General features: G+C 72.0%; 109 protein-coding genes (1 of these 109 cut by a window edge). 47 read left to right on the top strand and 62 right to left on the bottom strand.

Going from position 1 to position 112,471, the window contains the following annotated elements; genetic code table 11:
* Positions 1-899, top strand: partial view of a fumarylacetoacetase gene (gene fahA / locus ACGFK0_RS32895; protein ID WP_392912037.1) — the 3' portion only. 319 nt of this gene lie to the left of the window's left edge; 899 of the gene's 1,218 nt are visible here — the last part of the coding sequence; the start codon falls outside the window, past its left edge; it ends in the stop codon at positions 897-899.
* A gap of 31 nt (positions 900-930) precedes the next feature.
* Here fahA and ispF read toward each other — a convergent pair whose 3' ends face one another.
* Positions 931-1,398 carry a 2-C-methyl-D-erythritol 2,4-cyclodiphosphate synthase gene (gene ispF, locus ACGFK0_RS32890; RefSeq protein WP_392912035.1) on the bottom strand — a complete coding sequence of 156 codons (468 nt, stop codon included), beginning with the start codon at positions 1,396-1,398 and terminating at the stop codon, positions 931-933.
* Between the two features lie 34 nt (positions 1,399-1,432).
* Positions 1,433-1,915 (bottom strand): CarD family transcriptional regulator, encoded by a 483-nt coding sequence (locus tag ACGFK0_RS32885; protein WP_392912033.1) that lies wholly within the window; start codon positions 1,913-1,915, stop codon positions 1,433-1,435.
* 422 nt (positions 1,916-2,337) lie between these two features.
* Between ACGFK0_RS32885 and ACGFK0_RS32880 the strand changes: the two genes are divergently transcribed.
* Entirely contained in the window at positions 2,338-3,111 is a 774-nt protein-coding gene (locus ACGFK0_RS32880) for a hypothetical protein (protein WP_392912031.1), read from the top strand.
* Between the two features lie 154 nt (positions 3,112-3,265).
* Positions 3,266-4,177 (top strand): hypothetical protein, encoded by a 912-nt coding sequence (locus tag ACGFK0_RS32875; RefSeq protein WP_392912029.1) that lies wholly within the window; start codon positions 3,266-3,268, stop codon positions 4,175-4,177.
* Between the two features lie 115 nt (positions 4,178-4,292).
* Here the strand turns inward: ACGFK0_RS32875 and ACGFK0_RS32870 are convergent, their stop codons facing one another.
* Positions 4,293-4,973 carry a winged helix-turn-helix domain-containing protein gene (locus ACGFK0_RS32870; protein ID WP_392912027.1) on the bottom strand — a complete coding sequence of 227 codons (681 nt, stop codon included), beginning with the start codon at positions 4,971-4,973 and terminating at the stop codon, positions 4,293-4,295.
* Entirely contained in the window at positions 4,970-6,307 is a 1,338-nt protein-coding gene (locus ACGFK0_RS32865; protein ID WP_392912025.1) for a sensor histidine kinase, read from the bottom strand. The genes ACGFK0_RS32870 and ACGFK0_RS32865 overlap by 4 nt, the downstream gene beginning before the upstream one ends.
* Positions 6,308-6,520: 213 nt before the next feature.
* On the opposite strand from ACGFK0_RS32865, the gene phoU reads away from it, so the two are divergent.
* Complete coding sequence (gene phoU, locus ACGFK0_RS32860; RefSeq protein WP_392912023.1) at positions 6,521-7,180, top strand: phosphate signaling complex protein PhoU; 660 nt, start codon at positions 6,521-6,523, stop codon at positions 7,178-7,180.
* Positions 7,181-7,232: 52 nt separating this feature from the next.
* Here the strand turns inward: phoU and ACGFK0_RS32855 are convergent, their stop codons facing one another.
* From ACGFK0_RS32855 to mshA, 3 genes are read right to left on the bottom strand one after another with little or no spacing between them, the layout of a single operon-like run.
* Positions 7,233-8,063: a phosphoglyceromutase gene (locus tag ACGFK0_RS32855; protein WP_392912021.1), complete on the bottom strand. Its 831-nt coding sequence runs from the start codon at positions 8,061-8,063 to the stop codon at positions 7,233-7,235.
* 29 nt (positions 8,064-8,092) lie between these two features.
* A complete protein-coding gene (locus ACGFK0_RS32850; RefSeq protein ID WP_392912019.1) occupies positions 8,093-8,599 on the bottom strand; it encodes a YbjN domain-containing protein in 507 nt (168 codons plus the stop codon).
* Positions 8,600-8,641: 42 nt separating this feature from the next.
* Positions 8,642-9,982 (bottom strand): D-inositol-3-phosphate glycosyltransferase, encoded by a 1,341-nt coding sequence (mshA, locus tag ACGFK0_RS32845; protein WP_392912017.1) that lies wholly within the window; start codon positions 9,980-9,982, stop codon positions 8,642-8,644.
* Positions 9,983-10,117: 135 nt separating this feature from the next.
* Here mshA and ACGFK0_RS32840 point away from each other — a divergent pair, with 135 nt between their 5' ends.
* Complete coding sequence (locus ACGFK0_RS32840; protein ID WP_392912015.1) at positions 10,118-10,879, top strand: SDR family NAD(P)-dependent oxidoreductase; 762 nt, start codon at positions 10,118-10,120, stop codon at positions 10,877-10,879.
* A gap of 4 nt (positions 10,880-10,883) precedes the next feature.
* Here the strand turns inward: ACGFK0_RS32840 and ACGFK0_RS32835 are convergent, their stop codons facing one another.
* Positions 10,884-11,780 carry a class I SAM-dependent methyltransferase gene (locus ACGFK0_RS32835; protein ID WP_392912013.1) on the bottom strand — a complete coding sequence of 299 codons (897 nt, stop codon included), beginning with the start codon at positions 11,778-11,780 and terminating at the stop codon, positions 10,884-10,886.
* Positions 11,781-11,917: 137 nt separating this feature from the next.
* Between ACGFK0_RS32835 and ACGFK0_RS32830 the strand changes: the two genes are divergently transcribed.
* The 3 genes from ACGFK0_RS32830 to ACGFK0_RS32820 all read left to right on the top strand — a co-directional run bounded on the left by ACGFK0_RS32830 (position 11,918) and on the right by ACGFK0_RS32820 (position 14,981).
* On the top strand, positions 11,918-13,537 hold the full coding sequence (locus ACGFK0_RS32830; protein ID WP_392912011.1) for an AMP-binding protein: 1,620 nt from the start codon (positions 11,918-11,920) through the stop codon (positions 13,535-13,537).
* A 97-nt stretch (positions 13,538-13,634) separates the two neighbouring features.
* Positions 13,635-14,423 carry a TIGR03084 family metal-binding protein gene (locus tag ACGFK0_RS32825; protein WP_392912009.1) on the top strand — a complete coding sequence of 263 codons (789 nt, stop codon included), beginning with the start codon at positions 13,635-13,637 and terminating at the stop codon, positions 14,421-14,423.
* Between the two features lie 93 nt (positions 14,424-14,516).
* A complete protein-coding gene (locus tag ACGFK0_RS32820) occupies positions 14,517-14,981 on the top strand; it encodes a universal stress protein (protein WP_392912007.1) in 465 nt (154 codons plus the stop codon).
* A gap of 22 nt (positions 14,982-15,003) precedes the next feature.
* Here ACGFK0_RS32820 and ACGFK0_RS32815 read toward each other — a convergent pair whose 3' ends face one another.
* On the bottom strand, positions 15,004-15,516 hold the full coding sequence (locus ACGFK0_RS32815) for an O-acetyl-ADP-ribose deacetylase (protein ID WP_392912005.1): 513 nt from the start codon (positions 15,514-15,516) through the stop codon (positions 15,004-15,006).
* 259 nt (positions 15,517-15,775) lie between these two features.
* On the opposite strand from ACGFK0_RS32815, the gene ACGFK0_RS32810 reads away from it, so the two are divergent.
* On the top strand, positions 15,776-16,648 hold the full coding sequence (locus tag ACGFK0_RS32810) for an NAD-dependent epimerase/dehydratase family protein (protein WP_392912002.1): 873 nt from the start codon (positions 15,776-15,778) through the stop codon (positions 16,646-16,648).
* A gap of 74 nt (positions 16,649-16,722) precedes the next feature.
* Here ACGFK0_RS32810 and ACGFK0_RS32805 read toward each other — a convergent pair whose 3' ends face one another.
* Complete coding sequence (locus ACGFK0_RS32805) at positions 16,723-17,481, bottom strand: dioxygenase (RefSeq protein ID WP_392912000.1); 759 nt, start codon at positions 17,479-17,481, stop codon at positions 16,723-16,725.
* 101 nt (positions 17,482-17,582) lie between these two features.
* On the opposite strand from ACGFK0_RS32805, the gene ACGFK0_RS32800 reads away from it, so the two are divergent.
* Positions 17,583-18,071, top strand: coding sequence for a MarR family winged helix-turn-helix transcriptional regulator (locus ACGFK0_RS32800; RefSeq protein ID WP_392911998.1), 489 nt, complete (start codon positions 17,583-17,585; stop codon positions 18,069-18,071).
* A gap of 20 nt (positions 18,072-18,091) precedes the next feature.
* Here the strand turns inward: ACGFK0_RS32800 and ACGFK0_RS32795 are convergent, their stop codons facing one another.
* The gene (locus ACGFK0_RS32795) at positions 18,092-19,219 is read right to left on the bottom strand and encodes a winged helix DNA-binding domain-containing protein (protein ID WP_392911996.1); all 1,128 of its coding nucleotides are present in this window, start codon (positions 19,217-19,219) and stop codon (positions 18,092-18,094) included.
* Positions 19,209-19,847 carry a TetR/AcrR family transcriptional regulator gene (locus ACGFK0_RS32790; protein WP_392911994.1) on the bottom strand — a complete coding sequence of 213 codons (639 nt, stop codon included), beginning with the start codon at positions 19,845-19,847 and terminating at the stop codon, positions 19,209-19,211. Before ACGFK0_RS32790 ends, ACGFK0_RS32795 begins: the two co-directional genes overlap by 11 nt.
* Positions 19,848-19,971: 124 nt before the next feature.
* On the opposite strand from ACGFK0_RS32790, the gene ACGFK0_RS32785 reads away from it, so the two are divergent.
* The 3 genes from ACGFK0_RS32785 to ACGFK0_RS32775 are packed head-to-tail and all read left to right on the top strand — an operon-like array spanning position 19,972 to position 22,321.
* Positions 19,972-20,796 (top strand): class I SAM-dependent methyltransferase, encoded by an 825-nt coding sequence (locus ACGFK0_RS32785; RefSeq protein ID WP_392911992.1) that lies wholly within the window; start codon positions 19,972-19,974, stop codon positions 20,794-20,796.
* Positions 20,793-21,704 (top strand): saccharopine dehydrogenase, encoded by a 912-nt coding sequence (locus ACGFK0_RS32780; protein ID WP_392911990.1) that lies wholly within the window; start codon positions 20,793-20,795, stop codon positions 21,702-21,704. Before ACGFK0_RS32785 ends, ACGFK0_RS32780 begins: the two co-directional genes overlap by 4 nt.
* A complete protein-coding gene (locus ACGFK0_RS32775) occupies positions 21,704-22,321 on the top strand; it encodes a TetR/AcrR family transcriptional regulator (protein WP_392911988.1) in 618 nt (205 codons plus the stop codon). Before ACGFK0_RS32780 ends, ACGFK0_RS32775 begins: the two co-directional genes overlap by 1 nt.
* Here ACGFK0_RS32775 and trpS read toward each other — a convergent pair.
* Positions 22,318-23,397, bottom strand: a complete 1,080-nt coding sequence (gene trpS, locus ACGFK0_RS32770; protein WP_392912144.1) for a tryptophan--tRNA ligase — start codon at positions 23,395-23,397, stop codon at positions 22,318-22,320. The two genes, ACGFK0_RS32775 and trpS, sit on opposite strands and share 4 nt — an antisense overlap.
* Positions 23,398-23,631: 234 nt before the next feature.
* Between trpS and ACGFK0_RS32765 the strand changes: the two genes are divergently transcribed.
* The 3 genes from ACGFK0_RS32765 (at position 23,632) to ACGFK0_RS32755 (ending at position 26,153) form a co-directional block, all read left to right on the top strand.
* A complete protein-coding gene (locus tag ACGFK0_RS32765; protein ID WP_392911986.1) occupies positions 23,632-24,132 on the top strand; it encodes a MarR family winged helix-turn-helix transcriptional regulator in 501 nt (166 codons plus the stop codon).
* Positions 24,133-24,204: 72 nt separating this feature from the next.
* A complete protein-coding gene (locus tag ACGFK0_RS32760; protein WP_392911984.1) occupies positions 24,205-25,674 on the top strand; it encodes an MFS transporter in 1,470 nt (489 codons plus the stop codon).
* A gap of 11 nt (positions 25,675-25,685) precedes the next feature.
* Positions 25,686-26,153, top strand: a complete 468-nt coding sequence (locus tag ACGFK0_RS32755; RefSeq protein ID WP_392911982.1) for a pyridoxamine 5'-phosphate oxidase family protein — start codon at positions 25,686-25,688, stop codon at positions 26,151-26,153.
* Positions 26,154-26,173: 20 nt separating this feature from the next.
* On the opposite strand, the gene ACGFK0_RS32750 is transcribed toward ACGFK0_RS32755, so the two are convergent.
* The 4 genes from ACGFK0_RS32750 to ACGFK0_RS32735 are packed head-to-tail and all read right to left on the bottom strand — an operon-like array spanning position 26,174 to position 29,335.
* Positions 26,174-27,082, bottom strand: coding sequence for a M56 family metallopeptidase (locus tag ACGFK0_RS32750; protein WP_392911980.1), 909 nt, complete (start codon positions 27,080-27,082; stop codon positions 26,174-26,176).
* The gene (locus tag ACGFK0_RS32745) at positions 27,079-27,462 is read right to left on the bottom strand and encodes a BlaI/MecI/CopY family transcriptional regulator (protein WP_392911978.1); all 384 of its coding nucleotides are present in this window, start codon (positions 27,460-27,462) and stop codon (positions 27,079-27,081) included. The genes ACGFK0_RS32750 and ACGFK0_RS32745 overlap by 4 nt, the downstream gene beginning before the upstream one ends.
* Positions 27,463-27,500: 38 nt before the next feature.
* The gene (locus tag ACGFK0_RS32740; RefSeq protein WP_392911976.1) at positions 27,501-28,184 is read right to left on the bottom strand and encodes a response regulator; all 684 of its coding nucleotides are present in this window, start codon (positions 28,182-28,184) and stop codon (positions 27,501-27,503) included.
* Complete coding sequence (locus ACGFK0_RS32735; protein WP_392911974.1) at positions 28,181-29,335, bottom strand: sensor histidine kinase; 1,155 nt, start codon at positions 29,333-29,335, stop codon at positions 28,181-28,183. Before ACGFK0_RS32735 ends, ACGFK0_RS32740 begins: the two co-directional genes overlap by 4 nt.
* Positions 29,336-29,445: 110 nt before the next feature.
* Between ACGFK0_RS32735 and ACGFK0_RS32730 the strand changes: the two genes are divergently transcribed.
* Positions 29,446-30,663: a glycosyltransferase 87 family protein gene (locus tag ACGFK0_RS32730; RefSeq protein WP_392911972.1), complete on the top strand. Its 1,218-nt coding sequence runs from the start codon at positions 29,446-29,448 to the stop codon at positions 30,661-30,663.
* A gap of 395 nt (positions 30,664-31,058) precedes the next feature.
* Here ACGFK0_RS32730 and ACGFK0_RS32725 read toward each other — a convergent pair whose 3' ends face one another.
* Positions 31,059-31,781 carry a hypothetical protein gene (locus ACGFK0_RS32725; protein ID WP_392911970.1) on the bottom strand — a complete coding sequence of 241 codons (723 nt, stop codon included), beginning with the start codon at positions 31,779-31,781 and terminating at the stop codon, positions 31,059-31,061.
* Positions 31,782-31,852: 71 nt separating this feature from the next.
* Positions 31,853-33,124 (bottom strand): MFS transporter, encoded by a 1,272-nt coding sequence (locus ACGFK0_RS32720; protein WP_392911968.1) that lies wholly within the window; start codon positions 33,122-33,124, stop codon positions 31,853-31,855.
* Positions 33,125-33,279: 155 nt separating this feature from the next.
* Here ACGFK0_RS32720 and ACGFK0_RS32715 point away from each other — a divergent pair, with 155 nt between their 5' ends.
* A complete protein-coding gene (locus ACGFK0_RS32715) occupies positions 33,280-34,248 on the top strand; it encodes a LysR family transcriptional regulator (RefSeq protein ID WP_392911966.1) in 969 nt (322 codons plus the stop codon).
* A 14-nt stretch (positions 34,249-34,262) separates the two neighbouring features.
* Here the strand turns inward: ACGFK0_RS32715 and ACGFK0_RS32710 are convergent, their stop codons facing one another.
* The 4 genes from ACGFK0_RS32710 to ahcY (ACGFK0_RS32695) all read right to left on the bottom strand — a co-directional run bounded on the left by ACGFK0_RS32710 (position 34,263) and on the right by ahcY (ACGFK0_RS32695) (position 38,848).
* A complete protein-coding gene (locus ACGFK0_RS32710; RefSeq protein ID WP_392911964.1) occupies positions 34,263-35,189 on the bottom strand; it encodes a hypothetical protein in 927 nt (308 codons plus the stop codon).
* A gap of 143 nt (positions 35,190-35,332) precedes the next feature.
* Positions 35,333-35,911, bottom strand: coding sequence for a hypothetical protein (locus ACGFK0_RS32705; protein WP_392911962.1), 579 nt, complete (start codon positions 35,909-35,911; stop codon positions 35,333-35,335).
* A 4-nt stretch (positions 35,912-35,915) separates the two neighbouring features.
* Positions 35,916-37,172, bottom strand: coding sequence for an adenosylhomocysteinase (gene ahcY / locus ACGFK0_RS32700; RefSeq protein WP_392911960.1), 1,257 nt, complete (start codon positions 37,170-37,172; stop codon positions 35,916-35,918).
* A 230-nt stretch (positions 37,173-37,402) separates the two neighbouring features.
* Positions 37,403-38,848, bottom strand: a complete 1,446-nt coding sequence (gene ahcY, locus ACGFK0_RS32695) for an adenosylhomocysteinase (RefSeq protein WP_392911958.1) — start codon at positions 38,846-38,848, stop codon at positions 37,403-37,405.
* Between the two features lie 189 nt (positions 38,849-39,037).
* On the opposite strand from ahcY (ACGFK0_RS32695), the gene ACGFK0_RS32690 reads away from it, so the two are divergent.
* Positions 39,038-39,394, top strand: coding sequence for a MerR family transcriptional regulator (locus tag ACGFK0_RS32690; RefSeq protein WP_392911956.1), 357 nt, complete (start codon positions 39,038-39,040; stop codon positions 39,392-39,394).
* Positions 39,395-39,435: 41 nt separating this feature from the next.
* Here ACGFK0_RS32690 and ACGFK0_RS32685 read toward each other — a convergent pair whose 3' ends face one another.
* The 7 genes from ACGFK0_RS32685 to ACGFK0_RS32655 form a co-directional block, all read right to left on the bottom strand.
* Positions 39,436-40,107: a response regulator gene (locus tag ACGFK0_RS32685; RefSeq protein ID WP_392911954.1), complete on the bottom strand. Its 672-nt coding sequence runs from the start codon at positions 40,105-40,107 to the stop codon at positions 39,436-39,438.
* 18 nt (positions 40,108-40,125) lie between these two features.
* Positions 40,126-41,772, bottom strand: coding sequence for a sensor histidine kinase (locus tag ACGFK0_RS32680; RefSeq protein ID WP_392911952.1), 1,647 nt, complete (start codon positions 41,770-41,772; stop codon positions 40,126-40,128).
* A 385-nt stretch (positions 41,773-42,157) separates the two neighbouring features.
* A complete protein-coding gene (locus ACGFK0_RS32675) occupies positions 42,158-43,213 on the bottom strand; it encodes a cation diffusion facilitator family transporter (RefSeq protein ID WP_392911950.1) in 1,056 nt (351 codons plus the stop codon).
* A gap of 2 nt (positions 43,214-43,215) precedes the next feature.
* A complete protein-coding gene (locus ACGFK0_RS32670; protein ID WP_392911948.1) occupies positions 43,216-44,397 on the bottom strand; it encodes an SIS domain-containing protein in 1,182 nt (393 codons plus the stop codon).
* A complete protein-coding gene (locus ACGFK0_RS32665) occupies positions 44,394-44,576 on the bottom strand; it encodes a Trm112 family protein (RefSeq protein ID WP_392911946.1) in 183 nt (60 codons plus the stop codon). The genes ACGFK0_RS32670 and ACGFK0_RS32665 overlap by 4 nt, the downstream gene beginning before the upstream one ends.
* Before the next feature lie 53 nt (positions 44,577-44,629).
* Positions 44,630-45,985, bottom strand: a complete 1,356-nt coding sequence (locus ACGFK0_RS32660) for a phosphomannomutase/phosphoglucomutase (RefSeq protein WP_392911944.1) — start codon at positions 45,983-45,985, stop codon at positions 44,630-44,632.
* 185 nt (positions 45,986-46,170) lie between these two features.
* Positions 46,171-46,551, bottom strand: coding sequence for a DUF3499 domain-containing protein (locus ACGFK0_RS32655; protein WP_392911942.1), 381 nt, complete (start codon positions 46,549-46,551; stop codon positions 46,171-46,173).
* A gap of 213 nt (positions 46,552-46,764) precedes the next feature.
* Between ACGFK0_RS32655 and ACGFK0_RS32650 the strand changes: the two genes are divergently transcribed.
* Positions 46,765-47,217 carry a metallopeptidase family protein gene (locus ACGFK0_RS32650; protein WP_392912142.1) on the top strand — a complete coding sequence of 151 codons (453 nt, stop codon included), beginning with the start codon at positions 46,765-46,767 and terminating at the stop codon, positions 47,215-47,217.
* Between the two features lie 64 nt (positions 47,218-47,281).
* Here ACGFK0_RS32650 and ACGFK0_RS32645 read toward each other — a convergent pair whose 3' ends face one another.
* The 4 genes from ACGFK0_RS32645 to ACGFK0_RS32630 all read right to left on the bottom strand — a co-directional run bounded on the left by ACGFK0_RS32645 (position 47,282) and on the right by ACGFK0_RS32630 (position 53,713).
* On the bottom strand, positions 47,282-48,793 hold the full coding sequence (locus ACGFK0_RS32645; protein WP_392911940.1) for a DUF5719 family protein: 1,512 nt from the start codon (positions 48,791-48,793) through the stop codon (positions 47,282-47,284).
* Positions 48,790-52,056, bottom strand: a complete 3,267-nt coding sequence (locus tag ACGFK0_RS32640) for a glycosyltransferase (RefSeq protein WP_392911937.1) — start codon at positions 52,054-52,056, stop codon at positions 48,790-48,792. The genes ACGFK0_RS32645 and ACGFK0_RS32640 overlap by 4 nt, the downstream gene beginning before the upstream one ends.
* Before the next feature lie 190 nt (positions 52,057-52,246).
* Entirely contained in the window at positions 52,247-52,510 is a 264-nt protein-coding gene (locus ACGFK0_RS32635; RefSeq protein WP_021594342.1) for a WhiB family transcriptional regulator, read from the bottom strand.
* Positions 52,511-52,732: 222 nt separating this feature from the next.
* Positions 52,733-53,713 carry a hypothetical protein gene (locus tag ACGFK0_RS32630; protein ID WP_392911934.1) on the bottom strand — a complete coding sequence of 327 codons (981 nt, stop codon included), beginning with the start codon at positions 53,711-53,713 and terminating at the stop codon, positions 52,733-52,735.
* A 158-nt stretch (positions 53,714-53,871) separates the two neighbouring features.
* On the opposite strand from ACGFK0_RS32630, the gene cofD reads away from it, so the two are divergent.
* The 3 genes from cofD to ACGFK0_RS32615 all read left to right on the top strand — a co-directional run bounded on the left by cofD (position 53,872) and on the right by ACGFK0_RS32615 (position 58,772).
* A complete protein-coding gene (gene cofD / locus ACGFK0_RS32625) occupies positions 53,872-54,825 on the top strand; it encodes a 2-phospho-L-lactate transferase (protein ID WP_392911930.1) in 954 nt (317 codons plus the stop codon).
* Positions 54,822-56,108 (top strand): coenzyme F420-0:L-glutamate ligase, encoded by a 1,287-nt coding sequence (locus tag ACGFK0_RS32620; protein ID WP_392911928.1) that lies wholly within the window; start codon positions 54,822-54,824, stop codon positions 56,106-56,108. The genes cofD and ACGFK0_RS32620 overlap by 4 nt, the downstream gene beginning before the upstream one ends.
* A 111-nt stretch (positions 56,109-56,219) precedes the next feature.
* Positions 56,220-58,772: a bifunctional FO biosynthesis protein CofGH gene (locus ACGFK0_RS32615; RefSeq protein ID WP_392911925.1), complete on the top strand. Its 2,553-nt coding sequence runs from the start codon at positions 56,220-56,222 to the stop codon at positions 58,770-58,772.
* Between the two features lie 64 nt (positions 58,773-58,836).
* Here the strand turns inward: ACGFK0_RS32615 and ACGFK0_RS32610 are convergent, their stop codons facing one another.
* The 3 genes from ACGFK0_RS32610 to ACGFK0_RS32600 all read right to left on the bottom strand — a co-directional run bounded on the left by ACGFK0_RS32610 (position 58,837) and on the right by ACGFK0_RS32600 (position 60,775).
* Positions 58,837-59,490: a DNA-3-methyladenine glycosylase family protein gene (locus ACGFK0_RS32610; RefSeq protein ID WP_392911923.1), complete on the bottom strand. Its 654-nt coding sequence runs from the start codon at positions 59,488-59,490 to the stop codon at positions 58,837-58,839.
* 281 nt (positions 59,491-59,771) lie between these two features.
* Entirely contained in the window at positions 59,772-59,969 is a 198-nt protein-coding gene (locus tag ACGFK0_RS32605) for a DUF397 domain-containing protein (RefSeq protein WP_392911920.1), read from the bottom strand.
* Complete coding sequence (locus ACGFK0_RS32600) at positions 59,966-60,775, bottom strand: Scr1 family TA system antitoxin-like transcriptional regulator (protein ID WP_392911917.1); 810 nt, start codon at positions 60,773-60,775, stop codon at positions 59,966-59,968. Before ACGFK0_RS32600 ends, ACGFK0_RS32605 begins: the two co-directional genes overlap by 4 nt.
* Positions 60,776-60,879: 104 nt before the next feature.
* Between ACGFK0_RS32600 and ACGFK0_RS32595 the strand changes: the two genes are divergently transcribed.
* On the top strand, positions 60,880-61,284 hold the full coding sequence (locus ACGFK0_RS32595; RefSeq protein ID WP_392911915.1) for an ATP-binding protein: 405 nt from the start codon (positions 60,880-60,882) through the stop codon (positions 61,282-61,284).
* Between the two features lie 93 nt (positions 61,285-61,377).
* Positions 61,378-61,878 (top strand): hypothetical protein, encoded by a 501-nt coding sequence (locus tag ACGFK0_RS32590; RefSeq protein WP_392911913.1) that lies wholly within the window; start codon positions 61,378-61,380, stop codon positions 61,876-61,878.
* A 22-nt stretch (positions 61,879-61,900) separates the two neighbouring features.
* On the opposite strand, the gene ACGFK0_RS32585 is transcribed toward ACGFK0_RS32590, so the two are convergent.
* The 3 genes from ACGFK0_RS32585 to ACGFK0_RS32575 all read right to left on the bottom strand — a co-directional run bounded on the left by ACGFK0_RS32585 (position 61,901) and on the right by ACGFK0_RS32575 (position 65,080).
* On the bottom strand, positions 61,901-62,968 hold the full coding sequence (locus tag ACGFK0_RS32585) for a sugar phosphate nucleotidyltransferase (protein ID WP_392911911.1): 1,068 nt from the start codon (positions 62,966-62,968) through the stop codon (positions 61,901-61,903).
* Between the two features lie 38 nt (positions 62,969-63,006).
* Positions 63,007-64,164: a glycosyltransferase family 4 protein gene (locus ACGFK0_RS32580; protein WP_392911909.1), complete on the bottom strand. Its 1,158-nt coding sequence runs from the start codon at positions 64,162-64,164 to the stop codon at positions 63,007-63,009.
* Positions 64,165-64,375: 211 nt separating this feature from the next.
* Positions 64,376-65,080, bottom strand: coding sequence for a class I SAM-dependent methyltransferase (locus tag ACGFK0_RS32575; protein WP_392911907.1), 705 nt, complete (start codon positions 65,078-65,080; stop codon positions 64,376-64,378).
* 65 nt (positions 65,081-65,145) lie between these two features.
* Here ACGFK0_RS32575 and ACGFK0_RS32570 point away from each other — a divergent pair, with 65 nt between their 5' ends.
* Positions 65,146-66,114 carry a lysylphosphatidylglycerol synthase transmembrane domain-containing protein gene (locus tag ACGFK0_RS32570; protein WP_392912139.1) on the top strand — a complete coding sequence of 323 codons (969 nt, stop codon included), beginning with the start codon at positions 65,146-65,148 and terminating at the stop codon, positions 66,112-66,114.
* The gene (gene trxA / locus ACGFK0_RS32565) at positions 66,111-66,434 is read left to right on the top strand and encodes a thioredoxin (RefSeq protein ID WP_392911905.1); all 324 of its coding nucleotides are present in this window, start codon (positions 66,111-66,113) and stop codon (positions 66,432-66,434) included. The genes ACGFK0_RS32570 and trxA overlap by 4 nt, the downstream gene beginning before the upstream one ends.
* Here trxA and ACGFK0_RS32560 read toward each other — a convergent pair.
* From ACGFK0_RS32560 to ACGFK0_RS32550, 3 genes are read right to left on the bottom strand one after another with little or no spacing between them, the layout of a single operon-like run.
* Positions 66,415-67,533: a glycosyltransferase family 4 protein gene (locus ACGFK0_RS32560; protein WP_392911903.1), complete on the bottom strand. Its 1,119-nt coding sequence runs from the start codon at positions 67,531-67,533 to the stop codon at positions 66,415-66,417. The two genes, trxA and ACGFK0_RS32560, sit on opposite strands and share 20 nt — an antisense overlap.
* Positions 67,534-67,537: 4 nt before the next feature.
* A complete protein-coding gene (locus ACGFK0_RS32555) occupies positions 67,538-68,578 on the bottom strand; it encodes a glycosyltransferase family 2 protein (RefSeq protein WP_392911901.1) in 1,041 nt (346 codons plus the stop codon).
* 39 nt (positions 68,579-68,617) lie between these two features.
* Positions 68,618-70,711 carry a hypothetical protein gene (locus tag ACGFK0_RS32550; protein ID WP_392911899.1) on the bottom strand — a complete coding sequence of 698 codons (2,094 nt, stop codon included), beginning with the start codon at positions 70,709-70,711 and terminating at the stop codon, positions 68,618-68,620.
* A gap of 104 nt (positions 70,712-70,815) precedes the next feature.
* Between ACGFK0_RS32550 and ACGFK0_RS32545 the strand changes: the two genes are divergently transcribed.
* The 5 genes from ACGFK0_RS32545 (at position 70,816) to ACGFK0_RS32525 (ending at position 79,239) form a co-directional block, all read left to right on the top strand.
* A complete protein-coding gene (locus ACGFK0_RS32545) occupies positions 70,816-71,688 on the top strand; it encodes a TIGR03089 family protein (protein ID WP_392911897.1) in 873 nt (290 codons plus the stop codon).
* 111 nt (positions 71,689-71,799) lie between these two features.
* Entirely contained in the window at positions 71,800-73,221 is a 1,422-nt protein-coding gene (locus tag ACGFK0_RS32540) for an LCP family protein (protein ID WP_392911895.1), read from the top strand.
* Between the two features lie 11 nt (positions 73,222-73,232).
* Complete coding sequence (locus tag ACGFK0_RS32535; protein ID WP_392911893.1) at positions 73,233-74,357, top strand: acyltransferase family protein; 1,125 nt, start codon at positions 73,233-73,235, stop codon at positions 74,355-74,357.
* Positions 74,358-74,478: 121 nt separating this feature from the next.
* Complete coding sequence (locus tag ACGFK0_RS32530; RefSeq protein WP_392911891.1) at positions 74,479-78,027, top strand: CDP-glycerol glycerophosphotransferase family protein; 3,549 nt, start codon at positions 74,479-74,481, stop codon at positions 78,025-78,027.
* A 210-nt stretch (positions 78,028-78,237) separates the two neighbouring features.
* A complete protein-coding gene (locus ACGFK0_RS32525) occupies positions 78,238-79,239 on the top strand; it encodes a CDP-alcohol phosphatidyltransferase family protein (protein WP_392911889.1) in 1,002 nt (333 codons plus the stop codon).
* A gap of 78 nt (positions 79,240-79,317) precedes the next feature.
* Here ACGFK0_RS32525 and ACGFK0_RS32520 read toward each other — a convergent pair whose 3' ends face one another.
* From ACGFK0_RS32520 to ACGFK0_RS32495, 6 genes are all read right to left on the bottom strand, one after another.
* Positions 79,318-80,940, bottom strand: coding sequence for a glycosyltransferase family 2 protein (locus ACGFK0_RS32520; protein WP_392911887.1), 1,623 nt, complete (start codon positions 80,938-80,940; stop codon positions 79,318-79,320).
* 60 nt (positions 80,941-81,000) lie between these two features.
* Positions 81,001-81,432, bottom strand: coding sequence for a Scr1 family TA system antitoxin-like transcriptional regulator (locus ACGFK0_RS32515; protein WP_392912137.1), 432 nt, complete (start codon positions 81,430-81,432; stop codon positions 81,001-81,003).
* Complete coding sequence (locus ACGFK0_RS32510; RefSeq protein WP_392911885.1) at positions 81,425-81,685, bottom strand: helix-turn-helix domain-containing protein; 261 nt, start codon at positions 81,683-81,685, stop codon at positions 81,425-81,427. Before ACGFK0_RS32510 ends, ACGFK0_RS32515 begins: the two co-directional genes overlap by 8 nt.
* A 276-nt stretch (positions 81,686-81,961) precedes the next feature.
* Positions 81,962-82,432, bottom strand: a complete 471-nt coding sequence (locus tag ACGFK0_RS32505; RefSeq protein ID WP_392911883.1) for an NUDIX domain-containing protein — start codon at positions 82,430-82,432, stop codon at positions 81,962-81,964.
* A gap of 22 nt (positions 82,433-82,454) precedes the next feature.
* Entirely contained in the window at positions 82,455-82,664 is a 210-nt protein-coding gene (locus tag ACGFK0_RS32500; RefSeq protein ID WP_392911881.1) for a hypothetical protein, read from the bottom strand.
* Between the two features lie 50 nt (positions 82,665-82,714).
* Entirely contained in the window at positions 82,715-83,545 is an 831-nt protein-coding gene (locus ACGFK0_RS32495; RefSeq protein WP_392911879.1) for a class I SAM-dependent methyltransferase, read from the bottom strand.
* 107 nt (positions 83,546-83,652) lie between these two features.
* Here ACGFK0_RS32495 and ACGFK0_RS32490 point away from each other — a divergent pair, with 107 nt between their 5' ends.
* Positions 83,653-84,330, top strand: a complete 678-nt coding sequence (locus ACGFK0_RS32490; protein ID WP_392911877.1) for a winged helix-turn-helix transcriptional regulator — start codon at positions 83,653-83,655, stop codon at positions 84,328-84,330.
* 1 nt (position 84,331) lies between these two features.
* On the opposite strand, the gene ACGFK0_RS32485 is transcribed toward ACGFK0_RS32490, so the two are convergent.
* From ACGFK0_RS32485 to wecB, 3 genes are read right to left on the bottom strand one after another with little or no spacing between them, the layout of a single operon-like run.
* The gene (locus ACGFK0_RS32485; protein ID WP_392912135.1) at positions 84,332-86,488 is read right to left on the bottom strand and encodes a glycosyltransferase family 1 protein; all 2,157 of its coding nucleotides are present in this window, start codon (positions 86,486-86,488) and stop codon (positions 84,332-84,334) included.
* Positions 86,489-86,541: 53 nt separating this feature from the next.
* On the bottom strand, positions 86,542-87,249 hold the full coding sequence (locus ACGFK0_RS32480) for a hypothetical protein (protein ID WP_392911875.1): 708 nt from the start codon (positions 87,247-87,249) through the stop codon (positions 86,542-86,544).
* Positions 87,242-88,342, bottom strand: coding sequence for a non-hydrolyzing UDP-N-acetylglucosamine 2-epimerase (wecB, locus tag ACGFK0_RS32475; RefSeq protein WP_392911873.1), 1,101 nt, complete (start codon positions 88,340-88,342; stop codon positions 87,242-87,244). The genes ACGFK0_RS32480 and wecB overlap by 8 nt, the downstream gene beginning before the upstream one ends.
* A gap of 24 nt (positions 88,343-88,366) precedes the next feature.
* Here wecB and ACGFK0_RS32470 point away from each other — a divergent pair, with 24 nt between their 5' ends.
* The 3 genes from ACGFK0_RS32470 (at position 88,367) to ACGFK0_RS32460 (ending at position 92,355) form a co-directional block, all read left to right on the top strand.
* On the top strand, positions 88,367-89,818 hold the full coding sequence (locus tag ACGFK0_RS32470; RefSeq protein WP_392911871.1) for a glycosyltransferase family 4 protein: 1,452 nt from the start codon (positions 88,367-88,369) through the stop codon (positions 89,816-89,818).
* Positions 89,819-89,839: 21 nt separating this feature from the next.
* Positions 89,840-91,102: a nucleotide sugar dehydrogenase gene (locus tag ACGFK0_RS32465; protein ID WP_392911869.1), complete on the top strand. Its 1,263-nt coding sequence runs from the start codon at positions 89,840-89,842 to the stop codon at positions 91,100-91,102.
* Positions 91,103-91,215: 113 nt separating this feature from the next.
* Positions 91,216-92,355, top strand: a complete 1,140-nt coding sequence (locus ACGFK0_RS32460) for a glycosyltransferase family 4 protein (RefSeq protein ID WP_392911867.1) — start codon at positions 91,216-91,218, stop codon at positions 92,353-92,355.
* A 27-nt stretch (positions 92,356-92,382) separates the two neighbouring features.
* Here ACGFK0_RS32460 and ACGFK0_RS32455 read toward each other — a convergent pair whose 3' ends face one another.
* On the bottom strand, positions 92,383-94,461 hold the full coding sequence (locus tag ACGFK0_RS32455; protein ID WP_392911865.1) for a PQQ-binding-like beta-propeller repeat protein: 2,079 nt from the start codon (positions 94,459-94,461) through the stop codon (positions 92,383-92,385).
* Between the two features lie 108 nt (positions 94,462-94,569).
* On the opposite strand from ACGFK0_RS32455, the gene ACGFK0_RS32450 reads away from it, so the two are divergent.
* From ACGFK0_RS32450 to ACGFK0_RS32425, 6 genes are all read left to right on the top strand, one after another.
* Positions 94,570-95,172 carry an HD domain-containing protein gene (locus tag ACGFK0_RS32450; protein ID WP_392911863.1) on the top strand — a complete coding sequence of 201 codons (603 nt, stop codon included), beginning with the start codon at positions 94,570-94,572 and terminating at the stop codon, positions 95,170-95,172.
* A gap of 31 nt (positions 95,173-95,203) precedes the next feature.
* Positions 95,204-95,701 carry an SRPBCC family protein gene (locus ACGFK0_RS32445; protein ID WP_392911861.1) on the top strand — a complete coding sequence of 166 codons (498 nt, stop codon included), beginning with the start codon at positions 95,204-95,206 and terminating at the stop codon, positions 95,699-95,701.
* Positions 95,702-95,759: 58 nt separating this feature from the next.
* A complete protein-coding gene (locus ACGFK0_RS32440; protein ID WP_392911859.1) occupies positions 95,760-96,521 on the top strand; it encodes an acetoacetate decarboxylase family protein in 762 nt (253 codons plus the stop codon).
* Entirely contained in the window at positions 96,518-97,189 is a 672-nt protein-coding gene (locus ACGFK0_RS32435; protein WP_392911857.1) for an SDR family NAD(P)-dependent oxidoreductase, read from the top strand. Before ACGFK0_RS32440 ends, ACGFK0_RS32435 begins: the two co-directional genes overlap by 4 nt.
* Before the next feature lie 92 nt (positions 97,190-97,281).
* A complete protein-coding gene (locus tag ACGFK0_RS32430; RefSeq protein ID WP_392911855.1) occupies positions 97,282-99,828 on the top strand; it encodes a HelD family protein in 2,547 nt (848 codons plus the stop codon).
* A 70-nt stretch (positions 99,829-99,898) separates the two neighbouring features.
* Positions 99,899-100,540, top strand: coding sequence for a TetR/AcrR family transcriptional regulator (locus ACGFK0_RS32425; protein WP_392911853.1), 642 nt, complete (start codon positions 99,899-99,901; stop codon positions 100,538-100,540).
* Between the two features lie 31 nt (positions 100,541-100,571).
* Here ACGFK0_RS32425 and ACGFK0_RS32420 read toward each other — a convergent pair whose 3' ends face one another.
* The 6 genes from ACGFK0_RS32420 to ACGFK0_RS32395 form a co-directional block, all read right to left on the bottom strand.
* Positions 100,572-101,426, bottom strand: a complete 855-nt coding sequence (locus ACGFK0_RS32420; RefSeq protein ID WP_392912132.1) for a glycosyltransferase family 2 protein — start codon at positions 101,424-101,426, stop codon at positions 100,572-100,574.
* A gap of 89 nt (positions 101,427-101,515) precedes the next feature.
* Positions 101,516-102,379, bottom strand: coding sequence for a CDP-alcohol phosphatidyltransferase family protein (locus ACGFK0_RS32415; protein ID WP_392911851.1), 864 nt, complete (start codon positions 102,377-102,379; stop codon positions 101,516-101,518).
* Entirely contained in the window at positions 102,369-103,424 is a 1,056-nt protein-coding gene (locus tag ACGFK0_RS32410) for an iron-containing alcohol dehydrogenase family protein (protein ID WP_392912129.1), read from the bottom strand. The genes ACGFK0_RS32415 and ACGFK0_RS32410 overlap by 11 nt, the downstream gene beginning before the upstream one ends.
* 49 nt (positions 103,425-103,473) lie before the next feature.
* Positions 103,474-104,205: a sugar phosphate nucleotidyltransferase gene (locus ACGFK0_RS32405; protein ID WP_392911849.1), complete on the bottom strand. Its 732-nt coding sequence runs from the start codon at positions 104,203-104,205 to the stop codon at positions 103,474-103,476.
* Entirely contained in the window at positions 104,202-104,834 is a 633-nt protein-coding gene (locus ACGFK0_RS32400; protein ID WP_392911847.1) for a DUF5941 domain-containing protein, read from the bottom strand. The genes ACGFK0_RS32405 and ACGFK0_RS32400 overlap by 4 nt, the downstream gene beginning before the upstream one ends.
* Positions 104,831-105,568, bottom strand: coding sequence for a hypothetical protein (locus ACGFK0_RS32395; protein ID WP_392911844.1), 738 nt, complete (start codon positions 105,566-105,568; stop codon positions 104,831-104,833). Before ACGFK0_RS32395 ends, ACGFK0_RS32400 begins: the two co-directional genes overlap by 4 nt.
* Positions 105,569-105,653: 85 nt before the next feature.
* On the opposite strand from ACGFK0_RS32395, the gene ispD reads away from it, so the two are divergent.
* Positions 105,654-106,355 carry a 2-C-methyl-D-erythritol 4-phosphate cytidylyltransferase gene (gene ispD / locus ACGFK0_RS32390; protein WP_392911842.1) on the top strand — a complete coding sequence of 234 codons (702 nt, stop codon included), beginning with the start codon at positions 105,654-105,656 and terminating at the stop codon, positions 106,353-106,355.
* A complete protein-coding gene (locus ACGFK0_RS32385; RefSeq protein ID WP_392911840.1) occupies positions 106,352-107,134 on the top strand; it encodes a glycerophosphodiester phosphodiesterase in 783 nt (260 codons plus the stop codon). Before ispD ends, ACGFK0_RS32385 begins: the two co-directional genes overlap by 4 nt.
* A gap of 30 nt (positions 107,135-107,164) precedes the next feature.
* On the opposite strand, the gene ACGFK0_RS32380 is transcribed toward ACGFK0_RS32385, so the two are convergent.
* Together ACGFK0_RS32380 and ACGFK0_RS32375 are read right to left on the bottom strand one after the other, a co-directional pair.
* On the bottom strand, positions 107,165-107,950 hold the full coding sequence (locus ACGFK0_RS32380) for a hypothetical protein (RefSeq protein WP_392911838.1): 786 nt from the start codon (positions 107,948-107,950) through the stop codon (positions 107,165-107,167).
* Positions 107,951-108,049: 99 nt separating this feature from the next.
* Positions 108,050-109,132 (bottom strand): glycosyltransferase family 2 protein, encoded by a 1,083-nt coding sequence (locus ACGFK0_RS32375; RefSeq protein WP_392911835.1) that lies wholly within the window; start codon positions 109,130-109,132, stop codon positions 108,050-108,052.
* 159 nt (positions 109,133-109,291) lie between these two features.
* On the opposite strand from ACGFK0_RS32375, the gene ACGFK0_RS32370 reads away from it, so the two are divergent.
* The 3 genes from ACGFK0_RS32370 (at position 109,292) to ACGFK0_RS32360 (ending at position 112,309) form a co-directional block, all read left to right on the top strand.
* Positions 109,292-110,962, top strand: a complete 1,671-nt coding sequence (locus tag ACGFK0_RS32370; protein WP_392911833.1) for an LCP family protein — start codon at positions 109,292-109,294, stop codon at positions 110,960-110,962.
* A 39-nt stretch (positions 110,963-111,001) separates the two neighbouring features.
* A complete protein-coding gene (locus ACGFK0_RS32365; RefSeq protein ID WP_392911831.1) occupies positions 111,002-111,802 on the top strand; it encodes a thioesterase family protein in 801 nt (266 codons plus the stop codon).
* A gap of 75 nt (positions 111,803-111,877) precedes the next feature.
* Positions 111,878-112,309, top strand: coding sequence for a hypothetical protein (locus ACGFK0_RS32360; RefSeq protein WP_392911829.1), 432 nt, complete (start codon positions 111,878-111,880; stop codon positions 112,307-112,309).
* 63 nt (positions 112,310-112,372) lie between these two features.
* Here the strand turns inward: ACGFK0_RS32360 and ACGFK0_RS32355 are convergent.
* A partial coding sequence (locus ACGFK0_RS32355; RefSeq protein ID WP_392912127.1) for an acyl-CoA dehydrogenase family protein occupies positions 112,373-112,471 on the bottom strand: 99 nt, incomplete at its 5' end.

The raw sequence follows: 112,471 nt of genomic DNA, 5'->3' as shown, positions 1-112,471 counted from the left end.
AACTGCTGCGCCCCTTCGAGGTCGCCGATTTCGTCGACTTCTTCTCCTCCGAGCACCACGCCATGAACACGGGACGGATCTTCCGCCCGCAGGGCGAGCCGCTGACGCCCAACTGGAAGCGGTTGCCGGTCGCCTACCACGGACGCTCCGGCACGGTGTTCCCGTCGGGGACGCCGATCATCCGGCCGTCCGGGCAGCGCAGGACTCCGGGCGATCCCGAGCCGTCGTACGGGCCGTCGATGCGGCTCGACTTCGAGGCGGAGGTCGGGTTCGTCGCGGGAGTCCCGTCCGTCGCCGGGCACCGCGTCCCGGCCGAGGCGTTCCGCGACCACGTGTTCGGGTTCGTGCTGGTGAACGACTGGAGCGCCCGCGATCTGCAGGCGTGGGAGTCGCAGCCGCTCGGCCCGTTCCTCGGCAAGTCGTTCGCGACGTCGCTCTCGACGTGGGTCGTGCCGGTCGCGGCGCTGGAGCCGGCCCGCGTGTCCCCGCCCGTCCAGGACCCCGTTCCGCTCCCCTATCTGCGGTCCGAGGAGCCGTGGGGCCTGGACCTGCACCTGGAGGTCCTGATCAACGGCCAGGCCGTGGCGCGGCCGCGGTTCGCGTCGATGTACTGGACGCCGCCGCAGCAGCTCGCGCACGCGACGGTCAACGGCGCTCCGCTGCGCACCGGGGACCTTTTCGCCTCGGGCACGGTCTCAGGCCCCGAACGCGACCAGCGCGGCTGCATGCTGGAACTCAGCTGGAACGGCCAGGAGCCCCTCGAACTGGCCGACGGAACCGAGCGCACCTTCCTGGAGGACGGCGACACGGTCACCATCCGCGCCCAGGCCCCGGGCTCGTCCGGCTCCCGCATCACGCTGGGCGAGGTGATCGGGACCGTCCACCCCGCCCGCCCATGATTCCGTCGGGTCGCGGCGAAGATCGGCGGGGTCAGGCCGGGACCACCAGGGCGTTGGCTATGGCGGCCAGGCCCTCGCCCCGGCCCGTGAGGCCCAGGCCGTCGGTCGTCGTGGCCGAGACGGCGACGGGGGCGCCGCCGAGGGCCTCGGCCAGGACCTTCTCGGCCTCCGCCCGGCGTTTGCCGATCTTGGGCCGGTTGCCGATGACCTGGACGGCGACGTTGCCGATGGTGAAGCCGGCCTCGTTCACGAGGCGGGCGACCTCCCTGAGGAGGGTGACGCCGGAGGCACCCGACCAGCGCGGGTCGGCGGTGCCGAAGACGGCGCCGAGGTCCCCGAGGCCGCAGGCCGACAGCAGCGCGTCGCAGGCGGCATGCGCGGCGACGTCTCCGTCGGAGTGCCCGGCGAGCCCGTGGCCCTCACCGGGCCATTCGAGCCCGGCCACCCACAGCGGACGCGGCTGCGACGAGAACGGGTGGACGTCGGTACCGACGCCCACCCGTGGAAGCACTGCGCTCAACTCGTCCGGCCGATCAGCTGGCCAGCACCTCGTCGAGCAGAGCCTCCGCCTTGTCCTCGTTGGTCTTCTCCGCGAGCGCGAGCTCGCTGACCAGAATCTGGCGCGCCTTGGCGAGCATCCGCTTCTCACCCGCCGACAGGCCGCGCTCCCTGTCGCGCCGCCACAGGTCGCGGACGACCTCGGCGACCTTGTTCACATCGCCGGAGGCGAGCTTCTCAAGGTTCGCCTTGTACCGGCGGGACCAGTTGGTGGGTTCCTCGGTGTAGGGGGCGCGAAGCACCTCGAACACCTTCTCCAGACCCTCCTGGCCGACGACGTCGCGGACACCCACGTCCTCAACGTTTTCGACCGGGACCTGCACTGTCAGGTCGCCCTTGTCGACCTTCAAGACCAGATAGGTCTTTTCCTCACCTTTGATGGTGCGAGTCTCGATGGCCTCGATCCGAGCAGCCCCATGGTGGGGGTAGACGACGGTGTCGCCGACCTGGAAAGTCATGTGACAAGTACCCCTTCCGCTAGAACCAGGGTACCACGGAAACCTGCGTGGCCGAACCGGCGTTCCCGGCATATGCGCAGGTCAAGCTGCATATTGGGGTATTGACAAAGCCCTTTAATGGTGCATCGCCATCCAGTTCCCCGTACTCAGGGTAGCCGGAGAACCACCTTGATCTCGCCGGACAACCCTTACCGGTAAGGGGCCCCGGTTACAAGCATCCCCCCTGCCGGCCTCGCGGATGCGGCCCATACTGGAGGTGAGCAAGCCGGGCACTGCGGGTACGAAGCGGCCGGACGACCCGAATGGGACGGCAACCCACGGGAACCACCCCTTAACGGGACGCCGCCCCGGCGGGCACCCGGCTCATGGGAACGGCGGCGCCCGGCGGAACCGGGACGGGAGGCCGGGATGGGAGGTGCGGCGTGAGACCGGACGGCGGCGATCCGGAGCCCGACGACTACGGGCTTCCCCGCATTGACGTCGTCGTGCCCGATGACGCCCGCGAGCTCGAACGCGACATGCTCGCCTACCGCCGTGAGGAACGCCGCAGGCGGCGCCAAGCACGGGTCCGCCGCGTCACCCGTCCGCTGACCCGGTTCGGCGTCGCCATCCCGATCATCGCGGGGGCGCTGCTGATCGCGCTGCTCAGCGGCGTGCTGATGACCACGTTCGGGCCGAAGCCGGCACCGCGCCCGACGAGCGCCCAGCTGGCGCCGCGCCCGTCCGCCGGCCCCGGCGACGTCGGCGGGCTCCTGCCGCACCACGACGTCGACCTGGTGACCGGTGAGCGCACGGTCACGCCGCTGCGCGACCTGCGTCCGGGCGTCATCGGCATCGTCCCTCCCGAGTACGAGTGCGAGAGTGTGGTCGCGGAGCTCGCGGGCAGGACGCAGGAGAGCGTGCTGAACTTCTGGCTGGTCGCCGACCCGCGTCCGGCCGGCGAGCAGAAGGGGACGTCCCTGAAGGAACTGAGGGCGTGCGCGGGCACCGCCCATTACGGAACACCGCTGATCCTCGAAGACCGTGAGGGCGTCCTGGCGGAGGCGTACGCGCCGGCGCCCGGCTCGCCGGGTGCGGCCGCCTCCGGTCTGACGGCCGTGTTCGTGCAGCCGGACGGCGTGGTGAACGAGGTCGTTCAGGCGCCCGAGGCCGGACCGGAACTCTCCGAGAAGGTCCGGGCTCTGAGCGCCGGCTGACGGTCCGGGGTGGTCCCTCGCGCGAGGCGTGCGCGTGTCGGCGACCCCGAGGCGGGACTTGCGGGCGGGTCTCGCTACGCTTCCTCTGGCGTATCTCACGCCACTCTCACAACGCCAGCCTTTGCTGAACGACATTCGCGAGGAGACCGACGCCGTGATCCGAAACAGCCGCCGAATGGTCACGCTCGCCGTCGCGGGCGCCGTCGCCATCGCGCCGGTGATCACCGGCTGCGGCGCCGGCATGGAAGCTCAGTCCGCCGCCCCCACCCGACTGACCGAAGGCGTCAATCTGTCGGTGCCCAAGGGCGACCCCGCGGTGCAGATCAACCTGCGCAACATGTTCGTGCTGGGACCGAAGCCCGGCCAGGCGGTCCCCGCGGGCACGTCGCTGGCGCTCTACGGCGTGCTGATCAACGAGGTCGAGGGCAGGCAGGACCGGCTCGTCTCCGTCTCCTCGCCGCTCTTCGGCTCGGCGAAGATCGACGGCGGCGGGATCGCGCTGCCGCCCGCCGCGCCGGACGGGACGGGCAGCGTGACCAAGCTGCTCGGTGACGCGTCCGCGACCCCCGGCCCCACCCCTCAGGGTCAGACCGCCCGGCCGGGGAGCACGCCGACCGGAGCGCCGACGCAGGAGCCCACCGGCCCAGGCGCCACACCGGACGCGACCTCCAGCCCGACGTCCGGCAACACGGTCGGCCCGGCGGAGAGCGGTCCGCCGGTCATCACGGGTGAGGGGCAGCCGCGGGTGGTGCTGGCCGGCCTTAAGAGAGAACTGCTCGCCGGGGCGCCCATCACGCTGCGGATGCAGTTCGAGAAGGCCGGTGCCGTGGAGTTCCAGGTGCCGCTGATCTCGCAGCAGGGCGAGTACGCCACCTACCCGCTGCCCACGCCCGCCGGCCGGACATCGGCTTCACCGGGCGCCCCGCAGCCGTCCCCGGGCACCGAGCCCGCCCAGCCGGGCGCGTCCGCGTCACCGGGCGCCTCGCAGTCCCCCGGCACCTCGCAGTCCCCCGGCGCCTCGCAGTCCCCCGGCGCCTCGCAGTCCCCGGGCGCGGCCGGCCACTGACCCCGTCTCGCACCGCGAGGACGGCACACCGCCGGACAGAGCAAGAGAAGGAACGGCCCGTATGGCGCTCTCGCCGTACGGGCCGTTCTGCGTGCTCACGAGTTGTGCGTGCTGATCAGGGCTCGAACTTATAGCCCAGGCCGCGGACGGTGACGATGTAGCGCGGCGTTGACGGGACTTCCTCGATCTTGGCGCGGAGGCGCTTGACGTGCACGTCCAGCGTCTTGGTGTCCCCCACGTAGTCGGCGCCCCACACGCGGTCGATCAGCTGCATCCGGGTCAGGACACGGCCGGCGTTGCGCAGCAGCACCTCCAGCAGCTCGAACTCCTTGAGCGGCAGCTGGACGGGTTCACCGGCGACGCTGACCACGTGCCGTTCGACGTCCATCCGGACGGGACCGGCCTCCAGCGTCGCGGGCGACAGCTCCTCGACCTCGCCCTGCCGGCGCAGGACGGCCCGCATCCGGGCGACCAGCTCGCGCGTCGAGAACGGCTTGGTGACGTAGTCGTCGGCGCCGAGCTCCAGGCCGACGACCTTGTCGACCTCGCTGTCCTTGGCGGTCAGCATGATGACGGGGACGCTGGACTTGGCGCGCAGCTCCCGGCACACCTCGGTGCCGGGAAGCCCGGGGAGCATGAGGTCGAGCAGCACGAGGTCGGCACCGTTGCGCTCGAAGATGTCCAGCGCGTCGGGGCCCGTGGCGGCGACGGCCACCTCGAAACCCTCCTTGCGCAGGTTGTACGACAGTGCGTCGCTGAACGACTCTTCGTCTTCCACGACGAGCACGCGGGTCACGGTGTTGCCTCCTGGGCGGTGTTCTGTGGGTCTTCCTCTACGTCCGCGTCTTCCGCCGCGTCCGCGTCCCTTCTCACGTCGGCGTCTCTGCCGGCGGCCGGGCCGATCGGCGCCGCCGCGTCTGCTCCGGCGGCGGGATCCCGGCTCCTCGCGGGGTCTCTTCCCGCGGCCGCGCCGGCGGCACGAGGCGGGACGGCGGCGTCGAGCAGCGGCAGCCGGATCGTGAACGTCGACCCGTGGCCCTCCTTGCTCCACACGGTCACCTCCCCGCCGTGCTTGCCGGTGACGTGCTTGACGATGGCGAGCCCGAGGCCGGTGCCGCCGGTCTGGCGGGACCGGGCCGGGTCGACCCGGTAGAAGCGCTCGAAGATCCGCTCCACCTCGCCGTCAGGGATGCCGATGCCCTGGTCGGTCACGTTGACCTCGACCTGCCCGTCGTCGCGCATCCGGGTCGCGACGACGACGCGGGTGCTCTCCGGGCTGTACGCGACGGCGTTGTCGACCAGGTTGCGGAGCGCGGTGACGAGGAGTTCCTGGTCCCCCCGCACCCGCAGGCCGTCCTCGCCGCCGACGGTCAGCTCGATGTCCTTGGCGGACGCCTTGAACTGGCAGCGCTCCAGCGCCTCGGCGGTCACCTCGTCCAGCGTGACGGGACGCAGATCCGGGAGCGGCTCGTCCCCCTGGACGCGCGACAGCGTCATCAGGTCCTGGACGAGGTTCGTCAGCCGCACCGACTCGTACTGCATCCGGCCCGCGAACCGCCGGATCGCCTCGGGGTCGTCGGCGGCGTTCTCGACCGTCTCCGCGAGCAGCGACAGCGCGCCCACGGGCGTCTTGAGCTCGTGGCTGACGTTCGCCACGAAGTCGCGGCGGATCGCCTCGGTGCGGTGCATGTCGGTGAGGTCCTCGGCCAGCACCAGGACGAGCCCGTGCGACCCGAGCGGGGCCACCCGCACCGCGAACCAGCGTCCGTCGGCACGGCTTCGCGCGCCCGTCGGACCGACCTGGATCTCGGCCTCGCGGATCTCCCCGTCCCGCCGGACGAGCCGGGCCATCGCCAGCACCTCGTCCACCACGAGCCGGTCGCCGCTGACCAGCCCGAACGCCCGCGCGGCCGAACTGGCGCGCAGGACACGGTCCTCGCCGTCCACCACGACGGCGGACGACCGAAGGACGCTGAGCACCGAGGCGACGCCCGGCGGCAGACCGCCCACCGGCGCCGCGGGAACCGCCGCATGCTCGGCCCGCTCGCTCACTCGCACCGCCAATCCAGTCGCGAGCCCGATCGCGAGCCCGGCAAGCCCCGTCAGGATCGCGATAATCTCGACCTCCACACCACGGATCGTAAGCGGCATCCGGACTCCTCCCACCCGGAGTCGCTGGTCACGGCGATCTCGTTCCCCGAAAGTTCACCTTCCTATCCGGACGCGTTCACGCCGGCAAGGCAGGCTGTGGCGTGGGCGAGTCCGTCCGAACGTCCCCAACGGCCCCCGGAAACTCCCCGAACCCCCGCCCGTTTCGCCCTCATTCCTACGAAGGATTCTGAATTGCGCGACGCCTATCACGAGGAGCTCGACTCCCTCGCCGACCGGCTGGTGGAGATGACCCGCCTCGTCCGCTCCGCGATGGCCCGCGCGGTGACCGCGCTCCTGGACGCCGACCTGCGCCTGTCCGAGGAGGTCATCAGCGGGGACGACCACGTCAACAAGATCGACGCGGAGATCGAGGAGATCGTCTTCGACCTCATGGCCCGGCAGCAGCCCGTGGCCGGTGACCTGCGCACCCTCATCACCACGCTGCGGATGAGCGGCGACCTCGAACGCATGGGCGACCTCGCCGTCCACATCGCCAAGACCGCCCGCCGCCGGCACCCCGAGTCGGCGGTCCCGCCCGAGCTTCAGGCCACCGTCCTCGAGATGGGGCAGATCGCCGAACGCATGATCGCCAAGGCGGGCAGCGTCATCGCGTCACAGGACGTCGAGATGGGCCTCGAACTGGACGGCGACGACGACCAGATGGACCGCCTCCACCGCCGCCTCTTCGACCTCCTGCTGTCCCCCAAGTGGACGCACGGCGTCGAGCCCGCGGTCGACATCACCCTCGCCGGCCGCTACTTCGAACGTTTCGCCGACCATGCCGTCCACGTGGCGGAGAACGTCGTCTACCTGGTCACGGGCCAGCGCCCCGAAGAGATCAACGACCTCTGACGCGGCCGGGCCCGGGTGCGGAGGGCCGCCGGCGCCCGGCGGCCCTCACCGGCTACTTCCTTCTGCCGCGCCTGGGCTTGGACTTGGACTTGGCGTCCTTCGGGAGCGGCGGGGCGGGGGGCTTGGGGCCGCCCTTCTTCGCGGCGCCCTGGTTCTTGACGGCTTCGATGGCGGCCTTGGCGGCGGCCGGGTCGAGGTACTCACCGCCGCGCTTGAGGGGGGCGAAGTCGTCGTCGAGCTCGTAGACCAGCGGGATGCCGGTGGGGATGTTGAGGCCGACGACCTGCTCGTCGGTGAGGTCGTCCAGGTGCTTGACCATGCCGCGCAGGGAGTTGCCGTGGGCGGCGACCAGGACGGTCTTGCCGGCGGCCAGGTCGGGAACGATCGCGTCGTACCAGTACGGCAGGAAGCGATCGACGACGTCGGCGAGGCACTCCGTACGCGGGATCAGTTCGGAGGGCAGTTCGGCGTAGCGGAGGTCGTTGACCTGGGAGAGCGGGTCGTCGTCCTTGATGGGGGGCGGCGGGGTGTCGTAGGAGCGTCGCCAGGTCATGAACTGCTCTTCGCCGAACTCCTCGCGCGTCTGAGCCTTGTTCTTGCCCTGGAGGGCGCCGTAGTGGCGCTCGTTGAGACGCCAGGAGCGCTTGACGGGGATCCAGAGGAGGTCGGCCACGTCCAAGGCGATGTTGGCGGTGCGGATGGCCCGCTTCAGCAAAGAGGTGTGCACCACGTCGGGGGTGATGTCGGCGTCGAGCAGCAGGTCGCCGCCCTTGGTCGCCTCACCCTCGCCCTTCGCGGACAGGTCGACGTCCACCCAGCCGGTGAACAGCCCTTCCGCGTTCCAGACGCTTTCGCCATGCCGGAGCAATACCAGGGTCGCCATGACATCAGAGCCTATCGGCCCGGTCAGGGTCACCGGCCGTCGGCGGGGTCGCGGTTGGCGGGGTCGGCGAAGGAGGCGAACGCCTGGAGGTTGGCGAGGCTTTCGCCGCGCTTGACGCGCCAGTCCCATTCGCGCTGGATGGACGTTCTGAACCCGCGTTCGAGGGCCTTGTCGAAGTTCTCGTCCGAGTAGGTGAGGACGCAGCCGAGGAGACGGTCGATCTCGTCCGGGGACACCGACTCCAGGGCGACCCTCCCGACGAGGTGGACGTCGCCGACGTCGTCCAGGGCGAACGCGACCCCGTACATGCGGCCGTTCTTCTCCAGGAGGAAGCGGTAGAACTCGGCGTGGTTCTCGTCGGGGCGGCGGCAGAAGAACGCCTCGACGTGCAGGCTGTGCTCACCGACGATCAGCCAGGTCATGGTGGCGAGCTTGTGCTGTCCGGGGAGCTTGACGAAGAACGCGTTCTCGCGGGGTTCGTCGAACTCCAGCCCGGCGGCCTTCAGGGTCTCCCGGATGGTCTCAACCTGATTCACACCTGGCTCCTCGCGGGGAACGACGCCCCCGGTTCACATCGCTCATGCTGTGGCCTCCGCGGTGACGGGTGCGGCCCGGACCGCCGGAATCGACATGGCACCGGTATACACGGCGCCGCTGTACACATCGAGGAGGTTGTCGACCGTGGCGTCCCATCCGAAGCTGTGCCCGTGCCGGACGGCGCCGCGGGAGAGCCGGGCGTGCAGGCCGGGTTCGGCGTGCAGGCGGCGAAGGACGGCGGCGTAGTCGGCGGGATCGTGGCCGCGGATCAGGACGCCGGACTCGCCGTCGGCGACGGCGGTGCACAGGCCGCCGACGCGGGACGCGACGACGGGTGTCCCGCAGGCCTGGGACTCGACGGCGACGAGGCCGAACGACTCGCTGTGCGAGGGGACGACGGTGACGTCCGCGGCCCGGTACCAGTCGGCCAGCTCGGACTGCGGGCTCGGGGGTTCGAACCGCATGACGTCGCTGATGCCGAGTTCGGCCGCGAGGTTCTGCAGGCCCTCGGGGCGGCACCGTCCGGAGCCGCTCGGGCCCCCCACGACGGCGACGACGAGCTGCGAGCGCAGGGCCGGGTCGTCCGCCAGCATGCGGGCGACGGCGCGGAGCAGGACGTCGGGTGCCTTGAGCGGCTGGATGCGGCCGACGAACAGCAGCACGTACGCGTCGCGGGGCAGGCCGAGGCGTCGGCGGGCGGGCGCGGTCCGGTGCGGGAGCAGGCCTGCGCCGCGGGCGAGCAGGGGCGATTCGGGGCGGAAGAGGGAGAGGTCGACGCCGGGGCTGACGGTCGCGACGCGGGACGGGTCGGCGCCGTACAGGTCGACGAGTTCGCGGGCTTCTTTGGCGGTGTTGGCGACGAGCTGGTCGGACGACGCGACGACCTGTTCCTCGCCCAGGACGCGTTCGGCCGGTTCCGCCTTGTCGCCGTCGGCGAGCGCGGCGTTCTTCACTTTGGCCATGGTGTGCATGGAGTGGACGAGCGGGACGCCCCAGCGCTGCTTCGCCGCCCAGCCCGCCTGGCCGGACAGCCAGTAGTGGGTGTGGAGGAGGTCGTAGTGGCCGGGGTCGTGTGCCGCCTCGGCGCGCAGGACGCCGGAGGTGAAGCCGCACAGGTGCCGGGGAAGTTCGGTCTTGTCCAGTTCCTCGAACGGCCCGGCGACGACGTTGCGGACCAGGACGCCCGGCGCCAGCTCGACGACGGGAGGCATGGCGCGGCAGGTCGCACGGGTGAAGATGTCGACCTCGACGCCTCGCGCGGCGAGGCGCTTGGCCACCTCGACGATGTAGACGTTCATGCCGCCCGCGTCGCCGGTACCGGGTTGATCAAGGGGGGAAGTATGAACACTGACCGTCGCAACTCGGTTGATACGACGCGACACCGGACACCACCTCCGGTAGTGCAACCTATCGACCGCGTTGGGTGTTCCCTCAGGAAGGGGGCCAACCGTCACTTCTCGCCACAGTGACCGACCTCACCGGCGCCCCGCCCCCGCGGGCCTGGGAGGCTTGGTCCCATGCGTAAGACCGCGGTAGTGACCGGAGCAAGCAGTGGGATCGGGGCCGCCACGGCCAGGCGCCTCGCGGCGGAGGGATTCAACGTCGTGCTCGCCGCGCGGCGCCGGGACCGGCTGGACGCCCTCGCCAAGGAGATCGCCGAGGACGTGCCGGGCGCCGGCAAGGTCGTCTCGGTCACGCTGGACGTGACCTCGCAGGAGTCGGTGGACGCCCTCGCCGCCGCGATCGACGGCTGCCACGTGCTGGTCAACAACGCCGGCGGCGCCATCGGCCTCGACCCCGTCGCCACCGCCGATCTGGGCGAGTGGCAGGCGATGTACGACACCAACGTCCTCGGTCTCGTGCGCGTGACCAAGGCGCTGCTGCCCAAGCTGATCGAGAGCGGCGCCGGGCACATCGTCAACGTCACCTCGCTCGCCGCGCACGTCCCGTACGAGGGCGGCGGCGGCTACAACGCGGCCAAGCACGCCGCCTTCGCGGTCAACGACGTGATGCGGCTCGAACTGGTCGCCGAACCCGTCCGCATCACCGAGATCGCCCCCGGGCTGGTGAAGACGGAGGAGTTCTCGCTGGTCCGGTTCCACGGGGACGAGGAGAAGGCCGCCAAGCCGTACGAGGGCGTCCCGGAGCCGCTGGTCGCCGAGGACGTCGCCGACTGCGTGGCCTGGGCCGTCACCCGTCCCCCGCACGTCAACATCGACCGCATCGACGTCCAGCCGCGCGTGCAGGCCGCCCCCCACAAGCTGCACCGCGAGCAGTAGAGGCTCACCTGGGGCGGGGCGCGACCGCCGTCCAGGGGAGGGTCAGTTCGCCGAGGCGCCAGCGGTGCCTGCCGCCGTAGGGCGGGCGGGCGAGGACGGGATGGGTCCGGGCGAGCAGCGTCACCGCCTCGATCCAGCGGGCGCGCGGGCCGAACGCCGAGTGCGGGGCGGCGGCCGCCCAGCAGCGGTCGAACGCCACGAGCAGATCGTGCACGGGCTCGCCGGGGACGTTGCGGTGGATCAGCGTCTTCGGGAGCCGCTCCGCCAGGGCGGACGGGCGGTCGAGCGTCGGCAGATGGGCCGCGAACGTGATCGTCCGCGGACCGCCCGGGGTGAGCGTCACCCAGACCGCGCGGCGTCCGATCTCGTCGCAGGTTCCCTCGACGAGGACGCCGGCCGGGTCGAGGCGGGCGCGCAGTTCGTCCCAGGCGCGCCAGGCCGCGGGCTCGTCGTACTGCCGCAGGACGTTGAACGCCCTGATCAGGACGGGCGGGCGCTCGACCGGCAGTTCGAAGCCGCCGCGCAGGAACGTCAGGCCGCCGTAGGGGTCGTCGTCGCGCCGGGATTCCGCGCCCCGTCCGGCATCGGACGCCCTGAGGGCGGCGAGGAAGTCAAGTCCGGCGGCGACCCGGCCCGGGTCTATCTCGATGCCGGCGACCTCCAGGCGCGGCGAGACGGCGCGGAGCCGGGTGAAGAGCTCGAACGTCGTGATCGGGGAGGCGCCGTAGCCGAGATCGACGGCCAGCGGTGCGGTGTCCCGGCCCGGCTGGGCCCGGCGCGCTGGGGCCGAGCGCAGCGGGCCGGTCTGGGTGGCGGTGATCCAGCGGTCCACGCGGCGCAGCCGGTTGGGGGCGGTGGTGCCGCGGGTCACCTCGCCCCGCGGCTTCTTGACTGGGGGCACCGGGTAATTCTTCCGTCTCGCCCCCTATGCCTGGTACGCCCGATGCCTTGTACGCCCGCGAAAACCCGACCCCGCCGAACGAGATTCGGTAAGCCAGTGGTTACGGTGCTGTCGACACCGTCCCCCGAGGAGTGCCGATGCTCGACCTGGCGACCCTGCACGAGGCCATCGCCGCCGCCGTCCCCGACCGCGAATGCCTGGTCTGGCGCGACCGCCGGATGACCTGGCGCGAGGTGTCCGACCGGACACGGCGGCTGGCGAACGTCCTGCACGGGAACGGGCTCGGCCTGCACGGCGACGGGTCCGGCGCGCGGACGCCCGAGCCGTGGGAGTCGCCCCACGATCACCTCGCCCTCTACCTGCACAACGGGCCGGAATACCTGGAAGGCCTGGTCGGCGCGCACAAGGCCCGGCTCGCGCCGTTCAACGTCAACTACCGGTACGTGGACGACGAGCTGGCGCACCTCTTCGGGGACGCCCGCCCGGCGGGCGTGATCTACCACGCCCGGTTCGCGCCGGTGATCGGACGGGTGGTCAAGCGGCTCGACCGGGCCCCGCTGCTGCTCCAGGTGGCGGACGAGTCCGGCGAGGAGCTGCTGCCCGGCGCGCTGGACTACGAGGAGGCGCTCGCGCAGGCGTCCTCCGAGCCCCTCCAGGACGTGCGTCCCGAGGCCGGTGACCTGCACATCCTCTACACCGGCGGGACGACCGGGATGCCGAAGGGCGTGCTGTGGCGGATCGGCGACCTGATGCTCGGCCCGCTGGGAATGCGGCACCGCGACGGCTCCCCCGTCACCGATCTCGGTGATGCCGTCGAGATCGCCGTCCGGAGCGAGCACCGCGTGCTCGTCGGCCCGCCCCTCATGCACGGCGCGGGGACGTGGTCATCGCTGGGCGGCTGGTGCGGAGGCGCGTGCGTGATCTTCCCCGACCGGGTGGACGGCCTGGACGCCGCCGACCTGATGGCCACGGCGGAACGCGAGCGCGTCACCCGGATGCCGCTGGTGGGGGACGCCTTCGCCCGCCCGATCGTCGAGGCGCTGGAGGCTCGCGGCCACGACCTCGGCTCCCTGCGGACGTTCGTCAACTCGGCGGCGGCCATCAGCCCCGCCGTCAAGCGGCGGCTCCTCGAACTCCTCCCGCACTCCCGGATCGTGGACATCCTCGGTTCGTCGGAGTCCGGTTTCCAGGTCGCCCGCAGCGGCTCGTCCGCGACGACGTTCATGCCGGCTCCGGGGACGGCCGTCCTCAGCGCCGACCGGTCGCGCCGCCTCGCGCCGGGCGAGGACGAGATGGGCTGGCTGGCCAAGGGCGGCGGCTCGATCCCCCTCGGTTACCTCGGCGATCCGGCGAAGACCGCGGCCACGTTCCGCATGCTGGACGGCGAGCGGCTCGTCGTCCCGGGCGACCGGGCGCGGCTGCTCGCGGACGGAACCGTCGAGGTCCACGGGCGGGAGGCCACGACGATCAACACCGGCGGGGAGAAGGTGTTCGCCGAAGAGGTCGAGAACGTCCTGCGGGGGCTGCCCGGTGTCACGGACGCGCTGGTGGTCGGCCGTCCGAGCGAGCGCTGGGGGACGGAGATCGTCGCGGTGATCCGTCCCGCCGGGGCCTCGGGCGACGAGGAGCTGCGGGCGGGATGCGCCGTCCATCTGGCCCGCTACAAGATCCCGAAGGCGTTCGTCCGGACCGATCACGGCCTGCGCCTGCCCAACGGCAAGGCCGACTACGCCGCCGCCCGCGCCCTGCTCGACTGAACAGGGGCCCGACCGGCAGGGAACTCGACCGGCGGCGGCTCGACCGAACGAAATTCCGTTCTGGACGGACGGCACCGTTCCGCGAGATCCTTGCGGCATGCCGGACCTGCACAGCCTCCTCGCCGACCTGGCCGCCGAGGGCGACTCCGCCGACGCCCTCGTCGCGCCGCTGCCCGCCGCCCGCTGGGCCTGCCCGACACCGGCCGAGGGCTGGACGATCGCGCACCAGATCTCCCACCTCGCCTGGACGGACGCCCAGGCCGTCGTCGCGGCGACCGACGCCGGCGCGTTCGCGAAACTCATCGAGGAGGCCCTGGCCGACCCGGCCGGCTATGTGGAGGCCGGGGCCGCGGAAGGCGCCGCCGAAGACCCCGCCCGCCTCCTCGCCCGCTGGCGGGACGGGCGGCGCCGCATGGTCGGCGCCCTGGCCGCCGTCCCGGCGGGCACGCGCCTCCCCTGGTTCGGGCCGCCGATGAGCGCGGCGTCCATGGCGACCGCGCGGCTCATGGAGACATGGGCGCACGGCGAGGACGTCGCCGACGCGCTCGGCGAACGGCGCGAGCCCACGCACCGGCTCCGGCACGTCGCCCACATCGGCGTCCGGACCCGCGACTTCTCGTTCCGCAATCGCGGCCTTGAGCCGCCCGCCGAGGAGTTCCGCGTCGTCCTGAAGGGCCCGGCGGGCGAGGAGTGGACGTGGGGTCCGCCGGACGCGGCGCAGTCGGTCACCGGCCCCGCGCTCGACTTCTGTCACCTGGCCACCCAGCGGCGCCACCGCGACGACCTCGCCCTCACCGCGTCCGGCGCGGACGCCGACCGCTGGCTGGACGTCGCCCAGGCGTTCGCCGGCCCGCCCGGCCCCGGCCGTTCCCCCGCGACGACCTGAGCCAAGACGTCCACGGCGGACGCCGCACGTGAGATCGGGCACTACTCGGGGCGTTCGCGTTCAGCCCGGCCGGGCTCGGAGATGTGTAGCGGTATGACGATTCTCATTGCGTACGACGGCTCTGACGACGCGCAGGCCGCGATCGAGTTCGCGGCCCGGCACGTCAGGCCCGAGCCGGCCGTGGTCATGACGGTGTGGGAGCCGCTGCTGGCGCAGATCAGCTGGGCGCCGCTCGCCGCCGCGACGCCGGTGGCCGCCTGGCAGGAGGGTGACCGGTACGAGGAGGAGAAGCAGGCCGAGCGGCTCGCGCAGCACGGCGCCGACCTCGCGCTCGCCGCCGGGCTGACCGAGGTGGCGACGCGCGCCGAACGCGGCGGCGGGCCGGTCTGGGCCGCCATCGTGGACGTCGCGGACGAGCTGAACGCCTCGCTGGTCGTCACCGGGTCGCGTGGCCTGGCGGGCGCCCGGTCGGTGATCCTGGGCAGCGTCTCCACGCGTGTTCTTCATCACGTCCGGCGCCCGACGCTGGTCGTGCCGCCCCCGAAGGAGGAGGACTGACCGGGGCCCCGGACCGAGTGGGCTACGGCATGCCGAGGACGCGTTCGAAGGCGGCGTAGGCGTCGGAGGTGAACAGGACGAACCGGACGTCGGTGACCTTCGTCGGGGCGGAGCGGACGGTGCCGACGGCGATGCGGGCGGCGTCGTCCACTGGCCAGCCGTAGATGCCCGCCGACACGGCGGGGAACGCGATGGAATCGACGTCGAGTTCGTCGGCGATGCGCAGGGATTCGCGGTAGCAGGAGGCGAGTTGGGCGGTCCGGTCGTCGGACGCGGAGTAGACCGGGCCGACGGTGTGGATGACCCAGTCGGCGGGCAGCCGTCCGGCGGTCGTCGCGACCGCCTGGCCGATCGGGAGGCCGCCGCCGTAGTGCGACGCGCGCAGCCGGCGGCACGCGTCCAGGATCTCCGGACCGCCCCTGCGGTGGATCGCGCCGTCCAGACCGCTGCCGCCCAGGAGGGACGAGTTGGCCGCGTTCACGACCGCGCCGACCTCCTGCTCGGTGATGTCGCCCTGGATAAGAGTGATCTTCATGTCCGCCGTTCCTCCGCCGCGACCGAACCCCATCAGAGGAGAAGAATTCTCTCCCGGGCCGGTCGCGAAACGCATGCGGGCGGTTCCCGGCGGTACGCTCATGGCGGACGAGGCTCCGGGGGCGGTGCGACTCGTCCGACGTCGTCCGGCCAGGATGCGGGGGTTCGATGCGGAAGGCCGGGCGTGACCACTGAAAGAGTGACTGCCTATCCTGCTGTCAAGACGACCACAAAGGCGTGAAAGTCGTGGAGGTACCCCCTTGAAGATTCTCCTCGCCGGAGCGACCGGAGTCGTCGGTCGCCGGCTGATCCCGCTGCTCGTCCAGGCGGGCCACGAGGTCGCAGGGACGACGCGCCGGCCCGGCCGTGCCGGGATGCTGCGCGACCTCGGCGCCACGCCGGTCGTCGTGGACGTCCTCGACGCCGCCGCCGTGCGCAAGGCCGTCGCGGCCGAGCGTCCGGACGCGGTGATCCACCAGCTCACCGATCTCAGCGACGAGGACTTCGAAGCCAACTCGCATCTGCGGATCGAGGGCACCCGCAACCTCGTCGAGGCCGCCCTGACCGCGGACGTCGAGACCATGATCGCGCAGAGCATCGCGTGGCTGTACCGGCCGGGAGAGGCGCCCGCCGTCGAAGTCGATCCGCTCGACGCGTCGCTGCCGCCGTACGCGGGCGTCGCGGCGCTCGAGAACGCCGTCGCGGAGATGCCGCGCGGCGTCGTGCTGCGGTACGGCGCCCTCTACGGGCCGGGGACGTGGTACGCGCCCGACGGTGCGATCGCCGAGCGGGTGCGGGCGGGCAGCCTGCGCCTGGCGCCCGCGTGGACGTCGTTCGTGCACGCCGACGACGCGGCGTCCGCGGCGCTGGCGGCGCTCGACTGGCCCGCCGGCGCGGTCAACATCGTCGACGACGAGCCGGCGACGACGGCCGACTGGCTGCCGGTCTACAGCGCGGCGCTTGGTGCGCCGACGCCGGGGAGCGCCGGCAAGCACGCCGCCACGACGGGCCGTCCGGTGTCGAACGCCAGGGCTCTGAGCCTCGGCTGGAAGCCGCAGGTCCCGTCCTGGCGCACGGGGTTCTCCCAGATGGACGGCACCGCGGCGATGAACGGCGCCGCCCGGGTCGACTGACACCCCAGGTAGGACATTTTCGGACGGAACGTGACAAATAGGCCGCTGGACGGATCAGCCGGCCGCCGGGCAGGTCAGCCGAACTGGAACGAGCGCTTGGCCAGCCCGAACCAGTAGCCGTCGATGACGGACCGGCGTCCCGCGGGCGTTTCCGCGTCGGCGCCGAGCGCCATGAACAGCGGCGCGAAGTGCTCCGTCCTCGGGTGGGCGATGCGAGCCGCCGGGGCCTTGGCACGGAAGTCGAGCAGGGCGTCGACGTCGCCGCCCGCCACGGCCTTCTCCGCCCACTCGTCGAACTCCGCCGACCACGCGGGCGGCGCGATGTCCGATGGGAGCCCCATATCGATCTCTCGCAGGTTGTGCGTGGTGAAACCGCTCCCGACGATCAGGACACCCTGATCACGCAGGGGTGCGAGGGACCGCCCGACCTCGAAGAGCCGCGAAGGCTCAAGGGTGGGCATGGACATCTGCAACACGGGGACGTCGGCGTCCGGATACATCTCCACCAGCGGCACATAGGCGCCGTGGTCCAGCCCCCGCGTCTCGTCCTGGCGGATGCCGGGGATGAGTTTGCGCACTTCATCGGCCAGTTCAGGGGCACCGGGCGCGTCGTAGCGGACCTTGTAGTAGCGCTCGGGGAAGCCCCAGAAGTCGTACACGAGCGGCACCTGGCGGGTCGCGCCGATGCTGAGCGGCGCCTTCTCCCAGTGCGCGGACACCATCAGGACCGCCTTCGGCTTCGGCAGTCCGGCGGACCAGCGGGCGAGCTCGTCGATCCACACGGGGTCGTCGGCCAGTGGCGGCGCTCCATGGCTGAGATAGAGAACGGGCATCCGGGTCATGTCACTCCCCTTACTTGAGGATTCAACGATACTCCCGAATACTTGAACATTCAAGTCTTGAGTGCTCAACCGATTTCGGTAGGCTGGAGGACATGACGGACACACGATGGCTCGACGCCGACGAGCAGGAGACCTGGCGCGCCTTCCTGTGGACGTCGCGCCTGCTCAACACGGCCCTCGACCGCCAGCTCCAACGCGACTCCGGGATGCCGCACACCTATTACATGATCCTGGCGATGCTGTCGGAGTCACCCGGACGCGCCCTGACCATGACCGAACTGGCGGAGATCGTCTACTCGTCCCCGAGCCGCCTCTCCCACGCCGTCAACCGGCTGGAGGAGGCGGGCTGGGTACGCCGGACCAAGCACGCCACCGACCGCCGCACCACGATCGCCGAACTGACCGACGAGGGCTACGCCGTCCTCGTCGAGGCCGCCCCCGGCCATGTCGCCGAGGTCAGACGCCGCCTGTTCGACCCCCTGAGCCGCGAGCAGACGCTGGAGTTCCGCGCCACCCTCCGCGCCCTCCTCGACGCCCTGGACCCCGACCACGAGGCCCCCTGCGCCCGCGACACCGGCTGATCAACGCCTCCCGCCGGCGGTCACCCGGACGGGGCGCCGAACTCGACCTTGTGGGACTTCGCGTCGGGGTGGGCGGCGGCGAGCAGGCGCATGCCCTCGTCCTCCAGCGCGGCGCGCTCGGGACCGGGGACCAGGGCGAACGGGTCGATGTGCAACGTCGCCTCGCCGCGCTTCTTCTCGATCTTCCATAGGCCGTGGACGAAGCCGTCCACGAGGAACGTCGCCCGGATGATCCCGTTGACGGTGAAGACGCGCTTGCGGTGCTCCTCGGTGATGATCCGGGCCCGGTCCGCGTGGGACAGCAGCAGGTTGTCGAAGTCGGGCACGAACCGGACCGGCGCCGGCGTGTCGGGGCCGGGACGCGGCGCCTCCGGCACGTCGTACAGCTTCCGGCCCCTCTCGTCCTGGAACACCACGAGCTTGGGCATCAGCCGCTCGACGACCTCGCCGAGCCGCGTCAGGCCCGACCAGTGCTGGACGTCCCGGACGCTCGCCGGCCCGAACGCCGCCAGGTAGCGCAGCACCATCTCGTCCAGCACCATCCCGTCCACGGACGGGCCCGGCACCACCGGTCCGCCGAGCCACGCGTCGAGGGTCGTGTGCCTGGCCATCCCCGAGGCGCCCCAGATCCCGCGCGGGGGAACCTGGACGAGCGGCAGGCTGCAGCGAGCCGCCCAGCCGAGAAGCGCGGCGTCCGCGTCCGGCCACCGCTCGGACAGCATCGTCCGCAGTTCCTTGTCGGTGCGCGGCTCGTCCTCCAGCAGGGCCCGCGACGAGGCGGCGAGGGCGGTCAGGTCGATGCCGTCGAGTTCGCGTGCCCTGGTCTTCAGATGGTTGTCCAGGATCACCTGTGTCAGCGGGCGCAGCGCGCGGGCGTCGCGGGCGCTGACCAGGTGGAGCGTCCCGCGCATGAGGACGATCCGCAGCGCCCGGCGGCCGGTCATCAGCTCCCCGACCTCGTCGAAGGCGAACCCGGCGAGGCGGCTCCACAGCCCGATGTACGGCGGGTTGGGCGCCTGCGACTGCAGGCCGACCAGATGCTCGATCGCGTCCAGGGCCGGCATCGCCCGCCGTTCCAGGAGCATCTGCCGCGCCAGCAGCGCCCGGTTCAGCTCCCGCCGTCCCAGCACCGGTACGTCAGTCGTCATAACGGCCCCGCAGCTCCTGCCAGGTGGGCGCAGGGCCCGGCAGTTCCTGTCCGTCCGTCAGGTGCAGCGCGTCCAGCATCAGGGCGAGGTAGCGGTGCTGCAGCCGGTTCATGCGCTCATCGTCGCCGATGCGGATGCCGTGCAGATACTCCAGCATCACCGAGATGTCGCCGACCTCGATCTCGGGACGCAGCACGCCCGCCTCCCGCGTGCGTTCCAGGAGCCGCTTCGTCGCGAGGTGGATCTCCTGCCCCTTGCGGCTCATGTCCTCGGTGACGTCGAAGCTCCCGGCGAGCCGCATCGTCAGGGAGCCGGCGCCGATGTCCAGGCAGCGGCGCATGAACCCGGCGAACGCGTCCCATGCGTCGCCGTCGTCGTCCAGCGCGGCCGTCACCTGGGTGAGGTAGCGGTCCATGCCGTCGATGGCGAGCTTCTGGAGCAGATCCTCCTTGCTCTTGTAGCGGCGGTACAGCGCGCTGATCCCCACCCCGGCGTGTTCGGCGACCGCCGAGATGGGCGCCCCCGGGTCGGCGGTGAACACCGCCCGCGCCGCCTCCCGGATGAGTTCGTCGTTGCGCGCCGCCTGCGCCTTGCGCCCGCTCATGGGCGCCTGTGCCGTGGTCTCCATGCACCCCATATTAGGGGAACAAATAATTCCGTTCTATCCCCTCGACCGCCCGGCCTTGACGCCGGACCTTTGAGCGCTCATTATGAACAGACGTTCATGAACAGACGTTCATACAGGAGGGGACATGGAAGACGGCAAGGCGGAGATCGTCAACGTCGCGCAGTACGAGGCGTGGAACGGGTACGAGGGGCGGCACTGGGCCGACCACTACGACCGGTACGACGCCGGGAACGGCGGGTTCAACGGGTTCCTGCTGGAGGGCGCGGCGATCGGACCGCGCGACCGCGTCCTCGACATCGGCTGCGGAAGCGGGCAGGTCACCCGGCTCGCGGCGGGCCGGGCCCGGCTCGGCGGCGCGACGGGCGTGGACCTGTCCGCGCCCATGCTCGACCGTGCCCGGTCCCTCGCCGAGGAGGAGGGCGTCACGAACGTGGCGTTCGAGCAGGGCGACGCGCAGGTCCACCCCTTCCCCGAAGGCGGCTTCGACGTCGCGGTCAGCCGGTTCGGAATCATGTTCTTCGCCGACCCGGTCGTGGCGTTCGGCAACATCCGGCGTGCGCTGCGCGAGGACGGCCGCCTGGCGTTCCTGTCGATGGCGCCGATCAGCGAGAACGAGATCGGGACGGTCCTGGCCGCCCTTCCGCCGCTGGAGGAGTCCCCGATCGGGCATCACGGGCCGCTGTCGTTGTCGGACCCGGACCGCGTCCACGAGGTCCTGGAGGGGGCCGGCTTCCGGAATGTGGCCTGCCGCTCGGTGAAGGCCGAGCAGATCGAAGGACGGGACGCGCGCGACGCGGGCGAGTTCTTCGCGGGCTGGGGGCCGATCCGCTACAACTACGGCGAGAGCGAGGAACTGGTCGACATCATCACCGAGGCGATGCGGCCGTTCGAGCGGGACGGCGCCGTCAGGCTGCAGGGCGCCGCCTGGCTGGTGACGGCACGGGCATGAGGCGGGTCGTGGTGCTCGGCGGGTACGGGGCGGTCGGCCGCGAGGTCGTCGCCGGGCTGCTCGGGCACGTACCGGAGGTGGTCGCCGCCGGCCGGGATCTCGCCAAGGCCCGCGCGGTGGACGGGGCGATCCCGATGCGGATCGATCTGCGCGGCGACGACCTGGACCGCATCGACGCCGACGCCGTGGTCATGTGCGCCGAGCAGGAGAACGTGCGCGTCGCGGAGGCGGTCCTCGGACGGGGTGTCCACTACGTCGACGTGTCCGCGTCGCATGAGGTGCTGTCCGGGATCGAGGAACTCGACGGGCTCGCGACCGAGCGGAAGGCCACGGCGGTGCTGAGCGTCGGCCTCGCCCCCGGCGTCACGAACCTGCTGGCGCGTGAATTCGGCGGCCGGGACGTCGACATCGGTGTCCTGGTGGGGTCCGGCGAGCACGGGCCGTCCGCCGTGGACTGGACGCTCGACTCGCTCGGCGAACTCGGTGAATCGTGGCGGATGCGGTTCCCGGAGCCGTACGGCATCCGGACCGTGTACCGCTTCCCGTTCTCCGACCAGCACACCATCCCCGGGCGCGTCCGGACGGGCCTGTGCCTGGACTCCCGCGCCCTCACGGCCCTGCTGCCGCGTCTCGTCCCGTTCCGCGACCTGGCCGCGGTGCGGGCCGTGTTCCGCCGGGTGCGCATGGGCGGTGACGGGTTCGCGGTGGCGGTGGCGTCCGGCGGGTCGGTGCGGTCGTTCGCGGGGCGGCGGCAGAGCCGGGCGACGGGCCTGGCCGCCGCGATGGTCGTCCGGCGGCTGGACGGGACGCCACCCGGCGTCCGGCACATCGAGGACGTCGCCGGCCGGGACTTCCTGCCCGAACTCGCCGCACACGGGTTCCGGACGGCTCAATACGATGCGGGGTGATGTCACCTCGAAAAGCGGCCGCGCTGCGCGCGGGCGACCGGACGCTGCGCGAGCATCTGATCGCCACGGCCGAGCAGATGATCTCCGAGCGCGGGACGGCGGGCCTGACCGTCCGGGCGATCGCGCGTGCGGCGGGGGTCGCCGACGGCGTGCTCTACAACCATTTCGCCGACAAGGAGGAGCTGCTCGCCCACGCGATGCGGGCGCGCGTGGCGTCCGTGGAGGGCACGCTGCCGCCGCTGCCCGAGCCCGGCGCCGCGACGGTCGAGGCGAACCTGCGCGTCTACGTCGAGCACGGGCTGATCCTGCACAACGGGATGCTGCCGGCGCTGACGGGCCTGCTCGCGCACCCCGAGGTCCTCACCCGGTTCGCGGCGCTGAGCGGAGGAGGCGAGGACTGGCGCGAGCGGCTCGCCGGCTACCTGCGGGCCGAGCGCGACCTCGGCCGCCTCGCGTCCGACGCCCGGGTGGACGCGGCCACCTCCATGATCGTCGGTGCGTGCCACGAGTCGGTCCTGTCGGTGCTGTTCCAGGGTGAGGGCATCGCGCACGGGGTCTCCGTGGACGTCGTGGACGATCTGGTGACCGCCGTCCTCGCCGGCATCGGCCCGCACTAGGAGGCCATCGCGGTCCTGACCTCGTCCAGGGTGCGGTCCGCCACGGCGTTGGCGCGTTCGTCGCCTTCGGCCAGGACGCGGCGCAGGTGCGTCCGGTCGGCGGCGAGTTCGGCGCGGCGGGCGCGGATCGGGCGCAGGAACTCGTTGACGGACTCGGTCACGGCCTCCTTGAGCGCTGCGGCGCCGCCGTCGCCGATCTCGGCGGCGACGTCGTGGGGGTCGCGGTCCTGGCAGAGCGCGGCGAGCAGCACCAGGTTGGACACCTGGGGCCGGGTTTCGGGCGCGTAGGCGATGTGCCGGTCGCCGTCCGTCACCGCGCGCCTGATCAGCCGGGCGGTCTCGTCCGGCCCGGCGGACAGCGCGATGGCGTTGCCTCGGCTCTTGCTCATCTTCCGGCCGTCGGTCCCGAGGAGGCCCGGCGCGGCCGACAGCAGTGCGTCCGGTACGGGGAAGACGGGCCCGTAGCGTTCGTTGAAGCGGCGCGCGATCGTCCGGGTGATCTCCTGGTGCGGGAGCTGGTCCCTGCCGACCGGGACGAGGTTCGCCTTGCAGAACAGGATGTCGGCGGCCTGGTGGACGGGGTAGGTGAACATCAGCCCGCTGACCGACGTCTGCCGCGACGCCGCGATCTCGTCCTTCACGGTGGGGTTGCGCTGGAGTTCGGCGACCGACACCAGCGACAGGAACGGCAGCATGAGCTGGTTCAGGGCGGGGACGGCGCTGTGCCGGAAGATCGTCGCGGTGGACGGGTCGATGCCGGCCGCGAGGTAGTCGGCGACCAGCCCTTCGACGTGCTCGGACAGGTGGTCGGCGATGTCCCGGTCGGTGAGGACCTGGTAGTCGGCGACCAGCACGAACAGCTCGACGCCGGCGCGCTGGAGCCGGACCCGGTTGGCGAGCGTGCCGAAGTAGTGGCCGAGGTGGAGCGGGCCGGTGGGGCGGTCGCCGGTCAGGACGCGGAAGGCGGCAGGGTCGGCCGCGATGCGTTCTTCCAGCCGGCGGCTTCGGTACTCGGCGTCGGCGCCGGCGGTGGTGCCGGCGGCGTCGGCCGCGGCGGCGGGCGGGGCTTCGGGGATGGTCTCCACGGTTCTCTCCTCGGTCGGATCGGGGCGGCCGTCCCGCCGAACGGGCCTTGTCACCGAAGAGAAAGGGCCGTCCAGCGGACGGCCCGATCGCGTGCGTGGTTCAGGGCCGTCCTAGGACGGCCACCAGCCCAGGCACACGGTGCGTTTCATGGCTCCAGAATAGACGACGAAATGTAGCTGCTCCCGGATAATCTGGAACAAAACCAAATTGGGTACCCTGGACGCATGACCTCCATGGCCCCGCGTACGTCGCCCGCCCGCACGAGCCCCGACCTGTCGTACCTCCTCGACCACACCGGCCACGTACTGAGGAGCCGCATGACGGCCGCACTCGCCGAGATCGGGCTGACACCGCGGATGCACTGCGTCCTGGTGCACGCCCTGGAGGAGGAGCGCACCCAGATCCAGCTCGCGGAGATCGGCGACATGGACAAGACGACGATGGTCGTGACGGTGGACGCGCTGGAGAAGGCCGGCCTCGCCCAGCGCCGGCCGTCGTCCAGGGACCGGCGGGCGAGGATCATCGCCGTCACCGAGGAGGGCGCGCGGGTCGCGGCGCGCAGCCAGGAGATCGCGGACGGCGTCCACCGGGCGGCCCTCGACTCCCTCCCGGCGGACGAGCGGAAGGTGTTCCTGGACGCACTGAACACCCTGGCCACCGGGCATCTGGCGACCCCGTCGGAGAGTGCGCACCCGGTGCGGCGGGCACGCGAGCGGACAAGATAGATCCGACAAGGATCGTCTCTAACAAAACTATCTGCTACGGTCTCGCCTGTGTCCCAGAACCAGGAGAAGACCATGCCCTCCGTGCTCTCCCCGCGCTCCCCGCTCCGATCGCGCTGGGCGGCGCTCGGCGTCCTGTCCACCACGATGCTGATGGCCGTCCTCGACGGCAGCATCGTGACCGTCGCGACCCCCGCCATCCAGGACGACCTCGGCTTCTCCCCCGCCGGGCTCAGCTGGATCATGAACGCCTACCTGATCCCGCTCGGCGGACTGCTGCTGCTCGCCGGACGGCTCGGCGACCTCGTCGGCCGCAGAACGCTGTTCCTGACCGGTAACGCCGTGTTCACCGCCGCGTCCCTGCTCGCGGGCGCCGCCACCTCGTCCGGCCTGCTCATCGCCGCACGGTTCCTGCAGGGCGTCGGCGGCGCGCTCGCCTCCGCCGTGGTCCTCGGCATCCTCGTGACCCTGTTCACCGACACCCGCGAACGCGCCAAGGCCATCGGGATCTTCAGCTTCACCGGCGCCGCCGGCGCGTCCATCGGCCAGGTCCTCGGCGGTGTCCTCACCGACGCGCTGAGCTGGCACTGGATCTTCTTCATCAACCTGCCGATCGGGCTCGCCACGATCGCGCTGGCCCTCCCGGCGCTGCCCCGCGACCGCGGGCTCGGCCTGTCCGCGGGCGCCGACCTCGCCGGGGCGCTCCTCGTCACGTCCGGGCTGATGCTCGGGATCTACACGGTCGTCAAGGTCGAGCGGTACGGCTGGCCGTCCGCGCACACCCTCGGGCTCGGCGCGGCGGCGCTCGCCCTGCTCGCCGGGTTCGCCGTCCGCCAGGCCACCGCCGCGACCCCGCTGATGCCGCTGCGGATCCTGCGCTCCCGCAACGTGTCCGGCGCCTACCTCGTCCAGCTGCTCACGCTGTCGGCGATGTTCTCGTTCCAGGTCGTCGTCGCCCTCTACATGCAGAAGGTCCTCGGGTACGGCGCGCTCGACACCGGCCTCGCGATGCTCCCGGCGGCCGTGGCGATCGGCGCGGTCTCGCTGTTCGTGTCGGCGCGGCTCGCGAACCGCGTCGGCGAACGGCTCGTGCTGATGGCCGGGCTCCTGCTCCTGACGGCCGCGATGCTCCTGCTCACGACCGTGCCGGTGGACGCCGACTACGCCACCGACCTGCTCCCCGTGTTCCTGCTGGTCGCGGGCGCGGGACTGGTCCTGCCGTCGCTCACCGCGCTCGGCATGTCCAGCGCCCGCCCCGACGACGCGGGCCTCGCGTCCGGGCTGTTCAACACCGTCCAGCAGGTCGGGATGGCGCTCGGCGTCGCGGTCATGACCACCCTGGCGGCCTCCCGGATCGAGAACCTGCGGGCCGGCGGGCACGGCGACGCCGCCGCCCTCACCGGCGGCTACCACCTGGCGTTCGGCGTCTCGGCCGGCCTGCTCGCCACCGCGTTCGCCGTCGCACTCCTCGTCCTGCGCCACCCGAGACCCCCGGTGGACGCCCCGGCGCCCACCACCACCGCGCCCACCACCACGAAAGCCTGAAGGAGATCACGATGACCGAGTACGGCCCCGGACAGGGACCCGGCCCCAAGCCCATCACGGAGGACGAGCTGGCACGGCTGCTCGGCGAGCAGCAGTTCGCCGTTCTGGCCACGAACAAGAAGAACGGCCACCCGCACGTCTCGACCGTCGTCTACGCCTGGGACCCCGCCGAACGCACCGTCCGGATCTCCACGACGGCCGGCCGCGCGAAGGTGAGGCAGCTCCGCGACGACCCGCGCGCCGCGCTCCACGCGTCCAGCGCCGACCACATGTCGTTCGCCGTCGCCGAAGGCACCGCCGAACTGTCCGACGTCACCGAGAAGCCCGGCGACGCGGCCGGGCGGGAACTGCTCGCCATGACCCCCGGCTTCGACGACCCGGCGGACGAGCGGGCCTTCCTCGAGCAGATGGTGAAGGACCGGCGGCTCGTGATCCGCCTGCACGTCACCCGCCTCTACGGGACCGTCCTGTCCGGTTAGTACGACGGCCGGTACGGCGGCTAGTGCGGCAGGACGAGGAGTAGCAGCGGGAGGCCGGCGATGACCGGGACGGCGACGATGGCGGCGGCACGGGTCCTGCGGGGCAGCGGCTCCGGCTCCAGCAGCCGGTTCACCCGCGCCATCACCGGGATCTTCCCGTGGGTCGCGACGCCGAGCGCGCCGGACGGCGCGGCGGCCGGGCTCGCGGCGGCGAACCGCAGCAGCGCGGTCGCCAGGTCGCGCGGCGGCCGGCCCGAGCGGGCCCGGTCGTCGGCGGCCATCTCGATCAGCAGCTCCACCGCGTCCAGGCACCGCGCGACCAGCCGGAACTGCGGGAACACCTGCCGCAGCGACGCGAACGGCAGCAGCACGATGTCGTGACGCTCACGGACGTGGGCGCGCTCGTGCGCGAGCACCGCGGCGAGCTCGCCGCGGTCGAGCAGCTCCAGCGTCCCGGCGCTGACGACGACCTTGGACGAGCGGACGCCCGGCACGCAGTACGCCGCGGCGCCGGGATGGTCCAGGACGAGCGTTCCGGGCAGGGCCGAGTCCCTGCGCGACACCAGCGCGAGCAGTGCCCGGTGCCGCCGCCGGGCCCGCACGACCCGCACGACCGCGTACATGAGCATGACCAGCAGGACGCCGGTGAGGCTGATCGCGGCGAGCAGCGCCGACACCTGCACCGGGTTGAGCCGGGCGGCCTGGTCGTCGTACAGGCCGGGCAGCCCGCCGAGGACGCCCTTGCCGTACGGCAGCAGCGCGAGGCCGAGCAGCGCCCCGATCGTGGCGACGCCCCAGCAGAGCCCGAGGGCCTGCCAGAGGGCGATGCCGGTGCGCGGCGTCCGCCACGTCCACCGGGCCCGGGACAGCAGATGCGCCCCGCCGACGGTCCCCAGGGAGATCAATGCGAGCAGGGCGGTGCCGGTCATGCCGGTGGTTCCTTGCTCGTGAGACCCGCGAGGGTCTCCCGGATCACGTCGATCTCGTCCCGCGACACCGACCGGACGAAGTGGGCGAGCGCCGCGTCGCGGTCGCCCGTCTCGTTCAGCGCGCCCAGCATCAGCTCGGTCACGTACATCTCGCGGCTCGCCATCGGGTGGTACCGCCATGCGCGGCCGTCGCGCTCGCGTTCGAGGAAGCCCTTCTTGGCGAGCCTGTCCAGCACCGTCATGACGGTGGTGTGCGCGAGGTCACGGTCGCCGGCGAGCGCACGGCTCACGTCACGGGCGGTCGCGGCCTGGTGACCGGCGTCCTCCCGCGCCCACAGAACCTCCATGACCGTGCGTTCGAGCTCTCCCAGACCCTTCACGCCAGCCAGATTATCCGACCGCGGCGAAGGTCACCACGTCAGGTAGTACTACCGCCCGTAGGGGGCGCCACCAGACCCATCTCATAGGCGGTGATCACGAGCTGGACGCGGTCGCGGGCGTCCAGCTTGGCGAGCAGCCGCGCCACATGCGCCTTCGCCGTCGCCACGCTGATGAACAGCTCCCCGGCGATCTCATGGTTGGACATGCCGCGTCCGACGAGCGTCAGCACCTCGCGTTCCCTTTCGGTGATGCCGCCGGGGGGACGACGTGTGGCCGCGACCGCCGGCTCGGGGGCGGGCGGGCCTTCCGGGCGTGCGGCGAACTCCTCGATCAGCCGGCGCGTGACGCTCGGCGCGATCAGCGCATCGCCGCCCGCGACGACGCGGATCGCCGACAGGATCTCCTCCAGCGCCATGTCCTTCACCAGGAAGCCGCTGGCGCCTGCCCGCAGCGCCCCGTACACGTAGTCGTCGTCGTCGAACGTGGTCAGCATCAGCACACGCGCCGCCGTGATCCGCCGGGTGGCCTCGATGCCGTCCATGCCGGGCATGCGGATGTCCATCACGACCACGTCGGGGTGGACGTCCTCGACCAGCCGGACGGCCTCCGCTCCCGTCCCGGCCTCCCCGACGATCTCCAGGTCCGGGGTGTCGGCGACGAGCACGCGCAACCCGGCGCGGATCAACGGCTGGTCGTCCGCCAGGACGACCCTGATCGTCATCGGACCGCCGCCGGCAGGGGGATCCGCGCCGCCACACGGAACCCGCCTCCGGGACGCGGACCGGCGGTGAAGTCGCCGCGCAGCAGACCCACGCGCTCCCGCATCCCCGCGATCCCGTATCCGGTGCCGACGACACCGCCATGCCCGTCGTCGTCGATCTCGATGGACAACTCCTCGTCCCGGTAGTCGACGGTGACCCGGCATTCGTCCGTGCCCGCGTGGCGGACGACGTTCGTCACCGCCTCCTGGACGATCCGGTACGCGGACAGGTCGACGTCCGGCGGCAACGGCCTCCGCTCACCCCGCCTGCTCATGCCGACCTTCACTCCGGCGTCCTTCGCCGCCTCGGCCAGCCGGTCGAGATCGTCCAGGCCGGGGGCGGGGCCGAGCGGCGCGGAGTCCGGGTCGTCCCTGCGCAGAGCGGTGAGCATCCTTCTCAACCCGGACAGCGTTTCGCGGCTGGTGACCTCGATGGCGTTCAGCGCGTTCCGCGCCTCCACCGGCTGGGTGTCGATCACCCGTCCGCCGACGCCCGCCTGGATGGCGATGATGCCGATGCTGTGCGCGACCATGTCGTGCAGCTCACGCGCGATCCGGAGCCGCTCGGCGCTGACGGCCTGCGCCGTGGCCTGCTCCCGTAGCGACTCGGCATGCGCCCGCCGCACCCGGACCGAATTCCCTGCCATCCAGGTGACGGCCATCGCCAGAACCACGGTGAGGATCAAGATGTCGATCGTCGCCGAAATGTTCGCGGACAGGAACGCGAGGGCGGAAAGCAACTGCAGGGCGAGCGTCACGACGGCGACGGTCACCGAGATCCGGCGCCGGCGGCTCGCCGCGATGTAGCCGACACCGAGATCGGTGATCAGGACCAGCAGGCCGGCGACGAACCCGTTCTGCATCTGCACGAGGGCGACGATCCAGGCGAAGAGCAGTATCCCGTGGGCGGGCAGCGGATGCCGCAGGAGGAGAGCCCCGGCCATCACCGTGAGCACCGCCGACGCGAGGACTTCATAAGCGACGAAGTTGCCTGTCCCCTTCGTCACCGTCGCGAAGAGGACGAACGGGTAGACGACGGCCGCGAACCACAGCAGGGCCGTCCAGGTGACGCGGCGCACTCGGCCCACTCGGCTCAGCGGCAAGGCGGACATGCGCCGATCGTAACCGCCGCCCCCTTACCGGCACATTGGCCCACAGGCGTAATCCCGTGGGCCACACGCGCCCTTGGCGAATGTGTCCGATGGCCCGATGCCCACCGGACATGGCCGACTCCACCGTTATTCGCATGAAGCGCTGGCTGATACCCCTCCTGACGATCGAAGTTCTCGGAATCGTGGTCTTCTCCCTCACCTACGATTCACTGGACTTTCGTATCTACTGGCTCGGCGGGAACGCCGTGACGGACGGCACGCGCCTTTATGACGAGCAGCTCGCAGCCCACTGGTACACGAACACGCCGTTCATGGCCACGCTGTTCACCGTCCTGGCCGCCCTGCCCCTCACCCTCGCCCGCCTGCTGTGGCAACTCGCCTCGCTGGCCGCATTCACATGGGCTTGCGCGACCACTCTGAAACTGACCGGCCGCAGCGTCCCCCTCAAAGCCGCGGTGGCCGGCGGCCTGCTTCTGGCACCGGTATGGCACACGTTCTTCCAGGGGCAGGTCAACCTGTTCCTGCTCGCCCTCGTCCTCGCCGACATTCACCGGGTCGCTCAGGGCCGTTCCGCAGGAATCGGCATCGGCATCGCAACGGCGATCAAGCTGACACCGGGCATCTTCATCGTTCTTCTCCTCGTGACGAGACGAACGAAGGACGCCTTCACGGCCGCCGCGACCTTCGCCGTCTGCACCCTCCTGGCGTACGCCATCGCACCGGACGCGTCCCGCCTCTACTGGCTCCACACCTTCTACGACGCCTCCCGCGTGGGCGTCCCGTACATCAGCAACCAGTCCCCGTTGGGCGCACTCACCCGCCTCCTGAGAGGGACGGCCGAGGTCGGCGACTGGTACACGGCCATCCCAGCGGCCATCGGTATCGCCGGACTCCTGATAGCGGCCGCATGGGCAAGGCGCGGCGACTGGCCGGCCGCCATCGCCGTAACGGGCGCGACCGGCCTCCTGGTTTCGCCCATCTCATGGGCGCACCACTGGGTGTGGATCATCCCGGCCCTGGCCGTGCTGGTTCGCAACGGCAACCGAACCATCGCCGTTTGCGGCTACATCCTGTTCGCCCTGTCCCCCATGTGGTGGACACCGTTCAACGCCGACCCGCTCCGCTTCAGCCCGCACCTCCTCCTGGTCCCCGTCGCGAACTGCTACCTGCTGACCGGCCTCTTCTTCCTGGCCCACATGGCACTCCGCCTCCGCCGGGACGCGTCCACCACCACGACCGCTTCCCGGCCCGCCGCGCTCATTGACGTGGCGTCCAATCGGAGTGAGGCTGACCCGGAGGGCGACCGGATGACAAGGGCGACCGGGTGACATGAGGGGGCCTGGTCTCGTGCCGTACCGACGTCTGGCAGGAGTCCCTGGAACGGCGGGACTCCCGTGGCTTCTCCCGCGAGCAGATCATCGCGAACGCGAAGCCGCCAAAGCCGAACGTCTCGCCCCCGCCATCGAGGCCGCCCTCGGCCGCCGCGAACCGCAGACGCGAATCCCGCGTCCCTGCTCATGGACGGCCGCCTCGAACTGCGCGGCGACTTCGAACTGGCACCGCGCCTCAGCGAAATGTTCGGCGGCCCGTCCCCCTACTGACTTTGGGGTGTCCGTGGTCCCCCGGCCTCCACGGCCACCGCACAGTGGGACGTCGTCACCCGCACCCAGGTTCGCGCTCCCCTGGAAAAGATCGATCACGAGTACGCCCAAGCTGAGCTGCATTATCTGGCGGACGGGCGTCCGGCGATGAGGTCGCTCAGCCGATCGCCGAGGCGCTGCACGGGCAGCCGGTACCGGCGTTCACGGACCCGTGCCCGCCGCTCCTTCCGTGAATCGGGCGAGTACCGGCGCCGGGCCCAGGGCGAGTCAGGCCGGGCCAGGCGGACGGCCCCGACCAGCGCGATCACCCCGACGAACAACCCGATGACCCCCGTCCATATCTTGCCCTTGAGCAAGGCGATCACGGCCACGCACGCGTCGAACACGAGAACGAGCATGATGCTCCACAACCCGTCCCCCGCGACCTCGTCCACGCCCAGCGGCCGCAGGCCCAGCAACATCAACCCGCACAGGGCGATCGTGATGAACACGACCTCGACCGACAGCCGGCCCTGATCGCTCCAGTAGACGTCCCGCAGGTAGAGCACCAGCGCGAACTCGTCCAGCACGAGAGCGGCGCCGACCCCGAAGAGCGCCGCGGTCACCGCCGCCCACCCGGACGTTCCGTCCTCGATGGCCAGCCCGCCGACCCCGCCGACGATCATGAACACCAGGCCGAACACCGCGTGATGAACATGCTGCCCGCCCGGCGTGACGTTCCCCGGCCACCAGCGCACCTGCCGCCGGATCATCCGCACGCTGAACCGGATGAACAGGAATCCGGCGATGAACGCGGCAAAGAAGCAGAACAGCCGAAGCCGCCCGGTGTCCGCAATCTCCCGCACGAACCACTCATTCACAACGGAGGCATTCCCGCCGCCGGGCAAGAGCAGGTCAGCCCGGCCCCAACGGTTCCCTACCGAACGTCAGAGGCGGCCGCCGGGTTCAGGTGGGGCCGGAGACCAGGTCCGGTTCGGGGCGGGGGGGTTCGGGCGCGGCGGGGCAGCAGGAGAGGGGTCGTCAGGATGAGGAGGCCGGCCAGCACGATCGCGGTGCGGGGGGTGGTGATGGCGGCGAGCAGTCCCCAGAGTGCGATCAGGGCCGCGGCGGCAGCGTTGTTGGTGACCGACCATGCGGTCAGGGTGCGGGCGACCCGGTCCGGCGGGGTCTGGTGGAGGCGGAAGGTGGCGTACAGCGGGTTGAACACGCCCACGCTGGTGATCAGGCCGAGTTCGACGGTGATGACGAGCACGAGGCCGGTGACGCCGGGGTGGACGAAGGCCAGCCCGAGCAGCCAGCACGCGCGCAGCGCGCCGGCGGTGAGCATGACCGTGTGCTGGTCGAACCGTGTGACGAGCCGGGGCGCCAGGCGTGAGCCGATGAGGCCGCCGACGCAGGGGACCCCGAACGCCAGGCCGTACTGCCACGGGGCGAACCCGAGGCCGCCGAGCATGAGGACGGCCAGCAGCGGCGCGGTCGCGAGGATCAGGCCGTTGACGAGGATCGTGTTGAGCAGCAGCGGGCGCAGCGTCGGATGGGTCAGGATGAACCGCCATCCTTCGAGGAGGTCGCCGGCTCGGAACCGGGGTGCACCGGTCCGGGAGGGGCGTGCTTCCTTTCCGCCGATCGCGCGGACGGCCGCGGCGGACAGCAGGTAGCTCGCCGCATCGGCCAGCACGGTCGTCACCGGGCCGAACAGGCCGATCGCGGCCCCGCCGAGGGGTGGCCCGAGCATGGTGGCGGTCCAGGTCGTGGACTCGAACCGTCCGTTGGCGACGAGCAGGTCACCGGGCGGGACGAGAGCTTTCAGGAAGGCCCCGCTCGCCGCCCTGAAGGCGATGCCGGACGCGGCGACGATGACGGACACGAGGAGGAGATGGACGAAGGTGAGGCGGCCGAGCGCGAAGGCGGTGGGGACGCTCAGCAACGCCGCGAACCGGATCAGGTCCATCGCGATCATCACGCGCCGTTTGCGGCTGTACTCCACCCAGGGGCCGAGCAGCACCGCGACCGCCGCGCCCGCCGCCAGGCCCGCGGCCGACAGCAGGGACACCTCCGCCGGTCCGGCGTCCAGCACGAGGATCGCGATCAGAGGGAACGCGTCGAGCGCGAACCAGGTACCGAGCGTGCTGGCCGCGTACGCGGTCCAGAGCCACCCGAACCGCCGGCCCAGCGACCGTGTGCCCACCTTGCCCCGCCCCCGCCGTTGCCGACAACCTCACGTTGATCGACGTGACCGTAGCCAGCAGGGCTTCCCGGGATCAAACAACTCGGTCGAGGGCGAGCTACAACGGTTCGTTGTAGGTCCGGGGTTTCCGCCGTGTGGGTCTAGGGTTCTGCCCCGTGAATCTCGACGCCGTCCGCACGTTCGTCGCCGTCGCGGACGCGGGGCGCTTCCAGGACGCCGCCGCAGATCTGTCGATCACCCAGCAGGCCGTCTCCAAGCGGATCGCCGTGCTGGAGAAGGACCTCGGCGTGCGGCTGTTCACCCGCACCGCGCGCGGGGCCGAGCTCACCATCGACGGGCAGGCGTTCCTCCCGCACGCCCGCGACCTCCTGCGCGCCGAAGAGCGGGCGGCCGCGTCCGTGCGGCCGGGCCGCCGTGCGCTGCGCGTCGACGTGATCGGGCGGCAGCTCGCACCGGCGGGTCTGCTCCGCGGCTTCCACCGCGCGCATCCGGAGATCGAACTCGATGTCGTGACCCTCTTCGACGCGGGTGCGGCGATCGCGGCCGTCCAGGCGGGGACGATCGACGCGTCCTTCCGCGCCGTCGCCGTGCCCGCACGGCTCCTCCCCGGCGCCGTCGAAACCGCGCGGGTCTCGGATGAGGCGATCCAGCTCCTCACCGGGCCGGCCCACCCGTTCGCGGCCGCCCGCGCGGTCACGCCCGCCGAACTCGCCGGGCACCGGATCTGGATGCCCGGCCTCATACCCGGAACCGAGTGGGCCGCCTACTACGGTGAACTCGCCGCCGCGTTCGGGCTGACCATCGATCGCGTCGGCCCCGGCTTCAACACCGAGCCCCTCCTGGACGTGATCGCCGGCTCTCCGGAGGTGGCGACCCTCGTCGGCGAGCAGACCCGGCTGCTGTGGCCCGCCGACTACGGCTTGCGGCGCGTGACCGTCCATGACCCGACGCCGGTTTATCCGCACTCGCTGATCTGGCGCGGCGACAACCCGCACCCGGCGCTCGGTTCACTCCGCGACCACCTGAGCTCCACGCGGCCCGGCCATCGCGGCACCGTCACCTGGGCGCCGGATTGGGCCGGCATTCCCGGTCACGCGTTTCAGCCGGGCGGTGGACGAACGTGAGGGCGGACGGGCGCTCAGTTGCCCAGGGAGCGGAGTTTCTCCGTCAGGGTGGGGCGTAGCTTCTTCAGGCACAGCGCCGGCAGGTAGGCGCCGTCGCTCGTCATGAAGTGGGTGGCCTCGGCGGGGCATTCCTTCTCGGCCGCCACGCGGCCGACGACCTTGGCGACGGCCTGGGGGCCGCCGCAGTCGGCCTTCTCCGGGCCGCCGATCTTGAAGGAGGGGTCGCCGATGCAGTCGCCGGTGGCCAGGACGCCGCCGCCCGCGCCGAGGCACAGGACCGGGCGCGTGACCTCTCCGCCGCCGAAGGACCGCATCTTCATCGTCTCCAGCGTCTTCGCCGGGCAGGACTGCTCCGTGTCGACCCGGGCGATCACCTTGCCGTACCACTTCGAGCCGGAGCAGGGCGCCTCCTTGCCGAAGCCGACGGAGCCGCCGCTGACGCAGTCGCCGGCGGAGAGCAGCGCGCCGCCCGCGCCCGGGTCGCCCGGGTGCGGGCCCTTGACGTTGCGGACGCACGCCTCGAAGTAGTGCTTGTCGCCGGTCTTGACCGTGACGTTGGTGACGCCGTCGGTTCCGGCGGGGCAGTCGGGCTGGGCCTGCGCGCCGAACCGGTAGGCGGTGGCCTCCCCCTCGCCCGTGACCTTGAGCACCTTGGCCTTGGCCTCGGAGTCATCGCACCGCACTCGTTCACTGGCCGGGACCTTGTTGCCGGCGTCCATCCCGAAGCCGGCGTCGACGCACTGCTCGGCCTTGAGCGGGCCGGTGGGGCCGAGCGCGCTGAAGTTGGCGATGCCGACGGCCGCGACCAGGAGCAGCGCCAGGACGCCTACGCCCACCAGCACGAGCTTCGGGGGCTTCTTGACGGGCGGCGGGGCGGGGGCGCCCGGCGGGGGGAGGGGAAGCGGCGGCTGCCCCTGCCGGTCCGGTGTCTGGCCGTACACGTCCGCGACCTCCTGATCATGGTGAGGATTGAGACGGTATCGGCAGGCACGTATAAAGGCAGCCTGTTGATCATTCCGTGACGAGCCTGGGGACGCGCCCAGGGGCCGGGGCCGGATCCGCGCGTCGTCGTGCGTGACGGGCGCTAGGTGAGGAGGTTGGGCGGGGATTCCAGGGCCGTGAGTTCGATGCCGGGGGCGTCCAGGACGACGTCGCCCGCGACGTGCACCGCTTCGACTTCGCCCGTGGACAGGTCCGTGACGTCGTACCGCGTGACCGGAAGCGGTGCGGCATCGGTTTCGTAGGTCGACGTTCCGGCCCGGTGCCATCGCCACGTGGCCGTCAGCGGCGCAAGGGACGGGCCGCTCAACCGGACGAGGCGGACGTCCGTCTCCGCGTCCTCGTCCAGGTCCAGAGAGCGCGCGACCGCGATGAGGAAGCCGGGCGAGTCGGATATGAAGCCGGCCGCCCGTTCGGTGTGTTCGGTGCCCGTCTCACCGGCCGCGCGCACCCAGGCGACCTCGGGGCCCGTGACACCGCCCCGGAACCACCAGGTCGATGTGACGAGTTCGAGGCGGATCTGGCGCCAGCGCGCGTCCACGACCAGGTCCACGCGGACGCCGTCCGAGCGCTGGGACGTGTAACGCCAGCCGCCGGGGCCCGGAGCGCACTGGAAGCGCTCCTCAAGCTCCTCGTCCAGGTGGAGGTAGGCGCCGGCGGGCATCGGCTCAGGATCCGATGCGCCAGGAGTGCAGGTAGTCCTCCTGGTCTTCGGTCAGCAGGTCGATGGAGATGGACATCGACGCCAGCTTGAGGCGCGCCACCTCCGTGTCGATCTCCTTCGGGACGTCGTGGACGGCCGTGGCCAGCGTCGAGTGGGCGGTGGCGAGCCACGCGCAGGTGAGGGCCTGGTCGGCGAACGACATGTCCATCACGGCGGCCGGATGCCCCTCGGCGGCGGCCAGGTTGACCAGGCGCCCCTCGGCGAGGAGGACGAGGCGGCGCCCATCGGCCAGGACGTACTCGTCGGCCTGCGGGCGGACGCCGCGGTGGACTTCGACGGCCATCTCGGCCAGGGCGCGGACGTCGATCTCGACGTCGAAATGCCCGGAGTTGGCGAGGATCGCGCCGTCCTTCATCACCGCGAGGTGGTCGCGGTTCACGACGTCGCGGTTGCCCGTGACCGTGATGAACACGTCGCCGTCGGCGGCGGCCTCCGACATGGGCTGGACGGAGAAGCCCTGCAGGGCCGCGTCCAGGGCCTTGACCGGGTCGATCTCGGTGACGACGACACGGGCGCCCAGGCCGCGTGCCCGCTCGGCCAGGCCGCGGCCGCAGTAACCGAAGCCCGCGATGACGATCGTCTTACCGGCCAGGAGCGTGTTCGTCGCGCGGATGATGCCGTCCAGGGTCGACTGGCCGGTGCCGTACCGGTTGTCGAACATGTGCTTGGTGTCGGTGTCGTTGACCGCGACCATCGGGAAACGAAGCGCGCCTTCGAAAGCCATCTGATGCAGGCGGATGACACCCGTCGTCGTCTGCTCGCAACCCGCCTTGACCGTGCCGAGCAGATCGGTGCGGTCGATGTGCAACGTGTTGACCAGGTCGCAACCGTCGTCCAGGACGAGGTCGGGCCGGGTCTCCAACGCCTGGTGAATGTGGGCGTAGTAGCCCTCACGGTCGATGCCCGCCCGCGCGAAGACCTCCGCCCCGTACTCCTGGACGAGTGCGGCGGCCGTGTCGTCCTGGGTGGACAGCGGGTTGGACGCGGCGAGTGCGACGCTCGCGCCGCCCGCCTGGAGAGTGCGGATCAGCCCGGCGGTCTCGGTGGTGATGTGCATGCACGCCGCGACCTTCAGCCCGTCCAGTGGACGCTCGTCAGCGAACCGGTCACGGATCTGCCGCAGGACGGGCATGCTCCGGTCGGCCCACTCGATCCGCTTGACGCCCTCATACGCCAGCGAGGCGTCCGCGATATCGCTCATCAACCCCCCTCAATGCACGAACCGCCGCACCACCCACACGACAACACCAGCCGACACACCAGCCACGCGGCGACCCGAACCGTCGCGATTGCGTCCGAAGGCAGGCTTCGAGCCTGCGAGAACCTGATCGCGCAGCGAGCCGCCAGGCGAGCCGGAGCGATGCAGCAATCGCACGCGTTGTTCCGGCTCCGGGCGCCCTCAGCGCCCGGAGCCGGAACAACGCAATGAACTCAGTAACGGTAGTGGTCGGGCTTGTAGGGGCCTTCGACGTGGACGCCGATGTAGGAGGCCTGCTCCTTGGTCAGCTCGGTGAGCTTGACGCCGAGCGCGTCCAGGTGGAGGCGGGCGACCTTCTCGTCGAGGTGCTTCGGCAGGACGTACACGTCGACCGGGTACTCGTCGGTCTTGGTGAACAGCTCGATCTGCGCGATGACCTGGTTGGTGAAGGAGTTGGACATCACGAACGAGGGGTGGCCGGTGGCGCAGCCCAGGTTCATGAGGCGGCCCTCGGCGAGGACGAGGATGGAGTGGCCGTCGGGGAAGCGCCACTCGGCGACCTGCGGCTTGATCTCGATCTTCTCGATGCCGGGGGTCTTGGCGAGGCCGGCCATGTCGATCTCGTTGTCGAAGTGCCCGATGTTGGACACGATCGCCTGGTGCTTCATCCGGCCCATGTGCTCGGCCGTGATGATGTTGAAGTTGCCGGTGGTCGTCACGAAGATGTCGGCGATGTCGACGACGTCGTCCAGGGTGGTGACCTGGAAGCCGTCCATCGCGGCCTGCAGCGCGCAGATCGGGTCGATCTCGGTGACGATCACGCGGGCGCCCTGGCCGCGGAGCGCGTCGGCGCAGCCCTTGCCGACGTCGCCGTAGCCGCACACGACCGCGACCTTGCCGCCGATCAGCACGTCGGTGGCGCGGTTCAGGCCGTCGATCACCGAGTGCCGGCAGCCGTACTTGTTGTCGAACTTCGACTTGGTGACCGAGTCGTTGACGTTGATCGCCGGGAAGGCGAGGGTGCCGGCCTTCGCCATCTCGTAGAGGCGGTGGACGCCGGTCGTGGTCTCCTCGGTGACGCCCTTGATCTCGGCGGCGGTCGCGGTCCAGCGGCCGGGCTTGTCGGCGATGGTGCGGCGGAGGGTGTCGAGGATGACGCCCCATTCCTCGGGGTCCTCGGCGGTGGCGGTCGGGACGGCGCCCGCCTTCTCGTACTCGGCGCCCTTGAGGACCAGCATGGTGGCGTCGCCGCCGTCGTCCAGGATCATGTTCGGGCCGCTGCCGGCCTCGCCGTCGGCCCCCGGCCATTGCAGGGCCTGGTCGGTGCACCACCAGTACTCTTCGAGAGTCTCGCCCTTCCAGGCGAACACCGGAACGCCCTGCGGGTCGTCGGCGGTGCCGTTCTTGCCGACGACGACCGCGGCGGCCGCGTGGTCCTGGGTGGAGAAGATGTTGCAGGACACCCAGCGGACGTCGGCGCCGAGGTCCACCAGCGTCTCGATCAGGACGGCCGTCTGGATGGTCATGTGCAGCGAGCCCATGATCTTCGCGCCGCGCAGCGGCTGGGCGGCGGCGTACTCCTCGCGTACCGCCATCAGGCCCGGCATCTCGTGCTCGGCGAGCCGGATCTCCCGGCGCCCGAAATCGGCCAGCGAAAGGTCGGCGACCTTGTAGTCCATGCTTTCGTTGCTCCCTTGGTGGTGGCGGGTCCGCGGGGTGCGGGGTCGGTGGTGCGGGGTCGGTGGTGCGGGGTCGGTGCGCAATCCTCGTGTGGACGTGGGGCGTCAACGCGTGAGTCTACGGTCGGCGGGCACCGCCTGGCACGACCGGGGGCGACTTCCTGACACAAATTTGTCAGAATTGGCCCCATGCGCATCACGGAGGCCGCCCGGCGGCTCGGTACGTCACCCCGCATGCTCCGCTACCGCGAGGCCCTCGGGCTGCTGCCGGCCACCCGGGAGGCGGTCTCCGGCAGCGGCCGCGCCGGCGGCCACCGCCAGTTCGGCGACGCCGAGCTCCGTGCCGTCGCGCTCGCCCTCGCGCTGGAGAAGCGCTACGACATCGGCCCCGCCGAGCTGGCGTTCGGGTTGCGCGTCCTGGCCGAACCCCAGGTGCAGGCGCACGTGCGGGAGCTGGGCGAACGCATCGGACGGCTGTCCGCGCCGCCCACCCGCGCACTCGACTTCGAGAAGGAGAAGGCCATGCGCCTACTCCGCCGGCGGTAGGGCGCGGGCCGAAATCGCGATCGGCCGGGCCGGGACGGCGATCAACACGCGTTCTCGCCGGGGACGACGACGCCGGACTCGTAGGCGAGCATGACGGCCTGGGCCCGGTCGCGCAGGCCGAGCTTGGTGAAGACCCGCGCGACGTGCGTCTTGACGGTGTGCTCGCTGACGACCAGCCGCTCCGCGATCTCGCCGTTGGACAACCCGCCCGCGATGAGGACGAGCACCTCCGACTCGCGGGCGGTCAGCGTGGACAGCTCCGACGGCGCCTGCGGCCGGTTGCGCCGCTGCTTGGTGAACTCGCGGATGAGCCGTCCGGTGACCTGCGGGGCGAGCAGCGAGTCGCCGCGGGCCACCACCCGGACGGCGGAGACGAGCTCGTCCGCCGTCGCGTCCTTCAGCAGGAAGCCGCTCGCGCCGACGGCGAGCGCCTCGTAGACGTACTCGTCCACGTCGAACGTCGTGAGCACCAGTACCCGGACGCCCTCCGCCCCGGGCAGCGCGAGAATGCGGCGGGTGGCCTCGATGCCGTCCATGCCGGGCATCCGGATGTCCATGACGACGACGTCGGGGCGGCTGCGCTGGGCGATCCGGACCGCTTCGCGCCCGTCGCCGGCCTCGCCGATGACGGTGATGTCGTCCTGCGCGGCGAGCAGGGCGGCGAACCCCGCCCGCACGATCGTCTGGTCGTCGACGATCAGAACATTGATCACCGTTGCCGCCTCACGGGCTCAGCGGCCACCCGGGGGCGCCTCGGAACCGTGTCCACGGGTCGAATTCCCCTCCCTCGTCAGCGGAAGCTCGGCCTCCACCAGGAACCCGCCCTCGGCGGCCGGGCCGGCGGAGAACCGTCCGCCCAGCATCGTCGCACGTTCCCGCATCCCGACGAGCCCGTGTCCGCCACCGGACTCCGGCGCCTCCAGCCGGGTGCGTCCGAGGTCCGCGGACGTCTGGCCCGCGGGGTCCACTATCGCGGTACGGGAGGCGGGGTCGTCGCGGTTCAGGACCCTCGTCGGCGCGGACGCGCCCCGCCCCTCCGGCCCGTGCCCCCGCGGTCCCTGCCCCGCCCGGTCCTGCGCGGGAGGTCCGCTGTCGCGGACGCGGACGGCCAGGCGGTCCGGCAGGAACATCAGGTCGACGTGCACTCCGGAGCCGGGAGCGTGCCGCCTCGCGTTCGTCAGCGCCTCCTGGACGATCCGGTACGCCGACAGCTCCACCGTCGTGGACAGCGCGCGCGGGTCGCCGTGCACGGCGAGGTCGACGCGGCCGCCGGCGCCGCGGTGCTGCTCGATCAGGTCGGGCAGCCGGTCCAGGCGCGGCTGCGGCGAGTTGGCCGCCTCCGGCTCCGGCGCGGCGTCCGCGCGCAGGACGCTGAGCAGCCGCCGCATCTCCACCAGCGCGTCCCGCGCGGTCTTGGCGATCTCGGTGTAGCCGGCGCGGGCCTCGGGCGACAGGTCGTCCATCGTGTACGGGGCCGTCTCCGCCTGCACCGCGATCATGGAGACGGAGTGCGCGACGACGTCGTGCAGCTCGCGGGCGATGCGGGCGCGTTCCCGCATCACCGCCTGCTCCCGCTGGACGGCGGTGAGCCGGGTGAGGGTCTCGTTGGTGCGTTCGGCGGCCTCCGCCTCGGTCCGTCCGGCCGACTCCACGACGCGCCGCGCGTCCCCGAGGCCGATCGCGGCGAGGACGGCGATGAACGCGGCCGGCCACGGGATGTCGTCCAGCGTGTCCGCCGCCAGATAGACGACCGCGAGCGTCGCCACGCTGCCGACCGCGAGGACGCCGGTGGACTGGCGGGGCAGCTGCCGTCCCAGCGCGTACAGCGTGTAGAGGGCCGCGAAACCGGTGGTGATCAGCAGGATTTCGCCGGTGAGCAGGTTCGCGGCGACCGCGCCGAGGACCACGGCCGCGACGGGGCGCAGGTTCTCCCGGCGCCAGACCAGCGGGAGCGTCGCCGCGAGCGCGAACCCGGCCGCGAGGCTGATCGGCGAGCCGGCGCGCGGCGCCAGTTCGCCGAGGGCGGCGATGGTGAGGGCGAGACCGGTCAGCGGGGCGAAGTACCAGGAGCCGGCGATCTCCCGCCACGTGTTGATCCACCGGGGCAGCGGCGCCGTCGCCTCCGCGGGGCCGGCGGGCGCTCCGGGGGCACCGGGCATGCCGGGGGACGGGCGGCGTCCCATGCCGCCGTTCAGCCGCACGGCGAGCCGGTCGGCCAGGGGGCGCAGCAGGGTGCCGATGCCGGTCAGTATCCACAGCAGCAGTTGCCCCACACCCGCCACGATCCGGCCGGACAGCCGCCACGCGTGGTGCGCGAGCGCCGGGCCGAACCCCGCGGGGTCGGGTCCGGTCCGGGCCTTGTCGTCGTCGGAGGTCACCCCTCAATAGTGACCGCTGGGGCGTGCGCTTTCCTCACCGCGCGGATGTATGCGGGCGGCGCGAGTCCACCTGGAGTACCACGCGCGTTCCCTCCCTGAGGGGGACGTGCCGGAGAGCGGCGCGAACGTAGTGTCTTAACCGTGACCGCGACGGTGGCCGAGCCGGCGTAGGAGTTTTCGGCAAGGCCACCGCGGTCACACCAGAACCGCCCGGTTTCAGGGGTCCGGGCGGGGAGTCATGGGAGCACCTCGCCGGACGGCCGTGGCATGAGCCTCTTCGGAGGCACTCGCCGGTGTCGCCTGGGCTGGGGTCGACCGGCACGGCGGCGGCCGCCCGGCGAGGGGTCCCATGTTCTTCAGCACGCCTGTTCTTTCAAGCTGTCTTTCAGGACGACGCGGGGCTCTCCGGCGTCGTCGCCTCCGCGTCCGGCTCCTGCGCGTCCGGCTCCTGCGCGTCCGGCTCCTGCGCGTCCGGCTCCTGCGGGCTCGTCGCCTCCGGGCTGTCGGCGGGAGCCGGGACGCTCTTGGTCGAGGGCTCGTTCAGCGCCGGCTCCAGGTAGATCAGCTTCGCCTCCGGGATCCGCGCCCGGATCCGGGCCTCGGCCGCGTCGATGCCCCGCGCCACGTCCGCGGCCGTGTCGTCATGGCTGACGGCGATCTTGGCGGCGATCAGCAGTTCCTCCGGGCCCATGTACTGGGTGCGGATGTGGACGAGATGATCGACCTGGTCCACCGACTCCAGCGCCTCGATGATCTGCCGCTCGGTGGCGGGATCGGCGCCCTCGCCGATCAGGAGGCTCTTGGTCTCGAACGCCAGGATCGCCGCGACCACGGCGAGCAGCACGCCGATCGCGATGGTGCCGACGCCGTCCCACACGCCGTCGCCGGTGGCCACGGCCATCGAGACGCCGAACAGCGCGAGGAACAGGCCGACGAGGGCGGCGAGATCCTCCAGCAGCACCACCGGCAGCTCGGGGGCCTTGGCGCGGCGGATGAACTCCCACCAGGACTGGTCGCCGCGGACCCGGTTCGACTCCTTGATCGCGGTGCGGAAGGAGAAGACCTCCATGATGATCGCGATGATGAGCACCCCGAACGCCCAGCCCGCGGACTTGATCTCCTCCGGGTGGGAGATCTTGTGGTAGCCCTCGTACAGCGAGAAGACCGCACCGACGGTGAACAGGACGACCGCGACGACGAACGCGTAGAAGTAGCGCTCACGCCCGTATCCGAACTGGTGCTGCTGCGTGCGGTGGCGCCTGGAGCGCTTGCCGCCCACCAGCAGGAGACCCTGGTTCCCCGAGTCCGCCATCGAGTGGATCGACTCGGCGAGCATCGACGACGAACCCGTGAACGCGAACGCGACGAACTTCGACACCGCGATCCCGAGGTTGGCGGCCAACGCGGCGACGATGGCCTTTGTTCCGCCCTCAGCACTCATCTTTAGGAGATCCTTGCTTTGAGTTCTTGAATGGCCGGCACCGGAGTGGGGTCCACGCCCAGCGCGATAGCCAAGTAAACCGTGACATAGTCCGCCATCGCGATCAGGGTGGCGATTCTTTCCAGCGGATGTTCGCCCCCGGCCCGGATCTCCGTCACGGCCACACCCCGGTCGCGGGCCATGCCGGCGGACGCCTCGCACCGCTTGCGCACCTGCGGATGCTCCTCCACGTCCCGCATGAGGACCAGGTGCAGGCCGTGCTCCGGATCGTCCGTACGGTCACGGAAGAAATAGTCGTCGTCCGGGGGCGTGGGGGTCGACCCCCACGATGACCCGTCCGAGTCCGCCGGGGAACCGCCCCGGGCGAAGAAGCCGTCGAACGCCATCACCTGGTTGTGGTCCGCCTCGGGAACCTCGCCGAAGACGCCCGGGTACTTGGCGTTCTCGTTGAGCTGGCAGCACAGCCGGTAGGCCGCCGTCCCGGCGAGCGCCGACGACCCCCACACCAGCGGCACGTCGCCCGCCAGATCGAGTGCGATCCGCTTGGCCGGGTTGACGAACGGCTCGCTGGACGGACGGCACCGGTGCGCGACGTCCTCCAGCAGGACGGCGGTGGACTCCAGCACCGCGTCGGACACGTCCGCCAGGCCCAGTGCGCGGACGGCGAGGATCAGCGGGATCGTCAGGCCCCACAGCGTCGACCGCGGCCGGCCCGCCGACCACACCGGGACGAACACCCCGCGGCTTCTGTCGGACAGGCCCGCGAGCGGCGAGCCGGCGCCGCCGACGAACAGCAGCCTGCATCCCCGGCGGGCGGCCTCCGCGGCGACCTCAAGGGTCTCCTCCGTCTCCCCGGAGCACGACACCGCGATGACGAGGTCGGCGGCGCCCACCCAGCCGGGCAGCCGGTAGCCGCGCACCGTCGTCACCGGGACGGCGCAGCCCACCCCGCACACGGCGGCGAGGACGTCGCCCGACAGGCCCGAGCCGCCCATGCCGGCGACCACGATCGCGCGCGGCCTGCCGTCCTCGGCGAGCCCGGCGACGCCCGCCTCGGCCGCAGCCCGCTGCGCCTCCCGCACCTGCGCCGCCGACGACGCGACCTGCCGCAGCATCCCGCCGGGATCGGCCGCCTCGGCCGCCGCCCCGTCCTCCAGCCGCGACGGGTCCGGCCCGTCTGTCACGGGGCGGGCGTCCTGGCCTCGTCGACCAGCAGGACGGGGATGTCGTCGCGGACGGGGTAGGCGTAGCGGCACGAGCCGGTGCACACCAGTTCGGCGGCGTCGTCGTCGGCACGGAGGTCGCCGCCGCAGTTGGGGCAGGCGAGGATCTCCAGGAGCCAGGGTTCGAGCTTCATCGTCATCGCAGCGTCACTTTCCTCAGCAGTCATTTCCGGCCGGTCGGTTCCCCGGCCGGTCACTTCTCCCTGACCAGCGCCAGGACCTCGTCACGGATCGCCGCCATGGTCGCGTCGTCGCCCGCCTCCGCGTTGAGGCGCAGCAGCGGCTCGGTGTTGGACGGCCGCAGGTTGAACCACCATCCGGCGGCCTGGTCGCCCACCGTCAGGCCGTCGAGTTCGTCGATCGTCACCCCTGGCCGCCCGGCGAAGGCCTCCCGGACCTTCGCGGCGGCGCCCGCCTGGTCGGCGACCTCGCTGTTGATCTCGCCGGACGCCACGTAGCGGGTGTACTCGCCGAGCAGTTCGGAGAGCGGTCCGTCCTGCCGCCCGAGCGCGGCGAGGACGTGCAGCGCCGCCAGCATGCCGGAGTCGGCGAACCAGAAGTCGCGGAAGTAGAAGTGCGCCGAGTGCTCGCCGCCGAACACCGCGCCCGTCTCCGCCATCGTCTGCTTGATGAACGAGTGCCCGACGCGCGTCCGGACGGGCGTCCCGCCGTGCTCGGAGACGATCTCCGGGACGGCCTGCGAGGTGATCAGGTTGTGCACGATCGAGGAGCCGGGATGCTTGGCCAGCTCGCGCGTCGCGACCAGCGCGGTGATGGCGGACGGGGCGACGATCTCGCCGCGCTCGTCCACCACGAAGCAGCGGTCGGCGTCGCCGTCGAACGCCAGCCCGATGTCGGCGCCCGTCTCGCGGACCTTGGCCTGCAGGTCGCGCAGGTTCTCCGGCTCGATCGGGTTGGCCTCGTGGTTGGGGAACGTGCCGTCCAGCTCGAAGAACAGCGGCACCAGGTCGATCGGCAGGCCCTCGAACACCGGCGGGACGGTGTGCCCGCCCATGCCGTTGCCCGCGTCCACGACGACCTTGAGCGGGCGGATGGACGACAGGTCGACGAGCGTCTTCAGGTGGTCGGCGTAGCCCTTGAGGATGTCGCGCCGGGAGACCGTGCCGGGCTCGCCGTCATAGCGGGGGACGCCCTTCTCGATCATTTCGCGGATGTCGGCGAGGCCGGTGTCGCGGCCGACGGGCCGGGCGCCCGAGCGGCACAGCTTCAGCCCGTTGTACTTGGCGGGATTGTGGCTCGCGGTGAACATCGCGCCGGGCAGGCCGAGGTTGCCGCTGGCGTAGTAGAGCAGGTCGGTGGAGCCGAGTCCGGCCTCGATCACGTCCGCGCCCTGGGACGTCGCGCCCCGCGCGAACGCCTCCGACAGCGGCACCGACGACTCGCGCATGTCGTGGGCGGTGACGATCGCGCTCGCCCCCGTCACCCGGACGAACGCCGCGCCCGCCGCCTCGGCGGTCTCGGCGTCGAGTTCGTCCGGTACGACACCGCGGATGTCGTACGCCTTGAAGATCTTGGCGAGGTCGCCCACTCCTGCTCCCTGTCCAGAAGAGCCCGACCCGGGCGGACACCGCCCGGAAAGACCCCTGCTTGCATGAACGCCGCCGGAAGAAGCGACAGGGACACGAGCCTACCGAAATGGGCGGCCGCCACCGGCCGGGGCATCGTCGCGGGGGCGGCGCGGTCCCGGGGCGGAGGTCTCCCGTGGTGGTGCGGTCACTCCTGGCCGGGCTGCGTCGCCGCGGGCTCCGAGCGGAGCACCCGCAGGTGGCCGCGGCGGCCGACCTCCGTGCCCTGCCCGACCGGCTCCTGGCCCGGTCCAGGGGCGGGCTTGGCGGCCTCGCGGACGGCGTCGGCGAGGGCCTCCAGGTCGTCCGCGCTGGGCTCGGACTCCTCCTCGACCGGCAGCCGCACCAGTTCCCAGCCCATCGGGGCGGTGAGCCGCTCGGAATGCTCTGCGCACAGGTCGTAGCAGTGTGGCTCTGCGTACGTGGCTAGGGGCCCCAGTACCGCGGTGGAATCACGGTAGACGTACGTGAGCGTGAACACCGCCGGCGCCTTGCAGGCGGTGCGGGAGCAGGTACGGACGGGGCTCACGATGGCTGACCGTACCTCCCTCCCACCGGCTCCGCCACCACCCGGGCGCACGTGTCGCCGTTACCGGGCGATTTCCGGGGTAACAACTACATTCCGTGTGGTCTCCGACCCTCACCGTGGGGTGTCTGGACGGCGGCGGTGCCCGGGCGTAGCCGATGGCCGCTCGCCGGGGACGGGCGGCGGCAGAGGTACTCTTGAGGCGTGCGATCCCGTGTGGCAGGCGTGCGGCGTCGCGATCGGCACGGTCGTGGCGTTCGCGGCCCTCTGACACCCCCGCAGGCGCCGATCTCACGCACCCGGGCGGAACGGTTCGACGACCTCGTGGACGACGAGGTGCGCCGGCTGGGTCTGCGCTGGGGCCGGGAACTGGCGAAGGTACGGTTCACGGTCGAGGAGGTACCGGGCGTCGAGCCGTGGTTCGAGGGGCCCGTCCCGCTCGGCCAGACCATCCCCGGCGACGGCGACCAGACCGGTGACGGTGACGGTGACGGTGACGGCGAGCGGCGGGTGCGCATCGTCGTCTTCCGCCGTCCCATCGAGGCCCGTGCGACCGGCGAGGCCGAACTGGCCCGCATGATCCGCGCCCTCCTCGTCGAAGAGGTCGCCGACCTGCTGGGCCTCTCCCCCGAGTTCGTCGACCCCGGCTACGACTCCCCCGACGACTGACGGGCGTCCGACGGCGTCTGACGGCGCCTGGAACCGACAAGACCGGCCCGCCCGATGGGGCCGGTCACTCGCCGGGGATGAGGGCGCTCTGGGAGCCGGCCGTGTCGGGCAGGTGGACGGTCGTGGACGCGGGGACGATCGGCAGGACGGTGAACAGGTACTCGTCGCCCTTGCCCGTGGAGAGGATGCGGGAGGCGTGGACGGGCGCCGAGCCGGGCTTCGGGATGATCACGGCGCCGTAGGCCGCGTCGTCCTCGGCGTCCCCCGACGGGGCGGTCAGTTCGGTCCGCACGGTCCGGCCGGCCGGGATCCTGATCTCCTGCGGGCCGCTCGCGCCTTCGGCGTTCATGGTCCTGATCTGGACGGCCGCCGCGCCGGCCGGGGCGGTCAGCACGAGGGCGGAGTCGAACCGGTTGTCGGCGACGATGCCGGGGCCGGACCCGGTGAGCGGCCGGGTGGCGGCGCCGTAGGCGGCGTCGGCGCCCCGCTCGGCGGCGAAGCCCGCGAGGATCGGGCGGTCGGCGACCAGCCGGACGGCGGCGGTCTTGCCGAGCAGCGCGCGGTCGAGGGCGACGGACGTGACGGTCTTGGCGGGGGCGTCGAGAATGTCCTGGCCCTGCGGCGCGAACGCGCCCTCCGGCGTGATCACCTGCACCCTGATCCGCGCGTCGGCCTCGCCGGGCACGGCGACCATCAGGCGGCGTTCGCCCGAGCCGCCCGGGACGCCGGGCAGGAGCAGGGACGAGGCGGGGGCCGGCGACTGCGGCAGCCACTCGATGCCCTTCTCCTCGCCGATCCGGACGCGCAGGGACGCCGCGACGCGGCCGCTGGTGGTGCGGACGCGCAGCGACAGGTCGGCGGCGGTCTTCACGATGTCGCCGAGTCCCTCCGCCGACTCGCCGATCTTCACGACCTTGGTGGTGCGGGGGTCGACGCGGGTGCCGCGGCCGTCGATGGTGTCGAGGGGGCCTTCGCCGGACAGGGCGGTGAGGTCCACGGACGCCGGCTGGGAGTCGACGTTGGTCAGGTAGAGGTCGAGTTCGTCGGCGGAGACGGGTCCGGGGCCCATGAACCACAGGTCGGTGCCGGGTGAGGCGCAGCGGGCGCCGGCGAGACCCCGGTCGTCGCCGTCGTCCCGGTAGGTGGTCTGTTCGGCTTCCAGGCCGGCGGCCATGGCTCCCGTGGCGCGGACGGTGTAGGAATCCCCGCCGGACTCGGTGTCCTTCTCCCAGAGCCGGCCGGGCGAGGACAGGGAAGCGAGCGCGGAGCCGCCCTTGGTCGGCGTCATGGCGACGCTTCCGCCGGCCTTCCTGTCGGGAAGGGACTGGACGGCCAGGCGTCCGCCTTCGTGGCCGGGGCAGACCATCACCGCGGTGGTGACGGGGGCGTCCCGGCCCTTCTCGGAGGCTTGCCCCGGGCGGGAGAACGCCGCGGCCCCGTACAGCGCGGCCAGAGCGACGAGCACGAGGGCGGCGGAGGCGTAGCGCAGGCTGAGGAGGCGCAGGACCTTGTCCAGGTCCACGTCCGGCTTCAGGTTCGGCTTCAGGTTCGGTTTCAGGTTCGGTTTCAGGTTCATGACACCTCCTCCGGGCTTCGCTCTTCGACGGGCTCGGGGGGCGGGTCCTCGTGCCGGGCGCGGGAGTGGCTTCCGCGTCGTCGGCTCCGCCGTACACGGCGCCGTTCGCGTTCACCGGCGAACGGCAGGTTCTCGGCCTGTGCGCCGGGGAGCGCCAGGGCGGCCACCAGCAGGACGGCGATGCCCTGGACGACGAGCCACATGTGGCGCATCGTCATGGACCGGGTCAACCGGAACTCTCCTCCGGCGGCTGGGATGTCGTAGCCCTGCGCCCAGCCGTCCACGGTCCGTTCCTTGACGTCCTTGCCGTTCAGGGTCGCTCGCCACCCGCCGTCGGCGCGTTCGGCCAAGAGGAGGGTGCGTGTGCCCGTTCCCGGGGGTATCTGCACTCGGGCGCCGATCCTGCCTGCGGGAAGCGGAGTGAGGGTGGACCCTTGCAGGAGCATCATCCGGGCGGACGACGACTGGAGTCTCCACACCGCGAACGTCTCCGTACGGCTGAGGCGGGTCAGTTCGGGGGCCGCGTCAAGGACCTTGGTGATGGGATCCGTCCTCGGGTGCGGCACCAGCAGGTACTGGACGCCCATCCGTGTCAGTGCGGGCCCGGCATCGCCCTCCCGCCCGGCGACCAGACCGGCGACGAGGTCGTCCAGGCGGTCGCGGGCCCGGCCGCCGTCCATGACCTCTGATTCACCGATCCTCGGACGTGCGTCTCTGAGGAGCGTGTAGGAGACACGTCCGGTCGGCTCTCTGTGCAGGACCAGTGTCCGTTGCCCGCCGGGGGCGTGCACGAATGCGGGGACCGTGTCCGGGTCGAGTCTGGCGAGCGGGCCGCCCGCGCCCCCGGCGACCCAGAACCCGGCGGCCAGGACGGGGGCGGTGAGCGCGGCGAGGACCACGACCGCCCCTCCGGCCCGGTAGATCAGATGGTTGCCCGCGAGGGCTTCGGTGGCGCGCTGGACGGCCGCGGTCGCGGCGAGCAGGACCCCGGCGCTCGCGAAGACGAGTGCGACACCGGGCCAGGCGGGCGCCTCGTCCGCTCCTTTGGTCACGGTGGCCGCGCTGGTAAGGATCGCGACGAGCAGCCCGAAGATGGCCAGCAGCCAGCCGGCCAGCACGGCGCTCCGGCGGCTGCGCAGCGGCAGCGCGCAGACGGCGACCGCGAGCAGCCCGGCCAGCGCCCACCGCGCGGGGGTGCCGGGGCCGCCCGGGTCGAGCGCGAGGAGGTCTGCCGCGGTGGCGGGCTCGAACCGCCGGTGCAGACCCGCCTCCGTCAGGAACCGCGACGGGTTCAGCAGGAGGCCGGCCGTCCACGGGAGCATCAGCAGCGGCGGGACGCCGAGCGCGATGGCGAGGTTGCGGCGCCCGTTCCGTCCCGGCCGTTCGAACAGCGCCCACACCATCGCCGCGGCCACCACGCCGATCAGCCAGGTGAGCGGGACGAACGCCATCGCGACGGCCAGCAGCAGCGCGACCGTCCACGCGGACCGCCCCTCGCGCTTGCGCCGCGTCCGGACGTCGGAAACGGCGGAGCGCGGGAACCCGTACACGCGGGCGGCGTGCACGGCGATCAGCGGGAGCAGGACGAGGACGACGGCGGTGCCGAGCCGTCCGCCCGCGACGGCTCCGGTGGCGGCGGGCAGCAGCGCGTACACGGCGGCGAACCACGCCCGGACGGCGGTGACGGGGACGCGGCGGCCGCTCGCGCGGGCGCGCCGCCCGGTGCGGGGCGCCTCGGCCACCAGCAGCCGGGACGCGCGGTAGGCGGTGAGTCCGGCGAGCGGCACGCTGCCCAGCAGCAGGACCGACACCGCCAGCCACGGTTTCCCGAACAGCACCGTGGACAGGACGGCGAGGACCCCGATGTAGGGCGGGCTCCCCGCGTCGCTGCCGAGTCCGACCGGATGCCAGCCGGACAGGTACTGCGCCCACAGGTCGCTCGCGCCGCCCCACGCGGGGACGAGCGCGCCGCCGCCGAGGTGTCCGGCGGCGGTGAGCAGGGAGCGTTCGGCGGCGATCGCGACGGCGGTCAGCACCAGGACGAGCATGACGCCGGGACGGGCGAGGAACCGGCGGACCGGGCCCGGTTCGTCGGAGATGCTCTCGTCGGCCGGGTCCTCACCGCCGGGGTGGCGGGCCCCGTCGGATCGGTGGGCCCTGTCGGATCGGTGGGCATCGTCGTGCTCGTGGGCGGCGAAGTACTCCGAGATCGCCTCGACCGTCCGGCGCGCCACGACCCACCGGGGCTGGAAACGCCGGACGCTGCGGTGCACGCGTGTGCGGCCGTCCGCGCGGGCGGCTCGTGCCCGCCGCAGCCGCCCCGGGGCGCGCAGCACGTCGCCGAGCGCGCGAACCTCCTCGCGGGCCGCCACCGGCCGTTTGGTGGCCGCCAGGTAGAGCGCGTGAACGAGCGACGCCCAGATGTTGCGGGCCAGCGCACGCAGCATCGCGGGCATGGGCTGGTTGGCGAGCAGCGTGTGGATGGCGTTGCGGCGGTCGCGGCGGGCCGGATGCTCGGCGGTCATGCCGATCTCACGGAGCCCGCGCCGGGACGCCTCCGCGTGGTACACGACGGCGTCGCTCGCGGTGACGACCCGGTGCCCGGCCGCGTGGACGCGCCAGCAGAAGTCGAGGTCGTCGCGGAAGAGGCCGTACTCGACGTCGAAGCCGCCGAGCCGGTCCCAGACGTCGCGGCGGACCAGCATCCCGGCGCTGCCGACGGCCAGCACGTCGCGGACGCCGTCGTGCTGGCCCTGGTCGAACTCGTGCCGGTCCAGGCCCGTCTCGCGGCGTCCGGCGGCGTCGACGGTGACGCCCAGCTCACGCAGGACGCGCCGGTCGTCCCAGTCGCGGACCTTGGGGCCGAGCACCGCCATGCCGGGGTCGGTGTCCGCGGTCCGCAGCAGCTGGGCGAGGGCGTCGTGGGCGGGCTCGCAGTCGTCGTGCAGCAGCCAGAGCCATTCGGTGCGGGTGTTCCCGGGGTCGTCGTCGGGGACCGGGGCGGACGCGGCGTCCTGGCGGAGCGCCTCCGCGACGGCCTCCCCGTACCCGGTGGTGCGCGGCAGCGTGAGGATCGCGGCCTCGCCGACGACCTCGGCGAGGACGGCGGGCCCCCGGTCGCGGCTTCCGGTGTCCACGATGATGAGGCGCTGCGCCGGCCGCGCCTGCGTCAGCAGCGCTTTCAGCGTCTCCGGGAGCCAGCGCGCACCGTCGTGGGTGACGAGGACGGCGGTGACGACGTGGCGATCGAGAGTGGGGGCCAATGATCGCTCGATCTGTGGGACGACGGGTTCGTGGCTGAAATGTCCGTGCCGGACGACGGTGTTGACCGAAACGACATCAGCCGTGCCGACCCTGGGGCCGGCACGGCTGACAACTGTACGCGTGGCCGCGCGGGGCACGCCTTGGATCCCTGAGATCCGGGTGCGCGGCCGCCGTCACCCGCGGCCGCCGCTAGACGGCCTGGCGCTTCAGCTTGCGGCGTTCCCGCTCGGAGAGCCCTCCCCAGATGCCGAAACGTTCATCGTGCTGCAGCGCGTACTCCAGGCACTCCGTACGCACCTCGCATGCCCGGCACACCTTCTTGGCCTCGCGAGTGGAGCCGCCCTTCTCCGGAAAAAACGCCTCCGGATCCGTCTGCGCGCACAGTGCGCGCTCCTGCCAGCCCAACTCTTCACCGTCTGTGCCGTGCGCCAGCGGGATGACCACCTCGCTCACAGCGCACCTCCCTGCCCGTGGAACCCCCTGGTCAATGCCGTCCCTCCGGTTTCTTCCCCCGGGAAGGCATTGAAACTACACGGACGAAATTACACGCGTGTAGCGCCCGCCCCGTCAAGCCGGATAGCCATCCAGGGCGACTTAGCGGGTTATGCCGGGATGCACGGGCTGACCCTTGGCTGAAGATCAGTTAATCCGCCGGTCACCGTCGGAGCAGGTGCCTTACTGCGGAGGCGGGGGACGGTTGTCGCGGTACCAGTCGCCGCCGTCGTCGGGACGCTGCTCGCCGCCGGGCGCGGGCTGGGTCCCCTGCGGGCCCTGGTCCTGGCCGGAGCCGCCGTAGGCCCGGGTCCACTCGCCCATCTCCTCCTGCTCGGAGGGGGGCTGCGCGCCCTGCTGCTGCTCGTAGCCCTGCCCGCCGGACTGGTAACCGCCGCCCTGACCGCCGTACTGCTGGTAGTCCTGCTGGCCGTACTGCTGCTGGGGCTGCTGCCCGTACTGCTGCTGGCCGTACTCGCCCTGCTGACCCTGCTGGCCGTACTGCTGCTCGTAGCCCTGCTGCGCGGCCTGCCGGCCCTCGGCGCCCTGCTGGCCGTACTCCTGGTACTGCTGGTACTGCTGCTGCCCGTACTGCTGCTGCCCCTGCTGGCCGTAGTCCTGCTGGCCGTACTGCTGCCCCTGCGCGCCGGGCTGGCCCTGCTGCCCCTGCTGGTACCCGAAGTCGGGGTAGCCCTGCTGCATCTGCGGCTGGGCCTGCGGACGCGGCGGCTGCATGCCCTGGAAGACGGTGTAGACGTACCAGCCGCCGACACCGACCACGGCGAGCTTCCCGGCGCCGATCAGGAACGCCGAGAGCTTCGTGAGCGCGCCCGCGGACTCGGAGGCGGCGAGCATCCCGCTGAGCCAGCTGACGACACCGAACAGGGCGATGCCGCCGAGGACCCCGAGCGCCCCCATGACGATCGTCCGGGCCTGCGGCGTGGGACGCTCGCCCCAGGTCACCAGCAGGACCGCGAGGACGAGAAGCCCGACGATCCCGATCTGCAGGAACATCCCGTCACGGGTCTCGAGCAGGGCGCGGAAGGTGAAGGTGCCATCGCCGCCCAAGAGCGTGATGATGCCCGCGAGCAGTTGCACGCCCGCCGAGGCGAGCAGTACCCAGGCGGCCGGTTCGCGCAGGCGCTGGACGGCTTCCTTGTTCACGGTGACATCTCCAGTCCGAGGCAGTGCGATTACACGACAAAGCTTTGCATAGTTCGGCGCCGTTCACCCAGTGGGGGCGCGCCCTTCCGCCGCCCGTTCTCCGGGGGGCCGGGGGTTCGGCCTGCCGAGGGCCGGGCGACCCCCGTAGGCTTCCGTCCATGAAGATCGTGGTGCTGGCGGGCGGCATCGGCGGGGCCCGCTTTCTACGCGGGCTCCGGTCGGCGGCTCCCGAGGCGGAGATCACCGTCATCGGCAATACCGGGGACGACATTTCCCTGTTCGGGCTGCGCGTGTGCCCCGACCTGGACACCGTGATGTACACCCTCGGCGGCGGCATCAACGAGGACCAGGGGTGGGGGCGGACCGACGAGACGTTCACGGTCAAGGAGGAGCTCGCCGCCTACGGTGTCGGGCCGGGCTGGTTCGGGCTGGGCGATCGCGACTTCGCGACCCACATCGTCCGGACGCAGATGCTGGGGGCCGGATACAAGCTGTCGGCGGTGACCGAGGCGCTGTGCGACCGGTGGAAGCCGGGGGTCCGGCTGATCCCGATGACCGACGACCAGGTCGAGACGCACGTGGTCGTCGAGGACGAGCAGGGCCGGCGCGCGATCCACTTCCAGGAGTGGTGGGTGCGGCTGCGGGCGTCGGTCCCGGCGCTGTCGATCGCGGCGATCGGCGCCGAGGAGTCCACGCCGGCGCCGGGCGTGCTCGCGGCCGTCGAGGCGGCCGACATGGTGCTGTTCCCGCCGTCCAACCCGGTGGTGAGCATCGGGACGATCCTGGCGGTGCCCGGCATCCGGGACGCGATCGCGGCCAAGACGGTCGTCGGCGTCTCCCCGATCATCGGCGGCGCGCCCGTGCGCGGCATGGCGGACGCGTGCCTGACCGCGATCGGCATGGAGACCTCCGCGCGCGCGGTGGCCGAACTGTACGGGCTGGGGTTGCTGGACGGCTGGCTCGTCGACGACGCGGACGCGGACGTCCGGGTGGAGGGCATCGAGGTTCGGCCGCGGCCGCTGCTGATGAGCGATGAGCAGGCCACGGCCGCCATCGCCCGGGCGGCCGTGGACCTCGCGCTGGAGCTGAAGCGGGCGGAGGAGGCCGGGTGAGGTTCGAGGTGTTCGGGGTCGCGGGGCTGCCGGAGGTCGCGGAGGGCGACGACATCGCGGCGCTGATCCCGGCGGACGCGGTGCGGGACGGCGACGTCCTGGTCGTCACGTCCAAGATCGTCAGCAAGGCGGAGGGGCGGATCCTGGTCGCCGGCGACCGGGAGAAGGCGATCGACGCCGAGACCGTGCGGGTGATCGCGCGGCGGACGCACGCGCGCGGCGAGACCCGGATCGTGGAGACGCGGCAGGGGCTCGTCCTGGCGGCGGCCGGGGTGGACGCGTCCAACACGAAGCCGGGCACGGTGCTGCTGCTGCCTGAGGACCCGGACGCCTCGGCCCGCCGCATCCGCGCGGGTTTGCGCGAGCGGACCGGTGCGGACGTCGCCGTCATCGTCTCCGACACGCTCGGGCGGCCCTGGCGCAACGGTCTGACGGACGCGGCGATCGGCGTCGCGGGCCTGGAGCCGCTCAGCGATCTGCGGGGGCGCGACGACGCGTACGGGAACCGGCTCGACGCCACGATCACCGCCGTCGCCGACGAGATCGCGGCCGCGTCGGAACTGGTCAAGGGCAAGCTCGACGGGGTCCCCGTCGCCGTCGTGCGCGGCCTGTCCGGGCTGGTCACGCGGGAGGACGGGCCGGGTGCGCGGGCGCTGATCCGCCCGCCCGACGAGGACATGTTCCGTTACGGGTCGTCGGAGGTGCTGTACGCGCGGCGGACGATCCGCGAGTTCACCGCCGACCCCGTCGACCCGGCGGCGGTGCGCCGCGCGGTCGCCGCCGCGATCACCGCGCCGGCGCCGCACCACACGACGCCGTGGCGGTTCGTCCTGCTGGAGTCGGCGCGGGCGCGGACGCGGCTGCTGGACGCGATGCGCGACGCCTGGGAGGCCGACCTGCGCCGCGACGGCTTCTCCGACGAGTCGGTCACCAAGCGGCTGCGGCGCGGGGAGGTGCTGCGGCGGGCACCGTACCTGGTCGTCCCGTGCCTGGTCATGGACGGTTCGCACGACTATCCGGACGAGCGCCGGGCCCGGGCCGAGCGGGAGATGTTCGTCGTCGCGACCGGCGCGGGCGTGGAGAACCTGCTGGTCGCGCTGGCCGTGGAGGGGCTTGGTTCGTGCTGGGTGTCGAGCACGATGTTCTGCCGGGACGTCGTCCGCGAGACGCTCGCCCTGCCGGACGACTGGGATCCGATGGGCGCCGTCGGCGTCGGGCATCCGGCCGCGCCGCCGCGCGAGCGCCCGCCGCGCAGCCCGGAGGCGTTCATCGAGGTCCGGTGACCCGGCCGGTGACGCGGGAATAGATCGCGCCCATCCGGGGCTACCACACATGCCGGACAAATCGGGGCCCCGACGCGGTGCAAATTATGACGATTGGCATAGAGTGCCCGCATGGACGCCACGAGCTCCGCGCTTCGCCGGGCACTGGCCCGCGCGCGTGACGGCAAGACACTTGACCGATCCGAGGCCACCACACTGCTGCACGCCCGCGGGGCGCAGCTCGACGACCTGCTCACCTACGCCGCCCGCACCCGCGACGCCGGACTGGACGCCGCGGGCCGGCCGGGTGTCATCACCTACAGCCGCAAGGTCTTCATCCCGCTGACCCGTCTGTGCCGCGATCGCTGCGGGTACTGCACGTTCGCCACCGTCCCCCACAAGCTGGACTCCCCCTATCTGAGCCCCGACGAGGTCCTGGAGATCGCGCGGCAGGGCGCGGAGATGGGCTGCAAGGAGGCCCTGTTCACGCTCGGGGACCGTCCCGAGGACCGGTGGAAGCAGGCCCGCGAGTGGCTGGACGCGCACGGCTACGACGACACGCTCTCCTACGTCCGCGCGATGGCGATCCGGGTGCTGGAGGAGACCGGGCTGCTGCCGCACCTGAACCCCGGCGTGCTGACCTGGCGCGACTTCCAGCGGCTCAAGCCGGTCGCGCCGTCCATGGGCATGATGCTGGAGACGACCGCGACGCGGCTGTTCAGCGAGCGCGGCGGCCCGCACTTCGGGTCGCCGGACAAGGACCCGGCCGTCCGGCTGCGGGTCCTTGAGGACGCCGGGCGGACGAACGTGCCGTTCACGACCGGCATCCTCATCGGCATCGGGGAGACCGTCGCGGAACGCGCGGACGCGATCTTCGAGATCCGGCGGACGATGCGGGAGTACGGGGCGATCCAGGAGGTCATCGTCCAGAACTTCCGCGCGAAGCCCGACACCAAGATGCGCGACACCCCCGACGCGGAACTGGACGAGCTGGCCGCGACGATCGCGGTGACGCGGCTGATCCTCGGCCCGAAGGCCCGCGTCCAGGCGCCGCCGAACCTGGTCGCCGACCAGTACGCGCTGATGCTGCGCGCCGGCATCGACGACTGGGGCGGCGTCTCGCCGCTGACGCCGGACCATGTGAACCCCGAGCGGCCGTGGCCGCAGATCGACGAGCTGTCCGAGCAGACGGCCGCGGCGGGGTTCGAGCTGCGCGAGCGGCTGACGATCTACCCCGAGTACGTGCGGCGCGGCGAGCCGTGGCTCGACCCGCGGCTCATCGGCCACGTGGCGGCGCTGGCCGACCCCGCGACGGGCCTCGCCCGCGAGGACGCCGTCCTGGAAGGACGTCCCTGGCAGGAACCCGACGGCGGCTTCGAGGCGTCCGGACGGACCGACCTGCACACCGAGATCGACACGACCGGCCGCACCAGCGACCGGCGCGACGACTTCGACGAGGTGTACGGCGACTGGGACGCGCTACGCGACCGCATGGCCGCCCCCCAGCGCTTCGACGCCGACGTCAAGGCCGCTCTCGCGCGCGCGGAACAGGACCCTGCGGGCCTGTCGGACGATGAAGCACTGGCCCTTCTGCACGCCGACGGACCGGAACTCGACGCCCTCGCCAAGCTCGCCGACGACCTGCGCCGCGACGTGGTCGGCGACGACGTCACCTATGTCGTCACCCGGAACATCAACTTCACGAACGTCTGCTACACCGGCTGCCGGTTCTGCGCGTTCGCACAGCGCCGCACGGACGCCGACGCCTACACGCTGTCCCTCCGGCAGGTCGGGGACCGGGTGGACGAGGCGTGGGAGGCCGGCGCCACCGAGATCTGCATGCAGGGCGGCATCCACCCCGACATGCCCGGCACCGCCTACTTCGACCTCGCCCGCGAGGTGAAGAACCGCGCACCCGGCATCCACCTGCACTCCTACAGCCCGATGGAGGTCGTGAACGGCGCGTCCCGCGCGGACATGTCGATCCGCGAATGGCTGGAGGGGGCGAAGGAGGCCGGGGTCGACTCACTGCCGGGGACGGCCGCCGAGATCCTGGACGACGACGTCCGGTGGGTGCTGACCAAGGGCAAGCTGCCCACCGACCAGTGGGTCGAGGTCGTCACCACCGCGCATGAGATCGGACTCCCGACGACGTCCACGATGATGTACGGGCACGTGGACACACCGTCGCACTGGGTGGCGCACATCAAACTGCTCCGCTCCATCCAGGAACGGACGGGCGGGTTCAGCGAATTCGTTCTCCTGCCCTTCGTGCACCACAACTCGCCCATCTATCTCGCCGGGCTGGCGCGGCCGGGACCGACCGTCCGGGAGAACATCGCCGTCCATGCCTTGGCGCGCATCCTGTTGCACGGCGCGATCCCCAACATCCAGACGTCCTGGGTGAAGCTGGGGGACGAACTGTGCACGCGCGTCCTGCGGGGAGGCGTGAACGACCTCGGCGGCACGCTCATGGAGGAGACCATCAGCCGCATGGCCGGGTCGGAGAACGGTTCCTTCAAGGCCATCAGCGAACTGGAGGAGATTGCGGCGCGCGCGGGCCGTCCCGCCAAGCAGCGCACCACCCTCTACGGCGAAGTGCCCGCAGAGCGCGTGGAAGCATCCCGCAGGACAGACGGCATAGGCCACTTCGGCGCCCTGAACCTCACGCCCGTCTCTCGTTGATCTGCGGCATGCCGCCCTTGTCCGATCCTCCGCAAGGGCGGCACGCCGCGGGTGAACGCCATGTTCAGAAAGACCGGTAGTCCCGGACGGGCAGCCGGGGGCCGCGCCTCGGCGGGCGCCTCCCGGACGATTCCAGCAGCCGGGTGACCCGGTACCGGTGGCCGGCGTAGGGCTCCAGCAGTTCGAGCATCCCCGCGTCGTCGACCTTGCGTCCGGCCAGCGCCCAGCCGACCAGGCCGGGCAGGTTGTAGTCCCCGACGGAGACGGCGTCGGGGTCGCCCACCGCCCGCTGCCGCACCTCGGCGGCCGTCCAGACCCCGATCCCCGGCAGGGACCGCAGCCGCGCCTCGCCGGGCTCCTCCTCCAGCCGCGCCGCGACCCGCGCCGCCCCGATGATCGTCCGCGCCCGGACGGCCTCCAGCCCCGACCGGTGCCACTCCCACGAGGGAATCCGGACCCACACCCCCGGCGGCGGCGGAACCCGCATATGCGGCGCCCCCGGCGCGGGAGTACCGAACCTGCGCAGCAGATACCCCCAGCCCCGCCAGGCCTCCTGCGCGAGGACCTTCTGCTCCATCACCGCGGGCACGAGCGCCTCGAAGACCCGCCCCGTCCGGCCGATCCGCAACCCGGGCCGCCTGCGCACCTGCTCCCGGACGACGTCATGCCGAGCAACGAACCCCTCGGGCACATCGCAGGCCCCCAGCAGCTCAGGCACCCCTTGGAGCAACCACTCGGCCCCGTCCCCCCAGGCAGTGGCCTCAACAACGTCCCCGACCAGCCGAAGCCGCAACGTTCCAGGCCCCTCAGGCGTGTACGAAGCGCGCCAGACGGACCCGTCCCGCTCCACCCGAAACGCCGGATCATGAGCCCCCCGCCGATGCGGCGAAAGCGTCCCCACAAGATCCAGCGGCCACCCCGGCCGCCACTCCCGAACCCGGCCGGGACGATGACCAGCGGTCGTCTCCCCGGCCACACCGAACGACGGGTCAGGCAAGCTCAAAGAGCCAACTCATCCCGCTTGATGCGGACGACCAGATCGGCGAAAGTTTCAAAGGGAAGCGCCAGATTTCCCGTCGCGGGGCTCTTGGAGTCCCTGACACCCACGGCCCCCGACAACCGAGCGACCTCCACACAGCTCGAGTCGTCGGTCATGCCACTGTGACTCGACTTCCGCCACCTGGCCTGGGCAGTCATCTCATGTACTCCATCATGCGCTCGATGAGTCGACGCGAGGGGATCTCGGGAAGCGCCTGCGCGGCGATGAGTTCGAACCCCTTCCCGAACGTCCGAACCTCGGCGGTATCGAGCACCAGTCTGCCACTGCCCAGCGCCTCGACATACGCGACATCACCGTGTTCGACGGTGAGTACCTCGAAGGCACCCATTAGACCGAAATAGGCCCCGACTGATCGGGGGACGACGCGGACGATGACGTTGGGCATCTCGGTAAGTTCACGGAGCTGCGCGAGCTGATCGGCCATGATGCGGCGCCCACCGATCGGCCGGTCGAGGACAGCCTGGTCCAGCAGCACCCAGAGTTCGGGCGGGTCCGGGCGAAAGAGGGCCTCCTGGCGGGCCAGCCTCGCAGCGACCTGCTTCTCGACCTGTTTCGAGCGCGCCGCGGTGAACAGCGCCCGCGTGTACTCCTCCGTCTGGAACAGGCCGGGGATGATCGCCAGCCCGAAGATCCGCAGTTCGGACGCCCGCGCCTCATACCTCTGGTGCTGGCGATGCCCGTTGAGGTCGTAGGCGCGGCGGGCGTACATCAGCAGGCGTTGGAAGTGGCCGCCGGTGTCCCAGCGACGGTCGAGGGCCTTTGCCTGCTCCTCGGTGAGCCTCCGCTCGTTCGCCTCGTAGTTGCATACGGTCTGCTTCGCGGCACCGATGACGCGCCCCAGCCGGGCCTGCGAGATGCCCTCCTTCTGCCGGAGTCTACGCAGGTCATGGGCCATCCAGTGCCAGTGCGAGTCCATCGGGTCGAGCGAGTCTGCGACACCCATCGGGGGGACCTCCTGGTATGCGATGTCCTCTGCTACCTACCGAACATACTTCCGGAGCGTCACGCTATGAGCGCGAAACGTGAAATCCGTATCCGGAGTGCGAGGTGTCGATCACTGTGCGACAACACGATGCTCGCGAGGAGTTCCGATGGGACCTGTTCCCAGTCCCGTCCTCGGTGGGTCTGGGCCGTGACCTGGCCGAGGTCCACCTGAACAAGTGGGGACTAGCGGCCATGGCCGACGACGTGACCCTCATCGTGAGCGAACTGCTCACCAACGCGATCGCGGCCGGTCATGGCATGGTCACGATGCGACTGCTAATCGACCCCGAAGCGCTGACCATCGAAGTCACGGACTCCTCTCCCAGCCGTCCCCGCCGCAAGCGGGCGACGGCGAACGACATCGGCGGCCGGGGCCTGCAGATCATCGAGTTCCTGGCCGAGAGCTGGGGCGACCGGCCGTCCCCGGCCGGAGGCAAGGTCGTGTGGGCCAGGTGCCCGCTCCCATGAACCCACACGAACGCCGGCGTGTGGATCTCCTCGCCTCCGTACAGCTCCTCGTAGACCTCGCGGAGGAAGTTGTGGAAGCCAGAGACCAGCTATGTGCAGCCCGGCCTGCTGGAAACCCAGCACGCCGACGTCCTACGCCGTCTGGGCGACCTGACCGCCGCCCAGGCCTACGTCGAGGAGTCCGTCCGCACCGGGAATGCGACGCACCTTCGAGGCCAAGCCCACCGCTTGGCGACGCTCGCCCAGGTCCAAGGGGAGCGCGGCAGCGCCGATGAGGCCGCCGCGACAGGGCAACGGATGCTGGAACCCCGCTGCTGCGGCGGCTCGCGAGGTAGAGGAGGAGACCGGCTGGCGGCCAGGTCCATGGAGCCACTGACGGTCGTCCATCCCACCCCGGGGATCTCCGACTCGCGGCATCACATCTTCTTGGCCTGCGGCGCCACCCATATCGGCGTTCCTGTGGATGACTGGGAGGCCGAGCGCATTGAGTGGGTGCCGCTCGCCGACATTCAGGGACTTGTCGAGGCCGGTGAGATCGTGAGCGGAACGAGCATGGCGGCGCTGCTGCTGGCGGCTGCGCGCCGCAAGCTGTAGCGCCGCCGGGTTGATACGGAAGTCAGGCGTCGGCGGAGAAGCGGACGGCGGTCGGGGGGAGTTCGATGCCGGGCCATACGCGCAGGCCGTGGCGGAGTTCGTTGCCGGGGCCCACGACCGCACCGTCACCGAGGACGACACCGTCCAGGACGGCCCCGGGGCCGACGCGGGCGCCCCGGCTGAGGACCGAATCGCGGACCGTCGCGCCCTCGGCGACGAACGCGTCGTCCAAGAGCACGCTGCCGATCACGGTGGCCCCGGCCTCGACCACGGCGTTGCGGCCGACGGTCGTGCCGCCGCGGACGACCGCGCCCGGGGCGACGCTCGCGCCGGTGAGGGTGAGCCGCTCGCCCGGCGTGCCCGGCATCGCCGGGGAGACGAGCGTCCCGAGGACCAGGTCGCGGGAGCCTTGGACGAACGCCTCGGGGGTGCCGACGTCCAGCCAGTAGCTGGATTCCACGTGGCCCATGACGACGGCACCGGACTCGATGAGGGCCGGGAACGTCTCCCGCTCGACGGACACGACCTCGTCCTCGGGGATCGCGTCGATCGCCGAGCGGCGGAAGACGTAGCAGCCGGCGTTGATCTGGTTGGTCACCGGATGGGGGGTCTTCTCCAGGAAGGCGGTGACGCGGCCCTGGTCGTCGGTGGGGACGCAGCCGAAGCGGGACGGGTCGTCGACCTCGGTCAGGTGGAGCGTCACCGCGGCGCCGGCCTGCTCGTGCAGTTTGACCTGGGCGCGGACGTCGTGCCCGGACAGGATGTCGCCGTTGAGGATCAGGACCGGGTCGTCGGGGCCGCAGGTCAGGGCACGCGCGGCGTTGCGGATGGCGCCGCCGGTACCGAGCGGCTCGTCCTCGCTCACATAGGCCAGGTCGACGCCGTGCGCGCGGGTGCCGAACGCCGCCTCGAACATCTCGGCGCGGTAGGACGTGGCGAACACGATGCGGGTGACGCCCTCGGCGTGCGCCCGGGCCAGCTGGTGGGCGAGGAACGCCACACCGGCCGTGGGGAGCAGGGGCTTGGGGGTGGAGATGGTGAGGGGGCGCAGGCGGGTGCCCTGGCCTCCCACCAGCAGGATCGCTTCCACTCGGTTCCTCTCTCCACCGGGGCGTGGTGCGAGCGAGCCTAGTGGGTGCGGGAGCCTCGGGATTCTTCGTGCTGGTCGACGGCTCGCCGGTAGGAGGCCAGGTGCGCCTCCGCGGACGCCGACCAGGAGAACTGCCGCGAGCGGACGTGGGCGGCGTCGGCGAGTTCGGCGCGGCGGGACGGGGCGTCGATGAGGGCGTCGAGGGCCGCGCCGATGCCGGGCGGGTCGGGTTCGGTGTAGGCGACCGCGTCGCCGCCCACCTCGGGAAGGGGCCCGCGGCGGGTCGTGAGGACGGGCGCGCCGCAGGCCATGGCCTCCAGGACGGGGAGGCCGAAGCCCTCGCCGCGGCTGGGGAGGGCGACGACCAGGGCGCCGCCGAAGAACCCGGGGAGGGACGGCCAGGGCAGGTAGCCGGGACGCACGACGCGCAGGTCCAGCGGGACGGTGGCGAGGGCGGCGTCGACCTCGTCGTCCCAGCCTCCGCCGCCCGCGAGGACGAGCGCCGGGGCGTCCGGGCGGTCCGCGCAGGACCGCACCCAGCCGCGGATCAGGTTCGGGACGTTCTTGCGCGGCTCCAGCGCGCCCAGGTAGGCGACGTAGGGGCGGCCGTGCAGGCCCAGGCGGTCGGAGACGTGCTTGATCTCGGCCTCGGAGGGCCTGTGGAACACCTTGTGGTCGACGCCGTGGTAGGCGACGTCGATGTTCGCGGGGTCGGCGGCCAGCAGCCGGACGAGTTCGTCGCGGGTCGCGCGGGACGGGGCGATCAGCCGGGTCGCGCGGCGGGCGGCGGTGCGGATCGCCGACTTGATGTAGGTGGTGCGGACCGGGTCGTGCGCCTCCGGTTCGGCGAACTGCGTCACGTCGTGGATCGTCACCACCGTGGGCAGCGCCGCGCTCACCGGCATCGTGTAGGTGGGCAGGTGGATGACGTCCGCGGCGACCTGCTCGGCGACGTGCGGGAGGCCCGACTGCTCCCACGCCAGGCGGGTGGCGCGGTGCGACAGGGCCGCCGGGCCGGCGACGATCCGCGCTCGGGGGACAAGGCCCCCGTAGCGTTCCTCGTCCGCGCGCTGGCAGACGACCGCCAGGTCCGCGCCCTGTGCGTGCAGGGCGCACAGCAGCCCGTCGACGTACCGCCCGAGCCCGCCGCGGTCGGCCGGCACGGCGGTGGCGTCGAGCAGAATCCGAGGCGCCATGGTCGCTCCCCCTCTCGCGGTGGCGTAGATCACTTTTTACTCTTCGAGCCTACGCCCGTGCGCACCCCACTCGGGGCACGTCGTTCAGCGCGTTTCCATCCGGGGGCCGCCCTGCCCCCCCGGAGAACTACCTGTCAATGTGGGGGCCGCCCCCCACACCCCCGGAGAACTACCTGTCAATGTGGGGGCCGCCCCCCACACCCCCGGAGAACTACCTTTTGCGCGCATGGATCAGGACGATGCTGCCGCGTTCGTTCGGGGCCTTGCGGTCGGCGAGGGCGACGAGGGGCGTCAAAGGCGCGGCGGCGTTGAAGCCGACCTTGCCGCCGTAGGTGGAAAGCGACAGGTAGAGGCGTTCCGTGGCGGCCGTGCGGAACTGGTAGCTGTGCCGGACGAGGTCCAGGCCCCGCTCGTCCATCAGCTTGCCGAGGCTGTCGTGGGTGTAGGTGTGCTGGACGTGGTACTTGGCCTTGTGCGCGTCGCGCAGCTTCGGCCACGTGTCGGCGCGGCTCAGCACGTCGGCGGACATGAAGACGTCGCCACCGGGCTTGAGGACCCGCGCCATCTCGTCCAGGGATTTTCCGCCGTCGTCGAAGTGCTCGATCGCGCAGACGGACAGGATCGCGTCGAACGAGCCGTCGCCGAACGGCAGGCGCAGCGCGTCGCATTCGATCAGGGCGGGCGCGTGGGCGAGCGTCCGCCCGTACACCATCTTGGTGCGGGCGAGGTCGATCGAGACCGCGTCGGCGCCGCGTCTGCGCGCCCGTCCCGCCCAGTAGCCGTCGCCGCCGGCGACGTCGAGGACGCGCCGGCCGCGCAGGTCCCGCCCCATCCAGCCGAGGAGCGTCCCCGCCTCGCGGTACCGGCACACGTGTACCTGGTGGCCCATGAAGGCGACCACATCCGAGATCTTCATCGTTCCCAACTGTAGGCCGCGCGGACGGCTGCGATGTCGTGTTCGCCTACGCTGGGCGCGTGAAGATGAAGGTCGTCGCCGTGCGGGCGTTGCGCGTGTTCCTCGTGGTGCTCGCGCTGGCGTTCTGCGCCTACAGCGTGGCCTCCCAGTGGGACGCGACGGTGGACGCGTTCCAGCAGATGTCCTGGGTGGCGCTGGCCGCGGCGCTCGCCGTGGGCCTGGCCGGCCTTTTCGTCTGGATGCTCGGATGGCGGGAGTTCCTCAGCGGCCTCGGGTCGCCGCTGCCGGTGCGCGCCATCTTCCGGATCTCCGGGATCTCCCAGCTCGGCAAGTACGTCCCCGGCAAGGTGTGGGCGCTGGTGACGCAGATCGAGATGACGCGGGAGCACGACGTGCCGCCCGAGCGCAGCTTCGGGTCGACGCTGCTGGCGGTGGCGACGTCCACGGCGTGCGGGCTGGCGGTCGCGGCGGTGACGCTGCCGCTGACGTCGGTGGCGGCGCGGGAGACGTACTGGTTCCTGTTCCCGCTGGCGCCCGTCCTGCTGATCCTGCTCCACCCGAAGATCGTGACGTGGTCCCTGGGACTGATGCTCAGGATCATCCGGCGGCCGCCGCTGGAGCGTCCGGTGAGCCTGGGCGTGACGCTCAGGGCCGTCGGCTGGACGGTCCTCGGCTGGGTCCTGTTCGGCGTGCACACCTGGCTGCTGTGCATGGCCGTGGGAGGCGACGGGAAGGGCCTGCCGTTCCTCGCGACGGGCGCGTACGCGCTGGCGTTCGTCGCCGGGTTCCTCGTCTTCATCGCGCCGGGCGGCATCGGGGCGCGGGAGGCCGCGCTGACGGTGGTGCTGACGCCCGTGCTGCCCGCGGGCGCGCCGGTCGTCGTCGCGATCGCGTCCCGGGTGCTGCTGACCGCCGCCGACCTGATCAACGCGGGGGTCGCGTTGCTGCTCGGGCGCACGACGCCGGGCTCGGGGAATGAACCGCCGCCCAAGGAGCTTGTGAGGGGAACGCAGCCAACGAAGGAGGGACCGTGACGGCCCCAGTCACCGTGACCGACGCGACGTTCGCGGATGAGGTCCTCAGCAGCGACACCCCGGTACTGGTCGACTTCTGGGCCGACTGGTGCGGGCCCTGCCGCATGATCGCCCCGGTGCTCGAACAGATCGCCGCGGAGCAGGACGGCAAGATCAAGATCGCCAAGCTGGACTACGACGCGAACCCCGAGACGCCGAACAAGTACAACGTGATGGGCCTCCCGACGCTGCTGCTCTACAAGGACGGCGAGGTCGTCGAGCAGATCGTCGGCGCCAAGCCCAAGCGCGCCCTGATGAAGGTCATCGAACCCCACCTGTGAGCGCGTCGCCTGTGAGCGCGTCGAGATAGGCGGCCCACACCGGGCCGTGGTCGGCCGGGCGGACGCCGGAGCGCAGCCGCTCCGGCTCCCCCGGTGCGTAGAACCGGCCCAGCGCGTCCGTGAGGGACGCCACGTCGCCGGGTGCGCAGATCAGGCCGTCGACGCCGTCGCGGACCTGGTCCGCGAACCCGCCGGCGTCGGTGGCGATCACCGGCAGGCCGTACTCGTGGGCCATCCACACGTTCTGCGACGCGGTGGCCGTCCGGTACGGCAGGACGAGCGCGTCGGCGGCGGCGAACAGCCCCGGGACGTCGGCGGCCGGGACGTAACCCGGGCGCAGCTCCACCCGCGAGGCCAGGTCCAGCGACCGGACGAGCTCGCGCGTCTCGTCCAGCCCTCCCCAGAACTCGCCCGCGACGGTCAGCGCCACGTCGTCCGGGCCTTCGGCGAGGGCGCGCAGCAGGACGTCCAGCCCCTTGTACGGGCGGACGATCCCGAAGAACAGCAGCCGGCGCCGCACCTTTCCGCCGCCCCCGTCGCCGGACGGGCGGGCGGCCGCCACGGGCAGGTGCGCGGGCATCTCCGCGACCCTCACGGGACGCCCGGTGAGCGTGCGCGCCAGTTCCGCCTGCGCCTCGGAATGGACGAGGACACCGTCGGACTTCCGCAGCAGCCGTCTCATCAGCGGCTCGTCGTACGGCTTGCGTTCGTGCGGCAGGACGTTGTGGCACAGCGCCACCACCGGGGCGCCGCGCCGGAGCCCCGACAGGATGCCCAGGTAGGACGGCACCTGAACCGGGCTCAGCACCGCGAGGACGACGAGATCGCAGGCGCGCAGGCCGCGGCCGGTGCGCCACCAGCCGTCCGGGCGGCGCCAGTCGAGCCGGTGCCGGGTGCCGGGGAACGGCTCCCCCTCCGGCTCGGAGATCGTCTGCTGCCCCGGGTACAGGAACCCCGGGTACTGGGCGCGCCACGACTCGATGACCACGTCGTGGCCCGCGGCGGCCAGCCGGTGCGCCAGCTCCGTGGTGTGGTGGGCCCCGCCGCCCTTGTAGGGGAACGCGGGCCCGACGATGGCGATCCGCCGTTTTCCGGGCATCCCGCTAGACGTCGCCGCGCGACCGGACGATCAGGTCGGCGAGCAGCGCCAGGGACGCGATGATCAGCCCCGTCACGAAGATCATGATGGTGTTGTTGGCGAAGTAGCCGAAGTGCACCACCATGTCGAACACGCCCTTGAGCAGCCCGATCACGATCAGCCACAGCGCGGGCGGCATCAGCACCTTGAGCGGGTTGAAGTACATGACCATCCGCAGCACCTGCAGGATGTAGCGGTAGGCGTCCTTGGTGAAGTGGAACTTGGACTTCCCGGCCCGCTTGGCGTAGTCGATCGGCATGTAGTGCACCGGGTGCTGGTTCGACAGGAACGCGATCGTGATCGTCGTGACGCAGGAGAACCCGGGCGGCAGCAGCCGCAGGTACGGCAGCGACACCTCGCGGCGGAACGCGCGCAGCCCCGAGTTCAGGTCGGGGATCCTGCTGTTGGTGAGCCGCTCGGCGACCTTGCGGATGAACCACTTGGCGGGCACCCGCAGCGCCTTGTGCGAGCCCTCCTCGCTCGTGCGCGCCCCCACGACCTGGTCGACGGACGGGTCGGTGTCCAGGAGGTCCACGAGCTCGGGGATCCGCTCGTTGGGGTAGGACATGTCGGCGTCCGTCCACACGACGATCTCGCCGCGGGCCTGCTGGGAGCCGATGCGCCGCACCGTGCCCGACCCGCTGTTGTGCTGGAACGCGATGACCCGCATGTGCGGGAAGCGGGGTGCCGCCTCCCGCAGCCGCGCGAGCGTCGCGTCGGTCGAGCAGTCGTCGACGGCCAGCAGCTCGTAGGTCTTGCCGCCGCCGTCCATGGCCGCGCAGATGCGCTCGACCTCGTCGATCACGTGGTCCTGCTCGTTGTAGCAGGGCAGCACGATCGTGACGTGGACCGGGCCGGACTCCGGCTCGGCCCGCTCCGGCGCGGGCCCGGGCTCGGGCTCGGGTGGCGAGACCTGGGACGCCGGGGCCTGTGGCCCGGGCGGGGCCTCGGGAGCGGGCTGGGCCATCGTCTCGGCGGACTGGGTCTCGGCAGACTGGGTGCTCACGCAGCGCGAGGATACTCGCCCCGGCGCGCTTGGGCCGCCTCAAGCCGGGGAGGGCTCGGCGATCCAGACCTCCATGGCGAGCCCCCAGGTGCTGCCGGGCGGCTCGGTGAGCGTGCGCCCGTCCTGCCGGGTCTTCAGCGACAGGACCCGGGACGGCCGCCCGTACGGGGCCACGTCCCTCGCCTTCGCCCCCATGATCACCGGGCGGCGTCCGGCCTCCCGGACCTTGTAGATGACGCGCCGCAGGTCGGCGGGTGTGGCGGCGTCGGTCGTGCGCGCGGCGGGCACCCCGCACATGCCGCGGACGACCTGCAGGAACCGCTCGGCGGTGGAGCGTTCGACGACCACGACGGAGTCGCCCGGCTTCAGCGCGTCGCACATCCCGTCGACGGCGGCCACCTCGTGCTGCTCCGTCCTGGTCACCAGGTAGCCGCCGGACGTCAGCACGACCGGCACCAGCATCAGCGCGACACCGGCGATGGCGCCGGTCCGCATCGCCCGCGGCGAGTAGCCGAGCCGGCGGACGCGCCGCACCGTCCACGCCGACGCGAACACGGTGAACAGCAGCAGGCCGGGGATGACGAGGCCGATCAGCCGGCGGGACGCCCACGGATGGTCGGGGGTGATCCCCGGCCGGATCAGCACCTGCGTCGTCGTCCAGACGATCATCGCGTAGGGCAGCAGCCACTCCGGGGACCGCCCGCGCATCAGCCGCCGCACCAGCAACGCCGCACCGAACGTCGCGAACAGCAGCGCCGGGACGCCGATGTACCAGGCGACCCAGTGGAGGGAGTTCTCCGAGTACTGGCGGGTGCCGTCGACCGGAAGTTCCTGGATCCGCTGGATCGTCTCGATGAAGCGGACGTTCATCTCGTCGTCCTGCGTGGCCGGGGGGCGGCGGACGGTCTGCACCAGCGGCCGGAGCGCGAACCCCAGCATCACCAGGACGGTCAGGACGGCCGCCGCCCCCGGCAGCCGGCCGCGCGCGACCGCCGCCCCGGCGCGGCGCAGCCGCGACCCCGTCACGTCCCAGCGCAGCAGCACCACCATGACCGTCGTCGCCACGAGGATCGCCACCGTGATGGCCAGCAGCGGCGCGAGCGACGCGTACAGGTAGGCCAGGTACGGCAGGGACAGCGTGAAGCCCTCGGTCAGCCCGGCGCCGGCGCCGAGCAGCAGGCCGGCGGCCGTCCAGTAGCCGATCCACCGTGTGCGCGCCACGCAGAACCCGGCGAAGACGAGGACCGGGAGGACGTCCCGCAGCCCGTCGATGCGGACCAGGACGATGAGGCCGAGCGCCAGGCCCGCGAGGAACGCCTTCAGGTCGGCGTGCCGTCCCGTCTCGCGCCGGGAGTCGTGCATCAGCGACAGCCCGCCCAGCAGCAGGACGATCGCGGGCAGTTCGCTGAAGGTGCTGCGGGACACGTAGAGCATCGGCAGCGTCAGCGCCAGGAGCAGCGCGCCCGCCGGAGCCCAGCGGGGCCCGACGAGGCGGGCGACCAGACCGGCGAACGTGAGCACGCAGCACGCGCCGAGCAGCGGCGCCATCAGCAGGATGCCGTGGGTGCCGCCGATCCAGCCGCCGGGCGCCAGCACCAGGGGCAGCCCCGCCATGAACTGGGGGACGATCGCGCCGTCGTGCTGGTAGAAGGCGGGGCTCTCGAAGAAGAGGACGCCGTCGGGGCCGCCGAACGCCTGCTCCATCAGCGGGATCGGCAGCGACCCGTGCTCGGCCAGCCACGTCGCGAACTGCACGTAGGAGGCCGGGTCGCGGCGGACGATGATCTGCTCCGAGCTCATGACGATCTGGAGCACCAGGAACGCCGCCGTGATGCCGAGGACGGCGGCGACGGTCCACCACGGCACCGCGTCCCCGGCGCCGCGGGTGTCGTCACGTGCGTCGTCGGTGGCGCCGGTGCCGGTGTCATCGCCGGTGTCATCGCCGGCGTCGGTGCGCGGCCGGGACCGCAGGCCCAGCCACAGCACCAGGGCCGCCGCGGGCACGAACAGCGCGACCGCCGGGACCGGGCGGAACACGCCCGCCATCAGCAGCGGCAGCGACACGGCCGGCCACGCCACGATGAGCAGCGCCGGGATCACGGTCACCCGCACGAGTAGCCGACCCGCGTTCATGTTCTCGCCTCGTGCTCGTCCGTCGACTCGTTCACCCGTGCGGAGCGTAGCGGTACCGGCAGGGTGCCGCCCCGCGCTTGATCATGTGGGCATACGCTCGGCCCATGAGCGCACACGCCGGGAACGCGGCCGGGCCCGCGGAGCTGCTGCGGCGGCGGGTGGCGGACGACCCGTCCAACCCGCTGGTGACCTTCTTCGACGACGCGAGCGGCGAACGGGTCGAACTGTCCGCGCGCACGTTCGACAACTGGGTGGCCAAGACGGCGAACTTCCTGGTGGACGGGCTGGCCGCCGAGCCGGGCACGCGGGTCGTGCTCGTCCTGCCGCCGCACTGGCAGACCGCGGTGTGGCTGATGGCCTGCTGGTCCGCCGGGCTCGTGGTGGAGCCGGTCGACCCGGAGACGTTCCGGCGCCGCGGCGCTTCCGAGGCGGCGGGCGCCGCCGAACCGATCGGGGCGGCGGGGCCGTACATCCTGGCGGCGGCGCAGGAGGTGCTGGACGACGTGATCACCGACGAGGTGCTGTCGGGCGGGGCCGAGGAGATCGTCGGGTTGTCGCTGCACGCGCTGGGCGGGCCGCTCAGCGAGTGCCCGCCCGGCGTGACCGACTACGCCCTGGAGGTCCGCAGCTACGGCGACCGGTTCGTCCCGGGCCCGGAAGTGACGCCTGAGACGCCCGCGATGAGTGTGACAAAGACCACACTCACCGCCGCGGAACTCGTGGGCGCCGGCCGCGCCGTCGTCGAAGAATGGGAGCTCGACGCACGGGACCGGCTCCTGGTTGACATGTCGTTCGCCACACTCGACGGGGTACTGACGGGCCTGCTTGCACCACTAATCTCGGGTGCTTCCGTCATAATCCAACGAAACTTCGACAAATCGACACTAGATCGTCGTGTGACCGTGGAGCATGTGACGGTGGTCGCCGGTATGCCCGGACCCGATGACGAATCCGGGCACCTGCGACGGCTCGCCTGACCTACGCTCTCCCTTGCCCTCGTCCAGCACCCGACCCCGGAAAGCGGGCGTACGCCTTGTGGGGGACGTCCCCACGCCCCTGGAACTGCCTAGACCCGGACCTCGGAGCCGATGAACAGCAACCCGATGTACATGGAGTACGTCGACGACGTCGATCCCCAACCGGCGCCTCGTCGTGGCTGGCGCATCCTCGGATGGGTGTGCATCGGACTGTCGGTCGTCATGGTCGCCGGATCCCTCGCCGCCTACGGCCTGTACCGCCAGGCGTTCGGGAACATCTCCCACGAGGACGTCAACGCCCAGCTCGGCCCCGACCGGCCGAAGAAGCTGAACGAGGCACTGAACATCCTGCTGCTCGGCTCCGACACCCGCGCGGGCGGCAACGCCAAGTACGGCCGCTCGCTCAAGAACGAACCGCCCCGCTCGGACACGATGATCCTGCTGCACCTGTCCCCCGGCGGCGGCCAGGCGATGGGCATCAGCTTCCCCCGCGACCTGATGGTCCGGATGCCGTCCTGCAAGGGCAGGAACGGCCAGACGATCCCGGCGCAGTCGCGGGCCCAGATCAACTCGGCGTTCACCAACGGCGGCGCGGCGTGCGTCATCAAGACCATCGAGAGCATCTCCAACATCCGCGTCGACCACTTCATGCAGGTCGACTTCAACGGCTTCAAGGCGATCACGTCCGCGATCGGCGGCGTCCCGGTGTGCCTGCCGAAGGCCGTCAACGACCCCAAGTCCAAGCTCAGGCTGTCCAAGGGCAAGCACAACATCAAGGGTGAGCAGGCGCTGGCCTACGTGCGCGTCCGGCACGGCCTCGGCGACGGCTCCGACCTCGACCGCATCAAGCGCCAGCAGAAGTTCATGGGCGCCCTCGCCAGCAAGGCGATGAGCGCGGGCGTGCTCAGCAACCCCAAGAAGCTCATCAGCCTGATGAACGCGGTCACCGAGTCGCTCACCACGGACAAGGAGCTGACGCCGCAGGTCATGATGGACATCGCCCGCGAGATGCAGGGCATGACCTCCGGCAAGCTGCGCTTCGTGACCGTCCCGTCCGGGCCCGACCCTCAGGACCCGAACCGGGTCGCGCTCAGCGACACCGCCCAGCCGTTCTTCGCCGCCGTCCGCAACGACAAGACCGTGCCCAAGGAGCCCAAGCCGGGCGCCACGAAGATCCCGCCGAGCCAGGTGCGGGTGCGGGTCTTCAACGGCAGCGGCATCAACGGCCAGGCGGGCCGCGTCGCGGACGACCTGGAGTCGCAGGGCTTCCAGGTCACGGTCGGCGGCAACGCCCCTTCCGCCACATCCGCCACCAAGGTGCTGTACGGTTCCGGTGCCGACCAGCAGGCGCAGACCCTGGCGGGGCTGATCCCCAGCAAGCCGCAGCCGGCGGCGCGCGGGGAGGGCGGCACGCCGGGCGTCGTCGACCTGGTCATCGGACGGAACTGGACGAACCTGAAGAGCGCCGGCGCGGGGATTCCCAAGCAGCAGGGCGAGATCCGCGCCAGCGACGACATCTGCAAGGAGACCTGACCGGGCAGCCCATGACCTACACCACCAGGCCATCCGGCGCCGAAACGGCACCGCCCCCGCACGGGGCGGCAGCGGCGCCCGGTGGCACCGGGGTGCAGGAGACCCGCCCGCGCAAGCAGCGTGACCCGTTCTTCGACAACGCGAAGTACTTCGCGATTCTGCTGGTGGTGATGGGACACGCCATCGCCAACGTGCGGTCGGACGTCCCCTTCGCCAAGGCCCTGTACATCTTCGTCTACATGTTCCACATGCCGCTGTTCATCGTGATCACCGGCTACCTCTCCAGGAACTGGACGTTCTCCACCGGCAAGGCGCGCAAGCTCATCACCCATGTCGGCGTGCCGTACGTGACGTTCGAGATCGCCTACGCGCTGTTCGCCTGGCTGGCGGGCGGGGAGAGGCTGGAGTTCAGCCTGCTCCAGCCGTACTGGCTCATGTGGTTCATGTGCGCGCTCTTCCTCTGGCGCCTGTCCACGCCGGTGTGGCAGCAGGTCCGCTGGCCGCTCGCGCTGGCCGTGGCGTTCTCGCTGCTGTCCTACATGAGCGACCTCGGCGGGGCGTTCAACATCCACCGGGTGCTCGGTCTCCTGCCGCTGTTCGTCCTCGGCCTCTCGCTGAAGCCCGAGCACTTCGAGATCCTCAAGAGGCCGATCGCCCGGCCCATCGGCGCCGCCGTGCTGGCCGGCGGGCTGGCCGTCGCGTTCTTCGCCAAGGACCGCATGTCGGAGGACTGGGTCTACTGGAAGAACCCGTACGCCGAACTCGGCGTCGGCAACGCCGCGGGCACCGTGATGATCTCGGCCATGTTCATCTGCGCGGTGGTGCTGGTCGCCGCGTTCCTCGCCGTCGTGCCCCGCAAGCGCTACTGGTTCAGCGCACTCGGCGCCACGACGCTGTACACGTACCTGCTGCACGGGTTCGTCGTCCGGCTGCTGGACTACGCCGGCTGGTGGGAGGCGGCCTGGATGCACACGCTTCCGGGGACGTTCGTCATCATCGCCGCCTCCGCCGCCGTCGGCACCGCACTGTGCGCCGGCCCGGTCGTCCGCACCATGAACTGGGCCCTGGAGCCCAGGATGACGTGGGCCTTCACTCCGCTGCGCCGGCCTGACGGCCGCCCCGGGCGACTCCGGTGAGATAAGCGGTAACCACGTAGAGCGAGCATCGGTCGGATACCATCCGTACGGTCTGTCCGCCGCGTTCGTCCAGCCGTAGAGCGGAATCCCCCATCTTGCCGCGCCCTGCCGGAGAGAGTCGTTGTCGCCGCTTCTCAGCATCGTCGTTCCGTTCTACAACGTCGAGGACTACCTCGGCGCCTGCCTGGAGTCCATCGCGCAGCAGACGCTGAGCGACCTGGAAGTCGTCATGGTCGACGACGGTTCGGCCGACACGAGCGCGACGATCGCCAAGGAGTTCGCGGACCGTGACGGCCGCTTCCGCCTCGTCCGCCAGCGGAACCAGGGCCTCGGCCCGGCGCGCAACACCGGCGTGCGGCACGCCCGCGGCCGCTACCTCGCCTTCATGGACTCCGACGACATCGTCCCCCGCTACTCCTACGAGCTGATGGTGGGCTCCCTGGAGCGAACCGGCTCGGACCTGTGCTGCGGCGGCGTGCGGCGGCTCACGTCCGCCGGGCCGCGCCCGTCACCGATGCACACCGAGATCTTCCTGACCCCGCAAGAGCGGACGCACATCACGCGGCGGACCGGCCTGCTGGGCGACCGGACCGCGTGGAACAAGCTCTTCCGCAAGGACTTCTTCGACGCGCACGGCTTCCGTTTCCCGCCCGGCCTGTACGAGGACGCACCGGTGACGATCCCGGCGCACTTCCTCGCCGAGGCCGTCGACGTCCTGAGCGATGTCGTCTACTACTGGCGGGAACGCGAAGGGGAGTCGCAGTCGATCACCCAGCGGCGCACCGAGCCGGGCAACCTCGAAGACCGGGTGCGGACCGTCCGGGCCGTCAACGCCTTCCTGCACGACCGGTCACCGGAACTGTGGCGCCTCCAGATGACCTCGGCGCTGTCCGGGGAGCTGCCGCTGTACGTCGACGTGGCGGGCGAGGGCGGCCCCGAGTACCGGAAGCGGCTGCGCACGCTGGTGACGGCCATCCTGGACGAGGCCGGCGACACCGCACTGCGCGACCTGACGGCGCTGAAGCGGCTCAAGTACCACTTCATCGCCGCGGGGATGTTCGAGGAGCTGCTGGAGCTCATCGGCTTCCAGCAGGCCCGCATGTTCACCGCCGAGGTGGAGCGCAGGGACGACCGCTGGTATGCGCGGTACCCGTTCTTCGGCGACCCGGAGCGCGCGGTCCCCGACGAGCTCTACGACGTCACCGACGAGCTGAGCCTGCGCGGCCGGGCCGACGAGGCGCACTGGGAGGACGGAAAGCTGCACATCTCGGGCCACGCCTACATCACGCGCGTCCCGATGACCGATCCGGACGCCGGCCCGGAGGCGTGCCGGATCCGGGTGTGGCTGAAGCACTCCCGTTCGGACCTGCGGGTGGAGCTGCCCGTGCGGCGTACCCGCCGTCCCGACGTGTCCGCCGACGCGCGCCGGGCGGCCGCCGACTACGACTGGGCCGGGTTCGCCGTCGCCGTCGACCCGGCGGACCTGGGCGCCGGACGCCGGCGTCTCCGCAGGCTGCTCGACCGGCGGCCGCCGCCGGAGACGCTGCGCGCGGGCACCTGGGAACTGCACGCCGAGGTCACCGCGCCGGGCGGGCTGCGCCGCGCCGGGCAGCTGCGGGGCCCCCGGCGCAGCAGCGTGCGCTGGGCGAACGCGTGGCACCCGTCCCCGGACGTGTCGATCCGGCCGGTCACCACGCCCGACGACCGATTCGGCGTCCAGGTGAAGAGGCTCGTCGCGCACGTCACGGCGGCGCGCGCCGAGGACGACGCCATCGTGCTGGACGGCCGCGTCCCCGGCATCGACGCCGCCGCGTCCGGTGAGCTGGTGCTGGCCCGGCAGCAGGGCATGGCCGAGGCGCGGCTGCCCGCGGACGTCGCCGCGGACGGCGGGTTCAGCGCGCGGGTGCCCGTCGACGTGCTCGTCTCGCACGGCGCCGAGACCGCCGCGATGCTGCACGTCTGGGTGACCGAGGGCCTGGACTGGAAGGCTTCGCTGCAGGTGGCCGGGCATGCCAAGCCGGTCAGGCTCACCATCGGCGACGACGTCGAGCTGCGGCACTCCCTCGGCACCGACGAGATCGTCGTCACCCGCACCAGGTTCGGCAACCTGCGCGTCCTGGAGCGTTCGCGGCGGCCGGCGGTGACCGGGGCGGAGTGGACGCGGGACGGGCGGCTCGTCCTCACCGGGGAGATGGCCGGCGCCGGACGGCCGGACCATCTGCTGGTGCGGCTGCGCGACGGCGGCGACACCCACCGCTTCCCCGTGACCTGGGACGAGCGGGGCTTCACCGCGGAGCTGTCCCCGGCCCGGATCCCGCGCTTCGGCGACGAGCTGCCGCTGGCGAGCGGGCACTGGGGGTTCTTCGCCCCGGCCGCCGGGGGCGAGGTCGCGGTCGCCGTCGCCCGCTCGTCCGTGGCGGGGCTCCCCGAGCCGCGCGTGATCGGCGTGCACTCGTTCAGGCTCGCCGCCTACCAGGGCGACGCGCTGCGCCTGGAATCGCTTCCCGCGCTGGACGACGAGGAGCGCGGCGTCCACGGGCTGAAGCGGATCACGCTGCACGACTACCCCCGGTACCTCTCGGAGCCGCTGCGCGACCTGGCGTTGTTCGAGAGTTTCCGCGGCCGGCAGTACTCCGACAGCCCGCGCGCCGTCTACGAGGAGATGGCGCGGCGGCGTCCCGGCCTGGAGTACGTCTGGGTCACCAGGGACGGCCAGTTCACCGTCCCCGAGGGCGTGCGGACCGTCCTGTACGGCAGCCGTGAACATTTCCGCGCCCTGGCCCAGGCGAAGTACATCGTGGGCAACGACCCGATGCCCGAATGGTTCACCAAGCGGGACGGCCAGCTCTACGTCCAGACCTGGCATGGGACTCCGCTCAAGCGCATCGGCCACGACATCGAGCGGCCCCAGTTCCGCAACGCCCAGGACTATCTGCGCCGGTTCGGCCTCGACGTCGCCCAGTGGGACGCGCTGGTGTCGCCCAACCCGTTCAGCACACCGATCATGAAGCGCGCGTTCCGTTTTGACGGCGAGGTCATCGAGTCCGGCTACCCGCGCAACGACCTGCTGGTCCGCGGTGACGCGGTGCGGGCGGCGCGGGTCCGCGAGCGGCTCGGGATCTCCGCCGGCAAGACGGTGGTGCTGTACGCGCCGACGTGGCGCGACGACCAGGTCCGCCCCGGATCGCACAGCATGGACCTGCGGCTCGACCTCGACGCGGCGCGGAGCGCGCTCGCCGGCGACCACGTGCTGCTGGTGCGCGGCCACTTCAACCTCGGCGGCGGGGTCGCCGGCACCGACGGCTCGTTCGCCGTCGACGTCAGCCGCTACCCCGACATCGCCGAGTTGTACCTGATCTCCGACATCCTGATCACGGACTACTCCTCGGTGATGTTCGACTTCGCGGTGACCGGGCGCCCGCAGCTGTTCTTCACCTACGACCTGGAGCAGTACCGCGACCGGCTGCGCGGCTTCTATTTCGACCTGGAGGCCGAGGCGCCCGGCCCGCTCTGCCGGACCTCGGCGGAGGTCATCGAGGCGGTCCGCGCCGCCGGGACGGCGATGCCGACCCACTCCGACCGCTACGAGGCGTTCCGGAGCAAGTTCTGCGCGTGGGACGACGGACACGCCGCCGCCCGCGTCGTGGACCGCATGCTGGGCCACCCGTAGGACGGCCCGGCCCCGGCCCGGAGGGCGTGAAAACCCCGACTCCGTGACTTCGTGGGAACCGATCGTGGTCACCAGATACGATCGGTTCCGGCCGTGACGGCCCGAGCATGCGGATCAGGGGGCACGCGCATGCCGTGACCGGTTCCCATATCGAGGTTGCGCCACCACGGCGGAGAAGCCTCGTTCACAATCGAAAGGACACCCCTCTCCATGGCGAACTTCACGCTCGAGGACGTTCGGCAACGGACGTACAAGGCGCGTGACGCATGGTGGACGGTACTGCTGGTCGACCCGCTCGCCGCCCGGCTGGTGAAGTTCACCGCCAACCGGACGAAGGTGACACCGAACCAGCTGACGGTCGGGGCCCTCCTCCTCGGCCTCGCCGCCGGCGCCTGCTTCGCCGTCGCCTCCTGGCCCTGGCTCCTGGCAGGGGCGCTGCTGTACCACCTGTCGTTCACCCTCGACTGCATGGACGGCAAGATCGCCCGCCTGAAGGGCACCGGCTCGGTCTTCGGCGCCTGGCTCGACTACATCTTCGACCGCGTCCGCGTCCTCGCCTGCGCCATCGCCCTCATGGCCGGCCAGTACGCCGCCACCGGCAACGTCGCCTACCTCTGGACCGCCCTCGCCGTCGTCTTCCTCGACATGCTCCGCTACATGGACGCCCTGGAGATCTACAAGGTGCGTTCCCAGATGCGCAGCACGCTCCGGGCGGCCCACGCGGAGGCCGGGGCGCTGCGCCTGGCGGCGAACACCCCCGCCGGTGACACCCTCGGCGCCGCCGGCGCGGACGGGCGACTCGTCGAGGACGCACTGTCCGAGGACCCGGAGGACATGGAGAACCAGGTCCTCACCGATCACCCCAACGTGGTGCTCCAGGCCGGATTCAACCAGCGCTTCCCCTGGTATGCGCGAATCCGCAACGTCCTGACCGCCGGCCGCATCCGCCCCCACCTGATCAGCGGCATCGAGTTCCAGATGGGCGTGTTCATCATCGCCCCGATCGCCGCCGCGATCGTCTCCGGCGCCATGATCCCCGTCATCGCCGTCAGCGGAGCCGGGATGCTCGCCTTCGAACTCGTCATCATCTACAAGTTCTGGCTGTCCAGCCGCGACTACAGCCGGACGATGGCCAGGCTGAACGAGGAGATCGAAGGCCACCGGGAGCGGCTGCCCGCCGAGGTGGTCGAGGCCGTCAGCGGCTCCGGCTGACCCCCCGTCCCCGACGTCACCGCCGAAGGCCCCGCGAGCACGCTCGCCGGGGCCTTCGCCGTCCCGTGCGCGGGGAGGTCAGGACGGCCCGCCGCCGAGGACACGGCGCAGCAACCGGGCCGCCCTCTCCGCCACGACGGCGGGCCGGAGCGGGCCGGGACGCCCGGCGGACGTTTCCGTCCCCGGGGCGGGCGCGACCGCGCTGACGCGCAACGCGAGGGACGACGTCCCGGCCGTCAGATACGGCGTCACCACGGGCCGGCCATCGCCCATCGCCGGGCCTCCGGCCTCCGGGACGGCGATGTCCCCCGCCCCCAGCCGTCCTTCGTGAACGCGTCCCCGGTACGGCGCTGACACGAAGACGTCGTAGCGCCCGGGGGCGTCCGCGGCGGCCAGGGGGTCGATCTCCGCGCCGAGGACGGCGCGTCCGTCATCGGTGGTGCCGACCCGTTCGAACGGCGTCCGGTGCTCGCCCGTCCCGCCCCTCCGGCGCACGACGAGTTCACCGGACCAGGCCGCCGCCTCGCCCAGCGGCTCGGCGATCGCGTACCCGCGGACGGCCAGCCGGCCGTCCCGCCATTCGACACCGCTCAGAAACCATTTCTGCTCCGGCGGCTGCGACACGGCGTACACCTCGTCGGGGACGCCGAGCCGCTCATCGCGCAGCCCCGGGTACGCCGCGAAGACACGGTCGCCGTCGAGGAGGTACCTCTGCGGCCCGCCGGCGCGCACCCGCGCCGCCTCGTCGACCAGTTCGTCCATCCGGTGGCGGAGGGCATGGCCGATCAGCCGCGCGTACGGCGGGAGGTGCCGCATGATCCCATCGTTGCCGTAGCGCTCCAGCAGCCGGCGGGCCGCTTCCCGAGTGGCGTGCCGCTCCCCGGCGTCGAACGCCTGGTACCGGGGATCGAACCGGGAGAAGACCTCGACGGCGAAATGGCGGCGCAGCAGCCGGTCGCGCACCGGCCCGGGACCCGTCCGCTCCGACACGAAGGCCATCAGCCGGTCGATCTCCGGGAAGTACAGCTCGGCGGGCGCGCCACCGCGCTGCAACGCGCTGGTACCGTCCTCACGGGCGACCCAGTAGTAGCAGTCGTGGTCGGCCACCACGGACACGCCCCTGGCCTCGAAATAAGCGCGGACGGCGAAGATCTGGTCCTCACCGGACAGGACGCCCTCGGGGAAACGGATGTCGTGCCGTTCGAGTAACGCCCGCCGGTAGAGCTTGAGTGCGGTGATGCTGCCGTAGAGGTTCGGCACGGGATCGGAGATCGTGGCGAACTCCACGTTCTCCTTGAACAGTTCCGGATGAACCCGGCGCCCGACCCCCACATATTTGGGGACGACCACGTCCGTACCGTTCTCGTCTGCCATCGCGCAGCAGCGTTCGAGCGCCTCGGGTCCGAGCCAGTCGTCGGCGTCGAGGAAGAAGACGTACTCACCGGTGGCGCGCTCAATCCCCACGTTCCGGGGCCGTCCCGGACCACCGGACGCCGGCTGGTGCACGACTACGAACCCGGGCCGTCCCGCCGCGAGCCGGTCGAGCACTTCCCCGCCGCCGTCGGTCGACCCGTCGTCCACCGCGATGATCTCGATGACCTCGTCCGGCAGCGTCTGCTCGAAGACGGACCGAAACGTCCGGTCCAGTGATCCCGCACAGTTGTGGACGGGCACGATGACGCTGACCTTAGGGGTCCCCATACGACTCCAAGCACACTGACGGCGGCACCGGGTCGACCGTAACGGGGATGCTCATCGGTTTCATCGACTTCGCATCGAATCGCTGCATACCGGCAAGCCACCACACACCGTGTGGGCGCCGCGTGACCGCTCCGCCGACAGGGCTGCACGGGCGAGACCGCCGTACACCATCTCGAACTGCGCAATCTGCTCCGAATCGGTGAGGACGAGGTCGGTGGTCACCGCTTCCAGAGCCACCACCTTCGGGTCACCGCTGAGGATCACCTCGTAAGACGGGCCGTTCGGACGGTGCAGCATCCGCTGCCGACCGACCCGTCCCTTCAGCACACCGGCGACCTCGGCGTCGGGCGGCAACGGCAGCTCGGTGTTGGCCAAGCGCGTGGAGATGAACTCCTCGGTCTGCAACAGCCCTGGGATCAGGTTCTGCTGGTACTCGCGGATCACGTTCGCACCAGCCTCCAGGTTGGCGAACCTGGCCTGGCGCTCACCGATCCCCGAGGACTCCCACCAGCCGTGCGACGCCGCCTCCTGCGGTGATCTGCACGAGCTGGGTCCATTCGTCGCCCTCGACGCCGAGGACGTCCAGGAGCCGCTGCACGTCCTCCTGGCCTGGTGCGACGTGCGCGTTCTCCAGCTTGCTGATCATCTGCCGGTACACGCCGGAGCTCTTGGCCAGTTCCTGCGCCGAGACCCCGGTCCGCTCCCGCAGCTCGCGCAACTCCGCCGCAAGCCGCAGACGACGCACGTACGGACTGATCAACACCCACCCCGCGTCATAGAACACCGACTGCCACGTACTTGGAACATGCAGCGTATACACGTCCGCCCTCATGGGGCCCTGCTTCATCAACACGGGAGGGTGCTGAGGGTCTCGGAGTCGGGTGCCCCGCGAGAGTCGTTCGGCCGCCAGGGATCTCGTGTAGGCGGCAGACGAGCTGATGGCCAGCACTCAGTGAGCAAGAAGTCGAGCCCTGCGCACTGCCACGGCGGCTGCCTGATCCGGTGATTCGTCGACCGGGGGTCAACACGACCACTCACCGTGCTCCAGGTAGCGGGTGGCGCCGTCCTGTCTGGCGGCGTGGCCGTGAACGATGCGACGGGCCAGACGGCTGATCGTCAGCTCGTGGGCTTGGCCGACGTTATGGAAGCCGTAACCGGTCAGCTCGTTCGGGTCGAGCTCGATGGCGGCGAGCTGGTCGTCAGCGAGTGTGCCGCCGTCGAAGATGAACAGGACTTTGTCGCCTTCGGTGTCGTTCGGCGCCCAGTCGGCGACGAGCAGCCGACCGACGGGCGGGTTGATGGCCAGCTCCTCGGTGACCTCACGGCTCGCGGCCTGCCGGGGCGTTTCCCCGTGTTCGATGTAGCCGCCGGGGATGTCGCGATAGTTCTTGTAGGAGGGGTCGACCAGGAGCACCTGGTCACGGTCGTTGAAGAACAGGACGCCTGCGGCCGCTCGGGCGCGGGTGAAGCTGTCGGCTGGGTCGTCGCTCACGGTGTTGAGCGTAGAAGATCCATCAGATGACGTTCATCCGGTGAGCGAGGTCGGCCAGCGGACGGCTGCGGCGGCCGAGCGTGGTGGCGCGAAGCTTCATCACGAGCTGGCGGCTCATCATGTGTGTGCGGACCTGCTCAGGTGCCCGTCGTTCTGCGGCGAGCAGCTCGCCGATCGCCTCGTCGATCTTGTTGCGCGCCCAGTAGGCACTGAACGGAAGGTAAGCGCTCATTGACCGGCCCGTTGCGCTCGGCGTGCGCAACGGGCCGGGTGTGGAGGTGGTCAGGGCCGGCGGCGGGCGGTTGCCAGGAGGTACTCCCAGTCGGTGGACGTGTTCGAGGTGCCGCGGTTGTGGTTGCGGACCAGGTCGGTCAGGGCCTCGTCGAGGGCGGCCACCTTTTCGGGGTCGCCGGCTATGTGGTTGTAGACGGCGATGGTGGGGCCGTAGCGGGTTTTGAAGTAGTCGCGGAAGGCCTCGGGGGTTTCGAAGAGGTCGATCCGGATCTTCTTGCGGCGGAAGGTGAGATCGGTGACCCGGTCGCCGAGGAGTGCCTCGACGTGGCCGGGGCCGCCCCAGAGCGGCGGGGGCTGCGCGCCCGGCGGGGGCGGCGGCGCGAGCGGCTTCATCGTCTTGAACATCTCGCCGATGAATCCCTCCGGCGTCCAGCTGAGCAGGCCGATGGTGCCGCCGGGGCGGCAGACGCGGACCAGTTCGTCGGCGGCGGCCTGGTGGTGGGGGGCGAACATGACGCCCACGCAGGACACGACGGCGTCGAACTCGGCGTCGCCGAACGGCAGCGCTTCGGCGTCGGCCTCCCGCCATTCCAGGTGCGCGTCGTGGCGGGCGGCCTCCTTGCGTCCGGCCTCCAGCAGTTCCGGTGTCAGGTCACTGGCCACCACGTCCGCGCCGGCGATCGCGGCGGCGATCGCGGCGTTGCCCGACCCCGCGGCGACGTCCAGCACCCGGTCGCCGCTTCCGACGCCCGACGCCTCGACCAGGACCCCGCCCAGGTCCCAGATGACCTCGGCGGCCAGCGTCGGGTAGTCCCCGAGCGCCCACATCTTGCGGTGACCGGCCTTGACCGTGTCGATCGTGTCGATCGTGTCCCCCATGGCGGCTCCCCTCGTTTCGTGTGAACCACGCTAGGCACGGGGCGAACCGGCTCCTAGTACAGGATCTGTACTGGTGGCCGGGGCCGCGGCGTCTTAGCCTGCGAAGCATGGGGGCCTCCTATTACCAGTTCTGCCCCGTCGCCAAGGCGATGGAGCTGCTCGACGAGCGCTGGACGCTGCTGATCATCCGGGAGCTGCTGTCCGGGAGCGAGCGTTTCAACGAGGTGCGCCGCGGTGTGCCCCGCATGTCCCCGACCTTGCTGTCCAAGCGGCTGAACCAGCTGGTTCGCGCCGGTGTCGTGGACAAGAGGGTCGACGGGAACGACGTCAGGTACGTCTTGACTCCGGCGGGTGAGGAGCTGCGGCCGGTGGTCGAGGCTCTCGCCGTTTGGGGAGTCCGGTGGGTGGGAGAGCTCGGGGACCGGGACCTCGACCCGAAACTGCTGATGTGGGACATGCGCCGCGGCATCGACCGCGGCGCACTCCCGGACGGGCGGACGGTCGTCCTGTTCGACTTCCCCGACGTCCCCGCCCGGGACCGCCGCTGGTGGCTCGTGCTCACGTCCGGCGAGGCCGACGTCTGCGACGCGGATCCCGGCTACGAGGTGTCGGTGACGGTGACCACCGGCCTGCGCGACATGGTCCAGATATGGCGCGGCGACATCCGCTGGGAGGACGCGCTGCGGTCCGGCGCGGTCGAGGTCCGGGGGCCGGAGGCGCTCCGCCGGTCGGTGTCCGGTTGGCTCGGCATGTCGCAGTTCGCCTCGGTGCCCCGGCCGGGGTAGCTCATCCGGCGAGGAGGTCCGTCCATCGGCGGCAGACCTCGTCCAGGCCGTAGGCGGTCCTGACCTGGCTGCGGGCAAGCGCCCGGTCGGTTTCCCAGCGGTCCTGGGAGACGGTCGCGGCGATGGACGCGGCCATGGCGGACGGGGTTTCGTGGATCCAGCGGGCGTCGTAGATGGTGTCGGCGCCCGGCCACGGCAGCAGGGCCGGGACGGCGCCGGACGCCATGCCTTCGGCGGGTGCCAGGTGGAAGCTCTCGTCGTCGCTGGTGGAGAGGACGAAGCCGATGCGGCGCAGCCAGGACGCCACGTCGCGGCCGTAGGAGTCGAAGACGACGCCGCCGGACAGCAGGCGGGAGCGGCGGATGCGGCGGAAGACCTCGTCGTAGTGGGCGCGTTCCTCGTCCTTCTGCCAGATCCACCAGTACTCCCAGGGGAGCTTGGATTTGACGAAGAGCGTGAAGCGGGGGTCGTCGCGGCGGAGTTCTTCGAGGACGTCGAGGGCCAGGTCCAGGCGTTTGCGGGCCGGCGCGATGCCGATCATGCCGAGGTGGTGTTCGGCGCCGGGCAGCTTGTGCCGGTCGAGCTGGGCGTCGTCGACCCAGTTGGGGACGGTGACGACCTTCTCGGCGGGCCAGCCGGTGATCTCGCGGGTCAGGCCGGTGTAGTGGGGGCTGACGCAGACGACCTGGTCGACGGCGTCGATCTTCAGTTGTTTCGGCCAGTGCGCGTACAGCTCGAAGCGGTGCAGCCGGACGACGAGGCGCTGGTCCGGTCGTTTGCGGTCCGCGTACCAGAGGGCGTTCGGGCCGCACCATTCGCAGATGACGACGTCGGCCCAGTCGACCAGGTCCTGGCTGCGTTTCTCGTCGTGGGCCTTCAACGCGGCCCAGTGGTCGACCCGGACCTCCATGTCGGGGCGTGAACGCAGGTAGTCGAGGAGGCGGCTGAAGAACTTCAGGTCGTGGCCCGCGACGCCCACGCGGAGCCGGCGGTCCTTCACGGACAGGACGGCCTCGGACGGCTCCGGGAACGTCTGGGACAGGTAGGCGCGGAGGCGGCCGGCGGCGGCGTCCAGGGTGTATTCGGCGGCGGCCGACCGGCAGCGGTCCGCGGCGAGGGTGAAGACGTCGGGGTTCTTGCCGATGAGGGCCAGGGCGTCCAGGACGTCGTCTTCGGTGGCGGCGAACAGGGGGTAGTCGGCACCGAGGAGGCGTTCGTGCATGGGCGTCCGGTTCAGGACGACCGGGACCCCCAAGGTGCCGCATTCCAGAACCTTCGTGGACAGTTCGAGGCTCGCGTCCATCTCGGGGTGCCGCCAGGAGAGGCCCACGTCGGAGGCGGCCGTCAGCCGCATCGCCTCGGCGCGGGGATGGCCGCCGTGCCAGACGACGCCCTCGCCGCTCTCCAGCGCGGTCCGCATCCGGGTCGCGAAGCCCGGGTCGGCGGGATCGTCGTGGATCTTGTCGCCGACCATGTGGAGTTCGGCCTCGACGCCGCGGATGGCGAGCAGGCGCGGCAGGGAGGTCATCTCGTAGGTGTTCCAGCGCGGCGCGAACTTGCCGGTGTAGACGAGGCGGAGCGCGCGGTGGTCCGGTGCCCCGGCGGGGCGGGGCGTCAGGCCCTCCGGGAGGACGACGACGGGCGGGAACAGGACGCTCTTGCCGGCCGCGGCGGGCACGGCGCCTTCCAGGAAGCCGCGGAGTTCCTCGGTCTGGCAGAGCAGCACGCGGGACGCGTCGGCGATCCGGCGCAGCTCGCCCTTGGCGGACGCGGTGAACTCGGCGGCGGACTGGGGGACGTCGGTCAGGTACGTCCACAGGCGTCCGGCCAGGGGACCCGCGGCGAGTTTGGCCGCGAGGCGCCGGCCGCGGACGACGACCAGGTCGAACCCGTGCCCCGGCCGGCCGTCTCCGCTCGGCGCGCGCTGCTCGTCGGCGTCGATGCGGGCGAGGATCGTCGCGGCGTGCTTCGGGACGAGGAGGCCGTCGAACATGCCTTCGGCGTGCGGGCTTCGGACGGTGACGCCGGGCAGGGCGCGCAGCGGGTCGACGAGACGTCCGGTCCGGATGGGGGCCTTGAGGACCAGGGTCACCTCGCAGCCGGCGCGGGCGAGGGCCTGGACCATGCCCTGGGCCCAGATCGCCGATCCGTCGATCATGTTGAGATCGACGTCGCCGTAGACGAGGGCGCGTGGTCGCACGGTGGTTCCTTTCAATGGGCCGGTTCAACGATTCGCGCGAGCCGGCCGGGGTCGGTGGCGCCGTCGGCGATCACGGCGTCCCAGGTCAGGCAGGCCAGGGTGGCGGGCGGCGCCTCGCCGCACAGGACGAGCGGGAGCGAGCGGGCGGCGGCGATCCTGCGGACGCCGTCCAGTGCGGCGTCCCGGTCGTACATGCCGGGGACGCCCAGGTACGCCCAGGGGCCGCCGGGTTCGCCGGCCGCCGCGTCCACGACGACCATGTCCACGTCCGCCCGGTCGAGGACGATCGCGGCGTCGTGCGGGTACAGCGGGACGACCTTGGCGTGCTCGGCGAGCCGCGACGCGGTGCGCGGGGTGAGGATGCCCGCGATGATCAGGGTGTCGCACGGCCCGGCGACGAGCAGGCGGTTCTCGGGCCGGTCGACGCGGTCGGGCTGGACACCGCCGCCGGCGGCGGACTTCGACGCCGCGGCGGGCGCGTTCCGGGTGCGCCACAGCCGGTACAGGTCCTTGGGCAGCCGCCGGCCGCGCCTGGGGTTGCGCGCGGCGCCGGCGACGAGGCGCCCGAACTGCAGGGCCGTCGAGCGCTCCAGCGCTGCGAGCTGCTTCTCCAGTTCGGCGACGCGCGCCTCGCGTTCGCGCAGCGTGGACTTCAGGCGTCCGAGCTGCTGGTACGCCCTCGCCTCCTGCCGCGCCGCGTCCTTCGCCTCGTCACTCACCCAGGAACTCCATGATCACTTCTGCGATGCGGGGGCCGGCGTGGCCGTCCCACAGCGGCGGCTTGCGGTCGCCCGCGCGCGCCTCCGCCTCCAGGACCTTGCGCACCCCGGGAACGAGCTCCTCGAACGTGACGAGGCGGTTCGTGCCGTGGGTGATGGTGATGGGCCGCTCGGTGTTGGGACGGACCGTCAGGCACGGCACGCCGAGGATCGTCGTCTCCTCCTGCAGGCCCCCCGAGTCCGTGACGACCGCCGCCGCCCCGCGCACGGCCGCGATGAAGTCGATGTACCCGAGCGGCTCCAGGATGTGCACGCCGTCGTGGTCGCCGAGGCCGGCGGCCATCAGGTTCGCCCGGCCGCGCGGGTGGACGGGGATGATCAGGTCGGCGAGGTCGGCGACGCCGTGCAGGTGCCGGACGAGGGCCGCCGCCGTCTCGGGTGCGTCCACGTTCGCGGGCCGGTGCATCGTCGCCAGGACGTACCGTTCGGGCAGCCCGTGCGTCTCCCGGACCGCGCCGGTGTCGAACGAGCCGAGGTTCGCCAGCAGCGTGTCGATCATCGGGTTGCCGACGAGGTGGGCGCGCTCGACCGGGACGCCCTCGTTCGCGAGGTGGCCGATCCCCTCCGGGCTCGTGACCAGGCAGAGCGCGGAGAGCTGGTCGGTGACGCGCCGGTTGACCTCCTCCGGCATGGACATGTCGAAGCTCCGCAGCCCGGCTTCCACGTGGGCGACGGGGATCTGCAGCTTGGCCGCGACGAGGGCGGCGGCGATGGTCGAGTTCACGTCGCCGTACACGATGACGAGTGCGGGTGAACGGCTCGTGAACTCCTTCTCCAGCCCGACGAGCAGCGCGGCGGTCTGCTCGGCGTGTCCGCCGGAGCCGACGCCGAGGTTGACGTCGGGTTCCGGCAGGCCCAGCTCGTCGAAGAAGATCTCCGACATCCGGGCGTCGTAGTGCTGGCCGGTGTGGATCACCGTCTGCTCGGCGCCCGCGGCGCCCAGCGCGTGGATCACCGGGGCGGCCTTGACGAAGTTCGGCCGCGCCCCCAGGACGTGCACGATGGGTCCCAACACAATTTCCCTTCTGTTCATCGGGGTTGCCTACGCTCGCCCGCCGTGCCCACAAAGAAACACGTCTATCTGGCGGGGCTCGCCTGGCGGCAGGTCAGGGACGATCCCCGCCGGGCGTTCCGGCTGGCCGTCCGGCTGCTCGCCCGGACCCCGGCCGGGGCCCGGCTGCGGCGTTCCCGGCTCGTCGTCGCGAAACCCCGGGACGTTCAGCGCGAGACGGCCGACCTGCGCCGTCTGCTGGCCCATTCCCCGTCCGCTCGCGCGCGCGGCGCCGCCCCTTCCGGGAAGGCCGCCCCGTCCGGGAGGACGGTCCTGCAGTTCGTGACGAACGCCCTGCCGCGCACGAACGCGGGATACACCGTCCGGACGCACCGGATCGCCCTCGCCCAGCGGGAGGCGGGCCTCGACACGCACGTGGTGACGCGGCTCGGATACCCGCTCAGCGAGGGCGCCGGCGACGCGCGGACGCGGGTGGACGTCGAGGGCGTCCCCTACCACCGGCTGCTCCCGTGGCTGCCGCCGGCCGATCCGCTCCGGGCCGTCGGCAGGAGCGCCGATCTGGCCGGACGCCTCGTCGAGGAGCTGCGGCCGTCCGTCCTGCACGCGGTCAGCAACCATCTGAACGCGGCCGTCGCGCTGGAGCTGGGCCGCCGGCACGGCCTGCCCGTCGTGTACGAGGTGCGGGGATTCCTGGAGGACTCCTGGCTGTCGCGCGACCCCGCGCACAGCGAGGCGGACGACTTCTACCGGCTGACCCGCGAGCTGGAGACGCGCCGCATGGCCGAGGCGGACGCGGTGGTGACGCTGGGCGAGGCCATGCGGGCGGAGATCGCGTCCCGCGGCATCCCCGAGGAAAAGATCTTCACGGTGCCGAACGGTGTGGACGAGGTGTTCCTCGAACCGCTCCCCGACCCCGGCGGCCTGCGCGACCGGCTCGGCATCCCGGAGAGCGCGACGGTCGTCGGCCTCACGTCGTCGTTCTACGGCTACGAGGGCATCGACACGCTCATCGACGCGGCGGCGCTGCTGCGCGACCGCGGCGCGCCCGTCACGCTGCTGCTGGTCGGCGACGGCCCCGAACGCGGCGCGCTCGAACGGCGCGCGGCCGGGCACGGCGTTCACGCCGTGTTCACCGGCCGGGTGCCGATGGGGTCCGTTCGCCGGTTCCATGCCGTCCTCGATGTGTTCGCGGTTCCGCGCCGGGCGGACCGGGTCTGCCAGCTGGTGACGCCTCTCAAGCCGATCGAGGCGATGGCCGGGGGACTCCCGGTCATAGCCAGTGAAGTCGGGGCACTTCGGGAAATTGTGGAACCTGGCGTAACCGGCGCGTTAACAGTTCCGGAAGACCCGGAAGCATGGGCGAATTGCCTGGAAGATCTGGCTTACAGTCCCGAAAGAAGGCTGAAAATCGGGCAGGCGGCCCGGGAATGGGTCCGAGCGGAACGCACCTGGCGCACCGTGACGGCCGGATATCTGGCCGCGTACCCGTTCACATAACGCGCGAAGGGAGCCACCGGCGTGGATCTGGTGGTCATCGGACTCGGCTACGTGGGACTGCCGCTCGTGCGGGAGGCCGTCCGGGCCGGCCTGCGGGTCGGCGGCCTCGACCGCGACGCGCGCGTCGTCGCCGGGCTCAAGGCCGGGCTGTCGCACATCGACGACGTCTCGCCGGCCGACATGGAGGAGATGCTGGAGGCCGGGTTCGTCCCGAGCCTGCAGGAGGACATCCTGGACGGCGCCCGCACCGTGGTCATCTGCGTGCCGACGCCGCTGTCGCCCGAGGGCGGTCCCGACCTCACCGCGGTGCGCGGCGCGGCCGAGACGGTCGCCCGGCACCTGGAGCCGGGGATGCTGGTCGTGCTGGAGTCGACCACGTACCCCGGTACCACCGAGGAGGTCGTCCGGCCGATCCTGGAGACGTCCGGCCTGGTCGCCGGGGACGAGTTCCATCTGGCGTTCTCGCCGGAGCGGATCGACCCGGGCAACCCGGTCTACGGGGTGCGCAACACACCGAAGATCGTCGGCGGGCTCGGCCCGGCGTGCGCGTCGGCGGCGGCGGCGTTCTACGGCAAGTTCGTCGACCGGGTCGTGCAGGCCAAGGGCACCCGCGAGGCGGAGATGGCCAAGCTGCTGGAGAACACCTACCGGCACGTCAACATCGCGCTGGTCAACGAGATGGCGGTGTTCTGCAACGAGCTCGGCATCGACCTGTGGGACGCGATCGACTGCGCGGCCACCAAGCCGTTCGGGTTCCAGGCGTTCCGGCCGGGTCCCGGCGTCGGCGGGCACTGCATACCGATCGACCCGAACTACCTGTCGTACAAGGTCCGCTCGCTGGGCTATCCGTTCCGGTTCGTGGAGCTGGCCCAGGAGATCAACGACCGGATGCCGCGGTACGTGGTGGAACGCGCGCAGCAACTCCTCAACCGCGAGGGACGCGCACTGAAGGGCGCCCGGGTGCTGCTCCTCGGCGTCACCTACAAGGCCGACATCGCCGACCAGCGCGAGTCCCCGGCCCGCCCGGTGGCCCGGCGGCTGGCACGGCTCGGTGCCGATCTGTCGTTCCACGACCCGCACGTCTCGTCCTGGCAGGTCGACGGGACCGAGGTCGCGAACGCGGGCGACGATCTGCGGGCCGCGCTGGAGGCGGCCGACCTGGCGATCGTCCTGGCCGGCCACGCCGCCTACGACGCGGCGACGCTGACACGGCACGCCCGCCTGCTCTTCGACACCCGCGGCCGGACCCGCAACACCCAGCAGGACACCGTCGAACTTCTCTGACAGGGATGAATCGCCTGGCGGCGTCCATGTCGGGGACAGCGGGAATTCATCGGCAATTTCCATGAGCAACCGAGACTCGGCCGTAGGCATTGATTCGGACCGGAGTGAGAGTAATGCGGGTCTGCGTTTGCACGGTGGTGCACCATCCCGAGGACGCGCGCATTCTGCACCGGCAGATACGCGCGCTGCTCGATGCCGGCCACGAAGTCACATATATTGCGCCATTTCGGGCATGTAATGCGACGCCGTGGCGGGAGATCAGCCCGGTGGACGTTCCGCGCGCCACCGGGCGGCGCCGCCTCCGGGCCCTGCGCGCCGCCCACCGGGCCCTCACCGAACACGCCGCCTACGCCGACGTGATCCTCCTGCACGACCCCGAACTGCTGGTGTCCCTCCCCCGCGAGGTGCGGGCGCGGACCGTCGTGTGGGACGTCCACGAGGACACCGCCGCCGCCCTCAGCGCCAAGGGCTGGGTGCCCGCGCCGGCGCGTCCCCTGCTCCGACCCGCCGTCCACCGCCTGGAGCGGCGCAGCGAACGGCGGCACCGTCTGCTGCTCGCCGAGGAGGGCTACCGGGCCCGGTTCCGCGACGAACATCCCGTCGTGCCCAACACCACCTACGTCTCCGACGTGCCGCCCGGACGGCCGGACGGCCGGCGCGCCGTCTACGTCGGGCAGCTGTCCCGGGCGCGCGGCGCCCTCGACATGATCGAGATGGCCGGGACGCTGGCCGCCGAGGGCGTCCTGGTCGAACTGATCGGGGCCGCCGACGCCGACATCAAGGACGCGCTCCGGGGCGCGCAGCGCGAGGGGACCCTGCGCTGGTACGGGTTCGTCCCCAACGACCGGGCGCTGCGCATCGCCGAGGGCGCCATGGCGGGGCTGGCGCTGCTGCACGACGAGCCCAACTACCGGCACTCGATGCCGACCAAGGTCGTGGAGTACATGGCCCGCGGCATCCCCGTCATCACCACGCCGAACCCGCCCGCCGTGGACATCGTCGAACCCGCGGACTGCGGGCTGATCGTCCCGTTCGGGGACCCGGAGGCCGCCGCCAAGGCCGTGCTCCGGCTGCGCGACGACCCGGAGATGCGTGCCGGCCTCGGCGAGCGCGGCCACCGGGCCGCCCGCGAGCGGTTCCACTGGCCCGTCCACGCCGAGCGTTTCGTCGCCCAGCTCGAAGCGTGGGCGGGCCGCTCCCCCGCCACGGTCCCGGAACCCCTGCCCGAGCCCGAGCCCGTCCCCGAGTACTGAGCCCCGGCGCCGCCGGGCAGCAGCACGTCAGGACGGGTTGTGCAGGCGGTAGGCGACGGAGCGGGCCAGGCGGGCGGCGACGCCCGGCGGGCGGTCGGCCTCGACCACCACGACGTACCGGCCGACGCGCAGGGCGATCATGCCGGCGGCCGGGCCGATCTCGTACGCCTCGTCCGCGCCGATGTCGCGGCGTTTGCGGGCCTTCGCCTGCGTGGCCTGGAGGGCGTCCAGCATCTGCGACGCCTCATGATCGGTCCTGGCCACCCAGCGGACGCTGACGGTGAAGCCGCCCACGGTCCGCACCGGATCGCCGCCCTCGCCGGGATCCGCCGTCGGGGACCTCGACCCGGCGGACTCCGCCCCGGTCGGCCGGGGTCCGGCCGATTCGGGTCCGGCCGTCCTGGATGAGGTCGGTTCGGGGCCGGTCGGTTCGGGGCCGGTCGGTTCGGGGCCGGTCGGTTCGGGGCCGGTCGGTCGCGGGGTGGCCGGCTTCGACCGCTTCGGCTCCTCGCCCTCCGGGTCGCCGCCGGACCCGGTGTCCCCGTCGCCGTCCCCGTCCCCGGCGTCCTCGTCCTCTTCCGGCGGCTCGTACCTGCAGGACACCGGGCGCGGCAGCCGGACCGGGCCGGCGGCCGCGTCGGCGGGCTCGTCGACGTGGCCGGCCACGCGCGCCGCGACCAGGTCGGGCTTCTCCAGCAGTGTGCAGGCGTCCGGCCAGTCCGCCTCCGGTACCCCGCCCAGCTCCGCCGGGCCGGTGCCCGCGAGCCCGCCGCGGAGCGCGACGAGCCGCGCGGCGCCGTCCGGACGCGGCGCCGCCTGCGGGACGGCCGCGTACAGCAGCCCGCCCGCCGCCGCCAGCCACGGCCGCGGACCGGGCAGGTCGGGGTTCATCGAGATCGGCGCGGGCGCGGTCGTGGTGTGCCCGTCGCCGGGCTCGACGATGTCGACGGCCGCCGGCAGCAGCCGACCCGACAGCCGGGGACGCAGCGCGTACACGTCGCCGCCCGCCTCCGCGAGCGCCGCGTACGCCGGGGACTCGCGCCGCCACTCGACCTTGCCGGACGGCACCCGTACCGCCTCCATCCAGGTCTCGCCCCGCTTCGCGCCGTCCGGGTGGTAGACGATCACGAGCCGTCCCGACCTCAGCACTCCCGGGCACATGGTGTCGCCGCACACCCCGTCGCCCTCCCAGACGGCGAACTGCTCGCCGTCGGCGTCGAACGCGCGCAGCGCCGTCCCGTCCGAGGCCAGCGTCACGCCGTCGAGGATCGACACCTCGGGTGACTCCTTCGAGCCGAGCCGCCGGTCCCAGCGGACGGCGCCCTTGCCCGGCTCGACGGCCAGCAGCCGGCTGTGCCGCTCCTCGCCGGCGCAGTCCAGGGCCAGCGCCGCGAGATCCTCCCGTGCGGCGGACGGCCGCGCGCCGCCCTCCAGCAGCAGGCAGCCGCGCGGCAGCGGCAGCCGCCACACCTGATTGCCCGTCGCCGCCGAGACGCCGAACAGCGTCCGGCGCTCGTCGTCGGTGGTGAACACGACGTCCGAACCGGCGGGCCACTGCAGCGTCGTCCGGGAGACGGCGGCGGGACGCAGCCCCTCGCGCCGCCACAGCAGACCGCCCGACAGCGCGTCGAACGCGATGATCAGCCGGTCGCCGCGGTCGCCGTCCCTCTCGAAGTAGCCGAACAGCCGGGACCGCGTGGACGCCCAGCCGAGCATCGTCCACCCGGAGCGGCGGTAGCTCCAGCGGCCCGTGCCGGTCCGCGCGTCCCGGACCTCCAGCCCGTGCCCGGACGCCGTCACCACCTGGCCCTGCGCAACCGCGTAGGCGACTCCGTCGTAGCCGGCGACGGACCCGTGGTGCGTCCGGGTCGTGTGCTCCCAGCTCACCGTGAGCGGACCGGGCGGCGGGCCCACCTCACGCTGCGGTGTGACGGGATCGGCGGTCACCGTATGCCGGACCTGCCACCATTCCGCGCCGAGGACGAATCTGTCGACGAGCACGGCGACGAGGGCGATGGCCACCACCCCGGAGATCAGGCCGAGGGCCACCCGGACCCCGCCCACGGACTCCGGCCGGCCACCGGGGCGCTGCCGGCTTTCGCCCACGACCGTGCCCCCTCCTTCCGCGTACCGTGCCTGTGTGCTTTCACTGCCCTAAAGGACGACATCCACCTTGCCCTGTGCGTGGCGTCCGCGCGACTGAACGGAGGAACCGTGGAGGTCTTCACCCACTGGCGAACCTGGGACGAGGCCAGGGCGGGCCTCGCCGCCGGGAAGATCGGCGGCGAGATCGACCTGGACGGCCTCGGCAGGGCCGCGGAGGCCGCCCGGCGCTGGCACGGCGACCAGCTGCGCCCGACCGGCGACCCGTACATCGTGCATCTGCTGGAGGCCCTGGAGGTGCTGACCCGCGGCCCCGGCGTGACCGACCCGGCGATCCTGTCCGCCGCGCTGCTGCACGACGTCGTCGAGGACACCCCGGCCACCCTCGCCGATGTTGAGGCCGAGTTCGGCCCCGAGGTGACCGAACTGGTCGACTGGGTGACCAAGCCGCCCGCCGCCGGTACCGGCCGCCAGGCGAAGCGCGCCGCCAGGTCCGCCTATCTGCGCCGCCTCCGGGACGCCCCGCGCGAGGCCGTGCTGGTGAAGCTCGCCGACCGCGCGAGCAACGTCCAGACCCTCGACCGGATGCCGCCGGACTTCCAGCGCCGCTACTACACGGAGACGCTCACCTACATCGTCCCGCTCGCCGAGACGGAGCCGTGGTTCAGGACCTGGTACGCGTCCTGGCGGCGGCAATTCGCCCACCTGTTGTGACCGGACGGTCATGAAGTGGGAGGATCCGGTCATGGAACGGGAGTGGGTGGTCGAGGAGAGCGTGTCCGTCGCGGCGACGGCGGAGGCCGTGTACGCCGCGGTCGCCGATCCGCGGCGGATGCGCGAGTGGAGCCCGGAGGTGTTCGCCGCGTGGGTGCGCGGGCGGAGCATCGCGCCGGGGACGAGGTTCGTGGGGTTCAACCGGATCGGCTGGCGCGTGTGGTTCACGACGTGCCAGGTGACGGCCGCGGTGCCGGGAGAGGCGTTCGCGTTCCGGGTGTCGAGCTTCGGGATGCCGGTGGCGCTGTGGGGTTACCGCATCGAGGACATCGCGGACGACCCGTCCGAGCCCCGGACCCGGCTCACCGAGTACTGGGAGGACCTGCGGCGCGACGGCCGGGGCGCCGCGTTCGTCTCGCTGCTCGGCAGGCTTTTCACCGGTGTGCCCGCCGACCGGCGCGCCGCCGTCAACCGGGGCGGGATGCGCGCCACCCTTGACCGCATCGGGACGGCCGTCGAGAAGGGCTGACGAGACGGGCCGCCGTCAGTCCTTGGAAGTAAAACGAGAACCTGTTCTACTAAGCGGTGTGACAAGTGCCGTGCACGCCCATGCGATCCAAGGGGAACAGGTCGATCTGCCGGTCCGGATCCGCGAGGCCGCGGTGGCGTCCGCCATGTTCGCCGTGCCCGCGGACGCGGCCCAGGCCGTCATCGCCTACTCCGGGCTCGACGTCGCCGAGCCGCTGCCGGGCAGGGCCGTCTGCTCGCTGGCGTTCGTCCGGTACGCGGACGGGGATCTCGGGCCCTACCACGAGTTCGCCGTCGCGTTCCTGGTCCGGCCGCCCGGGTCGGCGCCGCCGTCCGGGACGCTCGGGAGGCTGCGCGCGTTCACCGGCGGCGGCATGGCGGGGATCGGGGCGTTCATCCACTGGCTGCCCGTCAACCAGGAGTTCACCCTGGAGGCCGGACGGACGATCTGGGGTTTCCCGAAGGAGCTCGCCGACATCCCCATGGACCTGGCGGGACGCGTGAAGCGGTGCGCCGTGCGGCTCGGCGGCCGCACGGCGATCGAGGTGGCGGTCAAGCCGGGCGCGCCGATGCCGAGCGGCTCCGGGACGCCCAGCGTCGAGGCGTACTCGTGCATGGACGGTGTCACACGCCGGACGCCGTGGACGGTCACGCCGTCCGACGTGCGGATGCGCCCGGGAGGGGCGAAGGTCGTCCTGGGCGACCATCCGGTGGCGGAGGAGCTGCGCGGGCTGGGCCTGGACCGGGCGCGGGCGCTGAGCACGAGCACCGTCGGGCACCTCATGATGACCTTCGAGGCCGCCGAGGAGGTGCGCGGATGAGGCGGACGGCGCTGGTGACGGGTGCCGCGCGCGGTCTCGGCGCGCTGGCGGCGCAGCGGCTGGCCGCGGCCGCCTGGGACGTCGTCGCGGTCGACGCGGACGGCGGCGGCCTGGCCGCCACGGCGCTGCGTTCCCCGAACATGCACGTGCGGACGTGCGACGTCACCGACCCCGCGGCCGTCGCGGACGTCGTGACGATGGCGGGTCCCGTGCAGCGGGTCGTCCACACCGCCATGATCGCGCCGGTCGCGCCCGCGCTGGAGCAGCCCCTGGACGAGGTGGAGCGCGTCCTGCGGACCGGCGTCCTCGGCGCCGTCCACGTCGTGCGGGCGACGCTGCCCGGCATGCTGGAGCGCGGGCGCGGCGAAATGATCTTCTGTCCGGCCGCGCCGGTGCCCGGCGCGTCGGCCGGTGCCGCCGCCTCCGCGGCCGTCGCGGCCTACACCGAAGCGCTCTGGGCGGAGCACGGCGGGCGGGGCGTGACGTTCCGCTGCACCCGCGCCGCCGCCGATACGCCGGCGCGGCTCGTCCTCGACGCGATCGACCGGTCGCTCGCCCGCCCCGAGGGGGAACTGCACGTCCGCGCGGAGGGCGGCGGCGCGTTCCCATGCGGTCTGGTGTCCCGGCTGGCACGCCGCTCACCTGCCGGAACGTCCGGGCCACGCTGAAGGTCCGGCGGACCGAATAAGCTGTCTCTTTCGCCCCTTCGGGGCGCCGGGGGACGTCCCCGGGCGCGATACACGTGCGAGGAGCAGCCTGCATGTCGTCCCAGGTCACCGGGCGGCCGACCGGCCCCGGCGGCACGGTCAAGGATCAAGAGATCGCCGCCGAGCAGCGCCATGTCGACATCGCCTACGCCCGCCTGGAGGAGATGCGCGCCGACGCCCAGGCCATGATCCAGGAGGGCTACCGCCAGTCGCTCGCCGGCACCAAGGGCTCGCTGGTGGACCGGGACGCGATGGTCCACCAGGCCGCCCTGCGCGCCCAGGCCCTCGACGTCGCCGACGACGGGCTGGTGTTCGGCCGGCTCGACCTGGCCTCCCGCGAGGTCCGCTACATCGGCCGCATCGGCGTGCGGACCAGCGAACACGACTCCCTGGTGATCGACTGGCGGGCGCCCGCCGCCGAGGACTTCTACCGCGCCACCCCCGAGGACCCGCGCGGCGTCGTCCGCCGCCGCGTCCTGCACTCGCGCGGGCACACGGTCGTCGACCTGGAGGACGACCTGCTCGACCCGGACGCGGCCGACGGGATGACGATCGTCGGCGACGGCGCGTTCCTGGCCTCGCTCGCCCGCACCCGCGAGGGCGAGATGCGCGACATCGTCGCGACGATCCAGCGGGAGCAGGACGAGGTGATCCGCGCGCCCGCCGACGGGACCGTCCTGGTGCGCGGCGCCCCCGGCACCGGCAAGACGGCCGTCGCCCTGCACCGCGTCGCGTACCTGCTGTTCCGGCACCGGCGGCGGTTCGGTTCCCGCGGCGTGCTGGTCATCGGCCCGAACCGCCGGTTCACCGCCTACATCGAGCGGGTGCTGCCGTCGCTCGGCGAGGGCTCGGCGGCACTGCGCTCGCTCGGCGACCTCGTCGACGGCGTCACCGCGACCGTGCACGACGCGCCGCGGGTCGCCCGGGTCAAGGGCGCCGGCACGATGGCGACGGTGCTGAGGCGCGCCGTGACCGACCACGCGCCCGGCGCCCCGGACGAGCTGCGCGTGGTGTTCAAGGGCGTCGTCGTGGCGCTGGACCGGGGCCGCCTCGACCGGATCAGGAGCGAGGTCCACCGGCGCAGCCGGGGCAGCGTCAACGCCGCGCGCGGCCGGGCCGCCGAACTCCTCCTAGACGCCCTCTGGGAGCGTTTCAACGACGTCGGGGGCCCGGAGGCGGCCGAGGAGGCGGAGGGCGCCGAAGCGGGCCTGTGGAACGCGATCCTCGCCGCGGACGGCCTCGCCTCGATCGACGAGGAGCCGGCACGCGGGAGCCGCGGGAACGGCGGCGACCCGAAACGCGACCAGTTCGACGCCCGGGTCCGCGAGCAGCGCACGTTCACCGACTTCCTCGTCGCGTGGTGGCCGCTCCGCCGCCCGCTGGACGTGCTGCGCTCGCTCGGCGACCCCGACCGGCTGCGCCGCGCCGCCGGCCGCGACCTCGGCCACGCCGACATCGCCCCGCTCGCCGAGTCCTGGGCGGGGGACGGCTCGCCCCTCAGCTACCAGGACGTCGCGCTGCTCGACGAGCTCGACGCGCTGCTCGGTTCCCCGCCCCGCCCGTCCCGCCGCCGCAGGGCCCCGTCCGAGGACGACCCGTTCGTCGTGGACGGCGTCAACATCCTCACCGGCGAGGATGTGGTGGACGAGACGTGGGAGCCCGAGATGCAGGAGCTCACCACGTCGATCGAGCGGCTTGAGCGGTCCCGGCGCGTGGACGACGGCGTGGTGGAGGAGCGTCCCGAGTACGCGCACATCGTCGTGGACGAGGCACAGGACCTCTCCCCCATGCAGTGGCGGATGCTGGGCCGCCGCGGACGCCAGGCCAGCTGGACGATCGTGGAGGACCCCGCCCAGAGCGCCTGGGAGGACCTCGACGCCGCCCGGGAGGCCATGGAGGCCGCGCTCGGCGGCGAACGGCCCGCGTCCCCGGGCTCGTCCCGGGGATCGGCGCGGGGCCGCCGCCGCACCCGCAAGCCCGCCCCGGCGACCCCCCGGACCCGGCACGAGTACGAGCTCACCACGAACTACCGCAACTCCACCGAGATCGCCGCCGTGTCCGCGCGGGTGCTCGCGGTGGCGCTGCCCGACGCCCGCCCGGCCCGCGCCGTCCGCACCTCCGGCATCGACCCGGTCGTCCGCGTCGTCCCCGGCCTCGGCGTCACCGCCGCGTGGGAGGCGGCCGAGGAACTGCTCGGACAGGTGGAGGGCACCATCGGCCTCATCGTCCCGCTGCCGCTGGAGGAGCCGCGGCCCGCGGACACGCCGGACATGCCGGACGGCCAGGAGTCCCTGTTCGACGATCCCGCGTTCCACGCCCCCGCGGCCCCCGCCGCGAACCCGGTGCCCGGCGGACCCGCCTGGACCGCCGCCGACCGCGAGCGCCTCGCCGCCGACCTGCCCGAACGCGTCCAGGTGCTGGACGTCCTCGACGCGAAGGGCCTGGAGTTCGACGCCGCGGTGATCGTGGCGCCGGAGACCATCGCCGCCCAGTCCCCGCGCGGCCTGCGCGTCCTCTACGTCGCCGTGTCCCGCGCGACGCAGCGCCTGACCGTCCTCACCACCGACCCCGAATGGCGCGACACTCTCCTCACCGGCTGAACGCGTGAAAAGTGGCCGGACGCGCGGGTTAGGCTAACGCTGCCCCATTCGCACGGGTGGACGGAGAGCGATGACCGGCCGAAATCCCGCGCCCAGACGCAGCTACGGCGGCCGCACGGCCGAGGAGCGCCGCGCCGAACGACGGGAGCGCCTGCTGGCCGCCGGGCTCGAACTGTTCGGTACCCGCGGCTACGCGGCCACCTCCATCGAACGGCTGTGCGCGACGGCGAGCGTGTCGACCCGCAACTTCTACGAGGAGTTCTCCGGACGCGAGGAACTGCTCGCCGCGCTGCACCACGACATCAACGAGCGCGCCGCGCAGGCCCTCACCGCCGCCTACGCCGAGGCGGCGGACGCGGACCTGCCGGCCCGCGTCGAAAGCGCCGTGCGCGCGTTCGTCACCGTCACCGCCAGCGACCCGCGCTGGGCCCGCATCGCGTTCGTCGAGATCATCGGGGTGAGCACCGACCTGGAGCGGCACCGGCTGCGCAGGCGCGCCCGGTGGGAGGAGTCCCTGGTCGCGATGGCCCGCGAGGCCGTCGAGCGCGGCGAGGCCATCGACCGCGACTACCACCTCACCATGATCGCCGTCATCGGCGCCGTCAACAACCTCGTCCACCACTGGTCCGCCCGCGACCAGGACATCCCGCTGGACGACATCGCCGCCGAACTGGCGCATCTCATCCTCGCCGCCGTGACGACGCCCCGATGACGAGCGGTGCCCGGGTGACGGGCGGCCGGGCCTAGATGATCGGCGGGCGGCCCGTTCTCGTCATGCGCCAGGCGGTGCGCCACGAGATGGGGCGGCGGGGGCCCGCGGGTTTGCGCCAGCCTTCCGCGAAGCCCTTGAACCACGGCTTGAGGGCGCTCGGCCTGCGCTCGCGGAGGACGGTCATGGCGACCCACACGGCGAGGTAGGTGAGGGCGAGCGGCCACGGCAGGTTGCGGCGGGCCAGCCACACGCGGTTGCGGGCGTTGTAGCGGTAGAACATGTCGTGCCGCGTGGGCAGGACGGCGGGGTGGAACATGACCGCGGCCGCGTCGTAGACGATGCGGTACCCGGCGTTGAGGATCTGCCAGGCGAGGTCGGTCTCCTCGTGGGCGTAGAAGAAGTCCTCGGGGAGGCCGCCGCCGGCGTCGAACGCGGCGCGGCGGACGGCGCAGGCGCCGCCGAGGAACGTGGTGACGGCGGAGGAGCGTTCGGGGTCGCCGGCGCGCAGCCGGGGGACGTGGCGGCGTTCGCCGCGTCCGCCCTCGGGGTCGCGGACGCGGAACGAGACGACACCGAGGTCGGGTTCGGCGGTGAACCTGTCACGCAGGTGCGCGCCGAGGCGGGTGGAGCGGTACCAGCCGTCGTCGTCGAGGAAGAGGATGACGTCGCCGGAGGACGCCGCCACGCCGCGGTTGCGGCCGGCGGGGATCCCGACGTTGCCCGGCAGGCGCAGGAGCGTCACGCGCTCGTCGTCGAAGACGGGGTCGTCGCCGGGCAGCCAGTCGCCCGCGACGCCGTTGCCGACGAGGACGACCTCGACGGCGACGTGTTCCTGCTCGAAGGCGCTGCGCACCGCGCGGGCCAGTTCCGCGGGACGATTGCCCATGGTCAGGACCACGACGCTGAGCGCGACGCCCCCGTCCGCGCGGGAGGACTGTTCTCGCGGGTCCACGGCTTCCTCGTCGAGGTCGGCGGTCACTTCAGCCTCCGGGAGGCGAGGATGCTGACCAGGTGCAGCAGCGTCTGGACGACCGCGACGGCGGCGACCGCGGCCATGAGGACGCGGGTCGCGGCCGGCGTCTCGGTGCCGAGGACCGTGTCGACCACCGCGGCCGCGAGGATCAGCAGGGACAGCTCGACCGCGCCGATGATGCGGTGGAAGCGCAGCATCGACACCGCCTGCCGGGCGAGCGCGATCTTGGTGGAGCGGGGACGCAGTGCGCGGTCGCCGCCGGTGGGGTCGGCGGGCAGGCCCGACTTGGCCCGCGCGACGACGACGTTGTCGGTCTCCGCCTTGATCAGCGCGGCGCCGAGCGCGGCGACGAGGCCGAGCTCCACCCAGCCGCCGCTCTCCCAGCCGCCCTGGGCGGCGAAGCCGAGGCCGATGAGCAGCGCGATCTCCGACAGGTAGTGGCCGATCCGGTCGAGGAACACCCCGGCCACCGAGGTCTGCCGCAGGTAGCGGGCGACCTCGCCGTCCACGCAGTCGAGCAGCAGGTAGACCTGGATGAGCACGGCGCCGCCGAGCGCCGTCCACAGCGCGCCGGTACCGGACGCGGGCAGCGACACCACGACGCCGGCGAGGACGCCGCTCGCCATCATCAGGTAGGTGAGCTGGTTGGGGCTGAACCCGAGGCGCAGCGCGATCCAGCCGAAGTACGGGGACAGGTCGCGCATGTAGAGGCGGCCGGCCCAGTGCTCCTCGTTGCGCCGGTCTCTCAGTCCGGGGGGCTGGCCGTACCGGCGGACGTCGGCGACCTTGGCACCTTTGCGGTGCGGGCGCTCGTCGTCGCCTGGGGGCTCGGGGGATCGGCTCCGCCCGGGGAGCTCAGCCTCCATGGGCCTGGACATACTGTTCCACCGCCTTGAGGGTCTCACCCTTGTCGAGGCCGAGGTATTCCAAGATCGTATAGCGGCCGGGCCGGGTCCGCGGGGCGTGCAGGACGGCGTCCGCGAACTGGTCGACCGACAGCCCGACGTCACCGGGGAAGCGCGGCAGCCCGTGCCGGGCGAGGCACGTGAGGATCTCGTCGAGGCGTCCGGCGCCCTGCCCGAGGCGGGTGGCCCGCAGGTGGTAGCAGAACGCGGTGCCGAGCCCCGCCAGCTCACCGTGGTGCGCGGTGTCCGGGTAGAGCTGGTCGACGGCGTGCAGGATCTCGTGCTCGCCGCCGCTGGCGGGACGGGAGTCGCCCGCGAAGGCCATCGACATCCCCGACAGCACCAGGCTCTCGGCCAGCACGGTCAGGAACCGGTCGGACTCGATCGACTCCGGCTGGTGCAGCAGCGCCTCGGCGGCGGTCCGGGCGACGGTGAGCGCCATCCGGTCGACCCGCTCGCCGCACTGCTCCGCGGCGAGCAGCCAGTCGTCCACGGCGGAGAAGTTGCTCAGCACGTCCCCCACCCCGGCGCGGACGAGGCGCGGCGGCGCGGCGTGCACGTAGTCGAGGTCGACGACCATCGCGAGGGGCATCACGACGCCGAACGAGCCCTTGCCGTTCTCGTGCGTGAGGGAGGCGACCGGGGAGCAGATCCCGTCGTGGGACAGGTTCGTGGCGACCGACACCATCGGGATGCCCGACAGCGTCGCCGCGTACTTGGTGGCGTCGATCGTCCGGCCGCCGCCGATGCCGACGACGGCCTCGTACGACCCGGCGCGCAGCTTGGCGGCGAGGTCGACGGCGGCGTCCACGGTGCCGTCCGCGACGCGGTACACCTCGCAGGCCGACAGGGACGGCCGGACCTGTTCGGCGATCTGGTCGCCCTGGCCGGGCCCGACCGCGATCGCCACGCGCCCTTCGGTGGCGATCCGCTTGTCGGCGAGCAGGTCGCCGAGGGCGGCGACGGCACCGCGCCGCACATCGATGGAGAGCGGCGCGTTCAGCATCCGCGTCAGCAGGGGCATGAGCCTCCTCGTCGTCCGCGCTGTCGGGGGCCTAGTAGCCCTTGGCGATCCGCCGGGCCTTCTCCAGGTCGTCGTGGTTGTCGACCTCCACCCAGTCGACCTCGCCGATGGGCGCGACGCCGATGCGGCCGCCCCGGTTCACGTGCTCCTGGTAGCCGTCCTCGTAGTAGAGGTCGGGGTCGCGTTCCCAGGTGGTCTTGAGGGCGTCGGCCAGCGGCCCGGCGGCGGCGGGCTCGATCAGGGTGGCGCCGATGTACTCGCCGTTCGCGGTGGACGGATCCATCAGCTTGGTGATGGTCCGCAGGTGGCCGTCGCCGTCGAGAATGACCTTCATCTCCTCGTCGGCGAGAGTTTTGACGTCGTCCACCGCCAGGAGGATGTCCGGCCCGCGGTTCGCCAATAGGGTCTTCTCGACGCTCACCGGATGGACCGTGTCGCCGTTGACCATGAGGACGCCCTTGGAGAAGTGCTCGCGAGCCAGCCACATGGAGTAGGCGTTGTTCCACTCCTCGGCCTTGTCGTTGTGGACCAGCGTGATGTCCACGCCGTACCGCGCCTCAAGGGCGGCCTTGCGCTCCTCGACGGCGCCCGCGCGGTAGCCGACGACGATGACGACGTCGGTCAGGCCGACTTCGGCGAGGTTGCCCAGGGCGATGTCGAGGATGGTGGTCTCCCCGTCCACGGGGACCAGGGCCTTGGGGAGGGTGTCGGTGTACGGCCGCAGCCTCCTGCCCGCTCCTGCCGCCAGCACCATGCCGATCATGCTTCCTCTTCCTTCAGGTCGACCATCACGCCGCTCCCGCGGCTGTTGCGCACCCACGTGACGACGCTCTCGCCGCCGAACAACACGCCAAGGTAGGCGGCCAGCGCGGCGTACGCGAACGGGAGCAGACCGGAAAGGCCCGCGGCGGCCGCGAACAGCATCCGGCCCTCCCAGCCGAGCCCGGCGCGCAGGACCCACTCCTGTGGCCGGGACCCGTGGCGGGTGCGGTACACGATGTCGTAGTGGTGGAGCGCGAGAACCGCGATCAGCACGTAGACGAGCGGCGCCGGGACCGCCTGCGCGAACCCCAGCACAGCGAGGTAACCATACTCGATCCCGCGCGACATGGGCGGTACGAGCCAGTCCAGGCGTCCGGTGTGCGGGTGCGCGGAACACGGCCCCGCCAGGAGCAGGACGATGACCGGGGCGAACAGCGCCGGCTGCGGGCCGCCGTCGCCCCGCGGGAACAGCAGGACGGCCGTCAACGCCGCCGCGGCGGCGGTGGCGGGCAGCGGCGGGAGCCGTCCCCTCGCCATCCGGCCGAGGCCGCGGCACGCGGGACCGTCGTCGCGGTAGGCCCGCACGGTGTAGGCCGGCGCGGTACGGGCGGGCGCGGGCGTGGCCGTCATGTGATCGACCTCCTCGATCGTTCGGTCAGGGTGACGGCGGTGGCGGCGGACCCCCAGGCGAGAAGCACGGCGAACGCCGGCCGGGCACCGGCGGACGCGGCGGTGACCGAGATGAGCGCGAACCGCTCGGCGAGCGGCAGCCCGAGGCTGTTGCGGGCGCGCCGCAGGACGTCCCGGCGTGCCGGCAGGGGCGACCGGGGCGGCCGGGTGCGGCTCGCGGCGAACGACGCCTCGATCGTGTGCCGGACGGACAGCAGCGCGGCCGCGCCGATCGCCGCCCACCACAGGCCCCCGCCGGACGCCGCGGCCCCGGCGGCGAGCCCCGCGTACACCGCGTACTCCTCGGCCCGGCCGAGGACGGCGGCCGGGCGCCCGCCGGACGGACCCGCCCGGCCGGCGCGCAGGCCGTCCGCACCGCCCCTGCCCGCGTGGCCGAGGACGAGCGAGACGCACAGCAGCAGCGCCCCGGCGACCAGCCCGCCGCGCGTCCCGGCGGAGAACCACACCGCGGCGAGCGCCGCGGCCGCCAGGGCGATCGCCGAGACCGCGCCCGGCGTGAGCCCGCGCCGGGCCGCCCACCGGGCGACGAACGGCGCGCACGGGCGCACCACGCGGGCGCCGATGAGGCCGTCGTCGTCCACGGCTTCGACCGCCTCTCGGTCCGGGCGGATGATCGCGGGGTGGTCCGGTACGTTGAGCGTGTCCGGACGGTCACACCGGAGCGCCTGATCCATCGGGGCCTCCGGCCGGTCGGAACATCATGTTCAGATGCACAGCGTAGTGGCTCGATGACCGAATGTTGTGGACAACCGAGGTGAGATGGCGACGCGGACCGTTGCGGTGGTGCTGGCGGGCGGGGTGGGCGAGCGGATGGGCGCGGGACGCCCCAAGCAGCTCATCGACGTCGGCGGGCGCCCGATCCTCGCGCATGCGATCGACGCGTTCGACACGCATCCGGGCATCGGCGAGGTGGTGGTCGTGATGGCGGCGGGGCATCTGCGGGAGGCCGCGGCGGCCGCCGCGCCGTTCCGCAAGACGACCGCCGTGATCGAGGGCGGTGACACGCGCACCGCCTCCACGGCCGCCGCGCTGCGCACCCTGGCCGGGCGCCCCGACGACGTCCGGGTGCTGTTCCACGACGCGGCCCGCCCCTTCGTGGACCACCCGGTGATCGACCGCGTCCTGGACGCACTGGACGCCCACGAGGCCGTCGCGGTCGGGCTGCCCGCGTCCGACACGATGGTCGCCGTCGAGGACGGCCTGGTCGTGTCCATGCCGCCGCGCGAGACGATGGTCCGGTTCCAGACTCCGCAGGGGTTCCGGCTCGGTACGATCCGCAAGGCGTACGAGCTGGCCCTCGCCGACCCGGGGCTGCGCGCCACCGACGACTGCGGCATCGTCCACCGCTATCTGCCGGACGTCCCGATCCGGGTGGTCGCGGGCAGCGAACGCAACCTCAAGGTCACCCAGCCCCTCGACGTCGTCGTCGCCGAACACCTCGCCACCGGAGACACCCCTTGACCTCTGCGCGGACCCCGGTCTTCGAGAGCGCCCCCGCGATCATCGGCCACCGCGGCTACGGCTCGGGCGATCCGACGCCGCCCGGCTCCGAGTCGCCCGTCGCCGAGAACACGCTGCCGTCGCTGCTCGCAGCCGTCGACGCGTGCCGCCGTGCCCCGGGCACGCCGTGGATCGAGATCGACGTGACGCGCACCGCCGACGACGACCTCGTCCTGCGGCACGACCCCACCACCGCGGACGGGCACTACATCGTGGACCTGGCCGCCGCGGCCAGCGGGCTACCCCGCCTCACGGAGATCTTCGACGCGCTGCCGGCGGACGTCGCGGTGGACGTCGACGTCAAGACCGTCCTGGAGGACGCGGTGGACGCCCCGTCCCGCCGCACCGGCGCGCTGCTCCTCCCGCTGCTGAAGCGCGAGGCCCGGCGGCGCCGGCTGCTCGTCACCTCGTTCGACCCGTCGCTGCTGACGTTCCTGAAGGACGAGCTGCCCGGCGTCCCGCTCGGCCTGCTGACGTGGCTGCGGTACCCGCTGTGGAACGCCGTCCCGGCCGCGGCGGGCCTCGGGATGGACGTGGTCGCCGTGCACACGGGCTCGTGCGGCCTCGACCACCCCGACACGCGGCTGCGTCCCCTGGCGCACTGTGTCGACGTCGCGCACAAGGCGGGCCTTGAGGCCGTCGTCTGGTGCCCCACCGCGGAGACGGCCCCTGCCTACGCGGCCGCCGGTTTCGACGCGATGGTGGTCAACGACATCCCCGGCGTCCTCGGCGCGCTCTGACCACGGTACGGACGCCGGGTACCCGGACGGTCACGTCGGGCGGTTGCCGCCGTACATCTGCGTCCACTCGCCCGGGTTGTCGTCGTCGGAGTCGCTTCGGGACGACGGCTTGGGACCGTCGTCGGCGGGCGCGGGCGCCGGCGCGGGAGGGGCGGCGGGCAGCGGAGGCGGGTTGGAGGCGCCGGGCTGAGCGGACGGCTGCCCGTACTGGGGTGCGCCGCCGTGGGGTGCGCCGCCCTGGGGCGGGCCGCCCTGCCACGGCGGGTTCTGGCCCGGCGCGGGAGGACCCTGCGGCGTGTGGTGCGCCCCCATGGGCGCCTGGGCGCCGTGCATGGGAGGCGGGCCCATCGGCGCGGGCGGCGGCCCGCCGAAACGCGGTGCGGCCCCGGCGGCGGTCCGGGACTTCCACCGCGACGGCGCCAGGGACGCCACCAGGAGCCCGACGCCGATCACCAGGAAGATGCCGTAAGGGGCGAGCAGTGTGTACCCGAGCCACAGGTCCCCGGGGAAGAGGTCCCGGTCGAAGTTCTCGAACGCCCAGCGTGGCGACGCGACCCAGAGCAGGCCGATGGCCGCGTAGACCGCGCCGGGGATGAGCGATGCGACCGGCGACACCCGCGAGCCCGCCACCAGCCCGAGGAGCACGGCGGCGACCAGCAGCACGGCGGCGCCGACCCATCGGCCGCTCCCCTCGAAGGCGAGCGTCCGAGCGTATCGGCCGAGTTCGCTCGTGCCGTACATCAGGCACACGGCGATGACAGGTGTCATGACGAGGCCGATCACCACGCCTAGGCCGTGACGTGCTCCGCTGGACATGGCGACCTCCGAACAGTGGCGGGCGAGATCCCGCCAAACCTAACCCCCGGACGTGAGGGTACGCACCCATGTTCGCAGGTGGTTTTGTGCTTTCGTCCGTCAGTGGACGGACTGGCCGGGTTTGACCGGGGTGGGCTGGCCGAGCCCCGGCGGGCTGGTGAGGAAACCGACGCCCCAGGTCAGATGCATGGTGGCGAACACGAGCGGAAGGCGGACCCAGGCCGACACCGGCAGCCCCCGTCCCTCCACGGCGGCGCCCGCGATCATCGCGGCCGCGTACCCGCCGGGCAGCAGCCAGCCCGGCCAGAATCCGAACGCCCCGGCGACCGCGCCCGCGGTCATCGCGACCACGGCGATCGGCGGCGCGAGGTAGCGCAGGTTGAGGGTGCCCTGGTGCTCGCGGCCGACGACGCGCCGCCAGCGGCCGGTGTGGAAGTACTGCTTGGCGAGGGCCCGCAGGTTGGGGCGCGGGCGGTAGGTGACCCGCATCCGCGGGGTGAAGAACACCCGGCCGCCGGTCTCCCGGATGCGGTGGTTCATCTCCCAGTCCTGCGCACGGACGAACGTCTCGTCGTAGCCGCCGACGCGGTCGAGTGCGCTGCGGCGGAACGTCCCGAGGTAGACGGTCTCGACCTCGCCCGCCTCGCCGCCGGTGTGGAAGCGCGCGTTGCCGACGCCGAGCTTGGACGTCATCGCGCGCGCCACGGCCTTCTCGAACGGGGTGATGCCCTCCGCCGCCATGATCCCGCCGACGTTGTCGGCGCCGGTCTCCTCCATCGTCTCGACGGCGGCGCGGACATAGTCGTCCGGCAGCAGCGAGTGCCCGTCCACCCGGACGATGATCGAGTACTGCGACGCCTTGATCGCGATGTTGAGGCCCTGGGGAGTGCGTCCCGTCGGGTTCGCGACGACGAGGACGCGCGGGTCCTCGGCGGCGAGCCTGCGGGCGATCTCCTCGGTGCTGTCGCGGGACGGCCCGATGGCGAGCACGAGTTCGAGCTCGCCCGGGTAGTCCTGGGTGAGGATGCCGCGTACGGCCTCCGTCAGGTGGCGCTGCTCGTTGAGGACCGGCATCACCACCGACACGGCGGGCCAGGTGCGTTCACCGGAGTCGGAGCGGGGCTTCACGGCGTACTGGGTTTCCTGGTTCGTGGCGCGCTGGACATGGGGAGACGAATTCATGGTGGGCTCGCGGGCTCTCCGGCCGAGGGCCGGGTGTGGTCGAGACGGCGCCACGTTACTCCAAGGACACGAGGTCCAGGTAGCGAACGGACGGGTGTTCCCACTTTAGAGTGGTGTGGACTCGCGTCAGAACGATGTCCTCGGGAGGCGGCGGCCGGCATGGCAGACGGGCACGACTCAGGTCGCGGCGACACCGGCGGGCCGGAGGCCGATCCGCTGGAGCGCTACTTCCGGCCCCGTCCGGGCTCCCACGCGGCGCCCGGCGACGGCGGCGACGGCGACATCGAGGGCGTGACCGTCGACGGGATGCCGGCGCCGCGGGTACCGGTGGAGAGCCCGCGCGGGCCCCGCCGCCCCGGCCGGGGGCTGAGCCCGCGGGCGGCGATGAGCGCGCGGCGGCAGAAGCGGTTCCTGATGGTCACCGGGACGATGTCGGCGTTCGTGCTGCTCACCTCGGGCGGCGCGTGGGCGTTCCAGAACTATGTGACCGGCATGATCGACAAGGTGTCGGTCGGCGGTCTCGGCGAGGGCGGCGGGCCGAAGGGCGCGATGACGATCCTGGTGGCGGGGGTCGACCGCCGCGACGGGCTGACCAGGGCGCAGCAGAAGGCCGCCAAGCTCGGGCACCAGCAGGGTGAGCGCTCGGACACGATGCTGCTGGTGCACGTGTCCCGCGACCACGACAGCGTGTCGATCGTGAGCCTGCCGCGCGACTCCCACGTCACGATCCCGGCGCACAGGTCGAACGGCTCGGAGGGCGCGAAGGGGGCGCGGATTCCGTCCCGTCCGGGCAAGCTGACCTGGGCGTACCAGTTCGGCGGCCCCGACCTCACGGTCAGCACGATCAAGCGGGCGACGGGCCTGTCGATCGACCACTACGTCGAGGTCAACTTCTACGGGTTCGTGCACATGGTGGACGCGCTCGGCGGCGTGGACGTGTGCACCGAGCAGCCGGTCAGCGACGTCAAGAGCGGGCTGAGGCTCCCGGCGGGCACGTCGCACGTGGACGGGATGAAGGCCCTGGCGTTCGCCCGCGCCCGCTACTCGCTGACGGGCGGCAGCGACCTCGGCCGCATCGACCGGCAGCAGCAGTTCATGGCGTCGATGCTGAAGCAGGCGCTGTCGACGAAGACGCTCGGCGACCCCGTCAAGTCGACGAAGTTCCTGAACGCGGCGCTGAAGTCGCTGCGCGTCGATCCCGAACTCGCCGACAACCTGCCGGAACTCGCCGACCAGATGAAGGACCTGTCGACCGACGACCTGACGTTCGCGAAGGTCCCCCTCTCCAACCCCGACCACCAGGCCGTCCTGTGGAACTCGCCGTCCGCGCAGTCGACCGTCCAGTGGGATCAGGGCAAGGCGCGCGACCTGTTCGCCAAGATCCGCAAGGACGAGCCACTGGCCGAGCGGACCGGGAAGCCGAGCGCCACGCCGTCCCAGAAGCCCGGGAACGAGCTGACGGTGCCGCCGGAGGACATCTCCGTCCGCGTCCTGAACGCGATCGGCACGCGGGGCCTGGCGACGAAGGCGGGCGCGCAACTGGAGGAGCTGGGCTTCGACGTGACCGTCCCCCCGGGCGTGGCGCGGACCGGCCTCCAGAAGACCCAGATCCAGTACGGGCCGGACGGCGCGGACGCCGCCAAGACCCTGGCCGCCGCGATTCCGGACGCCAAGCTGAAAAAGGTGTCCTCGCTCGGGTCGAAGGTGCAGGTCATGGTCGGCGCGAACTGGGACGGCGTGAAGAAGGTCGAGGTGGCGGCGCCGAGCGGATCGCCGTCGCCCCGCTCGGGCATCGACACCGACACCGCCACGCAGAAACTCTGCGGCTGACCATGTCTAGAATGCTGTTCTAGATTTGGAGGGAGCCGCATGACCGAGGACGCGCCCGCCGAGGCGTTCTACGAGCCGCTCGGCGACGGGCGGTTCGCCAGCACCCCCGCCACGGCCGGGCCGTGGTCGCCGGGGTTCCAGCACGGCGGGCCGGTCTCGGGCCTGATCGGACGGGCCTTCGAACGGCACGACCCCGTCCCCGGCACCCGGGTCGCACGGGTCACGGTCGAGCTCCTCAGCCCCGTCCCCGTGGCGGTGCTGGACATCACCGTCCGCGTCGTCCGCCCCGGCAAGCGGATCACGCTCCTCGAAGCGGAGATGACGCACGAGGGGCGTCCCGTCGTCCGCGCCACCGCCTGGCGGATCATGGCGGCGCCGTCCCACCTGGAACCCGTCGTCCACGCACCCGCCCCTCCGCCCCTCCCCGGCACGACGCCGCCGTTCCCGGAGTGGCCGGGCGTCCACACGGGCGGCTACCTCTCCGCGATGGAGTGGCGCCTCGTCCGCGGGGCCTTCGGGCAGCCGGGTCCCGGCACGACCTGGGCACGCCCCCGCGTCCCGCTGGTCCCCGGCGAGTCCGACACACCGCTGGTGCGCGCCCTGACGCTGGCCGACAGCGCGTCCGGCGTCGGCAGCCAGCTCGACCTCGCCAAGTGGATGATCATCAACACGGACCTGACCGTCGCGCTGCACCGCGACCCGGCCGGCGAGTGGCTGTGCATGGACGCGTCCCTGGATGCGAGCCCGGGCGGCAGCGCCCTGTGCCACGCGACGCTCGCCGACGCCTCGGGCGAGTTCGGCCGGGTGATGCAGACGCTCATCGTCGACGAACAACGGTGACCGCACGTTCTTGATCGAATACCGTGGGTAACAAGGCAGGTGACAGAGAGTAGTCACCCGTCAGGAGTCCACAGAATGTCGACCAGGATTCTCACCCTGCTCACCACGGCCGCCGCCACGCTGACCCTCGCCGGCGGCATCACCGCCGCGCTCGCCGCACCGCCGCCGGCCCCGTCCGACGCCGCGCCTTCACCGTCCGCGTCCCCGTCCGCCACGGCGTCGCCCGGCAAGGACGACGCCGCCCTGGAGGAATGCCTTGACGCGGACTGCAAGGTCGAGATCACCGACGGGCAGGAGATCACCCTCGACGACAAGTACGGGGTGAAGCCGATCAAGGTCAAGGTCAACGGCACGCGCGTGACCTTCGCCATCCGCACCCACACCTCGCAGGCCATCACCACCGTGGACGCGGACCGCTCCAACACGAGCACGAGCTTCAACGGCATCACGCTCCGCCCGCGCATGACCAAGGACGGCAAGGTCATGCTCACCGTCTCCCACGATTGAGCGCCGCCCGGCGGGTGGCGGTCACCGGCGACCGCCACCCCGGCGTCGGGAGCCGCGGACGGGCTACTTGAGGAGCTGGCGGGCCATGACCATGCGCTGGACCTGGTTGGTGCCCTCGTAGATCTGGGTGATCTTGGCGTCGCGCATCATCCGCTCCACCGG

Source organism: Spirillospora sp. NPDC048823 (assembly GCF_043198445.1).
GTDB lineage: Bacteria > Actinomycetota > Actinomycetes > Streptosporangiales > Streptosporangiaceae > Spirillospora.
Note: the sequence above shows the minus strand (reverse complement) of the source record. Positions and strands in the feature narration are given on the sequence as shown.

Bases quoted from the DNA above. Each gene is read 5' to 3' on its own strand.
- ACGFK0_RS32775 (WP_392911988.1), top strand. From the start codon at position 21,704: ATGTCACCTCGAAAAGCGGCCGCGCTGCGCGCGGGCGACCGGACGCTG.
- ACGFK0_RS32490 (WP_392911877.1), top strand. From the start codon at position 83,653: ATGGGGGCCTCCTATTACCAGTTCTGCCCCGTCGCCAAGGCGATGGAG.
- ACGFK0_RS32605 (WP_392911920.1), bottom strand. From the start codon at position 59,969: ATGACTGCCCAGGCCAGGTGGCGGAAGTCGAGTCACAGTGGCATGACC.
- ACGFK0_RS32730 (WP_392911972.1), top strand. From the start codon at position 29,446: ATGGCCGACTCCACCGTTATTCGCATGAAGCGCTGGCTGATACCCCTC.
- ACGFK0_RS32575 (WP_392911907.1), bottom strand. From the start codon at position 65,080: ATGAAGATCTCGGATGTGGTCGCCTTCATGGGCCACCAGGTACACGTG.
- ACGFK0_RS32785 (WP_392911992.1), top strand. From the start codon at position 19,972: ATGGAAGACGGCAAGGCGGAGATCGTCAACGTCGCGCAGTACGAGGCG.
- ACGFK0_RS32535 (WP_392911893.1), top strand. From the start codon at position 73,233: ATGACCTACACCACCAGGCCATCCGGCGCCGAAACGGCACCGCCCCCG.
- ACGFK0_RS32560 (WP_392911903.1), bottom strand. From the start codon at position 67,533: ATGCCCGGAAAACGGCGGATCGCCATCGTCGGGCCCGCGTTCCCCTAC.
- ACGFK0_RS32690 (WP_392911956.1), top strand. From the start codon at position 39,038: ATGCGCATCACGGAGGCCGCCCGGCGGCTCGGTACGTCACCCCGCATG.
- ACGFK0_RS32705 (WP_392911962.1), bottom strand. From the start codon at position 35,911: ATGCCCGCCGGCGCCTACCTCCACCTGGACGAGGAGCTTGAGGAGCGC.
- ACGFK0_RS32520 (WP_392911887.1), bottom strand. From the start codon at position 80,940: ATGGGGACCCCTAAGGTCAGCGTCATCGTGCCCGTCCACAACTGTGCG.
- ACGFK0_RS32415 (WP_392911851.1), bottom strand. From the start codon at position 102,379: ATGGAGGCTGAGCTCCCCGGGCGGAGCCGATCCCCCGAGCCCCCAGGC.
- ACGFK0_RS32570 (WP_392912139.1), top strand. From the start codon at position 65,146: ATGAAGGTCGTCGCCGTGCGGGCGTTGCGCGTGTTCCTCGTGGTGCTC.
- ispD (WP_392911842.1), top strand. From the start codon at position 105,654: ATGGCGACGCGGACCGTTGCGGTGGTGCTGGCGGGCGGGGTGGGCGAG.
- ACGFK0_RS32740 (WP_392911976.1), bottom strand. From the start codon at position 28,184: ATGACGATCAGGGTCGTCCTGGCGGACGACCAGCCGTTGATCCGCGCC.
- ACGFK0_RS32370 (WP_392911833.1), top strand. From the start codon at position 109,292: ATGGCAGACGGGCACGACTCAGGTCGCGGCGACACCGGCGGGCCGGAG.
- ACGFK0_RS32820 (WP_392912007.1), top strand. From the start codon at position 14,517: ATGACGATTCTCATTGCGTACGACGGCTCTGACGACGCGCAGGCCGCG.
- ACGFK0_RS32885 (WP_392912033.1), bottom strand. From the start codon at position 1,915: ATGACTTTCCAGGTCGGCGACACCGTCGTCTACCCCCACCATGGGGCT.
- ACGFK0_RS32675 (WP_392911950.1), bottom strand. From the start codon at position 43,213: ATGAGTGCTGAGGGCGGAACAAAGGCCATCGTCGCCGCGTTGGCCGCC.
- ACGFK0_RS32500 (WP_392911881.1), bottom strand. From the start codon at position 82,664: ATGAGCGCTTACCTTCCGTTCAGTGCCTACTGGGCGCGCAACAAGATC.
- ACGFK0_RS32580 (WP_392911909.1), bottom strand. From the start codon at position 64,164: ATGGCGCCTCGGATTCTGCTCGACGCCACCGCCGTGCCGGCCGACCGC.
- ACGFK0_RS32765 (WP_392911986.1), top strand. From the start codon at position 23,632: ATGACCTCCATGGCCCCGCGTACGTCGCCCGCCCGCACGAGCCCCGAC.
- ACGFK0_RS32375 (WP_392911835.1), bottom strand. From the start codon at position 109,132: ATGAATTCGTCTCCCCATGTCCAGCGCGCCACGAACCAGGAAACCCAG.
- ACGFK0_RS32400 (WP_392911847.1), bottom strand. From the start codon at position 104,834: ATGACGGCCACGCCCGCGCCCGCCCGTACCGCGCCGGCCTACACCGTG.
- ACGFK0_RS32805 (WP_392912000.1), bottom strand. From the start codon at position 17,481: ATGCCCGTTCTCTATCTCAGCCATGGAGCGCCGCCACTGGCCGACGAC.
- ACGFK0_RS32665 (WP_392911946.1), bottom strand. From the start codon at position 44,576: ATGACGATGAAGCTCGAACCCTGGCTCCTGGAGATCCTCGCCTGCCCC.
- ACGFK0_RS32645 (WP_392911940.1), bottom strand. From the start codon at position 48,793: ATGAACCTGAAACCGAACCTGAAACCGAACCTGAAGCCGAACCTGAAG.
- ACGFK0_RS32420 (WP_392912132.1), bottom strand. From the start codon at position 101,426: ATGGGCAATCGTCCCGCGGAACTGGCCCGCGCGGTGCGCAGCGCCTTC.
- ahcY (WP_392911960.1), bottom strand. From the start codon at position 37,172: ATGAGCGATATCGCGGACGCCTCGCTGGCGTATGAGGGCGTCAAGCGG.
- ACGFK0_RS32790 (WP_392911994.1), bottom strand. From the start codon at position 19,847: ATGGAGACCACGGCACAGGCGCCCATGAGCGGGCGCAAGGCGCAGGCG.
- ACGFK0_RS32800 (WP_392911998.1), top strand. From the start codon at position 17,583: ATGACGGACACACGATGGCTCGACGCCGACGAGCAGGAGACCTGGCGC.
- ACGFK0_RS32360 (WP_392911829.1), top strand. From the start codon at position 111,878: ATGTCGACCAGGATTCTCACCCTGCTCACCACGGCCGCCGCCACGCTG.
- ACGFK0_RS32855 (WP_392912021.1), bottom strand. From the start codon at position 8,063: ATGGCGACCCTGGTATTGCTCCGGCATGGCGAAAGCGTCTGGAACGCG.
- ACGFK0_RS32395 (WP_392911844.1), bottom strand. From the start codon at position 105,568: ATGGATCAGGCGCTCCGGTGTGACCGTCCGGACACGCTCAACGTACCG.
- ACGFK0_RS32430 (WP_392911855.1), top strand. From the start codon at position 97,282: ATGTCGTCCCAGGTCACCGGGCGGCCGACCGGCCCCGGCGGCACGGTC.
- ACGFK0_RS32750 (WP_392911980.1), bottom strand. From the start codon at position 27,082: ATGACCGGCACCGCCCTGCTCGCATTGATCTCCCTGGGGACCGTCGGC.
- ACGFK0_RS32365 (WP_392911831.1), top strand. From the start codon at position 111,002: ATGACCGAGGACGCGCCCGCCGAGGCGTTCTACGAGCCGCTCGGCGAC.
- ACGFK0_RS32485 (WP_392912135.1), bottom strand. From the start codon at position 86,488: ATGATCGACGGATCGGCGATCTGGGCCCAGGGCATGGTCCAGGCCCTC.
- ACGFK0_RS32525 (WP_392911889.1), top strand. From the start codon at position 78,238: ATGGCGAACTTCACGCTCGAGGACGTTCGGCAACGGACGTACAAGGCG.
- ACGFK0_RS32735 (WP_392911974.1), bottom strand. From the start codon at position 29,335: ATGTCCGCCTTGCCGCTGAGCCGAGTGGGCCGAGTGCGCCGCGTCACC.
- ACGFK0_RS32435 (WP_392911857.1), top strand. From the start codon at position 96,518: ATGAGGCGGACGGCGCTGGTGACGGGTGCCGCGCGCGGTCTCGGCGCG.
- ahcY (WP_392911958.1), bottom strand. From the start codon at position 38,848: ATGGACTACAAGGTCGCCGACCTTTCGCTGGCCGATTTCGGGCGCCGG.
- ACGFK0_RS32545 (WP_392911897.1), top strand. From the start codon at position 70,816: ATGAGCGCACACGCCGGGAACGCGGCCGGGCCCGCGGAGCTGCTGCGG.
- ACGFK0_RS32460 (WP_392911867.1), top strand. From the start codon at position 91,216: ATGCGGGTCTGCGTTTGCACGGTGGTGCACCATCCCGAGGACGCGCGC.
- ACGFK0_RS32425 (WP_392911853.1), top strand. From the start codon at position 99,899: ATGACCGGCCGAAATCCCGCGCCCAGACGCAGCTACGGCGGCCGCACG.
- ACGFK0_RS32540 (WP_392911895.1), top strand. From the start codon at position 71,800: ATGAACAGCAACCCGATGTACATGGAGTACGTCGACGACGTCGATCCC.
- ACGFK0_RS32405 (WP_392911849.1), bottom strand. From the start codon at position 104,205: ATGATCGGCATGGTGCTGGCGGCAGGAGCGGGCAGGAGGCTGCGGCCG.
- ACGFK0_RS32600 (WP_392911917.1), bottom strand. From the start codon at position 60,775: ATGGGTGTCGCAGACTCGCTCGACCCGATGGACTCGCACTGGCACTGG.
- ACGFK0_RS32410 (WP_392912129.1), bottom strand. From the start codon at position 103,424: ATGCTGAACGCGCCGCTCTCCATCGATGTGCGGCGCGGTGCCGTCGCC.
- ACGFK0_RS32445 (WP_392911861.1), top strand. From the start codon at position 95,204: ATGGAACGGGAGTGGGTGGTCGAGGAGAGCGTGTCCGTCGCGGCGACG.
- ACGFK0_RS32495 (WP_392911879.1), bottom strand. From the start codon at position 83,545: ATGGGGGACACGATCGACACGATCGACACGGTCAAGGCCGGTCACCGC.
- ACGFK0_RS32840 (WP_392912015.1), top strand. From the start codon at position 10,118: ATGCGTAAGACCGCGGTAGTGACCGGAGCAAGCAGTGGGATCGGGGCC.
- ACGFK0_RS32760 (WP_392911984.1), top strand. From the start codon at position 24,205: ATGCCCTCCGTGCTCTCCCCGCGCTCCCCGCTCCGATCGCGCTGGGCG.
- ACGFK0_RS32825 (WP_392912009.1), top strand. From the start codon at position 13,635: ATGCCGGACCTGCACAGCCTCCTCGCCGACCTGGCCGCCGAGGGCGAC.
- cofD (WP_392911930.1), top strand. From the start codon at position 53,872: ATGAAGATCGTGGTGCTGGCGGGCGGCATCGGCGGGGCCCGCTTTCTA.
- ACGFK0_RS32615 (WP_392911925.1), top strand. From the start codon at position 56,220: ATGGACGCCACGAGCTCCGCGCTTCGCCGGGCACTGGCCCGCGCGCGT.
- ACGFK0_RS32795 (WP_392911996.1), bottom strand. From the start codon at position 19,219: ATGACGACTGACGTACCGGTGCTGGGACGGCGGGAGCTGAACCGGGCG.
- ACGFK0_RS32380 (WP_392911838.1), bottom strand. From the start codon at position 107,950: ATGTCCAGCGGAGCACGTCACGGCCTAGGCGTGGTGATCGGCCTCGTC.
- ACGFK0_RS32815 (WP_392912005.1), bottom strand. From the start codon at position 15,516: ATGAAGATCACTCTTATCCAGGGCGACATCACCGAGCAGGAGGTCGGC.
- wecB (WP_392911873.1), bottom strand. From the start codon at position 88,342: ATGAACAGAAGGGAAATTGTGTTGGGACCCATCGTGCACGTCCTGGGG.
- ACGFK0_RS32755 (WP_392911982.1), top strand. From the start codon at position 25,686: ATGACCGAGTACGGCCCCGGACAGGGACCCGGCCCCAAGCCCATCACG.
- ACGFK0_RS32550 (WP_392911899.1), bottom strand. From the start codon at position 70,711: ATGAACGCGGGTCGGCTACTCGTGCGGGTGACCGTGATCCCGGCGCTG.
- ACGFK0_RS32830 (WP_392912011.1), top strand. From the start codon at position 11,918: ATGCTCGACCTGGCGACCCTGCACGAGGCCATCGCCGCCGCCGTCCCC.
- ACGFK0_RS32780 (WP_392911990.1), top strand. From the start codon at position 20,793: ATGAGGCGGGTCGTGGTGCTCGGCGGGTACGGGGCGGTCGGCCGCGAG.